This is a genomic window from Bradyrhizobium sp. CCGE-LA001 (genome assembly GCF_000296215.2).
Lineage (GTDB): Bacteria > Pseudomonadota > Alphaproteobacteria > Rhizobiales > Xanthobacteraceae > Bradyrhizobium.
Genome location: NZ_CP013949.1, coordinates 5,914,558 through 6,029,900, shown reverse-complemented (window position 1 = coordinate 6,029,900; position 115,343 = coordinate 5,914,558). Strand labels below are relative to the sequence as shown.

Here is a 115,343-nt window from a genome sequence, read left to right as displayed (position 1 = left end):
TCTGCATCAGGTCCAGCGTGCGGGTTTCTCCGCGATAACCGTTAACCTGGGCCCAGCCGGTGATGCCGGGCTTGACGTGGTGGCGGAAGGCGTAGTTGCCGATGATCTGCTCATATTCGGTGTTGTGGGCGGCCGCGTGCGGGCGCGGGCCGACCAGCGACATGTCGCCCTTGAGCACGTTGAGGAGCTGCGGCAGCTCGTCGATCGAGGTCTTGCGCAGCCATTTGCCGATGGGCGTGACGCGCGGGTCGTTCTTCTGCGCCTGCACGATCGTCGGGCCGTCCTCGAGCACGCGCATGGTGCGGAACTTGAAGATCCGGAACGCGCGCCCGCCGAAGCCGTGGCGGGTCTGGCGGAAGAACACCGGGCCCTTCGAGCTCAACTTGATCAGCACCGCCGTCACCAGCATCACCGGCCCGAACACCAGCAGCGCCAGGCTGGCGCCGGAAAGGTCCAGCGCGCGCTTGAGCGCGCGTTCGCGATAGGAGAGCGGGGCGCGGCGCAGCTCGGCGGTGAAGGTGTTGCCGGTGCCGACCAGCGGATAGCGCAGGAAGCGCGCCGTGTTGGCGTCCGGCACCAGATGCACGGGGATGGGGAGGATCTTCAGCACGTCCAGGATGCTGTCGATCGCGTGCTGCCGGCTCCAGTTGATCAGCAGGAAGACGTGCTCGATCCGGTGCTCGCGCGCGTAATTGATCAGCTCCTCGAAGCGCGGCGCGAGCGAGGACAGCAGCAGCGGCGAGGCCAGATCCTTAGGGGGGATCTCCATCACCCGCATCAGGCGGTAGCCGTGCTGGCCGAGGTCGTCGACCGCGTTGGACGCGCTCGCCAGGCCGAACTCGGCGATCATGATCGCCCGCCCGTTGGCGAAGGCGCCGGTGCGCAAGGCGTGCGCGGTCCAGCGCGCGGCCACGATCTTCCAGCCGAGCAGCACGGCAAGGCCGACCAGATAGAACGAGATCGTGGTGCCGCGGGAGAACTCGTCGCTGACCTTCATCGTGAAGGCGATCGCCAGCAGCGCGCCGAACAGGAAGGTCCACGTCGTCAGCGTCATCCGGAACGTGCGGGGCAGGTCGGTGACCGTCTTCAGGCGATAGCCCTGCTGCACGATGGTCAGCAGGATGAAATTGACCGCCACCAGCACGCTCGCCGCCGCGTAGACATCCGCCTTGCCGAGCGTGCCCGCGGTGGCGAGGTGATAGCCGACCGCGCAGCCGATCCCGCTGACCAGAATCAGTCCCGCATCGACCACGGCCATCAGCCGCTCCACAACCACAGGGCGTAACCAGCTTCGCGCAAACCCTGTAGCTGCCGCCGAGGATTGCTCGACCACGCGAATTTCCGTCGCAGAATCAAGGACGGGCACCGGTCGAGTGGAAAGAATTGTCATCCTGCCAAACCCATAGACGCAAAAATTCATTGACCCGAACAAGCCGTGCTATCGGTCAAAATCGCTGTTAGAACAAGGCGAAGGAAAAATTAACCTTACCCCACAAGCTGTATTGTAGCCCATCTCACCTCGACTGATATGCTAAATTTCACAACCCGTTAGGAAGTCCTCGTTGCCTCGCATCCAGTCCCGGCGGCGGACCCGGCCGAGAGGGAAGCGGTTTCTCGCCATCGGCCTTGCGGGCCTCGCTTTGGTGGGAACCGTGCTGCTCCTCCTTCGTCCCGAGACGGCCTCCATACGAACCCCGACAGCTTCCAAGGCCGCCGCCGCCCAGCTCTTCCTGGACGGGCCATATGGCGCACGGTTCGCCGGCGAAATGTCCGCGTCGAGGCAGGGATATTTCTCCTCCCGCATCGAGTTGGCGGCCCATCCCGAAGACCCCGATTTCGTCCAAACCATCGCACGCCAACATGCCATCGGCGTGACGAGCGGCCAGCGCTTCCTGCTGGCGAGCTGGCGCGGCGTCCCCGTGACCGCCTTCGCGGCGAGCTTTCTCGATACGTCCGTCGCGATTTTCACCCTCGAAAGCTCGGGCCTGCGGCGGCCCGCTGATCTCGTGGGAAAACGGGTCGGATATCGCAGGGCGAGTGAAGGAGACGTCGTATTCGATGCCATGATGGCGCAACTCGGCCTGCCGCGAAGCCAGATCACCAAGGTGCTTGACCGCGACAGCTTCGAGGCTCTGCGGGCCGGGGAGGTGGATGCGATCATCGCCGCCATCGACGAGCAACCGGACCCCGCCAGCTCGACCTTCGTGAAGTTGAATGTCATCAAGCCGCAAGACTACGGTATCCATGTGCCTGGCTTGGTCTACTTCGCGAGCAATGCTCTCGTCCATGAACAGCCATCCATGATTGCCGATGTCCTTCAGGGTCTCATTCGCGGATGGCAATTCACCTACGCGGACTATGCACGGAGCGTGCCCGTTCTCGCCGGCGCCGCTCCGGCCGGGTTGAATGCCGAGCGGCTGAAATTCGAGCTGCAGCAGCAGCGCCCCCTGGTGCTGCCGACGGGCGGCCGCATTGGCGACTACGACGAAAGCCGCTGGCGGACGCTTCGGGACATCCTCCTCTTCGCCAAGCTCGGTGAGGAAGACGTGCCGCTGGCTCAGACCGTCAACTACCAGTTTCTCCGGGATGTGTATCGCCGTTCACCCGATCTCGCCGCCCCGGGCGCCTGGAGCGACGAGAAATAGGACCTGGAAGCCACACCTGCGTGCCATATCGCCCCAAAAGTCCCTTTGCGGCCCCGGCGTCGGTTGCATTTCCGCCGGTGGCTTTGGTAAAGTTCGGTTCACTATTTGGGCTAGTCGCGGAGCGGCTTTTGCGGACCGTGACGTTAGCGGGCTGGGGTCCGACAAGCACGTTGGGATCAATCCGCAGGGGCGAGGAGCTATTTTGGATGTTTAAGACGTTGATGCGAGCTGGCCTTTTGGCGGCAATCGTGACCTTCGGCGCAGCGAGCGGAGCGAGCGCGGCAATGCAGCTTCCTGCACCGGCGGCCCTGCTCACGGGCGAGAGGCAAGTGACGCCTGTGACCTTCTGGGCGCAGCCGTATCCGTATCGCTATGTGCCCCAGCGCCGTTGCCCGTTGGTGCGGGTCGAGACGCCCTATGGCTGGTACATGGACCGAGTCTGCGCGCCTGTCGGTCCTGTTCTGCGCCGTGCCTACTAAGAGCTAACCGAGCGGCGGCTGCCGTATTGTCGACCTTTCAAGGCAGCCGCACAGCTGGCGCGGCTGCCTTGCTCGTTTTTGTTTCATTGTGTGCTGAGCTTTTGTGCGCACAGCGCGGGTTCACCATGAATATCTTCGATAGGCCGGAACTGGCTGCCGCATGGTGAAGATTGTGTTACCAGTTTGGCGGGGCTGCATCGGCAGCGTGATTGCGTAAGGCGACCGGCACAGCCGCATCTCGTGAGGAGGGGCGGCCATCCGGATGCTGTTAGAGGATTTCGATGACAGGGGCTTCAACTTGCGACCTCGGGGGCAAACGCGTCTTTGTCGCGGGTCATCGCGGCATGGTGGGATCAGCCGTCGTCCGCAGGCTTGCGTCAGAGCATTGCACCGTGCTGACGGCCGATCGGCGGGAGCTGGACCTCACAAAGGAAGAGGCCACGCTGAGATGGCTCGAGGACAATCGTCCTGAGGTCGTGGTGCACGCCGCTGCGAAGGTGGGCGGCATTGCAGCGAACAACAATTTCCCGGTCGATTTTCTCTGCGACAACCTCGCAGTGGAGCTGAACGTCATTCGTGCGAGCCACACGATCGGTGTCCGACGTCTGTTGTTCCTCGGCTCGTCCTGCATCTATCCCAAGCACGCCAAGCAGCCGATCGCCGAAAGCGAATTGCTGACCGGGCCGCTCGAGCCGACCAACGAGTGGTACGCAATCGCCAAGATTGCCGGTCTCAAGATGTGCCAGGCCTATCGTCGGCAATATGGCGACGATTTCATCTCGGCAATGCCGACCAATCTCTACGGTCGCGGTGACAATTATCACCCGGACCATAGTCACGTGCCCGCAGCATTGATCCGGCGCTTCCACGAAGCCAAGATCGCCAAAGCGCCGAGCGTCTCCGTATGGGGCACCGGGACGCCGCTCCGCGAATTTCTCAATGTCGAGGATTTTGCGGATGCCTGTGTTTTCCTTCTGAAGAATTATTCCAGCGATCTCCCGATAAACGTCGGCAGCGGCGATGAGGTTTCGATCGCAGATTTCGCAGCTACGGTTGCTGATGTTGTCGGCTACGAAGGCAAGCTGATTTTCGATACGTCCAAGCCGGATGGGACGCCGCGCAAGCTGCTGGATAGTTCACGGCTTCGAGCGCTCGGCTGGCGCGCCACCACTTCGCTTCGTGCGGGACTCGCCTTGGCCTATGACGACTTCCTTCAAGGCCATGGCCGTCATCTGGAGGCTAGTCGGGCGAGCTGAGCAGCCTGCCACTTCGATTGTGCAATTTTCAGATTCTGAATAGCAAGTTGGATTCTATTGATGCGTATTCTGCTGGTCGGCATCAACTATGCGCCGGACCTCATCGGTGTGGCAAAGTACAACACCGAGCTATGTGAAAGCCTCGTCGACGAAGGTCACGACGTGAAGGTGATCACCGCGCCTCCCTATTATCCCGCCTGGAACATCCCGGCAGACTTCCGTGCGTCCTATTTCAGGTCGATGGAGATCAACGGCGTCCGCGTCACGCGCACGCCGATTTACGTCCCTGCGCGACCGTCGGGCGGGAAGCGTTTGGTTCATCATGCATCCTTCGCATTGAGCAGCATGCTGCCTGTTGTGAAGGAGGCGTTCAGCTGGCGTCCCGATATCATGCTCTCGGCGGCGCCGTCGTTGATGTCAGCTGCGTTCGTCGCCTTCATCGCCCGCCGGGTTCGCGCCAAATCTTGGCTTCATGTGCAGGATTTCGAGGTCGATGCAGCCTTCGACCTAGGCTTGCTCCAGAACGAGACGCTGCGAAGGGTGATGCTCAAGACGGAAGCTGCCATTATCCGGTCGTTTGACAAGGTTTCTTCGATCTCTCCGCAGATGGTCGATCGTCTGCGCACCAAGGGGCTGGAGGCCGCGCGCACAATCGAGGTCAGGAATTGGATCGATACGAGCGCGATCTTTCCCGTGTCCAAGCAGACCAGATACCGTCGAGAGCTCGGCATTCCCGACACGGCGATCGTTGGGCTCTATTCAGGCACGATGTCGAACAAGCAGGGTCTTGATCTCGCAATCGACGCGGCTGCTGCTCTGGAAGATAGTCGCCCCGATATTCATTTCATTCTTGCCGGCGAGGGACCTCACAAGGCCAAGCTGATGGAAATGGCGGAGAGCCGCTCCAGAGTTCATTTTCTGGGCTTGCAGCCCAATGAGAGTTTTAATGAGTTGATGGCCACGGCCGACTTTCACCTCATTCCTCAGAAGGCGGAGGCAGCCGATTTGGTTCTCCCTTCAAAGCTTGGAGCAGTTCTGGCATCCGGGCGGCCGGTCATTGCTATGGCGAGCCAAGGGACTGGGCTCGCCGCTGAGGTCGAGGGCGCCGGCTTGGTCGTTCCTCCGGGAGACGCGCGGGCGCTTGCCGCAGCGATTGGGAGACTGAGCGAAGAGCGCACGCTTTGCGAACAGTTGGGCGCTGAGGGGCGAAGGCGTTCCATCGAGCGCTGGGATCGCCGAACGATCGTCCGCCGTTGGGTCGAGAACATGGCGGACATGAAGGCTTCGCTTGCCCTGCCAGAGCCAAAGCCCGCCTTGGCAACGACGGCAGTCTCAATTCCCGTGAAAGACGCCGTTCCCTTGCCTTGACGATATGAAGTCGTCACACCAGATCGAAAATCGAAAAGGGCGGGGGCCATTCAAGCTGCCCGCCCTCCACTTTTTCAAATCTACTACCACTCACTCGTGTCGTGGATAGTATCTGAAGCCGTGCTGCTTGATGAGCTCGTCTCGTTTTGCGGATTCGAGATCTTCCTTCATCATTTCTCGAACCAGGCTTTCGAACGACGTCTTGGGCTCCCAGCCAAGTTTCTGCTTGGCTTTTGATGGATCACCAAGAAGCGTCGCGACCTCGGTAGGGCGGAAATAGCGGGGATCGACAGAGACGATGCATTTACCGGACTTGGCGTCATATCCTTTTTCGTCCACGCCGCTTCCTTCCCAACGAACGGTCATGCCGACTTCACTGGCAGCGACATTGACAAAATCTCGGACAGACTGTTGCACGCCGGTGGCAATCACGAAATCCTCGGGCTTGTCCTGCTGCAGCATCAGCCATTGCATTTCGACATAGTCACGCGCGTGCCCCCAGTCGCGCAGGGCGTCCAGATTGCCGAGATAAAGCCGTTCCTGCAGTCCCAAATGAATGCGCGCGAGAGCGCGCGTGATCTTTCGGGTTACGAAGGTTTCGCCTCGGACCGGAGATTCATGGTTAAAGAGGATGCCGTTGCAGGCATACATATCGTAGGCCTCACGGTAGTTCACCGTGATCCAATAGGCATAGAGTTTGGCGACCGCGTATGGTGAGCGCGGATAGAAGGGCGTGGTTTCCTTTTGGGGAATCTCCTGGACTAAGCCATACAGTTCGGATGTTGACGCCTGATAGAAGCGCGCCTTCTTCTCCAAGCCCGTAATGCGCATAGCTTCGAGAATGCGCAAAGTGCCAAGAGCGTCCGAATTCGCTGTGTATTCGGGTTCTTCGAACGAAACGGCAACGTGGCTCTGAGCCGCGAGATTGTAGATTTCGTCCGGTTGCACCTGGCCGACAATCCGGATGAGGCTCGAGGAATCCGTGAGATCGCCGTAATGAAGCCGGAACGGCGGGTCGGGCTCGTGCGGATCAAGATACAGATGATCGATGCGGTCGGTATTGAAGAGGGAAGTCCGGCGCTTGATGCCGTGGACCTCGTAACCCTTCTGCAGAAGAAGTTCAGCCAAATATGCGCCATCCTGTCCGGTGACGCCGGTAATAAGTGCTCGTTTCTTTGTCATATCGGTCCCAAAAATGGAATTTTGTGCTTACACGAAATTGAGTTGGCTAGGGAGAGTGAAACAGAGCGAAAATCAAGCTTAGATTAACACCATCTGCTCCGCGCCATGACCTTCGGAGTGTCCCTCGTTTCGGGCCACAGGCGAAGCGGTCAAGCCGTCGGGTCGTGTGGAAAAGAGCCGGCTCGGGCCCGATGACGGCTTTCAGATTTTGACACGGTGGTTGACCAGGTGATCGCCTAAAAGGCCGCGACCTGCCGTGTCCACCGCTTTGGATCCATGCCTGATTCCGCACGCACGATACTGAACCGATCCAGTGCATCGACCAGCGGCGTGACCACCGGGCTCAGATTATCGAGCACGAGGACGGCCTTTCCTTCGCGCACAAGCAGAACGAGATGGTGCTCTCCGGTTGCACGAATGACGACCTCTGCGAGGAGGAGTGCCGAACTGGGCCAACCGGATCGCAGCAGGAGATGGCGCTTGGTGACGGCGTAATCGCCGCAGTTCCCTTCGTAAGGAAATATCTGCCACTCGGCGTCTCGCCGACTTGCGGACGGGTCTTTCGGCGCGATGCCGAAGTTCACCGTTGAATTGATCTGCGCGAGCTCTCGCCAACGCTGAATCGAGGATCGGAAATCTCGGATCCTGCGATCGTCGTAATGCTGACAGTCCTCGGGATATTGAATGCAGAAGTGCGAGAATGACAGCGGTGGTGTTGCTGCTTGGAATTCGTAGCTCGAATAGGCTGGCTGGCTACAAACGCAATACATCGTGGCCAACATGCGGGCCGCATGTCTGATTATCAAAAGGTTGCCTGACATTCCTGATTGCTAGACGAAGTATATTGCGACGCAATGGAGACGCTATGACAATTGTGAGGCAATCGATGCACAATCGTGGAGCAGTGCGCGCACTCGATCCTCGCGATTGAAATGCAGGCGCCTCACGAGCCGTCGACGTCGGTTCTACGACAAGTAGCCTATCGGTAGGCGCGATCGGCTCTCGTGATTTCAGCGGACTGCTCATCTGTGTTGAGCTCCCGTTTCGAGCTCTGAGGCGAGCACACGTTCTAGGGGGCCGGCGCCAAGGACCGCGTGTGCTGGGCGCGCGCCGACACTCGCTCGCGACAGGCAGCGGCGATATCCGCACGCCCGTCCACCATGCGCGCCCGTCGCCGTGTCGGTGCAGGGCTTGGTGATGATTCCGGCATAGTGGCGCCTTTGAGCCTTCAGTGTGCCAACGAAAACGGCCGTCACTCGATTGCCTCGAGTGGCGGCCCTTGTAGGTCAATTCTGACTTGGCTCAGCCAGGCGCTGCCCGCGCTTACCAGGCGTACCAATACCCCCACCAGCGTTGAGACACGGGCCGTGCCTGCGCCTTCATCGCTGCGACTTCCTCGACGGGGCGAAGCTGGGGGCCATAGATCGCGGGCGGGTAAACCGGATCCCAGAAGACGTATCCGCCTTGGACGGCGGCCGCACGATGTGCCGGAGCAACGGCGAGCTCAGCGGCCGGGATGACGGACGCCGTCACGGTGAGGCCAAGGGCGGCCAGGGCAATGGATGGAATAAGGGCGCGGAAGGTCATTGGATTGAATCCCTCTGAAATGCGATGCGAAATAATGCGACGGCTGCCTGATGGTTGCAAGGGCATCGGTCGACCGATCCGCCCGAAATCCTCGTTGCAGGTGCGCGCCGGTCTGCCCGACCACCAGGAGGCGTCGGGTCGCAGGGGCAGCTCTCTTATAAGGGTGCCTCTCTTAGAGAGTGTGGTCGCCATATAAAGAGTTCTCGGTGATCGCCGGCGATCCAGGCGGAACGTGGCAGGGATCGGCAGGCCTGGCACGTGCGCGCTGCTAAACACACAAGATCGGACCTTGAACAATTTTTCGGCGCCGAGGAGTCATCGAGAATCATGATGTCGACACACTGCTCGCTCTTGATGAGCACAGGACTATCCAGGGCGACTCCTATGACTTCTGTGTTTGTCTCCGCTTTCATCTTCGGCGCTGGCATCATCCTCGGATACGCGTTGCGCGCTTGGCGTGTTCAACGAAGAGATGCGAACGTGTCCTATGGCGCCTCACGGCAGAGGCCTCATCCCACCTCAACATTTGGCCACGCACGGCGAGCCTTTTAGATATCGTCCAATTCGCTGCCGGCGCCCAGCTTCACACCGCAATGACGGGGCATGACGACATGAATGAGCCCAAGAACGACGCTCCGCGACGTTATATCGTGGATGGCGCCGGACAGCGCGTGCTCGTCGGTCTGACGATCTCGGAAACCATCGAGTTCGAAGCGTTGGACAAGTCGGACACGCGCCCCGGTGCCGACTTGCTTGGCGAGGCGGCGCGCATCCGTCAGGCCAGGCATGGCGAACGTTGGGTGGAACTCTACATCAAGCACGAACGCGCCTGGAGCGACTGGATGGCGCAGACGCGTGCGCGACCGGAAAAGCCGCCTCTGCTGAACTAGCCGCGGGAAAGAACGCGGACGTCCTTCCGTCTCGCGAATCGCCACGTCACACCGCAAGCATGCGGCTTCCCTGGATGCTCATCAGCGTGAGATTGCCGGTTGCATAGGCGCCGGTGTCGATGTTGACGCGGTTCGCCAGGAATTCGGCGCTGCGAACCGGCGTATGACCGTGCACGATATATTTGCCGAACTGCTCCTCGCTCCGCAGAAACTCTTCGCGAATCCAGAGCAGATCGCGCTCCGTCTGCTCGGCCAATGGAATGCCCGGGCGAACGCCGGCGTGGACGAAGAAGAAGTCTCCGCAACTGAAGCTGAGCCGCAGGTTGTCCAGGAATTCCAGGTGTTCGGTCGGCATGGCGCGAATCAAATCGCGCATGATGGAAGCAGGTTCGTCGCGCTTCAGATCCGGCGGGGCGAGCCCGTAGGACATCAAGGTCTGAGCTCCGCCGACGGCGATCCAGTCCTCGAACAGTGAGGGGTCTTCGAACACCCTCACCAGGAATGCCTCGTGGTTGCCCTTGAGGAAGACCGCATTTCCCCGCCTGCTGCGCTCGACCAGGATGTCGAGGGTGGCACGCGTGTCCGGGCCGCGGTCGATGTAATCGCCCATAAAGACTTCGATCGCATAGGGTGGGCGGCTGCGAGCCACGTCGGCGTCGATCACCTGCAACATCGGCTGGAGCAGATGCGCACAGCCATGGATATCCGAGATCGCATAGATGCGGACGCCTTCCGGCAGGTGCGGCTTGTGGATCGGCTGACGTGGGCGGGCGAGAGGTTTCATGGCGCACAATCGATCGGGTCGTCGAAAAAATTCCCCAAGTCGCCGGCACCGGAGGACTCCCCATCTGACGCGAACAACGTGACGTCGGCGGGGTCGCCTCGTTGTTCTCCGGCCCGATCACGCCAAAAGAAGGGCGCGGAAGTTTTTGCCTAGCTCGTTTGCGAGGAGGCGGTCGAATGTCGGTCTGTATGAATTGCATCGCTGAGGCGAAGAGTGCGGCAAAGATGCATGCCTGCCGGAAATCCGGCATACATCCGCAGATAGAATTTCACGGAAGTTCCCGCAAACGACTCGCTCGTGCTCGCGAGAAGGGATGGCGCGCCTCAAAGATGAGCGAAGACGCGCGCATCCGACTGCCGAAGCATCGTGGCGAATGCGGAACTTGATTCAAAATAGGGCAGCGCGTCGCTGATATGTCAGCACTGTGACGAGATTTTCAGCGTATCGATGTCGATGCGCATTTCGACATGGCGCATCATCAATGCATCGCAAAAGTTTTGCGTGCAGCGCCACAATGTCGCTGCGATCAACCAACACTTTTCGCGCGGGGAAATTGACGAGTCTTCAGCATCACGATGAGCGTCAGACACTCTCTCGATAAGGCAGAGGTTCGAATGGCTGTTGCAACTTATGGTTCTGAAAGCGCGCATACATCGGCATCCGTGCGCGGTGGCGCCCTTCAGAGGCCATTTCAGATCGTCGTCATCGCTGCTGACTTTCTGCTGATCCTATTGAGCTACGCGGCCGGGGCCTCGCTGTATGGCGCGGCCGTCGCGTCACCTGCCGACGGCGCATCGGTGGGAGCCGGATTGTTCGTCGGCGTTGTATTCGTCGCGGTCGCTTATTTCCGGGACGTCTATGCCACGCACCGCTTGCTCAATCTCGTCTGGCAGCTTCGAAAGGCGGTCTTCATCTGGCTGACCTCGCTGACGATCCTCGCCGTGGCCGCGTTTCTGCTGAAATCGACGGACAATCTGTCTCGCGGCACGGTCATCGTCTTCGCCGTGATCGGCGGGCTCGGCCTGGTGAGCCTCCGCTTCGTCTGGCAGGCAGTGTTCGGCACCAGCTTTGCGAGAAGCCGCCTGGTCGATCGCAAGGTAATTCTGCTCAGCCTGAAGCCGCTCGATTTCACCTCGAGCCGCTTCAAGGACCTGCGCCGGGCTGGCTTCGACGTCATGCGGCATTTCGTGCTTGGAGCCGATCGGAACGACGGCGATTGGGAGCGGCAGATCCGCGATGTCATCCGTCAGTCGCGCTCGGCCGATGTCGACGAATATCTGCTTGCGATCGACTGGAACGAGCTGCCCATGCTGCGAAAGTTGGGGCCATACTTACGTGCGGTTCCCCAGCCGATACGCATCCTGCCGGACGACCCGATCGCCGACCTGGTGGCTCGCCCCTATCTGCCGGTCAGCGGAACCGTCGCGGTCGAGATACAGCGGCCGCCCCTCACCATTCTGGAACGGTTGCAAAAGCGCTGCCTCGACGTCGGCGTGGCTCTGTTTGCACTGGTGCTGCTGACACCGCTGCTGCTGACCGTCGCCGTGCTGATCAAGCTGGATTCCCCGGGCTCGGTCATCTTCCGGCAGTCGCGCCGGGGCTTCAACGGCAAGCCGTTCGAGATCTGGAAGTTTCGCTCGATGACCGTCAGCGAGAATGGCGAGACGGTCACGCAGGCGACCAAGAAGGATGCCCGGGTCACGAAGATCGGTCGGTTCCTTCGCATGACCAGCATCGATGAGCTGCCGCAGCTCTGGAACGTGCTGCGTGGGGATATGTCATTGGTCGGGCCGCGTCCGCACGCGCTGGCCCACGACAATTACTATGACGAGCTCATCAGCAAATACGTCTATCGCCATCACATGAAGCCCGGCCTGACCGGCTGGGCCCAGGTCAATGGGTTCCGGGGGGAAACGCCGACCATCGATCTGATGGAGAAGCGGGTCGAGTACGATGTCTGGTACGTCAGCAATTGGAGCATCTGGCTCGACCTGAAGATCATGGCGCGTACAGCCTCCGCCGTGATGTTCCAGGAAGCCTATTAGCTGGCTGCGCCAGAGTGCCGACGATCGGCGATCCCCAATCGTCCGGGGCCGCAGCTAGGTTCCGTCTCGTGAGGATCTGCCGAAGAAGCGCACAATAGCGTCGCGCAAGGCAAGCAACGGCGGCACCAGCACGAAGAAGGCCCCCATCGCGACGGAGGCTATGACGTGGCGAACCGAAAACGGTTCGTCCTGCTCGAGTTCTCGTCTGCTCGGGTCGATAGGGGCTGGCGACAACGTCCGCGCCATCGATTGCCGGCGTGGTTTGCGCGGGGGGACCACGATCAACACGAACAGGATGTTGAGCAGGACCCAAATGGTCAAAATCGTCAGGACGATCAGCATCCAAGCCACCGAAAAAGAAACTGCAAATATGCCTCGAGGTTAACCTCTGGGAACCAAGAAGGAAAGATGCCTAAAGATGTGGCATCAAGGATCTGGACTGTTACCTACGATGGCTAGCTTGGTAGCCGGGGCAGTGTCCTAGCCCATCATATGCGCGTCAATCCTTGCTTTTGGGCTAGAGCAATAACTGCAAGTTGTGGATTCCGGACGAATACGGAGGCCGCGCCGGCCCGGGCGCCATGCCCAGATGACCGGCTGCCGAGGGGCTCCAGCCCGTCGCTTTGCGCCAAAGCGTCCTCGACGGCTGCGATAACAATTCTGCGAGCACGAATAAGGCCCGCTGCCAGAGGCAGCGGGCCTGAGGTCGTTGCAGTTCGGCTGGGCTTGGCGCCCGGCGTGGTCTTACGCGTGCTCGTGCTCGACGTAGTAGCTGTTGTGGTGCTTGCCCTTGTAGGCCTCGATGCGCTTGAGCATCTTCGGGTTCGCGCGATTGAGCACCGCGCCGATCAGCTTCTTCTGGAGGACTTCCGATCCTGAGACCGACTCCTGGAGAGCGGTTCGCGTGGTCTGGCCCCATTCGATCACGTAGACCATGGCGTCGATCAGGAAGCTGACGGCCTTCGAGTCCGCCACCGGCATCACGGGGGCAAGATCGATGACGATGTACTCGTAGTGCTCCCTCAGCACCTTGAGCAGTTCGGCCATTGCCTTGGATCCGATGACGTCGGCCGAATTGACCATGCGCGAGGCCACGACGGAGGGCAGGAAATCCAGTCCCGTCTCCTTGCTTCGCTGCACGTGGTAGCCGAGGCTCGCCGGGTCGTTGAGAGCCTCCACGAGACCGGTCTTGGCGTTGGGTGCGAGCTCCCGCGTCAGCGAGCGGGTGTGCAGATCGCCGTCGATCAGAACCGTGCGATGCCCTGTGAGGGCGATCAGCTGGGCGAAGTTGGCGGCCACCGTCGTCTTGCCTTCCTTCGGAAGCGAGGAGACGATGCCAATCACCTTGATCTCGCGGGTCAGGCGCGCGACGTCGATCGATACCTTGATGTTGCGCAGGGTCTCGGCAAAGCGCGAGAACGGATGATCGACGACGTAGCGGGAGAGATCGGGCGGGCCGGTCTTCGCGGACGTCGCGAGCAAGCCGCCGGCCTTCGTCGGCGGCCGGATGTCCGGCAGCACGCCGAGGCACTTCACGCCGAGCTCGTCCTCGACCTCGCCCGGCGTCCGCAGCACGTCGCTCAGCAGTTCACGCGCAAATGCCGCGCCGAAGCCGAGGCAGAGGCCGCCCACCAGGCCGCCTACGAGGGCGAGGACCGTCTTCGGCGAGCTCTTGCGGTCCGGCTTGGTGGCGGTGCTGATGAGGCGCGCTTCGCTGAGCGGGAAGCTCTGGTTCTGCGTCGCACTCTGCAGCTTCTCGAGGAAATTGTTGTAGAGATTGCGATAGGTGTCGGCCGCGCTTTCGAGATCGCGCAGCTTGACCTCGGCCTGGCCCTTGTTGCCGGCCTGGGCGACGAGCTCCTTGACGTTCTTCTCGAGCGAGGCCTCCCGGCTCTTTGCGATCTCGTAGTCGCTGCGATAGGCGTCTGCGATCCGACGCAGCTCGTCGGCGATGTTCTTGCGCAGCTCTTCCATCTTGTTGGCCAGGTTGACCGCCGCAAGGTGGGTCTTGCCGTAGCGCCTGGACCAGTCGGAATATTGGGCCTGAAGGTCGAGATATTGGGCGCGCAGGCGGGTGATCACCGAGTTGTTGAGGGCGTCCGTCACGGTTGATTGCGCAACATCCTGATCGGAGATCGTGTCGATCCGATCAAGCCGGGCCTTGGCTTCGGCGGTCGCAGCCCGCGCCTGAACTAGCTGCGTGTTCAGGTCCGACAATTGCTGCTCGGACATCAGGCCGCGGCTGGTCCCGACGATATTGTTCTCGGCCTTGAAGGTCTGGACGGCGCGGTCGCTGGCCGATGCCTGCTCGCTCAGCTCGAGGCTGCGCTGCTGCAGCCATTCGGTGGCCCGCTTGGTGGACTGATATTTGGCCTCCAGGGCGCCGACGAGATAGGCATTGGCGATGGCGTTGGCGATCTTGGCGGCCTTGTCGGGGGTCCGTGCACGATAGTTGAGCGACAGAACATATGTCGTCAGGACGCGCTCCGTTCGCAGGTTCTTCTGAACCTGTGCGACCACCGCATGTTCGATTCGCTCCTGGCTCGCCGGCTCGCCGGAGCCGAATAGCGACGTCACCTTGCCGATGATGATGGAGAGAAGGCCGGGATTGGAGCCATTGAACTCCGGGTCTTCCGTCAGCTTCAGGCGGCGGACGACTGACAGAATCAGGTCGTCCGAGTTGATGATTTCGACCTGGCTGTCGACGTAGCCCGTGTCGATCAGGGCGCTGCTGGCGTTGCTGTCCTTGTCGAGAACCTGCGTCTGCCGCGTATCCATCATGATGCGGGCATTTGCCGTATACATGGGCTGCGCCATGGCCAGATAGACCATCACCAGCGCCAGCGACGCGCCGGTGCAGACCGCGACGATCGGCCATTGGCGGCGGAGGACGTCGGTCACGCGCTCGAAGCTGAGGACCGCCCCGCCGAATTCGATGCCGAATCGGTGCCCCGACTGGAAATGTTCCCTAGGCTGGTACATGTGCTAATTCGCTGCCTTTGACGATCATGGATCAATTCGGAAGGGGGACGGGCTTGAATGGATTGGCCAGCTTGGTCTTCCACTCGCCCTCGAGCAGGGCGCCACTTCGGGCCGGCTGTGCTGGCCCCTTGCTTTGCGATTGGACCTGGACGCTGGAGCTGTCGTCTCCTGCGCCGGAATAACCGGCCTGCACGTTGAGATCACCGATCCGCTGCACGAAATCCCTGATCTTGCGCGAGGCGTCCGGCTTGGTTGACGTGCAACGTGCTTCGGCAATGCGCAGCGCAGCGCCGATGGACGAGCGGTCGGTTGAGGCCGCGGCCGAGATGAGCGTCTGCACGGAAGGCAGCACCGACGGATTCGTGGCGACATAGCGCGCGAGCCAATACCGCAACTTCTCCTTGTCATTGCGCAAACGCTCCAGGAGCGAGGAGGGCGACTTCACGAAGGTGTCGAGCTCGAGTTGCGAGGCTCGGTCCGAGAATTCGACGCACTGCGCACGGCAAGCACCGGCGCTCGAAACGATCAGCGCAGAACCGATCGAGACAATCGCTAGCCATCGCGGCTGCGCATGACGACGTGTTAGTCCGCGGCCCATCCGTGTTCCTTGCTTCTGTTGCAATAGGAGAACACACGAAACTTGGCAGGTAACTGTGTCATCTTTTTGTGCGACGCAAAAGCTGATGCAGAGACGTCGACAAAACGAATGGCGGTGCCCCCTTCGTTCGTCTTCGGTTGCAGAAGTACGATTTACAATGCCTGCGAGAGCGGCATTTCGCGCTCATGAATGTTGCAACCTGAAGACATATCGGGCAATCGCGCGTCCTCTCGTCGCAAAACCGACACAAGTGGTGAGGCGCGCTCATTGTTCCCTTCGTGAGAGAGGATTTTTTGTGCGACATCTGCACGCACATAGATCAATGTGCTGCGAAGGGCATTGATCGCAACAGCGCCGAATTTCGCGCATACTTTGCGCGCAAATACTCGCAATCATCACATCCGGATCAGCTTGCCCGGCGAAGCAGGCGCGCGTCGGATGAAAAGTGGCATGAACTTGGCGCTGGCATGTCCGAATGATCTGCGAGCTTTGAAATTATCGTCGGGCGTCATGCATCGAATGCCAGTCCGCGATTGCAGAGATTGAACACGCGCGAGACCTGATACACACTGCTGCGATGCAACAGCCACGGAATGTTGATGTGACGGAGTTGGTTCATCGTGAGAAGGCGCATGTCCAGCCGCTTGACAGTATCCGGGGGATCGCCGCGACTTCGGTGGTGATCCACCATCTGCTGCTGATGCCGACATTTCTGGCGGCATTCCCGCACAACGCCTGGATCGACTGCTCCTTCTTCAGGAGTGCATGGTTGTTGGTCGATCTGTTCTTTGTTCTCAGCGGAATGGTCATGGCATTGAGCTACATCGAGAACGATTTTACGCGCTTCTCGCTGCGCGAATTCATGATACGGCGCCTGGCGCGAGTCTACCCGCTGCATATCGTCATGCTGCTCGCAAACCTCCTCTTTCGCCTGCTGCGCATCGGTCTGGTCATGGCGGGCGTCGTGGTCGCCGCCCCGACGGCTTTCGAGGTGAACAACGCCTATTCGTTCGGCCTCAATGTTCTGCTGCTGCATTCTATGGGCTTCATCGACTATCTCAGCTGGAACGCGCCGAGTTGGAGCATCAGTGTCGAGTTCTACACCTATCTGGCGTTTGGACTGATCGTTCTGCTTGCTCTGCGCATGCGCTCGCTGTCGTGGTTTTATGTCCTCTCCGGGTTGCTCGCGGTCGGAAGTCTGGTCTTCATCATCTTCGTGCTCGAAAAGAAGAGCCTCGAGCTTCAGACGGACTTCGGTCTTCTGCGCTGCTTCGTCGGATTTTTCTTAGGCGTGTTGATGGTGAGGATCGTCGATCGTCTCCCGGCCAAACCGGCCCCAGCCGTACAGGGCGCGTTGCAATTCGTCGTCATGATCGCAAGCGTCGCTCTGGTGTCCCTGGCGGAGACCAATCCTGCGGCGACGTTCCTTGCACCAGTCATGTTCGCGATCTTCCTGGGCAGCCTGCTGGCCTTTCCGGACGCGCTGCTGGTGCCCCGGATGCTGGTGGCCCAGCCGCTGGTCTGGCTCGGCCGCCGGTCCTACTCCATCTATATGGTGCACGCGCTCGTGGTGCTAATGGCCGAATATTTCGTGCGGGCCGTGGGGGCGGGCCGAATCGCCGCCCTGGATTCGAGCTGGGCAGGCCTGCCGGCTACGCTGAATCTCGTCGTCTCACTGGCCGCTGTGCTGGCGGTTTCGCACTTCACCTATCTCTATGTCGAGATTCCCGGCGGCAAGCTTCTGCGAAATGTACTTGGAAGCTCCCCGGATTTCGCGCCATCCACCGCCCGGTCGGCGCGGCTGAGCAATTGAGCCGGGCATGAGCACCTTCGCGCTGCAAACCCGACGGATCACGCTGATCAGCCTCAACATCGAGGCGATCGCGCTCGCAGCCTATCTGGTGCGGGACGCCTTCGGTGGTTTGATGCGGTACTACACCAGCATCATGCATCTGGACGCGCTTTGGTTCGTGCCAGATGGCATTGCGCTTCTGTGCCTCGCCCAGTTCATCGTGCATTGTATCTTGCGCAATCGCAGTGTCCTGGCCGCAGTTGTCCTTGTGCAGATCACGCTGTCGCTGGTGCTCGGCTACTTCATGCTGGGAACGGTCAACGCGGCGATGTCGTCGTTTAAGATGATGCTCCCGGTGTTCGTCGGATTTTGTTTCTGCGACACCAGTCTAGGCTCCTACAAGAAGTTGCTGTCGATCATCGCCGCGACGTTCTACCTCTCGCTGATCGGCGTGCTGCTGACGAAATTCTATCTCATGCCCTGGGTCGGCTACAAATATGAGTCCTTCGGCGCCGTTCGTGAGGCGGGCCGCCTATGGTGGGCCTATGGGGGTGACGATCAGCGTCTCACCGGCTTTGCTGCCGAAAGTACTATGGCGGCCTTCTTCATACTCGTGTCCTTCGCAATTACGTCGATCCGCAAGAGCACGACGTGGTGCCTTCTGTACGGCTCTCTCGCGGTCTACATTATCCGTCTGACGACCAGCAAGACGACCATGATCGTCCTCGTGATCTACTTGATTCTGCTGGTGTTCGTGCGGATGTTGCCGGAGAAGTCGCGCTTTCCCGCGATTCGGACCCTTGCGCTGTGGTCGTTTTCCGCCATCCTCGTGCCGTTCTTCATGATCGTATTTGCCTCCGGTACCGCCGCGGTGCCGCACACGACTCTGTTCAGCATCGTCGATCGCATCAACAACAGCTGGCAGCTGCCGTTCGTCTACATGAACCAACTCATGCCCATTGGTCTGATCACCGGCTGCGGGGCGGGCTGCTTCAACTATCCGCAGAAGCTGTTCTCGCCGCTTGCGCATTTCTGGGTTCCTGTCGACAATTTCTACATCGGCACGTACCTGATGTTCGGTCTCCCGTTCGTCGCATTCATGGTGATGGTGTTCCGGGCGACGTTCGCAGCGACCGACGTCTACAAGCTGACGCTGATCTTCGTCGTCAACTTGTTCACGATCACAGTCCTGAACTACGGTCCGGCGTCCGGCCTGCTCATCATCGCGTTGAGCTTCAGCGACGTGTTCTCGCGGCGTGCGACCTTCGCGCGGGCAGGTGACGCCGTGCCAATCATTATGCGGCCACCGATGCCGCCATTGGAAGGCTTCCGCCCGGACGCACCGGCGGCGAGCGGAAGCAGGTGAGAACGGACGATGCATAAACGGCTCGCATTCATCGATACGCTGCGCGGCATTGCCGTACTGGCCGTCCTGGTCCAGCACGTCTTCGAGGTCATTCTGGAAAAGCATCCGACTGGTGTCTTTTACGGACCCCTCCATGACATATTCGGCTACTACATGAACTTTGGCCGGTTCGGCGTCGTGTTGTTCTTCTTCGTGAGCGGCTTCGTCATTCCGTTCAGCTTCCCGGACAGCGCCACGCCGGTGCGCGATTTTACGATCAGCCGCTTCTTCCGGCTCTATCCGGCTTATTGGACCTCGATGGTGGTCGGGCTCGTGTTGATGCAGCTGCTGGATTCGAAGAGTTATCCGCTGGGGCAGATCGCCGCGAACGTGACGATGTTGCAAACGTTCGTGAACGTTCCGAACCTCTGGGTGTTCTACTGGACCCTGGCGATCGAGCTCTTGTTCTATGTCGGATGCACCATTCTCTTTGCGATGGGACTCTTGAACCAGCGCTTCACGGCGGTGACCATCGTCGTTGCCGCCGCGCTGGTCGGAACCACAGCTGCACTCTTCGTTGAGAGCAGGGCAGTCTCCTCGGTGATGGAGGTGGGGTTGAACCTGTCGGCGATGTTCCTGGGCAAGATCATCCGCGACACCGTCATTGGTGGCAAGCTGCGATGGACCCATGTGGCCGTCTGCACGGTTCTGTATGCTATCTTCGCCGCCACCCTGTCCGACCGCCGGTTCGGCGGCGAGTATCACGAGAATTTCTTCTACAGCTATTCGATCGGATCGGCCTATATCTGCGCGGCGCTGGTCTTCATCGGCTTTGCCGTGTTCGGCGAGCGAATGGCCTGGCGCCCGATGGCGTTCGTCGGCGTGATCAGCTACTCGGTCTACCTGATGTCGCCGTTTGCGATCGTCGTCATCCATCGCCTCTTTTGGTTCGGCGACGGGCCGCTGGGATGGTCGATCTTCCTGGCCGTGATCCTGGCGTTGTCGATCCTCGTCAGCTGGATGACATTCGCCTTCATCGAGAAGCCCAGCATTTCCTTCGGGCAGAGGTTCCGCTCTGCGCGAAGAAGGCCGGTCGTGCTCGAACCGGCCCTCAGCACCCAGGGTGCCGCAGAGTGATCAAGGCACCGCACCAGCCCGGCGTCGCCTATGATGGATCGTTCGTTCCTTCGGTCCAGGGTCTTCGCGCCATCGCGGCGCTGAGCGTGCTGATGGATCATTTCTACGACATGCCGAAGGCAGGCATGTACGACATCCCCAATCCTGGCTTCCTGCCGCCGCTCTGGCTTTGGCTGCAATCGGTGATCAATGTCGGCGGTCACGGCGTCGAACTGTTCTTCATGATCAGCGGCTTCCTGATACCTGCAAGCCTCGTGCGGCACGGCTCGCTGTCGCGGTTCTTCTACGACCGCGTCCTGCGCATCATGCCGGTGTTCGTCGTCCTGCATCTTGCGCTGTTCGCGATCGGGCCGATCGTGGCCTACAAGTTCTTTCGCGGGATCGATCTGACGAGCTATCTCGGGATCTTCGCGGCCAACCTGTTCTTCGTGCAGGACGCGCTCGGCCTGCCCATCGCCCAGCAGAATGCCTGGACGTTGACCTATGAGTGGGCGTTCTACATCTGGTTTGCGCTGACATTCTCGATGTGGCGCCTCGGGGGCCGGCTGCTGGCGGCGCCCTTGATCCTGCTGGGTGTGGCTTGCCTGATGCGCTGGCCGATCACCGCATTCTTCTGCATCGGCATGCTGTTCAGCGCGACCGGGTTTCGCATCTCCATTCCCGGACGCCTCGGGCTGCTCGCGGGCCTCGCCTGCGGCGTCGCCCTGTATGCGAGCCTCATGCTGTTTCACCCATTCGTCGGGCTCATTCCCGGATTTTTGCTGTTCGGCATGGTGCTGGCCCCGGAATCAGGCCTCGGCAGGGCGCTGAGCACGCCGGCGCTCCAATATATCGGCAAGATCAGCTACAGCCTCTATCTCGTGCATCCCTTCGTGCTCTTCCCCCTGCAGGTGATCGGCCTGAAGCTGGTCGCCGCCGGCGTTGACCGCTGGCTGCTATGGGCTGCCTTCATCGCGCTCGGGCTGGTGATGTCACTCGTTGCGAGTGCGATCACTTATGAACTGATCGAGGTGAGGCTGAGGCGCCTGTTGGACGGCGCGATCCGCGGCATGTTCTTTCGGCCGCAGATCGAGCAATCGGTTTGAGGGACCGCCGCTGGCGCTCAGCTCACAATGCGTGCGGCGAGCTTGTAATAAGAGCCGAGGAGCTGTTCGGCGATACGATCCCAGTTCAATAGGCCAGCCGCAGTCTGCCGCGCGCCCTCGGTCAATGTCGCGACAAGAGGCTTCGAGGTCAGCACGCGTTCGAGTGCATCGGCGAGTGCGTTGGCGTCGCCCGGAGGTACCAATAGGCCGTTGACGCCGTCCGTCACGACATCAGGGATGCCGCCGGTGGCGCTGGCAACGACGGGCCGGGAATTGCCATAGGCGGATGCAAGCACGCCGCTCTGCGTTGCATCCTTATAGGGCAGGGCAACCACGGTTGCGGATTGAAACAACCGTCCAGTCTCCGCAGGCGAAATATAGGCGTTGATCGTCTTGATGGTCGGCATCGCCTCCATCCGCGCGCCGAGCCGCGTCATCTCGGGGCCGCGGCCGGCGACGATCGCCTCATGCGCAACGCCGCGCCGGACCAATATGTCGATCGCATCGATGAACACGTCGAGGCCCTTGTAGGCCCACATCCGCCCAAAAAACAGGATCCGAGCTGCTTCCGGCGCGGTGGGCGCGGCCTTGGCTGGCGGAACCATGAGCACGCCGTGCATGCTGGAAACCGTGTCGCCCTTGAAGCCGGGAGAAGCGCGCCGAAAATCGGCAATACAACTCTCACCATGCGTCGTGACGACAGAAGCGGCCGCGCGCATGCGCTCGCGCCAGGCATCCTCACGGGCCGAGGTGCCGGAGCCGCCCTCCGAATGTGGAATCGCATCGTGAACCGTCAGGACCAGGGGAATGCCGAGCGGGCGGAGCAGCTGGATCAGCCTGGACGTGTAGATCTCCGGAACTTCGTGACAATGAATCACGTCCGGACGAAACGATATGATGTCGAGGAAGGACGCGGGGATGCCGATCGCGCCGCCACGGCGAAGGCTGAGGTCGCGGATCCGCGTCTCGAAGGGCGCAGTCACGGCGATATCTGCAAGTTCCCATTGCTGGTTGGCGTCCTTGCGGTTGAGCACCAGGCGGACGTCGCAATGGTGCGCCAATCCCGCTGCGAGCCGGTAGGAATATTCTGCAAAATGCGGCGCGTAGATGGCCACGCGGAGGCGCTTGGCCATGTCAGCTCTTTCCGCTCCAGAGGTCGATCGGGAATGCATTCATCAAGGCACGATGGTCGAAGTTGAGGCGCGCAGCTCCACCCATCTCGCGACCTTCGTCAATGCTTGTGGCAAACTCGACGTCGAACCGGCCAGTGCCCTCGTAATAGTCACGATACTTGAACTCGGACTCCGCGCTGCTCAGTCGCACGTAGCGAGCCGGTATGCCGAATGCTTCGGCGACGATGAGGCCGTGGAGCGAGCTGGCCAGAACCAGTTCAGCTTCGAGAATGGCTTCAATCCGCCGGTTCCAGGATCCCAGCGGTGAGACCACTGTATCGGCGGTACGGTCGATGAGATTCAAATCGTGCAAATTCGGAACAAATACCCACGGCTTCTTGGCGGTCGGTTGAAAGCGATTCGGAAACAGCTGAGGAAGCAGCAGCGCCGGGTCTCCGAACACTTCGGGGACTGCGATGCCCCGGCGCTGCAGAACCTCCCGTGTACGAGGGCCCCGCACCGCACGCACGTCCAGGTTCTGCACGCGATAGTTGAGGCCGTCCTGGCCGGGGCGCCCGTTTACGCCGCTTCCCCAGACCACATCGCCGTTTCGCGCGTAATGGAGCACGGAGCCGATCGCGAACAAGCGCGCTTGCCGCGGCACCTCGTCGGCGAGCGTATAGCCGAAATGCCGCAAGAGATGGTCGACGACGACGATCGAAAGATGGTCGCCGAAATTGATCGTTCCGTCGTCGGGACGCCAGAAGAACAAGTCTACGTGCGGATAGGGAAGTGGATGAATAAAGTCGCAACCGACCTCGTTGATCAGCCGTCGTAAATTGCCTCGAAAATTCATGCTGCCTCGGATTGTAGCTGCTTTCTTGCCGTAGTGTCCTCGTAAACAAGGCGACTATTGGACCATTCAGCCAATGGTTCCCCGACGAATGTCGGCCTAACTCGAAATCGTGACAGGCTTTCAATTGCGCCACGAGATTATCAAGCCGCGCTCGATCGTTTCGGGCGTCATCTGGTCCACACTCGATTCCGCGGTCGGGCAGGCTCTTACGCTCGCAATCTACATGATCATGGCGCGGCTGCTGTCGCCGCAGATTCTCGGCATCGTGGCAACGGGGGCGCTGGCGCTCGAATTCTGCCGGGCAGTCCTGATCGAGAGCATCGCGATCGCCGTCCAGGCGCGCCCCGAGCCGAAGGACGAGGATTACACTGCCTCGTTTTGGCTCATTGCGGGCCTCTCCTTGTTTGCAGCGCTCGCACTGTTCGCCTCGAGCGGCGCTGTCGAACGATTCTCCGGTCTTTCGGACCTTGCCATCGTTCTCAAGGGATTTTGCATCGTGGTGGCCGTGCAAGGCCTCTCACGGACGCACGAGGCCTGGCTGACGCGCAATCAACTCTTTCGATCCCTCGCCATCCGCTCGATTTCTTCAATCACGGTAGGCGGGGCCGTAGGGATCGCGCTGGCGATACAGGGGTACGGCGTCGTTGCGCTGGTCGGACAGCTCGTCACGACTTCGTTGATCTCGCTGGTCAGCCTTTGGATCCTGACGCCTTGGCGCCCTCGGCTCCGGGTCAGCCGGCGGGCTGTTATCGAGCTCCTGAGCTATGCGCGCTACGTGGCGCTGACCGGAATCACGAACTTCGCCAATGCCAATTCCGATCTGATTTTCGTCACTTGGTATACCGGCGCCGCCGGCGCGGGCTTCTATAGCCTCGCCAAGCGCCTGGTCAACGCCGTGAGTACCGTGATCGGAAATGCGTTGAACCGCGTGTTCTTTTCGACCATCGCCGGCCTCCAGCATGACCGCGAAGCGTCGCGTTCGACGCTGGTCGACTTCGTCATGTACACGTCGCTGCTGACGGCGCCGCTTTTCGCCGGCATAGCGGCTCTGGCGCCGGATCTCATCGCTGGTTTCTTCGGATCCAAGTGGGGCGAGGCCGCCCCTCTGCTCGCGATCATGTCGATCACCGGATTCCTGACCACGATCGGCCTCTACAATCACTCCGTGATCTTGGCATTCGGCAAACCGCACTGGCAGACCTGGCTGACGCTGATCTACGCGGTTTCGAACATAGCGATCTTCATCGTCGCCGCGCCGTTCGGCCTTATCGCGATTGCTGTCGGCTACGTCGTTCGCGCCTTGTTGCTGTATCCACTGTCCGCCGGAGCCTCGATGCGGATCCTGTCGCTCGGAATCAAGCCCTATGCCGCCGCGCTGATGCCCGCACTTGCCGGCTCCGCGGTGATGGCATGCGCCGTGGTTGGTGCCTCCGTTACCATGCCCGCCACGTCGCCATGGCTGCGTCTCGCCGCGCTCGTGCTGCTTGGTTGTTCGGTTTATCTCGTCGTCGTTGTGGCAGTCGCCCGACCGGCCGTGATGCGGATATGCCAGGAAGTCTTGAATCGTGTGCGGCGATCACCGAGGACCTAGCTGCAAGATCCGGCCTTTGCACTCCACCTAGCCTGCCTTGGCCGCCTGTCTGGCCTCGGAAAGATCGAGCGGTTCAGCCTTCGGGATGCGGGCTGATCTTGCATCGCCGGGTGCCAGCCGATTGATCAATTTTCGAGCGGGATTTTCGACATAGCGATATGTCACGTCGGCAACGACCGTCAGAACGATGCAGCAGACCAACGCAAACACTGGAAACATGCTTGGTTGAAGTCCGAAAAAGTGCCAGGCCGGCTTGAAAAGCAGGATCAGCAGCACTTCGTGCACCATGTAAATCGCATATGATGTGTTGCCGAGGCGGCCAAGCCAGTCAGAGCCGGGAAACCGGGCGAAGGCGCTTTCTCCGGTGGCTGTGACCAGGATCGCGAGAGAGAACAGGATGATTGCAAGATCGGGCTTGGCAAAGAAGTTGAGGACCAGGATCGAGACGACAAACAGCGCTATTCCGGCGAATGCGACCGGTTTCTTGCGATAGTCGCTCGAGAGCCTGAACAGAACGGTCAGGAGAATTCCGTTCAGGAAGCTCGGAAGGGCCCGCAGGATCCCGAAGTCGAAGGTTGCCCCGTACATCTGCGAGCGTTCCTGCCAGATCGGCAGGTGCGCATGGGCGAGGATTCCATAAGACAGCGCCACGACGATCGCGAGCATCAGCGGCGAGATCCGGCCCGCCAGCAGCATAAACAATGGGAATAGAAGGTAACAGAACAGCTCGGCGCTAATGGACCAGGCCGGCGAGTTGAAGCTGAGATGATCTGTGATCCCCCACGCCTGCACGAGGAAGAGGTTGTGAACGAAATCCGTCCAGCTCGCGTGCGAGGTCGGGCCGGATATGCCCATGAGAGCAAGGACCGCGAATATCAACAACGTGAGCAGATGCAGGGGGTAGATTCGCGCGATCCGCCTCACCAGGAAGCGCGCATAGGAGCGCAGGCCTGTCGAGTTTGAAGGGTAGGAATAGGAGATCACGAAGCCGGACAGGATGAAGAACATGTCCACGAACAGGCCGTAGGACCCGTTCCAGGCCGGCGAGATACCCTTGTCGATCAGCTTCAGGTGGAAGATGAAGACCCCGAGCGCGGCGACGAAGCGGTAGAAGTCGAGAACGACGAAACGTCTAGCTTCACTGGCTTCCATCGGGTCTCGGTATCCTTGCGCGGTTCGTCGCCCTTCTAGGGGCGAATTGTGACGCAAGTTCGCAACGCGCTGGCTGATGCAGGCGCAATCGCGGCGACCCGCTCGAATTCATAGGACCCATCCAATTGTGGATGGCAGTCAGTCTTCTGCTCATCGATGAGGCAGGCGCCCGACAAACGAACAGGGCCGGGACCTTGCAGGGTCCCGGCCCCCTTAGCGCTGTTGGCGCCCGTTTGGGCAGATTCGCCGTGCTCAGACGAACAGGAAGTCGTGGCTCGTCAGGCTGGAGGCATAGACGTTCTTCAGCAGGATCGTGTCGTTGGCCGAGAACGTGATGAGCGCGTTCATGCCGGACTGCGTGATCTGCAGGTGGCTGTAGTCCGCGGCCAGCAATTTTGAGATCGCGATCGTGTCGTGCGTCGTGCCACTGCCGGCCTGGAAGTTGAGGATCTGGTCCTGGCCATGATCGTAGGCGATGGTGGTCGAGTTCGGCGCCGCCGAGAATATGTCGTTGCCGGCCCCGCCCTCGATCGTCACTCCGCTTGCGACGGCCGTGACATTGTGAGTCCCGTCGGTCTTGGTCTGATCGATGAACTGGAGCGCGTTGGCGGGGTTGTAGTTCTCGTGCTGCGTCGTGCCGGCCTGTCCGTTGAAGTTGAATAGGAAGACGTCCTTCGAGCCGTCGGCGTTGTTGGCGATTTCCTGGGTCTTGACGCCGGCGCTGTTGTAGATGTCGGTCAGCTTGCTGCCGTCGTTGTGGACGACCTGGGTATAGTCCAGCGTGCCGTCGGCGTGAGTCCGGGTGAGCTCGACCAGCTTGCCCGAGGCATCGAGATGCTGATGCTGGGTGGTGTAGGACTGCCCGGTGACGTTGTAGTTCCAATTGTCCGACGTACCATCGGCGTTCTTGATGTAAGCCGCGGACTTCACGCCGGCGGTATAAACGGTCGTGGAGCTGTAACCATCGCTCTTGGTCGTCACCTCGCTGGTGATGACCCCCTTGGCGTCGTACCAGTCCGAGGTCTTGGTACCATCGGCCGTCTGCGTCAGCGTGAAAGCCAGGCTGTTGTCGGCGTGGGTGCGCACGATGTGAGTGAGGAAGCCGGTGGAATCGTAAGTGTCGTGCTCCGTCGTGTAGTTCTGACCGACGACGTTGAACAGATGGACATCCCTCGAGCCGTCGGCGTGGTAGTCGGTCTCCATCTTCTTGACGCCTGCCGCATCGTAGGTCGCAACAACGCTGCTGCCGTCGTCGTTGACGACCTGGGTATAGTCGAGCGAGCCGTCGGCATGCCAGCGGGTCACCTCGGTCGTCTTGCCGGCCGGATCGAGGTGCTGGTACTGCGTGGTATAGCTCTGACCGGTGATGTTGTAGCTGTAATTGTCCCGGCTCATGTCAGCGTTGGTGATGTAGACCGCGGTCTTCACGCCATTGGTGTACACCGTGGTCGAGTTGTACCCGCTTGGCTTCTGAAGCACCTCGCTGGTGAGAACGCCGTTGGCGTCGTACCAGTCCGTCGTCTTGGTCCCATCCTTGCTCTGCAGCAGCTTGAACGCCATGCTGCCGTCCGCGTGCTTCCGGATCAGCGTCGTGAGGAAGCCGGCTGCATCGTAGACGTCGTGTTCGGTCGTGTAGTTCTGGCCCTTGATGTTGAAGAGGAAGACGTCCTTGCTGCCATCAGCGTGATGCTCGGACTGTTTCGTCTTTACTCCCTTCAAATCATAGGTGGTGACGACGCTGCTTCCGTCGTTGTTGACGACCTGGGTATAGTCGAGCGTGCCATCCGCGTGCTTCCGGGTCACGGCCGTCACCTTGCCGGACGGATCGATATGCTGGATCAGCGTGGTGTAGCTCTGACCGGTGATGCCGTAGGCATAGTTGTCCAGGCTGCCGTCGGCGTTCTTGATATAGGCTTTGGTCTTGACGCCGTTGCTGTAGAGCGTTGTCGAGGTGAAGCCGTCGGCCTTTTGGACCACTTCGCTGGTGAGGCTGCCGGCGGCATTGTACCAGTTGGTCGTCTTGGTGCCGTCGGCCGTCTGCTTCAGCTCGAAAGCCATGCTGCCGTCCGCATGCAGGCGCGTCAGGGTCGTGAGGAATCCGGTCGAATCGTAGACATCGTGCTCGGTCGTATAGTTCTGACCCTTGATGTTGTAGGTCCAGACATCCTTGCTGCGATCGGCATGGTAGGCGGTCTCGACCAGTTTCACTCCCGTGGCGCTGTACAACGTGATTACGCTGCTGCCGTCGCCCTTATAGACCTGTGTCGAATCCAGCGAGCCGTCGGCATGGCTGCGGATCACCGAAGTGACCTTCCCCGTGGCGTCGAGATGCTGCACCTGGCTGGTGAAGCTCTTGCCCTGGACGTTGTAGGTGTAGTTGTCCTGCGAGCCGTCCGCGTTCTTGACATAAGCGGCGGTCTTCACCCCGTTCGTATAAAGCGTGGTGGAGTAATAGCCGTCCGTCTTCTGCACGATCTGGCTCAGCAGAGTTCCGGCCGTATTGTAGGTGTCTGTGGTCCGGACCGCGTCGGTGCCGACGTGAACGAATTTCGTCTTCACGCCGCCGGTGTAGCTGATCAGGTCCTGGGAGCCGTCGCTGTAGACGACAGTGGTCGAGGTCGGCTGGCCGCTTGAATTGAGGCCGGTGTCGGACCTCGAAAGCAGCTTTCCGCTCGAATCGTAGGTCTTCGTGTTGGTCCAGGTCGCGGCCGAGTTCGTCACCGAGAACGAATATCCGCCCTGGATCTTGGACAGCGCGCTGCCGTAATGGGCGATCATGTAGTCCATGGTCGCCTTCGAGGCGACCTGCAGGACGTGGGAGTCGGTCAGCGTGATGGTCTGGAGTGCCGTCGAGTCGCTCAGGTCGGACAGTTGCGGCACGATCTCTGCAGCCGTCCCGGTGACGCTGGTCCTTGTGTCTGACGCGGGCGGCGTGGTCGGAGGCGCGTCGATCTCGATGATCACGGGGTGATCGCTGACCGGAATGGTGATGGTGCTGACGTCGGTGTAGCTGGCGATCGCCGTGGTTCCCGTCAGCGTGTCGTACACCTTCACCGTATGATGTACGCCGCCGAGGTTCACCGTGACGGTCTTGGTCGGATTGGAAATCTCGGTATCGTTGGCGTCCTTCCAGAGCTTTGGCTCCGCCCATACGACGAGCTCGTAGGCGCCGTTGCTCTTGCCGAGCACCATGCTGTTGCCCGAGTCCGGCATGTTGCTCAGGGTGTAGTTCAGCGGATCAGTCGGCTGCTGGCCGCCCTTGCCGTCATCGGCCAGAATGGTCGTCAAATTGTGGATCGCCGTCGCGGCGAGCTTGGGCGTTCCGTCGGAGTTGAACAGGCCGAAATTGGCTTCGGGATTGGTATTGGCCGCGGACGAGTCGCGGTCGAACAGCTCGTAGAGGTAAGTCGAGCTCACGCCGGCCTTGTAGGCATCAACCAGCGTGTTCAGGATCGACTTGGCCTGCACCGTCTCGTTGACGCCGAGATATTGGGTGTTGGCCTGCGTGGTGTAGCCGGTCTCCGTGATGACGACGGGCTTTCCCGGCGCCGCGTGCATGACGGCGCTTAGCGTCGCCGCAATGGAGCTGCTCGGTGTCAGGCTGGTGCTGACATAGGCGTGGGCGTTGGCATAATCGACCGAGCCCGACATGTTGCCGAGCTGGCTGTAGCCCTGGGGATCGTTGTAGGCCAGTGACAGATTGAAGACGGGAATGTTGGCGAGCGTGGCGTTGGCATTGACGGCCTGGTAGAGCGCGCTCTGGAATTGGGCCGCGGCGCTGAGGCTCGAGCTGCCATTATAGCTGAAGGGCTGGTGATTGGCCTCGTTGAGCCCTTCGATGGCGATGATGCTGCCCGAATAGCTGGTCGCGAACTTCTGGAGCGAGGCGATGTAGTTCTGCAGCCCGGCCGCGCCGGATTGGGGCAGCGCGGACGACACCAGGAAATCGAACTTGTAGCCGGCGGCCGCCAGGCCCTCGACGACCGGTTGCGCAGCGGGGCTGGTTCCCATTGCGTCGCGGAGATGGGTGACACCGAGATATTCGAGGCTGTCGGCCATCAGCGCGAGATTGTTGTAGCCGGTCCATCCGAAACCGGCATGCGTGTTGACGCCGATGGAATTGGTGAAGCCGCTGGCGGAGAGGATGGTTTGATCAGGCATTGCACACTCGAGTTCTTCAGCGCGAGCAAAATTGCTCGCAGGATTTGCGTTCAAGCTTCACTGTCGAGTGTGAATTTCAGATAAAAATAGAAGCTACAAATCGTGAGTGAAACGCTGTTCCTTGTGATGGAACAGCTCGACTCGTGTTGCAGCAGAATGTTGATGCGATGCCGGTGCAGGATGGCGCGAGAAAGGCGCTTTTAAGATTTCCACGGTTTGCACTGCTGAATATGTGCGCATGCCGCACGCATTCGATCGAAGCTTCGGCTTGAGAGTGTGTCAGGCGGACGCGGCGCTGGGAGTCGCGACCAAGTGAAGCGTCTCGTTGCCGAGTCCGGTGCCGACTCTTTCGTCTGCATCATCGGATTGCACAGGGAGTCGGCAGATGCCATTTTCATGGGCGAGCAATCCGATGGAATTGACCGCACTGGTTGTGCCGTATTTTCCCGGATGTGGCCCTTCGGTTGGATCGGAAAGGCGTAATGGTTCCGTCCAGGAAACTGAATCGGCGCCGTCGCCCACGGCTCAGTTGCTGGCCTGCTGTTCGTGCCGAGTGCTGCGAATTAGCCGCGGCGGGCCAGCATCAGGAAATCTCCACGCCATCCGACGAGGGCCGTCGCGATTGCGGCAATCACGATCTTGCCGGCAAGCCATGCCGGAGGCTCGGTCGGCATCGTGCCGAGTGATCCGATCAGGACGGCGGCCACGAGCGCCTGCGCGACCAGTGACCAGCGCGGGAATGCCTCGAACCGCAGGGTCGGACCGAGCGCGACCAAAATCGTTGCCAGCGTGGCGAGCGAAGCGCAGCCGACCGCTTGTCGCGGCGACAGGCCGGCCCAAACCGCGGCCAGCGCGATGGCCGCGACGATCGCGAGCTGGCCGGCTGCAACGACCACGAGCCTGGTTGCGAGCTTCTCCAGATGCGGAACGACCGCGACGGTCGCCTGCAGATGCGTGTGCAGGAAATAGAAGGCGGCCACCATGGGCGCGGTCGTCAGGAAGCCGTCCAGGCTCTCCCGCGGCACCAGGATGCGCGCGGCGTCCGGAATGAAGCCGACCAGTCCGCCGAGCAGCACGAGGGTGGTGCAGATCATGAACTCGAACATGCGCCGCGCCGACTGGACGGACTTCGTGACGGTCCCGCGCTCGAAGTCCTTGACCACTTCGGGGTAGCTCACAGTGTGGATCGCTGCATTGAGGACCCAGAACGGACGTTGCAGAAGGTCGAGCGCGATCGAAAATCCGGCACCTGCTCCGGTCGCGCCCAGCCGGCCAATGACGATGAAACGGAGCAGCACCGGCACCGACAGATGGATGACGGATGCGCCCGCCGCGAGCATGCCGTAGCGGGCGAAGGTCTTCCAGTCGGCGAGCATCGCCTGCCAGGAGGCGCGCTCCAGCGGCGTGCGGTATGCGATGAGGCCGGCGACGAGCCCCAGCGTGTGTCCCAACGCGATCCCGAGCAGCGCGGCCTCAGCCGTTCCTGAAATCCTTCCTCCCACCGCGGCTCCGGCCAGAAGCGCGGTGGCGCGCAGTGCGAGAAGAGAGGAGGCGACCCCCAGCCGGTCGGACAGACGTACCGTCAGGAAATACAGATCCGTCACTCCCTGGAGCACGGATATGCCGAGGCCGAGCGCGATGATCCCTGCCGGCAGCGTGCTGGCCAGGAATGCGCAGCTTCCGACCGCCAGCAGCGCGCCCGCACTCGACACGCCGGCTGCAAAAAGCGACCACCTCAGCCGCGCGGCCTCGTCCTCCCCGGCTGCTGCCAGAAAACGCAACCCGGCGAGTTGCAGCCACTCGAACATCAGGACGCAGAGCAATTGGCTCGAGGCCAACGCGAGGGAAAAGCTGGTGTAGTCGGCAGCGGGCAGGAGATGGCTCACCGCGAAGATCAGGATGATCGCCGCGGCGCTTTGATAGACGTAGCCTGCCATCGCGAACAGGCGTGTCATCGCGGAAAGAGGCGCTCCTTGCCGACGATGGCCGGTGCTTTCGATGCTTCAGTCGTTGCCGCGCGCAAGTGCGACATCCGCTGCTCTCGCAATTGTTCATACAGGTTCTTGTATGCAGACAGCACGTCGGAAAATATCCACTTGTTGGTATCCGCAATGAGACGCCGGCTGATCTCGTCGATCTTGTGGGGGTCCGCCGCGACGTCCAGCATGCTCTTGGCAAGAGATTTCGGATCGGGTTCGGTCAGCCAGCCGGTTACGCCGTGCTCGATCACCTCGGGCATGCCGCCAAAGCGCGTTCCGAGCAGCGGCCTGCCGGCCGCCTTGGCGTCGGCGACGACGAGCGGACCAGGGTCGTGCCAGATCGACGGGGCAATCACCACGTCGACCTGCTTGTAGAAGTCGTCCGGCACCACGAATCCCATGAACTCGATACGCGCATCCGGCGCCAGCGCCTTGAGGCGCCGTTGTTCCTCGTCGCTGACGCGACCGGCGATCATCATCCGGATGCGATCACGGGGCAGCATGGCAAGCGCCCGCATCAGATTGTCGATGCCCTTTTCCTCCGTGAGGCGACCGATGAATCCGAACGTCACCTCGGTGGTGCAGACCGGACGTGGATAGGGTTCACGCGGCGGCTCGGTCGAGGCGTTGCGGATCACGGTACGGATCGGCGTCTCTGCGAACATGCCCATGTCGGTGTGGATCGACAGCACGCGCTCGCTCACGCCGACCACGGCGCTGAGCCAATGCGTGGCCCGCTTGCGATGAAAGGTCAGGATTCCGCAGCTCGTGCAGGTGTGCTCGCAAGACCTTCCCTTGTCGAAGCGCGAGCAGCGCGGGCAGGTCAGATAATAGTCGTGCAGCGTATGAAGCACGGGAACGCCGAGCTGGGCGGCGACGCGCCAGATCGCGGTGGTGAGGCCCGACAAATTGTTGGAGTGCAAGACGTCCGGCTTGAAAGCCCGGATGCGCTCGGCGATCAAGGGAGCCTGCATCTGCCAGTCGTCGACGGCGTGCCAGATGCTGCGCAAGGCGACGTTCTTCTGCTCGGTGAAGGGCGCGTAGACGTTCTGCACCGGCGCGGAATAGACGTTGATGCCGTTGCAGGTTTCGCGCGCCTGATCGGGCGTGGATGCGGTCCGGATCACCTCCACCTCGTCGCCGCGCTGCGCCAGGCCTTCGGCGAAACGTCGCGCGAAGATCTCTGCGCCGCCGACGATCTTTGGGGCTTGAGGCGTCGGATAAAGCGTGGACGTCAAAAGAACTTTCATCGCGTCAACCTCATCTTTAGTAAAAAAAATCGCGTTTACCGCGCCGGCCTTATCTCCAGGGCGGGAACGGCACTGTCATTGGCTGCAATCAGGACCGGTGTGCTCGAGACGGGGATCCAGACCCCGGACGCAGGCTTTGCCGTCTGGTCGCACGGCATGGCAAAGCTCGCGCCTTGCTGATCGCCCTTGAGCCGGATCTCGTAGCGGCGGTCCGGAGTCTCGGACCAGACCGCTATTCTGCCGCCGGACGCCGTCGATGCATTGATCGACACGACGCCGCTGGCGAGTTCGCGTCGCTCGGCACTCAGGCTGGAGCGAATGAAGGCCCAGGCGCCCTGAGCCGCGCAGGCGACCGGCTTTGGTGAGTTGTCGAAATGATAGAGTCCGAAATTGTGCTCCAGGTCCGCTGGGTCCTTTCCACTGTCCTTGAGCTCGTAGAACCACATTCCTTTGAGCCAGCGCGCCGCGGTCGATGTCCACAGAATGAGTTGCGCCGTATTGTCGGCCTGGGCCTGTTCGCTGACGCCGCATTTATTGGAAGCGGCCGTGGTCCAGCCGGTCTCGGTGACATAGATCGGGAAGTCGGGGTTTCCGCTCGCCTGGCCGACCAGGCGGTGAAACGCCGTCAGCCTCTCGATGATTTCCGCCGACGTGCGTTTGCTCGGGCCCATGCAGAAATTGTAGAGATGGATCGATGCTCCGTCCGCATATTGAAGAATGCCGGTCCGCAGCATCTTCTCGGTCCACGTCCAGCCCAGATCGTCGCCGAGCGCCCCGACAAGGAAAGGCGCATGCGGTGCAACGCGCTTGACCGCCGGGCGAGCGACTTGCGCGAGCGCCAGATAGTTTTCCGGCGAGAACGCAGGATCTTTCTTTGCCGCCAGGTTCCATTCGTTCCAGAGCTCGAAGAGCGGATGCTGCGCCACGACCGATTGCGCCGCCGCCGCCGCATAATCGGCGAACCGCTGCCGCGCCTCGTCGGTCGTCGGTGGCGAGGAATTCGGAACGAGATGATGGCCGAAGGCGAGGATCAGGAGAGGACGGGCGACGCCGGACTTCACCTGCGCTTCGAGCCTGCCGAGGCGGGGCGTGAAACCCATCCGGCGTCCCCCAATCTCGAAATCGGACCAGGGAAAATCATCGCGAAAGGCGTTGAGGCCGAGTTGCTTGATCTGCGCGATGTTCTCAGATGGCACGTATCCGCGCGCGCTCACCGGGCCGCCCAGCCCCTGATGCGTGCCGACCCCGAGCAGGAATCGGGCATCGAGCGGTTGCGCCTGCTGTGCGCAGACGGAGACCGGCAGGAGAACGGATGCGATGAGGCTTGCGAGGCGGAGACTGTCGCGAACCAAGGTGCGTGGGAGCCGTGGAGCCATCAGAAATTCTTGGAGAGATCCGATTGCAGTCCCGCCTTGGCCTCGACCGGCGTCCGCTCGCCCTGGAGGAGGTCGGCATAGACCTGCTGCAATTGTCCATGCGTCTTCTGAACGTCATAATACTGCTTGAACCGGTCGTAGCCGCGCTGTCCGAGTACCTTGAGATCGAGATCGAGTGCGCGCCGGAAACCATCCACGAGCGGCTGGACCGCGACGGGCTCGCAAAGCACGCCGGTCACGCCATCGACGACGATCTCGGGCAATGCGCCGCTGCGGAACGCCAGGATGGGCTTGGCCGCGCGCATCGCTTCCAGCGCGACGAGGCCGAAGGCTTCCCATCGTGACGGAATCACGACGAGGTCGGCGGCCTCGAGCTGGGTCTCGATGGTCGGGCGATCGAGCCAGCCCAGCAGGGACACGTTGGACGGGACCTCCGGGCCTTCGTATTTGTTGACGACGGAGGCGCCGATCATGCGGATGTCCAGCACATCCTCGAGCGAGCGCGCTGCTTCGATCAGCAGATCGAAGCCCTTCTGACGGTCCAAGCGTCCGATGAAAAGGACCTTGACCTTCTTGGAGGTCCAGTCAGCCGCGACGGGCTGCGGCGTGCGGCTCTTCGAGATGCCGTTGTGGACGAGGGTGAGGCGCTCGGCAGGAATGCCGGCGCGCACCGCTTCGTTGAACTCGTCGCCGGAGATGCAGATGATTCGGTCCGACGTTCGTGCAAGGAGATTTTCCGCCGCCTTGGTCAGGAGATGACTGAAGCGACCGGTCTCGCGCGAAAACGCCCAGCCATGCGGACAATAGACGACGCGCGGTCCGTCCGAGCGGGCCGCCAGCGCGGGGCGGAGCACGAGTCCGGCAAACGAGGAATGCAGATGCACCACGTCGGGCCGAAAGGCGTCCAGCGCCTGCATGCTCGCGCGCAACATCTGGAAGAGCCCGGAGACACCGCGGCCCGATCGCTCGAACATCGTGATCTGGCTGTCATCGATCGCGCCGAGGTCGCTACGATGGTCCGAAGGCACGACATAGTGCACGTTCTCGGCGCCGAAGCTCGCTTGTTGCTCGGGGTGCAACTCGTTCAGGTAGCTCGCAATCCCGCCACGGATCGTCTCGGCGATGTGCAGCACTTTCATCGTTTGCCTTCCATAAGGCCGCGTGGGAGAGCCGGACATCTGTATCCCTGTTCTGTGTTCGCTAGTGCGAAACACAGTTCCTCGAATACGTAGCGATAATGGGGCAGCGATGTGGTGATGTTGCGCCAAGCTCTCGCGCGCGTGGCGCTTGGAAAAAAAGTTTCATGGAACCGCGCGGAAGGCAGCGAGTTGCAAAACGTTTGAGCAACACCAATGCGCGCGAGAGGCGAGCTGTGTCGAATTTCAAGCAGCGCTGGCGACGTTCGCCGGCCCCGCGAGATGATCGAGCAAGGCCTTTCCCGATTTTTTCCACGAGTAGAATGCAACGCGATCCTGTTGCTTCATGCGTTCCTGATCGGAAATGGCTCCGGCTGCCAATCTTTCGAGCATGAGTTGCTTCAAAGCTTCGGCATCGCTGGCGCGAAAATACGCAGCCGCATCACCACACGTCTCCACGACGGCATCGGCCGTCGAGGCGATGACCGGGCAACCGAACAGCATGGCTTCGAGCGGCGGCACACCGAACCCTTCATAGAGCGAGGGAAACACGAATGCCGATGCCTGCGCATAGAGCGCTGCGATCTCGCTGTCCGTCAGACGCCCGGCCAGCAGCAGGCCGGCGGCGCCTTCCGCCGAATTATCCTGAAATACCTTGCTGTTGTCGCCGCCGACGATGACCAGGGGAACGTCAGGGCGATCCAGCAGCTGGATGGCGCGGATCGCAACGGCAAGATTCTTGTTCTTGGTCCTCGATCCCACGTAGAGAAAGAACCTCTGCGGCTGAAGTCCAAGTCTGGCGATGATGCCGGGATCCGGCTTGGTCGTGGCGAAATGTTCTGCACTGTTCGGGAAGATCGGGATCCCCGAGGCCGGCAGATGCAGCACTTCCGCAAGCTCCTTGCGCGAAAAAGCCGATACGGTTGCGATGCTTGCGTGCCGGGCCAGCAGCCGGCCCATGGTGCGGTGAACTGCCAGATAGCGCCAGCTGAAGAAGTCCGGCCTGCGAAAGACCTGTGCGTCGTGGATCACGACAATGTGGTCGCGATGGAACACCGGGCCTGCATTGGCAAGACTGATCAAGCGGCCGCCCGCAGCGGCGCGCGCCAGCTCGACTTGATCCCAGGCATGTCCGCGCAAGCGGCCGACGGTGCGAATCTTGATTCGCTCGAGCTGGAGCTCCTCGCTCGCGTCCACCGGCGTCAGCAACTGCCAATCTGCATTCCGCAGCGAGGCGGGCGTTTGCTCCGACGCCAGCTGCGCGTCGATCGCCTTGACGATTTCGGCGGCATAGCGCTGAACTCCGGTGAGCTTTTGCGACAGAAAGCGGCCGTTGATGAAGAATTTCAATTGGCTACCACGATGGTTGATCGGAGTCCGCGCCGGACACGCTGGTGGCGGGCGGGGTGGACGAGGTGCACAGGAGCAACCGTTAGGTACAGAAATATGACGCAGCTCCGCAGGTGCCGAGGCCACGCCTGCATGGCTGGCGCCGCCTTGCTGCATATGAGGTCGCCGTGTAGATGTCGCGTGCATGAACGATGATACCTATACGCTTCGAAGCGGCCGGCTCGCCGCGACGGTCAAGGCGCACGGCGCCGAGCTGTGCTCGCTGACGGGCGGAGCCGGTTTCGAGTTCGTCTGGCAGGCCGGTCCGGAATGGCCGCGCCACGCACCGCTGCTGTTTCCGATCGTCGGACGTCTCGCCAATGACGAATTGCGGCACCGGGGCAAGTCCTATCGGATGACCCAGCACGGCTTTGCGCGGGACAGCCGCTTTGCGTGGGCGGAGCGCGGTGAGAGCCGTTGCACGCTCGTGCTTGAAGACAGCGCGGCGACTCGCGCGCTCTATCCGTTCGCGTTCCGCCTGTCGGCCGCCTATGCCATCGACGAGTCCGGCCTCGACCTCACGCTCACCATCGCCAACACCGGCGAGGAGACATTGCCGGCTTCGATCGGCGGCCATCCCGCCTTCAACTGGCCGCTCCGAGCCGAAGGCGTGAAAGAGGACTACGCGCTGACCTTTGCGCAAGCGGAATCGTCTCCCGTCCGCCGTCTCGATGGCGGATTGCTGCGGCCCGCAGCGGAGCCGAGCCCGATCAAAGGGGCCGTGCTTCCCTTGTCCGAGTCCCTGTTCGCGGACGACGCCATCATCTTCGAGCGCATCGACAGCAATTCGGTTCGCTATGCCGCGGGCCAGGGCGCATCGACCGGGACATGGCTGACGATGTCATGGCGCGGCTTTCGCGAGCTCGGCGTCTGGTCGAAGCCGGCGGGCGCGCCGTTCCTCTGCATCGAACCCTGGCGCGGCTATGCTAGCCCAGCCGGCTTTGCCGGCGAGTTCAGCGACAAGCCCGGACTGATGCACATCGCGCCGGGCGCGGAGGAGTCCCTGTCGTTCCGCATCGAGGTCGGATCGTCGTGAGGCCGGGTGACGCGCCAAGGTCTTCGTCCTCCCAAAGCGCTACCGATAACACGAAATCGGTCATTCCGAAGTAGCGGGTGGTCCTGCGCGATGGTGCGCGGGATGAGAATTGTGGGGCAATTCATACTTAATGTGACAAGACCATGAGCAATATTGTTTGGGCATCACAACACGCCTAGTATCGCGGCAGGCAATTTCGGGGGCTCGAACAGGTCGTGAATGGTCGTTCACATGGCGGCGCATTGCGCGACGACCTGAATCTTCAGGCGGGGCCGCGAGCACACAGGGCATCCAACATCGTGGCTGATTCCGCACGTCAGGAATTGCGTCCTAGCGGCCGCGAGCGGCTGATCGTCGTCGAAGACGATCCGGTGACACGGACGATGCTGGTCGGCTATTTCAACGACAACAATTTCGACGTGGTCGGCGCCGGCTCCTGCGCGGAGTGCCGCCAGGCCCTGCGCGCGCGCACCGATCTCGTCTTCCTCGACGTGCAGCTGCCCGACGGCGACGGCTTCGAGCTCGCCAAGGAGATCCAGGCCACCAGCAACGCCGGCATCATCTTCGTGACGCGCCGCGACACCGACGTCGATCGCATCCTCGGCCTCGAGATCGCTGGCGACCACTACGTCACCAAGCCGATCAATCTGCGCGACCTGCTCGCGCGCGCGCGCAGCGTGCTGCGGCGGCGCTCGATCGACCGCAAGGCGGCACGCAACCACAATTCGATCGCCTTCGGCGACTGGATCATCGATCTGACCCGGCGCGAGCTGCTCGGCGGCGACGGCAAGCCGGTGGCATTGACCCGCGCCGAATTCGATCTGCTCGCCGCGCTGGTCGGCGCCGACGGCCGGCCGCTCAGCCGCGATTATCTGATCGAGGTGGTCAGCAATCGTCAGGCCGAGGTCGACATCCGCACGGTCGATGCGCTGGTGGCGCGGCTGCGTCGCAAGCTCGTCGGCAGCGGCACGCCCGTGATCGCGACCGTCACCGGCGTCGGCTACAAGCTCGCGCTCAGCGAACGACTTTAACGATAGATCGCGATCAGCGCGATGCGACCCGCTTCCACTTTGCTTCGATGCGGGCCTTGATCCGGCTGACGCGGGCCTCGTGTGCGGCCCAATAGGCGCGGCTGGCGGCGGCCGTGCCCTGACGATAGCGGGCATAGACGGCCTTGGGCGGCGCCGACATCTTCGGGGAGCTCGCCTGTTTGGCCGTAGCTGGCGCAGGCGCTGCGGGAGCTGGCCGCGGCGCCGGATCCGGAACGGCCGCGGCTTCGGCATCCAGCGCCTTCGAATTCATCGCGAGAAGACGGTTGCGGGCCCGGTTGCAATAGACTTGCGACCGCGGCGTCATCGCTTCCTCGCCGTGACCGGCCCGATATTTCATGAGCGCGCGGCAGAGGTCCCCGCCGGCAAGACGCCAGGCGCGGCTGAGATAAAGAACGCCGTATTGGATGTTGATGTCAGGCTCCGCCAGCTCCGCATGGCTTCCGCGGAATCCCAGCATCGCCGCGGTCTCGGGCCGCACCTGCATCAGCCCGATCTCGCCGACGCTGCCGATCACGGCGGGGTTGTAGCCGCTTTCGACGAAGACGACCGCTTCGGCGATATCGGCAGGCAAGTTTGTCTGCGCGGTCTCCCGCTCGATGATCTTTCGGATCGCGGCGCGGGAGGCCGGCGTTTCGCCGGCGCCAAGCTCGGTCCCGCCGTCGGGGAGCGCCGCCGTCGTGCGCGGCTCGTCCGGGCCGCCGTCCTCGGCATGCGCACAGATCGGGGCCCACAGGAGCACGGCGAGCGCCAATCGTCTCCACGTCGCATTCAGATTGAAGACTGTCCGATCCCCCGGCATGGGCCTCTGATAGAGCTTTGGAGTTAACAAACCGGCCTTGCAGCAAAGCTATCGCGCGCGGGCGCTTTGGTCCGTCGCAGGTCCCAGCGCGGGGTCGGCCAAGCGGTCGCCGACTGCATAAATCGTGCAGGTGGGCGACCATTTCATGCAGGCCGCGAGCGAGTCGCGCCGGGCCTCTTCGGCCGTCGTGCGTCCCGCACGCCAGCCGTAGCCGCCGCTCGGTGACACCGCAAAGGCCTTGTGCGGCAGCATGCTGGCGAGATAGCGCGCGAACTCGGCACGCGCGGCCTCGCTGAGCTGGCGCGGCGGCGGCAGGGGATCGGGTGGTCCAAGAATGTCGCGGCCGACGAGGCCGCGCTCGCGCAGGAATGTGTCGACATAGGGCGTCCATTGCGGGCGGCCGGCGACCGAATAGAGGTAATGGCCGTCCTCGCCGTAAGCCGGTGCTGCGATGAATGTCGCGTTACCGCCGCTGGCGCGAAACCCGTCATGAAGACGGCGCGCGAGATCGGGGCCGAAAAAGGAATCGTTGCTCGCATAGACCCACAGCATCGGCACGCGCGAGGTCCTGCCGAAGCTGGCGAAGGCCTGCACCAGTCCCTCCGGATTGCAGATGTCGTCATCGTCGCGCGAGCCGCGGCCGCCGGCAAAGCTGATCGCGGCGGCGAGGCCGGGTGGCGCCTGCGCGGTGAGCGCGACGGTGGCGAGCCCGCCGGCGGAATGGCCGGCCGCGATCATGCCCGTCGTCGTGACGTCGGCCCGGCGCGCCATCGCATCGATCGCCGCGCGCAGATCGGCGACCGCGACCGCGCTCGCCGGCAGATAGGCAGCCTTCGTGCATCCGCCCAGACTATCGACGCGCCCGCCGGGCGAGGTGCCGTAGCCGCGCCGCATCACCACCAGCGCGGCGAAGCCACGCCGGGCATATTCGAGCGCGACGCCGTAATATTTGTGCGCCGACATGGCCGCGCGGTCGTCGAATTTGCGCGGCGAGCCGTGGCTGAGCAGCGCGAGCGGATAGCGCTTCGTCCCGGCCGGCCGCACCAGGAATGCCTCCAGCCCCTGCGGCCCCGCCTCCGCCATGGGGATGCGCAAATCCTCGGTGTAGAATTCTGCGGCACGTGCAGGCGCGCCGGCCATGAGGAGGCTTGCGATCAGCAGAAGCAGCTTGCGCGAAAGAGCCATGGCACCATTCGAAGGCCTCGATGGCGAACCATAGCATGATCCCGTTAATAGGGAGGAAGCACAGCTGGCCCAAGGAACGCCTGCTCCCTCGCGCGTGTTGTGCTCTTGGCGGGGTCTGGGCCGATGCTATGGTATCCCCCGCGATCTCTTGCGACAGGACGAGGTACTTCAGTGGCTGATGTTCATCCCGCGGCGGGCAAGCAGGCCTCGCCGGACGCGCTCACCAACATTCCGCGGCTGGTGACAGCCTATTTCGCCGGCAAGCCCGATGTGGCCGATCCCGGCCAGCGGGTGGCGTTCGGCACCTCGGGCCATCGCGGCACCTCGTTCAAGAACACCTTCAACGAGGGCCACATCCTGGCGACCACGCAGGCTATCTGTGATTACAGACAGGAGAAGGGGCTGACCGGCCCGCTCTTCATCGGCATCGACACCCATGCGCTGGCCGAGCCCGCGCTGGTCAGCGCCGTCGAAGTGTTCGCGGCCAACGGCATCGAGGTCATGATCGACAAGGATGGCGGCTACACGCCGACGCCGGTGATCTCGCATGCGATCCTGACCTACAACAAGGGGCGGACCAGCGGCCTCGCCGACGGCGTCGTGATCACGCCCTCGCACAATCCGCCCGAGGACGGCGGCTACAAATACAATCCGCCGCATGGCGGTCCGGCCGACACCGACGCGACGTCCGTGATCGAGAAGCGCGCCAATGCCTATCTCGCCGACGCGCTCAAGGGCGTGAAGCGCATCGACTACGCCAAGGCGAAGAAGGCCGCGAACGTCCACGCCTACGATTTCGTGACGCCCTATGTCGCCGATCTCGGCAATGTCGTCGACCTCGACCTCGTCAAATCCGCCGGCGTCAACATCGGCATCGATCCGCTCGGCGGCGCCGCCGTGCATTATTGGCATCCGATCATCGAGCGTTACGGCCTGAAGGCCACGGTGGTGAACGAGGCGATCGACCCGACCTTCCGCTTCATGACGGTCGACTGGGACGGCAAGATCCGCATGGACTGCTCTTCGCCATACGCGATGGCGAGCCTGATCGCGATGCGCGACCGCTTCGACGTCGCGTTTGCCAACGATACCGATGCCGACCGCCACGGCATCGTGACGCGCACCGGCGGCCTGATGAATCCGAACCACTATCTGGCGACCGCGATCTCCTATCTGTTCGCGCACCGCCCGAATTGGGGCAGGGACGCCGCGATCGGCAAGACCGTGGTGTCGAGCTCCATCATTGACCGTGTCGCGAAAAAGCTCGGCCGCAAGCTGGTCGAGACGCCGGTCGGCTTCAAATGGTTCGTCGACGGTCTCCTCAGCGGCTCCTTCGGCTTCGGCGGCGAGGAGAGCGCCGGCGCCTCGTTCCTCCGCCGCGACGGCACGGTGTGGACCACCGACAAGGACGGACTCATCCTCGGCCTGCTCGCCGCCGAGATCACGGCGAAGACCGGCCGCGATCCCAGCCAGATCTTCAATGATCTCACCGCCGAGTTCGGCATGCCGCATTACGCGCGCATCGATGTCGCCGCCACCGGGCCGCAGAAGAACATCCTGAAATCCGTCACGCCGGAGCAGCTCGGCCTGAAGGATCTCGCTGGCGATCCCGTCCGCGCGACGCTGAGCAAGGCGCCCGGCAACGGCCAGTCCTTCGGCGGCATCAAGGTCGAGACCGATTTCGGCTGGTTCGCCGCGCGGCCCTCAGGCACGGAGGACGTCTACAAGATCTACGCGGAAAGCTTCCGCAGCACGGATCACCTGAAGCGGATTCAGGAAGAGGCGCAGGCCGGGCTGGCGAAGGTGTTTGCGGCGTAGCGCCTGCGCGCCGGAAATTTCATCCGAGCATTGACGCAAGGTCGTCATGCCCGGGCTTGTCCCGGGCATCCACGTCCTTGATGCCGGCGGCAGCACGTGGATGTCGGGACAGGCCCGACCATGACGCTCATCGGCCGGTCGAGCTGACTATGTATACACGACACGCAGTTAAGGTATTATAATACAAAAAATTTGAGATTGAACTCTTCTTGCGTCGCGTTACTGTATACATAACGTATCCATAAGCCGTGGGAGTGAGACTGATGACAAAACCCTTCCCCATGAATGCCTGGTACGCCGCTGCCTGGGACGCCGAGGTGAAGCCGGCGCTGCTGCCGCGGACGATCTGCGGCAAGCACATCGTGATGTACCGGAAGGCGGACGGCTCGGTTGCCGCGCTCGAAGATGCCTGCTGGCATCGCCTGGTGCCGTTGTCCAAGGGCCGGCTCGAGGGCGACACCGTGGTCTGTGGCTATCACGGCTTGAAATACAATGCGCAGGGCCGCTGCACCTTCATGCCCTCGCAGGAGACCATCAATCCGTCCGCCTGCGTGCGCGCCTATCCCGTGGTCGAGCGACACCGCTACATCTGGCTCTGGATGGGCGATCCCGCCTTGGCTGATCCGGCGCTCGTTCCGGACATGCACTGGAATCACGACCCGGCCTGGGCCGGCGACGGCAAGACCATTCACGTCAAATGCGACTATCGCCTCGTGCTCGACAATCTCATGGATCTCACGCACGAGACCTTCGTGCACGGCTCCTCGATCGGCAACGAGGCGGTAGCCGAAGCCCCGTTCGACGTCACCCATGGTGAGAAGACGGTGACGGTGACGCGCTGGATGCGCGACATCGAGCCGCCGCCGTTCTGGGCCAAGCAGCTCGGCAAGCCCGGTCTCGTCGATCGCTGGCAGATCATCCGCTTCGAAGCCCCGTGCACGATCGCCATCGACGTCGGCGTGGCGCCGACCGGCACCGGCGCGCCGGAAGGCGACCGCTCGCAGGGCGTCAACGGCTTCGTGCTCAACACCATCACGCCGGAGACCGAGAAGACCTGTCATTATTTCTGGGCCTTCGTGCGCAACTATCAGCTCGGCGAGCAGCGCATCACCACTGAAATCCGCGAGGGCGTCTCCGGCATCTTCCACGAGGACGAGCTGATCCTGGAAGCGCAGCAGCGCGCGATGGACGAGAACCCGGATCGCATCTTTTACAACCTCAACATCGACGCCGGCGCGATGTGGACGCGCAGGCTGATCGACAAGATGGTAGCGAAGGAAAATCCGCCGCAGCACCTTCAGGCCGCGGAGTAGCGCATGGCCGAACGTGAGGTCGACCGCTCCGTCTCGCAGACCGTGAAGGCGCAGCTGGCGCTGCGCGACCAGATCCTGTCGGGCGCCCTGCGCCCTGGCGAGCGCATCTCCGAACTCCAGGCAGTGGAGACCACCGGCGCCTCGCGCACCCCAGTGCGCATGGCTCTGGTGCGGCTGGAGGAGGAGGGCCTCCTGGAAGCGATCCCCTCCGGCGGCTTCATGGTGAAAGCGTTCTCGGAGCGCGACATCTCCGATTCCATCGAGCTGCGCGGCACGCTGGAAGGTCTCGCCGCGCGCTTCGCCGCCGAGCGCGGCGTCTCCGCGCGCGATCTCGAGCCGCTGAAGGAATGCTTGGCCGCCATCGACGAATTGCTGCGGCAGGTGCCGATCTCGGTCGACGCCTTCTCGTCCTATGTCACGCTGAACGCGCGCTTCCATGCGCTGCTCACCGAATTGTCGCGCAGCCCACCGCTGATCCGCCAGATCGACCGCGCCTCGGCGCTGCCGTTCGCGTCCCCAAGCGGCTTCGTGATGGCGCAATCGGCATTGCCCGAGGCGCAGCAGATCCTGGTCATCGGCCAGGAGCACCATCGCGTCGTGATCGACGCCATCGAGAACCGCGAGGGCGCCCGCGCCGAAGCCATCATGCGCGAGCATGCGCGGCTCGCCGTGCGAAACCTGCGCCTTGCGCTGCGCAACCGGACCCATCTGGACCTCTTGCCGGCGCTTGCGCTGATCAAGACCACAACCGATTGAGGCAGTCTCATGCGCTTCATCGAAACCTGGATCCCGGCAACGCTGGTCTCGACCCGCGACCTCGCCCCCGGCATCCGCGAATTCCTGATCAAGCCGGATCATTTCGATGGCGCCGCCTATCCGGTCGGCAGCCATATCAATATCAGCGTCACCATCGACGGCCTGCCGGAGACGCGATCCTATTCGCTGGTCGGCGAAGCCTCGTCCGCCGGCTTCAAGATTGCGGTGCGTCGCACTGATGATTCCCGCGGCGGCTCGCGTTACATGTGGTCATTGCAGCCGGGCGCGCGGCTCGACATCACCCAGCCGGCCTCGCTGCTCGCGGTGGACTGGGCGCGCGACAATTATTGCCTGATCGCCGGCGGCATCGGCATCACGCCAATCTTCGGCGCCGCGCACGCGCTGGCCCGCCGGGGCGCCAACGTCACACTGCACTATGCCGTGCGCTCGCGCGGCGAGGCCGCCTATCTCGACGATCTGGCCGCGATGCTCGGGGACCGCCTCGTCGTCCACGCGAGCGATGAAGGCAGGCGCCTCGATCTCGACGCGCTGTTCGCATCAGTGCCTAAAGGCGCCCTCGCGCTGTTCTGCGGCCCGATGCGCATGCTCGATGCCGCGCGCCACGCCTGGATCGGCGCCGGCCATCCGCTGCCCGATCTCCGCTACGAGACCTTCGGCTCCAGCGGCACGCTGCCGACCGAGACGTTCCGGGTGCGCCTGAGGGATTCGAATGTCGAGCTCGAAATCCCGCGCGAGCGCTCGATGCTGGATGTGCTCAACGCCAGTGGCCACGACGTGATGTACGATTGCAAGCGCGGCGAATGTGGCCTCTGCGCCATCGACGTCGTTGCCATCGACGGCGAGATTGACCATCGCGACGTCTTCTTCAGCGACCACCAGAAGAGAAGCAATCAGAAGATCTGCGCCTGCGTCTCCCGCGCCCGCGGCACCATCACGGTGGATACGCTGCTAAGGGCGGATGCGGTTTGAGGTCGGTTGTCGGCCTTCATGGTTCGAGACGCGCCGCACGGCGGCGCTCCTCACCATGAGGGTCTGAAAGTCTCGCTGCGGATGAGGACCTCATCCTGAGGAGCCCGCCAAAGGCGGGCGTCTCGAAGGATGGCCGCACAAAAATCTACGCCGCGTAAATCGCCCGATATGTCTTCGTCTCCAGCAGCGCCATCACCCCATCCGCCGCCACCGGCCGGCTGATCAGATAGCCCTGCACCTCGTCGCAAGCAATCTGACGGAGATATTCGAGCTGGTCGGCGGTCTCGACGCCCTCGGCGACGACGCCGATGTTGAGGTCGCGCGCGAGCGAGATCACCGACTTCACGATAGCGGCGCAGTCCGGCTGCACCAGCATGTCGCCGATGAAGGACTGGTCGATCTTGATGCGGCTGAACGGCAGCTTGCGCAGGTAAGTGAGCGAGGAGAAGCCGGTGCCGAAATCGTCGAGCGCCACGGTGACGCCGAGTTGCAGAAGCGCGTTCAGGACCGATGCGGCCGAGCCGTATTTCGACAGCAGCATCGATTCCGTGATCTCGATCTCGAGCCGGCTGGGCGAGACCTTGGCGTCGGCAAGCGCTTGCACGATGGTCTGCAGGATCGCCGTGTTGTGAAATTGCGCCGCGGAGAAGTTCACGGCGACCCTGATCTCATCAGGCCATTGCGCCACGGTCGCGCAGGCGCGGCGGATGACCCATTCGCCGATCTCGTTGATCAGCCCTGTCTCCTCCGCGATCGGGATGAATTCGCTCGGGGGCACCAATCCGCGCGCGGGATGCTGCCAGCGCAGCAGCGCCTCGAAGCCGGTGATCCGGTCGTCGTCGAGGTCGAGGAATGGCTGGAACACGAGAAACAGCTCGTCTCGTGCAATCGCGCCCGCGAGGTCCGATTGCAGCGCCTTGCGGTCGCGCGACATCCTGTCGTCGGCTTCCTCGAAGAAGCGGACGCTGCCGGCTCCGGCCTTCTTGGCGCGATAAAGCGCAGCGTCGGCATTCTTCATGATGGCGGGCGGCGTGGTGCCGTCGCGTGGTGCCAGCACGATGCCGACGCTGGTGGCGCCGACGATCTGGCGGCCTTCGATCCGGAACGGCTCGGCAAAGGCCGCGACGAAGCGCTCGGCGATCTCGAGCGCATCTTCCGGCCGCGCCAGATTGTTCATGACCAGTGCGAACTCGTCGCCGCCGATGCGCGCGACATGCTCGGCCGCGCGCGTGCAGCGTTGCAGGCGGCTTGCGACCTGGACCAGGAATTCGTCGCCGGCGAGATGGCCGAACTGGTCGTTGACCTCCTTGAAGCGATCGAGATCGAGCAGCAGCACCGCGAATTCCTCGCCTGACAACGTCAAGCGCTTGAGCGCTGCATCGAGTGTCTCGTTGAAGGCGACGCGGTTGGGTAGCTGGGTGAGGGGATCCTGTCGCACCGTGCGTTCCGCCTCGATCTGGCGCATCACGCGCCGCGCGAACGCGAACGAGTTCACGAACACGCCGCGGATCAGCACGCTGCCGTAGACCACGACGAGGAAGGCGATCAGCAGGAAAGCGAGATCGCCGTTCCGGCCGAGGCAGATGGCGATGCCGAGGAAGATCGGCGCCGTGAAGGCGATGGCCGCGATCGGGATCGTGGCGAACGCGAGCGCGCCGCCGGCCAGCATGCCCGAACAGAGGCAAGTAATGACGAGCTGGCCGCCGGTCGAGGCATGGGCGAAGAAGGCGACCGGGACGATGCCCCAGGCCGCGCCGAGGACGAAGGCGTTGCGCACCAAGCGGTGCATGGCGCGGCGCGAGACGAATTGCGGCTTGGTGATGCGGCGCGCCGCGCGAGATTGCAGGCCGAACACGATCGCGCCGCTGGCGACCGCGGCCGCCCAGATCAGCGCGGGCATCCTGTCCGGTGATTGCCACAGCGCGATCGCCAGCACGATGGCGTTACAGGCATTGGCGAGCATGATTCCGACGGAATAGCCGAGCACCAGCGACATCTGCTCGGCGCGGATATGGCCGGCCACGGCTTCGTCGGTTGCAGGACCGCCAAAGGCCGACAAATCGCCGGCGAACAGCCGTGCGAAATAGCTGGTCGTTCGAGTCCGCATTGAGAGCCTAGCAGCGAGGGCCGTGTGTTCCGGCGCGGAACCGAGACTTGCTGCAAACCTTTGACGAACTATGAATTATCCACCCTGGTGAAGATCCCTGTGATCACTTCTAGGTGGCAAAGCCCGCGTATCGATAACAAATCGATACAAATGCAGTGGTCGTCTTTGCGGTTGCGACGGCGGAGCTCTATGCCGCTCACTCCACTGTCATGCCCCGGCTCGACCGGGGCATCCAGTACCCGGCGGCCTCTCGGCTTAATCACCGCCGACTCTGGAATACTGGATCGTCCGGTCAAGCCGGACGATGACACCGGCCCCCAGGAGTGGAGTCACCGCCCCAACTGCTTCGGATCGTAATAGAACCGCTCCTCGATCAACTGATCGCCCCGCCAGGTCTGCCACGCGATCTCGTCGAGCGTCCGCGTCACCCCTTCAGCATTCGTAAAACTGAATTTCCAGCGGGTGGCGACATGGTCGCCCTCGATCAGGCTCGGCCCGATCCGCTCGGCCTTGACCGCCTTGGAGGCCGCCAGCACGCCGCGCTCCTTGGCGATGAGCTTATCGCGGCCGACCGTCGGTGCGGCGTTGTTCTCGTAGGTCATGGCATCAGCAGTGCAGAACTGCTCGATCGCGCCGACGAAATCGCCGTCTTCCAGGCGCCTGGCAAAGGCTTCGACGATCTCGCGACTCGGCATGGCGTACCCTCGCAGCTAAAACAGACTGACAGTCGGTAAATACCGACCGGTGGTCGAAAAGTCAACTGGCTGCCGATGGCCGAATGGATTAGACGAGACGGATGGCAAAACAGGCGGAACGGCGTGCAGCGACGACCGAAGCGATCCTGACGGCGGCACGCCGCCTGTTCGGGAGCCGGGGGTTCGCCGCCACCACCATGGACGCGATCGCGGAAGGCGCCTCCGTCGCCAAGGGCGCGGTGTATCATCACTTCAAGACCAAGGAAGAGGTGTTCGAGGCCGTGTTCGACCTGGTCTCGCACGACCTCGTGGTCGAGATCGACAGCACAGCGCGCGCCGAGAAGGACGTGCTCGCCGCGATGGTTGCCGGCACCCAGCATTACTTTGCCGCGACCGCGAAGGGGTCGACCGGCCAGATCATCCTGCGTGACGGCCCGGCGGTGCTCGGCTGGGAGCGCTGGCGCGAGATCGACGCCAAACACTTCGGCGGCAAGCTACCTCGCGCGCTATTCGCGGCGATGGAGGCCGGCCTGATCGCGCGCCAGCCGGTCGAGCCGCTGGCGCGGCTGCTGCTCGGCGCGGTAACGGAGGCCGCGGTCGCCTGCGCCGGGCGCACCGATATCGCAAGGGCGGGTGCGGAATATGCCCGTGCGTTCAAGTCGCTGGTCGAGGCGCTGCGCGTGCGGGATTGATTGTGCTAAGTGACGCCCACGGAAACGCCAACAAAAAGAACAGTAGCGCATGAACGCAACTTCCTCTCTCGCACCCACCGATCCCGAATTCGACTACATCATCGTCGGCGCCGGCTCGGCCGGCTGCGTGCTTGCCAACCGGCTTTCGGCGAATGGCAAGCACAGCGTGCTGCTGCTCGAGGCCGGCCCCAAGGATTCCAACATCTGGATCCACGTCCCGCTCGGCTACGGAAAACTGTTCAAGGAGAAGAGCGTCAACTGGATGTACCAGACCGAGCCGGAGCCCGAGTTGAAGGGACGGCAAGTGTTTCAGCCGCGTGGCAAGACACTGGGCGGCTCGAGCTCGATCAACGGCCTCCTCTATGTTCGCGGCCAGCACGAGGACTATGACCGCTGGCGCCAGCTCGGCAACACCGGATGGGGCTATGACGACGTATTGCCCTATTTCAAGAAAGCCGAGAATCAGTCGCGCGGCGCCGATCAGTATCACGGCACGGGCGGGCCACTGCCGGTGTCCAACATGATCGTGACCGATCCGCTGTCGAAGGCCTTCATCGACGCCGCAGTCGAGACCGGGCTGCCCTACAATCCCGACTTCAACGGCGCGACGCAGGAGGGCGTCGGGCTGTTTCAGACCACGACGCGCAACGGCCGCCGCGCCTCGACCTCGGTGGCCTATCTCGGCCCCGCCAAGACCCGGGGCAATCTCAAGATCGAGACCTCCGCGCACGCGCAGCGCGTGCTGTTCGAGGGCCGCCGCGCCGTCGGCGTCGAATACCGGCAAGGCGCGGCCTTGCGCCGCGCGCGTGCGCGGAAGGAAGTCGTGCTGTCGAGCGGCGCCTACAACTCGCCGCAGCTGCTTCAGCTCTCAGGTGTCGGCCCCGGCGATCTCCTGCGCAGCCATGGCATCGAGGTGTTGCTCGATGCTGCTGGCGTGGGCCATGATCTGCAGGACCACATGCAGGTCCGCATCGTGATGCGCTGCTCCCAAAGGATCACGCTGAACGACACCGTCAACCATCCGCTCCGCCGCACCATGGCCGGCGCGCGTTATGCGTTGTTCCGCAAGGGCTGGCTGACGATTGCGGCCGGCACGGCGGGCGCGTTCTTCAAGACCAGTCCGCGGCTGGCGTCGCCCGACATTCAGGTGCACTTCCTGCCGTTCTCGACCGACAAGATGGGCGAGAAGCTGCATGATTTCTCCGGTTTCACGGCGTCGGTGTGCCAGCTCCGGCCCGAGAGCCGCGGCACCTTGCGCATCAAAAGCGCCGACCCGAGCGTGCCGCCGGAGATCCGCATCAACTACATGTCGACCGAGACCGACCGCACCACCAACGTCGAGGGTATCAAGATCCTGCGCAAGATTTTGAACGCGCCGGCGCTGAAGCCGTTCGTGGTGAGCGAGTACGATCCCGGGACAAAGGTATCCACGGATGCCGAGATACTGGATTACTGCCGTGAGCGCGGCAGCACCATCTACCATCCGACCTCGACCTGTCGTATGGGCAACGACGCGCTCGCGGTGGTCGACCAGCGGCTGAAGGTGAGGGGGCTCGACGGTCTTCGCGTCGTCGACGGCTCGATCATGCCGGACCTCGTGTCAGGAAATACCAACGCGCCGATCATCATGATCGCCGAGAAGGCCTCCGACATGATATTGGAGGATGCGCGATAAATTCGCCTTGAAAGGACGTTCGACTTGGCTACTCGATTTCGGATCGGCACCCGCAAGAGCGTGATGGCGCTGGCACAGACGGAGGAGATCGCCCGCCGCCTGACCGCCGCGGTGCCCGGTCTCGACGTCGAAATCGTCAAGTTCGATACCACGGGCGATCTCGACCAGACCAGCAAGCTGCTGCCGCACGGCGGCAAGGGCGGCGCCTTCGTGGCGCAGATCCGCGCCGCCGTGCTGTCGGGCGAGCTTCATGCGGCCATGCACTCGCTCAAGGACATGCCGGGCAATGAGGACACGCCCGGCCTCGTCATCGGCGCCACCCTGTCGCGCGATCCGCCCGGCGACGCGCTGGTGCTCCGGAATGGCGTGACGCTGGAAGCGTTGCGCCAGTCGCGCGGCAAGGGTTTCAAGATCGGCACCAACGCCGTCCGTCGCGCCGCCTATGCGCGGCGCCTGTTTCCGGACGTGGAGGTGATCCACTTCCGCGGCGCAGCCGACACGCGCGTGCGAAAACTCGACAATGGCGAGAAGCAGCGCCTCCCCGATGGCGGCGCGGTGGGACCGGCTGATGCACTGATCATGGCGCGTTCGGGCCTCGACCGCGTCGGCTTGTCCAGCCGCATCGGCTATGAATTCACGGCCGCCGAGATGCTGCCCGCGGCAGGGCAGGGCATCGTCGCCGTCGAATCCGCCGCGCAGGACTGGCAGACGCGACAAATCCTGTCATCGATCGACGATCCCGCCGCGCATGCCTGCGCCGATGCCGAGCGCGAGGTGCTGTGGGTTCTCAACGGCCACTGCAATTCGCCGGTGGCGGGGTTTTCGACCATCACGGGCGATCAGATGGCGCTGACCGCGTCCGTGCTCGACCTCTCCGGCAACACCATCATTGAAGCCTCGCGTACGGGCCCCGCCAATCGTCCGCGCGAGCTCGGCCGTGCGGTGGGTCTGGATCTGCTGGGGAAAGGTGCCGCCGAGATCATCGAGCGCAGCCGGCCGCGGTAGACGCGAGATTTCGACCGGCGATGGTAGGATTCTGCGCCTGTTTTGCACGACGTGTCAAAGGCGCGCGGCGCGTGACGTCAGGTCAACGATTTCAAAGACTTGTCTACTGTGCATGGGGTTGTTTTCGCGGTTTGTTTTGCAGGGATGAAATAAATCAACCCCGCACGCGCCTCAGCATCTGCTCGACATGAGCGATCGGCGTCTCCGGCTGGATGCCGTGGCCGAGATTGAAGATGAACCGTCCTTGCGCAAAGTTCGCCAGCACATCGTCGATCGCGCGGTCGAGCGCGGCACCGCCGGTGATCAGCACCAGCGGATCGAGATTGCCCTGCACGGCGACCTTGCTCTGCACGCGCTCGCGGATGAAGCCGGGCTCCGCGGTCCAGTCGATGCTGACGGCGTTGACGCCGGTGGCTTCGACATAGGCAGGCAGCTGCGCGCCGGCGCCGCGCGGAAAGCCGATGATCTTCGCATCCGGCACCTTTGCGCGCACGCCCTCGACGATGCGCCGCGTCGGCGCGACCGACCAGCGCGCGAATTCGGCCGGCGGCAGCACGCCCGCCCAGGTGTCGAAGATCTGCAGCGCGTCGGCCCCGGCGGCGAGCTGTGCCAAGAGATATTCGATCGAGCTCTCGACCAGCACGTCGATGATCTTCGCAAACGCCTCCGGATGCCGGTAGGCCATCATGCGCGCTGGCGCCTGGTCGGGCGTGCCCTGGCCGGCGACCATGTAGGTCGCCACCGTCCATGGCGCGCCGCAGAAGCCGATCAGCGCGATTTCGGGCGCAAGCTGAGCCCGCACGATCCTAAGCGCCTCGAACACCGGCGCGAGCTTGCCGAGATCGGCACGCGTTGCCAGCGTTCCGACCTTGGCGGGATCATCCAGCGGCTCGAGCCGCGGACCCTCGCCGACCTCGAAGCGCACGGCGCGGCCGAGCGCATAGGGGATCACCAGGATGTCCGAGAAGATGATCGCCGCATTGAAACCGAACCGGCGGATCGGCTGCAGCGTCACCTCGGCGGCAAGCTCCGGGTTGAAGCAGAGATCGAGGAAGCCGCCCGCCTTGGCACGCACCTCGCGATATTCCGGCAGATAGCGGCCGGCCTGCCGCATCATCCACATGGGCGGGATGGCCTGGCGCTGGCCGGAGAGCACGTCGATGAAGGGCTTTATCGCAGACTGGGGCACGAATGGTCCTGAAGCGGGTTATCGCCCCTGATACACCGCCGCGGCCCGCAGCGGAACAGGGGAACCAGGCCATTCGGGCCGCGTTGACCAGCCAATGGAGGAGATTCATGGCTGAGACATTCAATCCTGCGCCGCACGACAAGCATGCCGACGATTTGCGCGAGGCGGTCGCCGCCGATCGGCAGTCCAAGCTCGACGCCGGGCTGCAAGATACCTTCCCGGCCTCCGATCCCGTCAGCGCCGCCCAGCCGACGCCCTCGAAGGCGGATGCCGAGGCCGACAGTCCCTCGCTCTGGGACAAGGTGAAGGCCATCTTCAGCTAGCGGACGTATCGCCGGATTCCGATAGGGACAATAATGTCTTGTTAGCGATGCAGCGATTCCGGGCGTCCGTAGGACTACTGGAAAGCGGCAGATCGCCACGTATTCCGGTAGTGGCTTCAGAGTTCACTAACAGAAGCGGCAGAGTTTCCGAGGATCGGAGAATTCTGCCGCATGAGTGCTACTAACCAAAGAGCCGGATGGAGCCGTCTGCCGCTGCGCGCGGCGGCGTTCGTCGTGCTCACCTGCGCGACCATCCTCGGCGTCAGCGGCTGGCGCGAATGGGCCGCGCGCGATGCGGTGCTGCGAGGTGCCGAGGCGGAGATGGCGAACGTCGCGCGTTCGTTGACGCAGCATGCAGAGGACAGCCTCGACCTCCTGGATTCCGGCGTCGTCGGCATTGTCACCCGGCTGGAGATGGACGGCGCCGGGCCCGCCACGATCGGGAAGCTGCGCACGCTGCTGGATGCGCGCAAGAAGGCGATCGAGCGCATCCACAGCCTTGCCATTATCGACGATCAGGGCAACTGGCTGACTGCGCCCGGCACGATCGGCTCGACCTTCAGCGATGACGGTTTCTTCCGTCATCACCAGCTCTCGCCGAAACGAGAGCCCCATGTCGGTCGTCCCGTGAAAAGCCTCCTCGATGGCGAATGGCTGATCACCCTGACGCGCCGCTTCAACAAGCCGGACGGCAGCTTCGGCGGCGTCGCGCTTGCGACCATCAGCGCCAACTATCTCTCGCACTTCTACGAGCAGTTCGAGATCGGCCGCAACAGTTCGGTAGCGCTGACCCATGGCGACGGACTGATCGTGGCGCGCAGCCCGAACAACGAGAAGTTCGTCGGGCACAGCGTTGCCGACAAGCCGCTGTTCCGCGACGCCAGCCTGCAGCGGCCCGGCGGCGCCTATCATTTCAAATCGCCGCTGGACGGCGCCGAGCGCGTCAGCTTCTTCAAGCGCAGCAGCCGTTATCCGCTGGTCCTGCTTGCCACCGTCGACAAGAACGAACTGCTGGCGCCCTGGCGCGCTGCCGCAACCTCCCGCATGCTCTACGTCGCCGCGCTCGTGGTGCTGATCGCGATCATCGGTGCCCTGCTGGTGCGGCAACTGCAACGGGGTCAGTGCATGGCCGCAGCCCTGACCGAGAAGGAGGCCCACTTCCGCCTGCTCGCGGAAGGCTCCAGCGACATGGTGACCCGCATCGGGCTCGACGAGCGGATACGCTATGTCTCGCCTTCGTCGGTGCGCGTCGTCGGCTGGCGCGCCAATCAATTGATGGGCACGCCTGCGCTCGCCGGCATCAATCCGGAGGACCTGACGCAGGTCCAGGCGATCGTCGATGCCATGAAGCGTGGCGAGAAGGAGGAGGCGCGGCTCGTCTATCGCAACTCGCACCGCGAGAACGGCGAAGTCTGGCTGGAATCGACCATGCGCGTGACGCGCAAGGACAACGGCCGCGTCGACGGCGTGGTGGCGATCTCGCGCGACATCACCGAACACAAGAAGCTGGAGACCAGGCTCGAGGCGCTCGCGATCGAGGACAGCCTCACCGGCCTTGCCAACCGCCGCCGCTTCGACGAGCGGCTGAAGGAGGAGTGGGCGCGCGCCTATCGCGACCGCTCCAGCCTCGCCTTGCTGATGATCGACGTCGACCATTTCAAAGCCTACAACGACGAATACGGCCATCCCGCCGGCGACGCCTGCCTTCGCGTCGTGGCGCAGATCATCGCGGCCGAGACGCAGCGCCCCGGCGATCTGGCGGCGCGCTATGGCGGCGAGGAGTTCGCCATGCTGCTGCCGAGCACCGATGCCGCGGGCTGCGCCCGGATCGGCGACCGGATCCGGCGGGCGATTGGCGAGGCGGGCCTCGTCCACACCACCAACCATGCGACCGGTTTCGTCACCGCCTCGCTCGGAGGCGCGGCCTGCCGGCCGGTGCTGGAGCGCACGGCGGGCGTGGTCTCGCTCGTCGAGGCGGCCGACCAGGCGCTCTATGCGGCCAAGGAGGCCGGGCGCAACCGGCTGATGATGTCCGGCGAGGTCGCCGGCCTGATGCCCAAGGCGTCGGGTCTGTAGCTCACCGTTTCAATAATGCGGTGGCGGTTCATTGGAGGGCCCCGGCGCACTCGCCTCGGCCTCCTGGAGCCGTTCGTTCAGCTGTGCGACCTGCCGTGTCAGCGCGTCGATCTGCTTCCACTGCGCCGTGATGGTCTGGTTCAGCGTCTCGATGGTGTCGTCCTGGTAAGTCAGGCGCGTCTCCAGCATGTCAATGCGCTCGCTCAGACTCTTGATCTCATTCGTCACGGCCGTGCTCCTTGTCTCCTCCGCGCAGGCCCTGTTCACGCAATCCATGGCCGAGCGCGACGCGCTCGTCGAACACGAAGCACTCACCGCGCCAGCGGCTCTGTGTCTCCGGCACCTCTTGCAGATATCTCAGGATGCCGCCCTTGAGGTGATAGACCTCGGAAAAGCCGCGTGCGAGCAAATGCGCGCTCGCCTTCTCGCAGCGGATACCGCCGGTGCAGAACATCGCGATCCTGCGGTGCTTGGCCGGATCGAGCTGCTCTGCCGCAAAATCCTTGAATTGGCCAAAGCTCTGGAGACCGGGATCGACCGCGCCATCGAACGTGCCCATCGCCACCTCGAAGGCGTTGCGGGTGTCGAGCAGCAGCGTGTTGGGGGCCGCGATCAGCGCATTCCATTCCGACGCGTCGACATAGGTGCCGACTTGCCTCGTCGGATCGGCGGCGGCATCGCCGAGCGTGACGATCTCCTTCTTCAGCCGCACCTTGAGCCGTCCAAACGGCATCGCCGCGGCCGTGGAGAATTTCAGCTCGAGATTGTCCAGCCTGCCGCCAAAGATGTCGCCGTGCGCGAGCTCATGCGCGAACGCGTCGATCGCCTCGGGGGCGCCCGCGACGGTGCCATTGATGCCCTCCTGGGCCAGCAGCACGCTGCCCTTTAGCGCGAGGCCGGCGCAGAACGCGCGTAGCGGCTCGCGCAACTCGCGGTAATCCGGGAGGGCGGCAAACTGGTAGAAGGCGGCGACCTTGGTGATTGAATTGGCGTCGGGCATGGCGGCTCGTTTAGCAGGCGGCTGCCGCCCGGAAAACCCGCATTGGCTGAAAGCCCGAGCGGACCATACGCCCAGCGGATGGCAGCCATTTCACTGGTATGCCAGCATTGCTCCGGGAGGCCGGAATGTGTCATGTAAGCCCGGTTTTCCGACATGGTGCGCCACCCCGGCCACGGCCAAGCGGGCCTCAAGAGAGCCTAACGAGAGCAAGAATTCGCATGAGAAACTTCCATTTCCCCGGCAGGTCCACGGTTCACGCCACCAACGCGATGGTGGCGACCTCGCATCCGCAGGCTTCGCTCGCCGCGATCGAGGTGCTGCGCGAGGGCGGCACGGCGGTGGACGCGGCGGTCGCAGGCTCGGCCGTGCTCGGCGTGATCGAACCGCAATCGACCGGCATCGGCGGCGACTGCTTCGCGCTGATCCAGCCGCGGGGCGAAGGCAAGATCCTCGCCTATAACGGCTCCGGCCGCGCGCCGAAGGCGGCGAACGCCGACTGGTATCTCGAGCGCAAGATCAACTCCGTGCCACTGACCTCGGCGCATGCGGTCTCGATCCCCGGCGTCGTCGATGCCTTCGCCACCGTCCTGCGCGATCACGGCAAGTTCGGCTTCGACCGCCTGCTCCAGCCCGCGATCAAGGCGGCCGAGGAAGGCTATGTCGTCGCGCCCCGCATCGCCTTCGACTGGAAGAACCAGTTCGAGAAGCTCAAGGCCGGCACCAACGCCGTGCGCTACCTGCTGCCGGGCGGCAAGCCGCCGGTCGCCGGCGACGTCATTCGCCAGGTCGAGCTCGGCAAGACTCTGCGTGCCATCGCCAAGGGCGGCCGCGATGCCTTCTACAAGGGCGAGATCGCGGAAGACATGGTCGAGACCCTCAGGGGAATCGGCGGCCTGCACACGCTCGACGATTTCGCCGCGCATACCACGGAAGTGACTTCGCCGATCGGCACCATGTACAAGGGTTACGACGTCTGGCAGTGCCCGCCGAACGGACCGGGCCTGACCATGCTGCTGATGCTGAACATCCTGTCGCGGTTCGATCTGACGAAATACGCGCCGCTCAGCGTCGAGCGCTTCCATCTCGAGGCGGAAGCCGCGCGCATCGCCTACATGCATCGCGAACTGCACGTCGCCGATCCCGAGCACATGCAGATCGAGGTCGCCAAGATCCTCGCCAAGGAGTTCTGCGACGAGCACATCAGCAAGATCCGCATGGACGGCATGCTCGACCTTCCGAACGTCGCGCCGCCCATGAATCCCTCGACCATCTACATCACGGTCGTGGACAAGGACCGCAACGTCTGCTCGTTCATCAATTCGATCGCGCATTCCTTCGGCTCGGCCATCGTCTCCATCAAGACCGGCGTCTTGTTCCAGAACCGCGCCGGCGGCTTCCGCATCCAGCCCGGTCATCCGAACAGCATCGCCGGCGGCAAGCGGCCGCTGCACACGATCATGCCGAGCCTCGTCACCCAGGGCGGCCGTTCCGTGATGCCGTTCGCGGTGATGGGCGGGCAGTATCAGCCGGTCGGCCAGACCCACGTGCTGACCAACATCCTCGACTATGGCTGCGACGTGCAGGAGGCGATCGACATGCCGCGCGGCCTGCATTACGAGGGCCAGTACCAGCTCGAGGACAGCGTTCCGGCCGCGATCGTCGAGGGCCTGAAGAAGCTAGGCCACAAGACCACCAGCGTGGTCAGCCCGCTCGGCGGCGCCCAGGCGATCTGGATCGACTGGGACAAGGGCACGCTCACCGGCGGTTCCGATCCGCGCAAGGATGGCTGCGCGCTGGGTTATTGATCCTCAGCGCGAGTTCCTCGCGCAGATCAGGAAAAGTTGACGAAGGGCGATGCGGCATTTGCTGCATCGCCCTTTTCACGTTCGGAACGGAGCTCATTGCTTCAGGTTAAGGGGCGATGGGCGGTGCAGGCGTGCGCTGCTTTGTAGATCAGCGGCGGAGGCGTCGATGTCCGACAAACCAGGTTCCAAACAATCAGCATTCGATCGGCGCGCCTTCATGGCCGCTGCGGCTGGCAGTGCGCTGGTCCCGATGACCGCGCGTGCGGCTGCAGAGAACGTCAGGGCTCCGGCGCCACAGGATCCGTCGCTTCCCGTCGACGTCACGCTGCAGGTCAACGGCAAGGACAAGCGCCTCAGCATCGATGCCCGCACCACGCTGCTGGACGCACTGCGTGAACATCTCAAGCTCACTGGCAGCAAGAAGGGCTGCGACCACGGCCAGTGCGGCGCCTGCACGGTGCTAATCGACGACCGGCGCGTGGTGTCGTGCCTGACCCTTGCGCTCGCCGCCGAGGGGCAGGAGATCACGACCATTGAGGGGCTGGCTACCGATGACCATCTGCATCCGATGCAGCAGGCCTTCATCGACAACGACGCGTTCCAGTGCGGCTATTGCACGCCCGGCCAGATCATGTCGGCCGTCGCCTGCGTCAAGGAAGGCCATGCCAGCAACGAGGCCGACATCCGCGAATATATGAGCGGCAATATCTGCCGCTGTGCCGCCTATCCCAACATCGTCGCCGCGGTGAAGCAGGCCGCGCCCGAAATCCTGAAAGGCTAGGCGCATGCGACCGTTTTCGTATCAGAGGGCAACAGACCCTGACATGGCCGTGCAGGCGCTCGGCGCTGCCGCGGCCGCGAACAATCCGCTGACCCAGGCCCCTGCGCAGCCGCTCGCAGGCGGCACCACGCTGATCGACCTGATGAAGCTTGACGTGATGCGGCCTGCCGCCATCGTCGACATCAATCCGCTCGCGCGCAGTTGGTCGGCAATCGAGCCTAGGGAAGACGGATTGCGCCTCGGCGCGCTCGCGAAGATGTCGGACGTTGCCGCGCATGGAGAGATCCAACGCCACTATCCGGTGATCGCAAATTCCCTGAAGCTTGCGGCCAGCGCCCAGCTGCGCAACATGGCGACGCTCGGCGGCAACGTGATGCAGCGGACGCGTTGCAGCTATTTCCGCGACGTCTCCTATGAGAATTGCAACAAGCGCAATCCCGGTGCGGGCTGCGCCGCGATGGACGGCGTCAACCGCATGCATGCGGTGCTCGGCGTCTCCGACCAATGCATCGCGACCTATCCCGGCGATTTCGCGCAGGCGCTGATCGCGCTGGATGCTCTGGTCGAGATTACGGGCAAGGGTGGCACGCGCAGCATGCCGTTCTCCCAGCTTCACAAGGCGCCGGGCACGACCCCCGACATCGAGACCTCGCTTCAGCCTGGCGAGCTGATCTCGGCTTTCTCGATTCAGGGCCGCTGGCCGCGCTCGGTGTATCTCAAGGCGCGCGACCGCCAATCCTACGAGTTCGCGCTGTCCTCGGCTGCGATTGCGCTCGATGTGCAGGACGGCACGATCCGGGATGCGCGGGTCGCGCTCGGCGGCGTCGCCACTGTGCCCTGGCGGGCGCGCGAGGCGGAGGCGCTTCTCAAGGGACAGAAATTCGACGACGGCTTGGCGCAGCGGGTCGCCGATGCCGCTTTCGCAGAGGCCAGGGGGCGGCGGCACAACAGCTTCAAAATCGCGCTCGGCAAACGCGTGGTGGCGCGTGCGCTCCAGCAGGCCGTAACGATGGAGATCTGATCATGACCGCTGCTGCTCCCGAGCCCAAGACGAACATGGGCAAGCCCGTACCGCGCTATGACGCGGTCGTGAAAGTGACGGGACGCGCGACCTATGCGTCCGACATGCCGCTTGCCGATCCCGCCCATGCGTTCCTCGTCACCAGCGCGATTGCCAAGGGACGAGTCGACAGCTTCGATCTCGGCGAGGCCAAGCGGGTCCGGGGCGTGATCGACATCGTCACCCACGAGAACGCACCGAAGCTGAAGGAGTCGAAGCTCTTCAGCAATGGCGGCTATGCGGGCACGACGATCCAGCCGCTGAAATCGGCCGAGATCGCCCATGACGGCCAGATCATCGCGGTGGTCATCGCCGAAAGCTACGAGGCGGCGCGCGAGGCCGCCAACCGCATCAAGGTCAGCTACACCGCCGCCACGCCAAGCGCGACCTTCGACTCGCCCGGGACGACCACGGCGCCCGCGAAGGGGCAGAATGCCCAGTTCAAGGAGGACCCGAAGGTCGGCAATTTCGCCAAGGCGTTCGAGGAGGCCGAGGTCAAACTGACCGCTTCTTACGAAACACCGACGCAGCATCACAATCCGATGGAGCTGTTCTCGACCAGCTGCGCCTGGATGGGCGACAACCTCGTGATCTACGAGCCGAGTCAGTTCGTGTACGGCCTCAAATACGGTGTCGCCGAGCAGCTCGGGATCGACGCCGATAAGGTCCGCGTGGTCAACCCGTATGTCGGCGGTGGTTTCGGCGCGCGCGGGTCGATGACGCCGCGCACTGCCATCATCGCGGCCATCGCCAGGCGCTTGAACCGGCCGATCAAGTTGGTCCCGACCCGCGACCAGGGCTTCACCATCACCACGCATCGTGCCGAGACCCGCCACGAGATCAAGCTCGGCGCGAGCCGGGACGGCAAGCTGGTCGCGCTCCGGCACGAGGGCGCCGAGGTGTCCTCGCGCCCCGATGCCTATTGCGTCGGCGGCACCAAGACGACGACGCGGCTCTATGCCTGTCCAAATGTCGACAGCCTGGTCTCGATCGTGCGCGCCGACCGCAACACGCCCGGCTTCATGCGCTCGCCACCGGAGGTGCCGTATCTGTTCGCGCTGGAAAGCGCGATGGACGAGCTGGCGGCGAAGCTGAACGTGGATCCGGTCGAGCTTCGTCGCATCAACGACACCACGAACGAGCCGATCAGCGGCAAGCCCTACACCTCGCGCTCGCTGATGGCCTGTTTCGACGAGGCTGCGAAGGCGTTCGGGTGGGCGCAGCGCTCGCCTGAGCCGAAATCGATGTCGGATGGCGATTGGCTGATCGGCTATGGCTGTGCCGCCACCTGCTATCCGACGCAGATGGGGCCGGCAGCGGCCCGCGTCCGGCTGCAACGCGACGGCCGCACCCGCGTCGAGATCGCCGGCCACGAGATCGGCACCGGCGCCTATACCGTCATTGCTCAGGCTGCATCCGAGCGGCTCGGCGTGCCGCTCGAGAAGGTTGCCGTCTTCATCGGCGACAGCGATCTGCCGCCGGCGCCCGTTGCAGGAGGCTCCAACTCCACCGCCAGCACCTGCTCCGCAGTGATGATGGTGTGCGACCAGATCCGGCAGCGCCTGTTCAAGGCGGTGGTGCCGAGCCAGAGCCTGGCGGACAAGGCCAAGGAGACCGTGGGCATCGGCCAGACACCGGCAACGCAGGCGGCGAAGGGCGACCGTCCGCTCGACCTGGAGAAGGCCTTCGACGCGCTCGGGGTCGGCGTCGTCGAGGAATATGGTGAGTGGAAGCCGGAAGGCGCGCCGCTGGATTCCTTCCGCGCCATGCACAACGGGCAGGTGCGGCTCGTGGGCGGTCATTCCATGAAAGACCAGATCGCTTACGCGTTTGGCGCGGAGTTCGTCGAAGTCCGCATCAATCGCTTCACGCATGAGATCCGCTGCCCGCGCCTCGTCGGCGCCTTCGCCGGCGGCCGTATCATGAATCCGCGCACGGCGCGCAGCCAGCTAATGGGCGGGCTGATCTGGGGCATGTCGTCAGCGTTGCTGGAGGCCACCGAGATAGACGAACGCTATGCGCGCTACGTCAACGACAATCTTGCTGATTACCTCGTCCCCGTGAATGCGGACGTATCAGGCGTCGAGGTCATTCTGCTCTCCGAGGAGGATGATCGCATCAATCCTGTCGGGGTGAAGGGCCTCGGCGAGCTCGGCAATGTCGGCACCAATGCGGCGATCTGCAATGCGATCTACCATGCCACGGGGCAGCGCATTCGTAAGCTCCCGGTCCGGCTGGAAAATATCGAGGTGTGAGGGGTGGAAACCTCACCCGCGTTGCGCTAGACACCTTCCGCCTCAAACGGAAGGTGCCTTATGCAGCGTTTTCAGCGCGCGCTTCTCGCCCTGATGTCGGCACTCGCGATCACCGTGATCGCCGGCGTGTCGCATTTCGTTTCCACCACGGCCTCGGCCCAGACCGCAGGAAAGACCATGACAACAGCTTCAGGCTTGCAGATCATCGACAGCGTCGCCGGAACGGGCGCTTCGCCAAAGCCCGGCCAGATCTGCGTGATGCACTACACCGGCTGGCTTTATGAGAACGGCCAGAAGGGCAAGAAATTCGACTCCTCCGTCGACCGCAACGAGCCGTTCGAATTCCCGATCGGCAAGGGCCGCGTCATCGCCGGCTGGGACGAGGGCGTCGCCTCGATGAAGGTCGGCGGCAAGCGCACGCTGATCATCCCGCCGCAGCTCGGCTATGGCGCGCGTGGCGCCGGCGGCGTGATCCCGCCGAACGCGACGCTGATGTTCGACGTGGAATTGCTTGGAGTGAAGTGAGCCCAGGTCTTTCCACATCGTCACGGCCGGGCTTGACCCGGCCATCCACGCCTTGGCAGGAAGAAAGAACGTGGATGCCCGGGACAAGCCCGGGCATGACGGCGAGAGATCAGAACAAAAAAGACCGGCCTTGCGGCCGGTCTTTTCGCGTTCAGTCTCGTGGGTACTATTCCGTTGCGCGCTTTGCCGCAGCGGCGGCGCGATCCATCGCGTCCTTTGCGGCGTCCTTGGCATCGCCCATGGCCTGCTGGCCCTTGCCCTTCACTTCCTGCACCGCGCCTTCGCCCTTCATGCGCTCGGATCCGGTGGCTTCACCGATGCCCTGCTTGGCCTTGCCGATCGCCTCGTTGGCGGTGCCCTTGATCTTGTCGGTCGTGCTGCCCATGAAACTCTCCTTTTGTTTCGCTTGGAATGACAACGCTGGGCGGCTACGGGGGTTCCGATTTTGCTATGGCTAGCGGATGCGGCTTTGGGGTAATTTGCTGCGCACGGAACCAACAGAAAGCAAGTCCCATGACCGGCCATGATCATTCGCATTCCCACCATGACCACGATCATGACGATCGCTGGAAGCATGACGGCGTGCGCGTCATCCCCGGCAACCAGCTCGACACCAACGTGCCATCGACCGCAGGCATGGACCGCGCCGCCGCCATCAACTTCGCACGAGTCGGCGCGCAGAAATTGTGGGCAGGCACGGTCAGCATCAAGCCCGACGCCAAGACCGGCGCCCATCATCACGGCCATCTCGAAAGCGTCATCTACGTGGTGAAGGGCAAGGCGCGGATGCGCTGGGGCGAGAAGCTGCAATTCACCGCCGAGGCCGGCCCCGGCGACTTCATCTTCGTCCCGCCCTACGTGCCGCATCAGGAGATCAACGCCAGCCCGGACGAGGTGCTGGAATGCGTGCTGGTGCGCAGCGACGGCGAGGCGGTGGCGATCAACCTCGACATCGAACCGGTCGAGAAGCCCGAGACGGTGTTGTGGATCGATCCGGTCCACCGCGATCCCAACGAGAAGAAGTAGGCTTTCCGAGGCGGCGCGGGGTTCATGCGACAGGACCCCGCAGGCGCGACCTTAAAAATATTCGGAAGCGATGTCGGGTGGCTGCCTGGCCATCCGTCCTTGGGCAGAACCCGCCAAGGAGCTTCCGATGCCTAAGATGATCTTCGTCAACCTGCCGGTGACCGACCTCAAGCGCGCGACCGCCTTCTATGAGGCGATCGGTGCGGTCAAGAACCCGCAATTCTGCGACGACACGGCGAGCTGCATGGTCTTTTCCGAGACCATCTTCGCCATGCTGCTGACCCACGACAAATTCCGTCAGTTCACGCCGAAGCCGATCGCGGATGCCAAGTCCTCGAACCAGGTGCTGCTCTGCCTGTCCGCGGACAGCCGCAGCGAGGTCGACGATATCGTCGGCAGGGCGGCGGCCGCGGGCGGCGTGGCTGATCCCAGCCCGAAGGACGAATACAGCTTCATGTACGGCCGCAGCTTCGAGGATCCCGACGGCCATATGTGGGGGGTGAACTGGATGGATCTCGCGGCGGCCCCGCTGCAGCCCGCCATGGCGACCGCCTGATCGAAGCCGGGGAATAGGAGCATTCACATGTCCAAGGTCACGCCCTGCCTGTGGTTCAACGGCGATGCCGAAGAGGCCGCCAATTTCTACGTCTCCCTGCTGCCCGATTCCAGGATCGTGCACGTCCAGCGCAACGTCTCCGATGGTCCGTCCGGCAAGGAGGGCTCGGTGCTCGTCGTCGAATTCACCCTCGGCGGGCAGCGCCTGGTCGCGCTGAATGGCGGCATGAAGATGGAGTACACCCACGCGATATCGCTGATGATCGATTGCAACGACCAGGTCCAGGTCGACAGTGTCTGGAACGCGTTCCTCGCCCATGGCGGCAAAGAAGAGCAGTGCGGCTGGCTCAGGGATCGCTGGGGCGTGGCCTGGCAGGTGGTGCCGAAAGCGATGTTCGAATTCCTGTCGAGCCCCGACAAGGCCGCGGCCGCACGCGCCGTGCAGGCCATGATGAAGATGGTCAAGCTCGACGTGGACGTGCTGCGCCAGGCATTCGAGGGCAAGTCGGCGGCGTGAGGCGGCGACGGTGCCGTAGGGTGGGCAAAGGCGCGTAGCGCCGTGCCCACCATTCTTCCACGACCAGGAGAGAAGTGGTGGGCACGCTTCGCCTTTGCCCACCCTAGGAGATAGTCCCGCCCTAATAATTGATCCTGAGTCCCACGCCGCCATGGATGGTGTTGCCGACCGGCTGCGGACCCAGCGTGCCGTTGGCAAAGAGATCCACGATCCAGCCTTTTTGCACGCGGAAGCCGAGGCGGCCGCCATATTCGAACCAGCCCTGGTTGCCCATGGTCGGCACCACCATGCCCTGGCCGGTCACGGTCGCCACGATGCCGCTGTGGGTCGCAAAGGATTGCACCCAGCCGCCGTTGATGTTGGCCTCGATGTTGCTGCCGTAGAGATGCGTCCACTGGCCACCGAGCTTGACCAGGCTGGTGCGGTCGGTGCCGGTCGCAAGGGTGGCGTCGAACGGATTGAAGGCCACTGCGCTGTCGGTGTAGCCCGATACGCGCTGCCAGAGCTGCCAGACCTCGACGGAGGCCGCGACCTCGTCGCGCGGTGACAGCCGGCTGATCCACCCGGCGCGGCCATAGACGGCGTAGTTCGAGGCGTTAGTCGAGCTGGTCACGCTGACCGGGCCGAGGTTGGTGTCGTAGCTGCGTGTGTAGCGCGCCTTCTGCCACGGCGTCAGGATCGTGCCGACGTCGAAGAACGGGCGCGACGAGCCCCAGTCGGTGAAATCGTAGCGCAGCGCAAAGGCGCCGATCGGCGCGCTCGTGATCTCGTAGCCTTTCCCGTCGTAGTGCGTATAGGCGATGCCGGCGAGCAGCGACAGATTGTTGGTCAGCTCCTTGCGGCCGTGGATGCCGGCAGAGAACGAGCCGGCCGAGCCGAAAGCACTGACGCAGTCGCCGCAATTGACCTGCTCGTTGACGCCGAGCAGTACCGTGCCGAGCACGCGGTTCGTAATCATCTGGTTGAAGCGCTGATTGGCGAGGCCGCCGATCGAATTGCTGCTGGAACTCGCGCCGCTCGGCGTCGGGCTCGACGTCGGTGCTGGATTCGGCGAGGGCGAGGGCGAGGGTGACGGTGACGGATAAGGGCTTGGGGAAGGCGAGGGTGACGGCGAATAGGTCGGGGTAGGGCTCGGCCCACATCCGGACTCGCAATTCGTCTGAGCTGTGGCCGGACGCAGATCGAATGCGACAAGAGCGAGCGCAGCCGCAGCGGCCAGCACGCCGTTGAGGATACAGCGCTTCAAGCAGAGCTTTACCATCGTCAGCGCCCGCACAGCATGCCGTCGTCCTGGACGGCAGGCGTGATGGTCGGCGAGGCGCCGGCATATTGGTTGACGGCGCAAAGCCCGGCGCTCGCCGCGCAATTGGCGGCAAAGGTCCAGGGTGGCGTATTGGTCTTGGTGATGCTGACCTTGCCGCCGGTCGACGTGATGATCGCGGTGTCGCCGGGCTGGGTGAGCTGCACGCATTGGGACCTCGTCGCGCAGACGCTGGCCGCGCCGTCCTGAAGCACCACGACGGAGTGGCCGCGCTGCGAGAGGATGTCGAGCGTGGTGCCGCGCACGCCGATGGTCGCGAGCGGTGTCGTGATCTTGTAGGCGCTCTTGTCGGAATTGCCGGTGACGAAGCGGAAAGCGCCTGTTGTCATGCGGATCGCGACGGCGCGATAGCTCTGGTCGTCGTTGAAGACGGTGCGGTCGAGCTTCAATGTCGCGCTGGGGCCCAGCGACAAATTGGTGCTGTCGGCCATGACGAAGCGCGCCGCGCTGTCGGCGCCGGTGCGCACGGTCTCGTCGCGCAACATGCTGTCGCCGACGTTGATCGGCGTGGTGGTCGCGGCGACGCGCACCACTTCGTTCTGGATTACGACGGCTTGGCCGACGCGTGTCTGCGCCTGCGCGCCAGGACCTGCGCACAACGCGGCTGATAACAGCGACGGGAAAAACCAAAAACGCAAATTCATTTCACAACCGATCGATATGTCCCTGATCGTACCGGATCGCGCGCGCTTGCGATGTGGCGGAATTATCACAAGCGGCGCGGGACGTGCGTCATGCTTAGTGACAGTTGCGGCAGAATGCGTTCAATGAAAATCGCGATCTCTTTTTTGTCCCGCGGTGACGCAAATTTGCCACGCAAAACAGCCCCACAGCAGACGCCCGAATTGTCCGCGGTTCCGCAGGTGTCGCGGAGCGCAGTGATCGCTGTCGCGATTTTCCTGCTCGCACATCTCGCACTGCTGATCGGCGTCGTAACGCCGCAGAAATTCGTCTTCGACGAGGTGCATTATGTGCCGGCGGCGCGGCAGATGCTGGCGCCTGCGATGTCGCAGCCGATGCTCAACCCGATGCACCCGCCGCTTGCCAAGGAGCTGATCGCGGCGTCCATCGCAGTCTTCGGCGACAACGCGCTCGGCTGGCGCTATCCGGCGACCTTGTTCGGCGCGCTCGCCATCGTCGCGATCTATCTGTGCGGGCTTGCGCTGTTCTCCGCGCAGGGGCCCGCGATCGCTGCCGCGCTGATCGCCGGCAGCAACCAGATGCTCTACGTGCAGGCGCGCATCGCCATGCTCGATATCTTCGCGCTCGGATTCGGCCTGCTCGCGACCGCCGCTTTCATGCATGGCTTTCGAAGAGAGCGGCCGCATGCGCTGTTCGCGCTCGCAGGCGGCCTGTTCGGCTGTGCTGCGGCGTGCAAATGGAGCGGCTTGTTTCCGCTCGGCGTCTGCATCGTCATCGTCGCGCTGATCGGCCTGATGCAGGGCTGGCGCACCCAGTTTGCCGACGCCAGGCCGAGCGACTGGTATCGGCCCGACCTGTGGACCGGTTTTCGCGTGCAGCACGCCGCGCTCTGCTTCGCCGTCCTGCCGGCATTGACATATCTTGCGGCTTTCGTTCCGCTGTACGGATTGTCGCTGCCAGACCTGATCGAGGCGCAGCGGCGGATCTTCGCCGACAACACCACGACCGCGATCGCCGGCCACACCTATATGAGTTCATGGCCGTCCTGGCCGTTGCTGGCACGTCCGGTCTGGTTCCTGTTCGACAAGACATCGGAAGACCAAATTTCGGCGATCGTCTTCCTCGGCAATCCGCTGGTGGCGTGGCCGGCCCTGCTCGCGCTCGCATTGGTGCTGCGCGACTTCGTCGTCGCGCGGCGTTGGGACGCCTTTCTGATCGCGGCGTTCTATTTCGGCCCCTGGCTCGCCTGGGCGTTGCTGCCGCGCACGCTGGGCTTCATCTACTATTACCTGCCGGCTGCGACCGCCGCGTCCCTTGCGCTGGTCTATGTGCTGCGCCGGGAAGGTTTGCCGCGCTGGCTGCTGTGGGCCTATGTGGGCATTGCTGCGGCCGGCTTTGCGGTCATGTTGCCGATTTCGGCGGCCTTCATCGGCGTCTCCATGCAGACCTTCAACCGATTGATGCTGTTCCAGAGCTGGATATGACAACGCCGCCTGCCGGGGAGGGCAGGCGGCGGGGTTATCGCGATGAACGGCTGGAAGAGTTATTTCGACGCGGTCTTGGTGTCCATGTTCACGACCTGGACGCGGCGGTTCATCGGGTCGGCGCCGTTGGCGGTATCCTTCAGCTTGGTCTCGCCGTAGCCGACAGTGACGAGGTCGGTGCCGTTGAGGCCGTAATTCTGCATCAGGTACTTCTTGATGGTGTCGGCGCGCCGTTCGGAGAGACCTTGATTGTACTCTTCGCCGCCGGTCGCGTCGGTGTGGCCGGCGACCACGAAGGTCGAGCCCTTGAGCGCCGGATCCGACAGGGCCTTACCGAGCGCCTGCACCGAGGCCATCGAGGTCTTGGCGATGTCGGCCGAGTTGTAGTCGAACTGGATCTCCAGATCGATCTTCGGCTTGGTCGCCGCGAGCTCGGCGATCTGCTCGCGCTCGCCCGTCGACAGCGACCGGGTCGACCGGTTGCGCACGGTGTTCAGGAAGGTTGCTTCCTTGGCCTGCGCGGTCGTGTCGGTCTGCGGGCCCACGGACAGGCCGCGGGTTGCCGGCTTGGGCTTCAAAGCATCCAGGATCTTGTCGGTGGAAACGTTGTTGTCGCCGGCCAGGGCCAGGCCCGCCGTCATCGACAGCGCGGCGGCAAGAGTCATCGCCTTCAGTCCAAAGAACTTATCAAAACGGGTCATCGTCATATCCTCGCTGTTACGCCTGATGGCGATTTGATGCTGCGAGCCTAGGGCAGGTTCAAAGGCCTTGATGTGATCTTGGTCACATTCAAGTTCGCCGGCAGGAAGTCACTCTGCTTCTGCCGAGATCCTTTGCTCGAACCGGCTCCCTGGGTTCCCGGAAACCCGCGTGCTCTGATCGTCGCAAAGGCGTCGCCTCGCGGCCCGCGCGCGAACAAGAATTCGTCCAGATGCCCGCCTAGCAGGCTTCAATCATTCGACAATTCGTCCGCGAGAGGAGCTGAGTTCCACCCAGTGCCGAGGCCGAGCGACTACCAACGTGACAACCAATTTTATCGCAGCGGTCCGCCGGATCGGACAGTGTCCCTGAGCTCGATGCCCATCTATATCGGCGCCGCGATGATCGCGGTTGCGATCCTGCTGTCGACGTTGATCACCGGGCTGACCTCCCGCTATGTCGGCCTGGAAGGGCCGACCGAGGAGAACATGTGGCTGGTCGATCGCCTCACCGGAAGCGTCTATCGCTGCCAGTCGGACGGGCGTGGCAAGGCGTCGTGTGAACCCGATATGGCGACAGGCAGCGTCGGGGAGCGCCCAAAAGCCGCACGCTGAGCGCAACGAAAATATCTTCTCTGCGAGCCGTTGTCCCGGAAAGATAGATGCTGCGTTGGCCGGCATGTAGCCGGCTTCGTTTCCGGGAAGGAGAAATTGATGAAGACCCTGTTGCTCGCGGCAACGTTCGTTGCACTTGCTCTGTCTCCAGCATCCGCCGCCAAGATGGCATGCACCAGCGCGAACATGGCAAAGCTCGTTGCCGGACTGGGCGGCGAAGACACGCCGGGCAAGATGGCAGCGAGGAAGTCGATGGCCTCGGCCAATTCCGACATGAGCAAAGGCAACATGCGCGGCGCCTGCAAGCACTACATGAACGCCGAGAAGTCGATGGCGATGAAGTAAGGCCTCGCGCCAATCTTGCGTGATCGGCCGCGCTGGCAGCAGATGGCAGCGCGGCTTTTTCGTGACGCCGCTGCTTTGCCGTCTCCCTTTTTCCCGGCGCGAATCCCGCTACATTGCCTCCCGCAATGTCCCGCGCCCCGAAACCTCTCCCCCTCTCGACGACACAGGCCCGGCAGATCTGGCTGCATGCCCAGCGGCTGGATCAGCGCGCCCCGTTCGGCGAAGGCGCACAGGCGGTGGCGGATGCGGTCGCCCATCTCGGCTATGTGCAGATCGACACCATCAATGTGATCGAGCGCTGCCACCACCACATCCTGTTCAGCCGTGTTCCGTCCTACCGCCGCGCCGACCTGCGCCAGGCCCAGAGCGTCGACAAGAGCGTGTTCGAATACTGGACGCATGCGCTCTCGTACGTGCCGGCGACCGACTTCCGCTTCTTCCTGCCGGCGATGCGCGAGCACCGGCGCGAGGGGCACAAATGGTTCGCCTCGGTGAAGCCGGCCGACACGCGCAAGGTCATGCGGCTGCTGCGCGCCGGTCCCCTGACGATCCGCGACATCGACGATGATGAGCTGGTTGAGAAGGAGCATCTGTGGCAGAGCCGAAAGCCCTCGAAGCGGGCCTTGCAGCTCGCTTTCTATACCGGTGCCGTGACCATCAGCGCCCGTCAGGGCATGCTCAAGACCTATGAGCTGATGACGCGGCATTTCGGCTGGGACAAGCTGCCGAAGCCGGCGTCCGCGAAGGAGATCGCGGCCTATCTGCTCGACCGCGCGCTGCGCTCGCAGGGTGTGGTCAGCCTGGATTCGATCTGCCATCTCGATGCTCCCCGCAAGAAGGCGGTCGGAAGCCTGATCGCCTCGCGCGTCCGCCGCGGTGAGCTCGTCCCGGTCGCGCTCGAGGGCGCCGGCAAGCAGGAGCATTGGGCCTCGCCCGCAGCGCTGGAGCCACACGAGGTGTCGGCCGATCTCGTTCACATCCTTTCGCCGTTTGATCCCCTGATCATCCAGCGCAAGCGCACCAATCTCATCTTCGGCTACAATCATCTGTTCGAAGCCTATGTGCCGAAGGCCAAGCGCAAGCTCGGCTATTTCGCCTTGCCGGTCCTGGTCGGCGACGAGATCGTCGCCGCGCTTGATCTGAAGACCGATCGGCAGGCCAAAACGCTGTTGATGCAGAAATGGACCTGGGTCGGGCAGGGCAAGAAGACGGCGGGACGCAAGGAGCTGAAGCGCATGATCGAGGACGAGCTCGATCGCTTCGAGCGGTTTCAACTGGCGGAGTAACTCTTCGTGAGGTGGGTTGCGACGAGCCGATCGATCCCGATGCCGAGCACAATTCCGACCGCATAGGCCACCAAATTCCACAGCGAAAAGATAAGCCCCAAGAGCAACGCGCCGGCCATCGTCAGCCGGAATGCATCGAGCCACGGCGTGTGCACCAGCCGCGAGAACTCCACGACGACCGCGATCACAACCGCAATTGCCGCGATCTGCGTCCGCGCCAGCCGCGGCAGCATAACCCCGACCAGCAGAAACACCATCGTCGCCCACAATAGCGAGCCGCCGTACTTCACCACGAAAGCGGGCAGGCCGAGTGGAAAGCCAAACCAGCGCAAGGACAGCCCGCAGACGATGACCGCGAGCGCGAGGGCGGCGCGGACCAGCGATGTCCACTGCGGCGCCACAGGGTGATGCGGCTGCGCTCCGTGCATTGCTCGCTCCATTGACTCTTCGCCTGCGTTGCTCAAAACCGCCACCCAGCCCTAAAAAAGCAACAACCCGGGGGACGCCATGAGCCAGACCACCACTTACGCCGGTTCCGCCGGCGGTGCCAACAACGTCAGCAAAAGCGAAATCGAGACCTCGACCATCCGCGCCATCTCCTGGCGCCTGATTCCCTTCCTGGTGCTGGCTTACTTCTTCTCGTATCTAGATCGCGTCAATCTCGGCTTCGCCGCGCTGACCATGAACGCCGAGCTGAAATTCACGCCGCTGATCTTCTCCTGGGGCGCCGGCATCTTCTTCATCGGCTATTTCATCTTCGAGGTGCCGAGCAATCTCGCGCTGGAGAAATTCGGCGCGAGCCGGTGGATCGCCCGCATCATGGTGACCTGGGGCATCATCTCGGCGCTGATGGCAATGGTGAGCGGTGTCACCAGCTTCTACATCCTGCGCTTCCTGCTCGGCGTCGCCGAAGCCGGCTTCTTCCCCGGCATCATCCTCTATCTCACCTACTGGTATCCGGCGGAATATCGCGCCCGTTTCCTCGCAGCCTTCGCAGTCGCGGTGCCGATCTCAACCGTGATCGGTGCTCCGATCTCGGGCCTGCTGCTCGGGCTCGACGGCCTGATGGGCCTGCAGGGCTGGCAGTGGCTGTTCATTCTCGAGGGCATCCCCTCGGTGCTGCTCGGCATCGTCACCTGGTTTTACCTGACCGACAGGCCGGAGAAGGCGGACTGGCTCTCGGCCGAGCAGAAAGCCTGGCTCAAGACGAAGCTTGATGCTGAGACCGCCGCCAAGCAGGCCGCGAAGCATCTGACGCTGGGTGAGGCGCTGTCCTCGCCCAAGGTGATCATGCTTAGCCTGATCTATTTCGGTTTCGTCGGCGCGCTCTATGGCATGCAGTTCTGGCTGCCTCAGATCGTCAAGGCGTTCGGGCTCACCAACGCGCAGACCGGCTTCGTCACCGCGATTCCGTATCTGTTCGGCACGATCGCGATGATCCTGTGGGCACGGCACTCGGATGCCACCCGTGAGCGCGTGATGCATGTCGGTGCGCCCATGATCCTGATCGCGATCGCGCTCGCCATTTCCAGCTATCTCACCGACCCCACCATGACGATGGTGGCGCTGACCTTCGCCGCCATCGGCGTGTTCTGCGTCTTCGGCGTATTCTGGACGTTGCCGACGGCATGGCTCTCGGGTACTGCGGCGGCCGGCGGCATCGCGCTGATCAACTCGATCGGCAATCTCGCCGGCTTCGGTGGCCCCTATTTGATCGGCTGGGTCAAGGAAGCGACCGGCCAGACCTCACACGGCTTGCTGGTGCTCGCCGTGCTGCCCCTGATCGCCGGCATCCTCGTCTTCGTCGGCGGCCACGACAGCAAGCACGAGTTCGCCGGAGAGGGGCGGTAATCGACGTCGTCCTGGCGAAAGCCAGCACTGGGGTGGGCCAGACGCACTCTTCGCGCCATGCCCGCCCCATTCCCCGGCAGACGGGGCGCGCTGCCCGTGCCGCCCCACAATCGCACTCCTGCCAACCCTCCATGAATCCTTGCCGCCCTTAACGATCACGCATTCCTGATGACTGACGATTATTGACTTTTATCAGTGATTAGTCGACATTCCTCTCATTGCAGCGGCAGGAGTGTCCTTCGATGTTCGTTCGGTCGGTTTTGTCGAGCTATTCCAAGCTTTTGGCGGGGGTGTCGCTTGCGCTAATGGCGGTCTCGCTGGCCGGGTGCAATGACACCGTCGCCGAAAAGGCCGAGCCGCCGCGGCCGGTTCTGGTCGCGACCGCCCACTATGATGCCGAGACTCCGGAGCGCAGCTTCGTGGGCACCATCAGGCCCCGGATCGAAAGCGATCTCGGCTTCCGCGTTGCCGGCAAGGTCGCAAAGCGCCTGGTCGAGGTCGGCCAGACCGTCGAGATCGGCCAGCCGCTCGCGACGCTCGACGAGGTCGACCTCAAGCTTCAGGCCGAGCAGGCGTTGGCCGAGCAGACCGCTGCGACCGGCGTGCTGGCCCAGGCTGCCGCCGCCGAGCAGCGTGCCAAGGATTTGAAGGCCAAGGGCTGGACCACGGACGCCCAGATGGATTCGAGCCGCGCAGCTGCAGACGAAGCCCGCGCGCGCCTGAACCGCGCCGAGCGTGCGCTCGAGCTCAGCAAGAATTCCCTTTCCTACGCGACGCTCAACGCCGACGCCCGTGGCGTCGTCACCGCAACGCTGATCGAGCCCGGCCAGGTGGTTGCCGCGGGCCAGGCTTCGATCCGCGTCGCCCGCTTTGCCGAGAAGGAAGCGGTCGTCGCGATCCCTGAGACGCTGGTTGGACGCGCCAAGTCGGGCGTCGCCAGCGTCACTCTTTGGTCCGAGCCGGGCAAGAAGTACACGGCCAAGCTGCGCGAGATCGCGCCTGCCGCCGATCCGGCCACGCGCACTTATCTCGCAAAGTTCTCGCTGCCCGAGGCGGACGACAAGGTCTCGCTCGGCATGACCGCGACGCTGACGCTATCGGATGCCGCCAGCGAGCGCGTCGCCCGGCTGCCGCTGTCGGCGCTGTTCAACGAAGGCGGCAAGCCGTCGTTCTATGTCGTCGACGACAACGGTGGCGTCACGCTCAAGCCCGTCACGGTGAAGTCCTATGAGAGCAACGACGTCGTCATCACCGGCGGTGTGGAAGAGGGCGCCAAGATCGTCGCTCTCGGCGTGCAGAAGCTCGATCCGGGCCAGAGGGTGCGGATCGTGTCGTCACTGTCTTTCTAGTCTGCAAGAACATCGAGTTTACGTCGTGTGAGGTGAGTTTTGCCCGAGCGCAAATGCAAAGGCTGAAGCGGCGAAGCGATCCAGAACCTTGCCCAGCCCCCTGGATTGCTTCGCTGCCTCGCGACGACGCCTTGTACAGAGCGGCTGTCGTTTTGGCAATTGGATCGTCTTTCGGAGAGTGCGATGAAGCGCTTCAACCTTTCAGCCTGGGCCGTCAGCCATCCGACGCTGGTTCTCTTCCTGATGATCATACTCGGCGTCGCCGGCTACTTCTCCTATGAGAAGCTCGGTCGCGCCGAGGATCCGTTCTTCACGGTGAAGGTGGTCAACGTCTCCGTGATGTGGCCGGGCGCGACCGCGCAGGAGATGCAGACCCAGGTCGCCGATCCCATCGAGAAGAAGATCCAGGAGCTGCCCTATTTCGAGAAGGTGCAGACCTATTCCAAGCCGGGCTTCACCGCGCTGCAGGTGACCTTCCGCGACAACACCCCGCCGAAGGACGTGCCCTATCTCTTCTATCTCCTGCGCAAGAAGCTGGTCGACGTGCAGGGCCAGTTGCCCTCAGGCATTCTCGGGCCGGTCGTCAACGACGAGTTCTCCGACGTCGATTCCATCCTCTACATGATGACCGGCGACGGCGCCGACTATGCCCAGCTCAAGAAGGTCTCCGAAGGCTTCCGCCAGCGCCTGCTGAAGGTGCCCGGCGTGACCAAAGTCGACGTCTACGGCAACCAGGATGAGCGCATCTTCGTCGAGTTCAGCCACGCCAAGCTCGCTACCCTCGGCATCACGCCGCAGGCGCTGTTCGATTCGCTGGCCAAGCAGAACAACGTGACGCCGGCCGGCACGGTCGAGACTTCGTCGCAGCGCGTGCCGCTGCGCGTCACCGGCGCGCTCGATGGCGCTAAGGCGGTCGCCGAGACTCCGGTCGAGAGCAATGGCCGCGTGTTCCGCCTCGGCGACATCGCCACCGTCACCCATGGCTATGTTGATCCGCCGAGCTTCGTCGTGCGGCAGGAAGGCAAGCCCGCGATCGGCATCGGCGTCGTCACGGCCAAGGGTGCCAACATCCTCGATCTCGGCAAGGAGGTCGAGAAGGCCACCGCCGACTTCATGAAGGCGGTGCCGCAGGGCATCGACGTCAAGCTGATCGCCGACCAGCCCAAGGTGGTCGAGCACGCCGTCGGCGAGTTCGTGCATTCCTTCATGGAAGCGCTCGTCATCGTGCTGTTCGTCTCGTTCCTGGCGCTCGGCTGGCGCACCGGCATCGTGGTCGCGCTGTCGGTGCCGCTGGTGCTCGGCATCGTCTTCATCGTCATGAACACGATGTCGCTCGACCTGCACCGCATCACGTTAGGTGCGCTGATCATCGCACTCGGCCTGCTCGTCGACGACGCCATCATCGCAGTCGAGATGATGGTGGTAAAGATGGAGCAGGGCTGGGACCGCATGCGCGCGGCGTCCTTTGCCTGGGAATCAACTGCGTTTCCGATGCTCACGGGAACGCTGGTCACGGCCGCTGGCTTCCTCCCCATCGGCTTTGCCAATTCGGCGGTCGGCGAATATGCCGGCAGCATCTTCTGGATCGTGGCGATCGCGCTGGTCGCCTCCTGGTTCGTGGCGGTGATCTTCACGCCCTATATCGGCGTCAAGCTGCTGCCGGAGATGAAGGCGCACCACAACCACGATCCGCACGCGGTCTACGAGACCCGCATGTACCGGGGCCTGCGCGCCATCGTGCAATGGTGCGTCAATCACCGCATCACCGTGGTGGTCGCGACCGTCGGCGTCTTCGCCGCCTCCATCGTCGGCTTCGGCCAGGTCCAGCAGCAGTTCTTCCCGCTGTCAGAGCGGCCCGAGCTGTTCCTCCAGCTGCGCCTGCCGGAAGGCACCGCCTTCAACGTCACCGAGAAGGCCGCGAAGAGGGCCGAGACGCTGCTCAAGGACGACAAGGATATCGAGACCTATACCGCCTATGTCGGCCAGGGTTCGCCGCGGTTCTGGCTCGGCCTCAACCCGCAGCTGCCGAACGAGGCCTTCGCCGAGATCGTCATCGTCGCCAAGGGTGTCGAGGCGCGCGAGCGCATCAAGGCCAAGATCGAGAACGCGGCTGCCGAGGGCTTCCTGTCCGAAGCACGCGTGCGCGTCGACCGCTTCAATTTCGGCCCGCCGGTCGGTTTCCCCGTCCAGTTCCGCGTGATCGGGCCCGACGCCAACAAGGTGCGCGAGATCGCCTACCAGGTCCGCGACGTCATGCGCCAAAACAAGAGCGTCAAGGACGTCCAGCTCGACTGGAACGAGCAGTCGCCTTACCTCAAGCTCGTCGTCGACCAGGATCGTGCCCGCGCCATGGGCCTGACCCCGCAGGACGTCTCGCAGGCGCTGGCGATGCTGATCTCGGGTTCGCAGGTCACGACCGTGCGCGACGGCATCGAGAAGGTCGGCGTGGTTGCCCGTGCGATCCCGTCCGAACGCCTCGACCTCGGCGGCGTCGGCGACCTCACCATCACTTCGCGCAACGGCGTGGCGGTGCCGCTGCAGCAGATCGCCAAGATCGAATATGCGCACGAGGAGCCGATCATGTGGCGGCGCAACCGCGACATGGCGATCACCGTGCGCTCCGACGTCGTCGACGGCGTTCAGGCGCCTGACGTCACGGGCCAGATCACGCCGAAGCTGAAGCCGATCATTGATCATCTCGAGCCGGCCTACCGGATCGAGCCGGGTGGCGCCTTCGAGGAATCGGCCAAGGGCAACGCCTCGATCTTCATCCTCTTCCCGGTGATGGTCATGGTGATGCTGACGCTGCTGATGATCCAGCTGCAGAGCTTCTCGCGCCTGATCCTGGTGTTCCTGACTGCGCCGCTCGGCATCGTCGGTGCCTCGCTCGGCCTCAACGTCGCCAACGCCCCGTTCGGCTTCGTGGCGCTGCTCGGCCTGATCGCGCTCGCCGGCATGATCATGCGCAACACCGTCATCCTGGTCGACCAGATCGAGACTGACGTCTCCCATGGCATGACCCGGCGCGAGGCGATCGTGGAGGCGACCGTCCGTCGCGCCCGGCCGGTGGTGCTGACGGCCTTGGCCGCGATCCTTGCCATGATCCCGTTGTCGCGCTCGGCCTTCTGGGGCCCGATGGCGATCACCATCATGGGCGGCCTGTTCGTGGCGACCTTCCTGACGCTGCTGTACCTGCCGGGCCTTTATGCCCTGTGGTTCAGGAAGAGCCTGGACGAAGCGGGCACCCCCGAGCAGCCTGCCGCGCCGCAGCATGGCAGCGATGAGCATCCGGCAATTCCGCTTGCTGAAGCGGCTGAATAAGTGAGATGAAGTGCTGACCAACGAGTCCTGACTGATGGCCCTTATTTCGGAACATATCGAAGTCGACACCCGGGATCGCATCCTCGAGGTGGCCGAGCGGCTGTTCCGCCAGATCGGCTACCAGAAGACCACGGTCGGCGACATTGCCAAGGAGCTCAGGATGAGCCCCGCCAACGTGTATCGCTTCTTCGAATCGAAGAAGGCGATCCATCAGGCGGTGGCGCGCTCGCTGATGGGCGAGGTCGAGCTGGAGGCGCAACGGATCGTGGCAAGGCCCGGTCCGGTGCCGGAGCGCTTCCGCGAGCTGCTCACCACCATCAATCGCATGAACACCGAGCGCTACGTCGGCGACAACAAGCTGCATGAGATGGTCGCCATCGCGATGGAGGAGGACTGGGACGTCTGCGTCGCCCATATGGAGTGCATTGCCGGGGTGATCGGCCAGATGATCGCGCAAGGCGTTGCCTCCGGCGAGTTCGAGGCGCCCGACCTGCAGCTGGCTTCGCTCTGCGCCTGCACCGCGATGATACGCTTCTTCCACCCCCAGATGATCGCCCAGTGCGCCACCAAGCCGGGCCCGAACATCGACCAGATGATCGATTTCGTCATCGCGGGTCTGTCGCCGCGGCACTGACGGAGCGGCGGGTTTCCTTTTATAAGCAGGCCGCCCCCCGCGCTGACCGGCCGGCGGCGGACCAGGACGGAGCAACACACTCCGTCATTGCGAGCGCAGCGAAGCAATCCAGACCGTTTCCGCGGAGGGATTCTGGATTGCTTGGCTGCGCTCGCAATGACGATCAGGGAAAAGCCAGCGTGACCGACAAAGACCTCTATTTCTACGAACCCTCCAAGGGCCACGGCCTCAAGCACGATCCCTTCAACGCCATCATCGCGCCGCGGCCGATCGGCTGGATCTCCTCGCGCGACGCCAATGGCCACGTCAATCTCGCGCCCTACAGCTTCTTCAACGCGTTCTGCTACGTGCCGCCGATCATCGGATTTTCGTCCACCAACTGGAAGGACACGGTCTCGAACATGGAGCAGACGCGGGAGTTCGTGTGGAATCTCACCACCATGGATCTCGCCAAGCACATGAACGCGACCGCCGCCCATGTCGCGCCCGAGGTCGACGAATTTGAGGTCGCGGGTCTCACTGCGGTGGCCGGCAGGCTGGTCAACGTGCCGCGCGTGGCCGAGAGCCCGGTGGCCTTCGAATGCAAGGTGTCCGACATCGTCCGCCTCAAGGGCGCCGACGGCAGGGAGGCCGACGCCTGGCTGACGCTGGGCGAGGTCGTCGCCGTCCACATCAACCAGGCCCTGATCAAGGACGGCGTCTACCAGACCGCAGCCGCCCGTCCCATCGTCCGCGCCGGCCGCCGCGGCGACTATTTCGAGATCAAGCCGGAAAACATGTTCGAGATGGTGCGGCCGGATTAGGTCGGCTTCTTTCCGTCATTCCGGGGCGACGCGTAAGCGTCGAGCCCGGAATCCATAACCACGATCGGGAGTATGGATTCCGGGTTCGCACCAAGAGGCTCGCCCCGGAATGACATGGGGAGACATCCATCCCCTTCCCCCGTCCCGGAACTGCCCGCACGCCCCGGCCGTTATGGTCCCCGGGGCGGTCGCCCGGCCGCGTCAATTGGCTGCATTCTGCAGGCGAAGTGTTCACTTCCCCCGGCCACTTTCCGCTAAAATGCCAGATATCCGCGCCGATGCATGAGGTCCGCCATGAGCTTCCGCCGCGACAAAATCACAAAGCCGATCTTCTCCTGGGCGCGCGGCGTGCTGCCGGCGATGTCCGACACCGAGCGCGAGGCGCTGGAGGCCGGGGACGTCTGGTGGGACGCCGATCTCTTCACCGGCAATCCCGACTGGTCGAAGCTGCTGAAGGTGCCGCAGGCCAGGCTGACCGAGGAGGAGCAGGCCTTCCTCAATGGCCCCGTCGACGAGCTCTGCGCCATGCTCGACGAGTGGAAGATCTTCTGGGAGTGGCGCGACCTGCCGCCGGATGTCTGGCACTTCGTCAAGCGCGAGAAATTCTTCGGCATGATCATTCCGAAGGAGTTCGGCGGCCTCGGCTTCTCGCCCTATGCGCATTCGGAAGTCGTACGCAAGATTTCGACCCGCTCGATCGCGGCGGCGGTAACGGTAATGGTGCCGAACTCGCTCGGCCCGGGCGAGCTCCTGATGCGCTTCGGCACAAAGGAGCAGCAGGCGCGCTGGCTGCCGCGCCTCGCCGATGGCCGCGACATTCCGTGCTTCGGCCTCACCAGCCCCGAGGCCGGCTCCGATGCCGCCTCGATGGTCGACACCGGGATCATCTGCAAGGGCGAGTTCGAGGGCCGCGAGGTCGTCGGCCTCCGGCTCAACTGGCACAAGCGCTACATCACGCTCGGCCCCGTCGCGACGCTGCTGGGTCTCGCCTTCAAGGCCTATGATCCCGACCACCTCGTGGGAAGCCAGGAAGAGCTCGGCATTACCGTCGCGCTGATCCCGACCAATCTGCCCGGCGTCGAGATCGGCCAGCGCCATCTGCCGTCGATGCAGGTGTTCCAGAACGGCCCAAACTGGGGCCGCGACGTCTTCATCCCGCTCGACTATGTCATTGGCGGCAAGGAACGGCTGGGGCAAGGCTGGAAGATGCTGATGACCGCGCTCGCCGCCGGCCGCGGCATCTCGCTGCCGTCGCTTTCCGCTGCCGGTGCCGCCTATGCGGCGCGCACGACCGGCGCCTATGCCCGCGTTCGCGAGCAGTTCGGCATCTCCATCTCCAAGTTCGAGGGCGTCGAGGAGCCGCTCGCGCGCATCGTCGCCACCGCCTACCAGCTCGATGCGGCACGGCGGCTCACCTGCGCCGCGCTGAATGCCGGCATTCATCCTGCCGTCATCTCCGGCATCATGAAGCTGCACGCGACCGAGCGGATGCGCACCGCGATCGACGACGCCATGGACATCCACGGCGGCAAGGCCGTGATCGACGGCCCGCAGAACTATCTCGGCAATCTCCATCGCGCCGTGCCGGTCGGCATCACCGTGGAAGGCGCCAACATCCTGACCCGCAATCTCATCGTGTTCGGGCAGGGCGCCATCCGCGCCCACCCCTATCTGCTCGACGAGATGAATGCGCTCGCGGATGCCGATCGCGAGCGCGGGCTCACCGCGTTCGACAAGGCATTCTGGAAACACGTCGGCCACAGCTTCCGGACCTTGTTCCGCGCCTTCGGCCGCAGCTGGACCTTCGGCGCCTTCGCGTTGGCGCCCGACGCCGGCGACGCGACGCCATTCTATCGGCAGCTGTCGCGTTATTCCGCCGCCTTCGCGCTCTGCGCCGACATGGCGCTGCTGACCCTCGGCGGTGCACTCAAGCGCAAGGAGATGCTGTCGGCGCGGTTTGGCGACATCCTGTCGGAGCTTTATCTGCTCTCGGCGGCGCTGAAGCGCTGGCAGGACGAGGGACGGCAGAAGGAGGATTTCGCTGCGCTGGAATGGTGCATGGCGACGGGTTTCAAGACCATCGAAAACCGGGTGGCCGAAATCCTCGCCAATCTGCCGAACCGCTTCGTTGCCGGCTTCCTCAAGCTGGTGGTCCAGCCGTTCGGCGCGCGCGTGCTCGGCCCGTCCGACCGCGTCGTGCACCAATGCGCCGGCATCGTGCTGGAGCCCTCCGCAGCGCGTGAACGCCTCACGCCGGACCTCGCTTATCTCGACGACGACGGCGGCTTTGCCCGGCTGGAGCGCGCGTTCAAGCTGGTCGCGGCCACCGACGCCATCGCCAAGCGCATGCGCGCTGCGCAGTTGCGCGACTGGAAGGAGGCGGTGACCAAGGGCGTGATCACGCAGGCCGAGGGCGAGCAGCTCGCCGCCGCCCGCGCAGCCGTCACTGAAGTCATCGAAGTCGATGATTTTGCGCCGGAGGCGCTGTCGCCGATTTACAAGAAATCCGGCGACGTGCATCAGTTCTTCCAGGAACTCGGTGAACAGAGGGCGGCGAGCTGATGGCACGACCGGTATTCATCGTCGACGGCAGCAGGACGCCGTTCCTGAAGGCGCGCTCGGGCCCCGGGCCGTTCACGCCGGTCGATCTCGCCGTGCAATGCGGCCGGCCGCTGCTGGCGCGGCAGCCGTTCTCGCCCGATAGCTTCGACCAGGTCATCCTCGGCTGCGTCAACGTGATCGCCGACGAGATGAACCCGGCGCGTGTCGCTGCGCTCCGACTCGGCATGGGCGAGGACATGGTTGCCTTCACGGTGCAGATCAATTGCGGCTCCGGCATGCAGTCGATCGACACCGCCTATCGCTACATCCGCGAGGGCCATGCGGACATGATCCTTGCCGGCGGCACCGAGGCGCTCAGCCACGCACCGCTGGTCTGGCCGAATTCCGGCGTGCGCTGGTTCGCCGGGCTTGCCACCGCCAAAGGCGTGGCGGCCAAGCTTGCTGCAGCTTTCAAGCTGCGTCCACGCGATCTGAAGCCGATCATCGGGCTCGAGCGCGGGCTGACCGACCCCGTCACCGAGCTGAACATGGGCCAGACCGCCGAGGTCGTCGGCCATCTCTTCGGCATCACGCGCGCTCAATCCGATGCCTACGCGGCCGAGAGCCATCGCCGGCTCGCGCATGCGCAAAGCGCGGGCTTTCTCAAGGGCGAGCTGGAGACCGCGTTCTCTCGCGACGGCAAGTACTTCGACCATGATGACGGCGTGCGCCCGGACTCGACGGCGGAGACGCTGGCGAAACTGCGGCCGGTGTTCGAGCGGCCCTGGGGCCAGGTCACCGCAGGCAATTCCTCGCAGATCACCGACGGCGCCTCCTGGGTGATCCTGGCATCTGACGCAGCGGTAGCAAAACACAAGCTCTCGCCGAAGGCTGCGATCGTCGATAGCAACTGGGCGGCGCTTGATCCGAGCATCATGGGCCTTGGCCCGGTGATGTCGGCGACGCCGCTGCTGACGCGCAACGGCCTCGCCATCAAGGACGTCGAGACCTGGGAGCTGAACGAAGCGTTTGCGACGCAAGTGCTGGGCTGTCTCGCCGCCTGGAACGACGACAAGTTCTGCCGCGAGATTCTCGGCCTCGACGGCGCGGCCGGCGAGATCGAGCGCGAGAGGCTGAACGTCGACGGAGGCGCCATCTCGCTCGGCCATCCCGTCGGCACTTCCGGCAACCGCATCGTGCTGCATCTCGTCAACGCGATGAAGCGGCTTGGCACGCGGCGCGGCGTCGCCACCGAATGCATAGGTGGCGGGCTCGGCGGGGCCATGCTGATCGAGGCGGTGTGACCATGGATTCCAAGATCATGACCGCGCTTGGCGATCGCGTCCTGGAGCTCGGGCCGACGCCTTCGACGGACAGCCCGTACAAGCATTTCAAGCTGACCCGCGATACCGACGGCGTCGCCTGGCTGCTGTTCGACCGCGCCGACACCAGTGCCAACACGTTGTCCGCAGACGTGATGGAGGAGTTCGATGCCGTGCTCGCGGCGATCGAGACCGAGCGCCCGGCCGGCCTCGTGATCCGTTCGGCAAAGCCGTCCGGCTTCATCGCGGGCGCTGATGTCAACGAATTCGGTGGCGCGTCCGATCCTGACATGGTGGAGACGCGGATCCGTGCCGCGCACGCGGTAGTCGATCATCTCGAAGCCTTGAAGCTGCCGACCGTCGCTGTGATCCACGGCTTCTGCCTCGGCGGCGGGCTCGAGGTCGCGCTCGCCTGCCAGTCGCGCATCGCCATCGAGGGCGCGCGCTTCGGCTTCCCGGAGGTGATGCTCGGTCTGCATCCCGGCCTCGGCGGCACCGCGCGTTTCACCGCGCTGGTCAATCCGGTCCAGTCGATGGCGCTGATGCTGACCGGCCGCACCGTCGATGCACGCCGCGCCAAATCGCTCGGCCTCGTCGACACCGTGACGCAGGAGCGCCACGTCCAGGGCGCGGTGAAGGATGCGCTGTTCGGACGCCTGAAGCGGGCCAAGCCTGGGCTGATGACGCACGCTGCCAATCTGGGACTGGTGCGTGGATTGCTCGCCAAGCGCATGCGCTCGGAGGCGGCGAAGACAGCGTCCCGCGAGCACTATCCGGCGCCCTACGCGCTGATCGATCTCTGGGAGACCCATGGCGGCAGCAAGGCCGCGATGCTGAGGGCCGAGCAGGCCTCGTTCGCCAAGCTGATGGTGACGCCGACCGCGCAGAACCTGATCCGGGTCTTCTTCCTGCGCGAGCAGATGAAGAAGGCGGCCGGCAGCGGCAACACCGTCAAGCATGTCCACGTCATCGGCGCCGGCGCCATGGGCGGCGACATCGCGGCTTGGGTAGCCGGGCAGGGGCTGCGCGTCTCGCTCGCCGATATGAAGGCCGAGCCGATCGCGGGCGCGGTGAAGCGTGCCGCCGGGCTCTACGGCAAGATCATCCGAAAGCGGACCGAGGTGCGCGACGCGCTCGATCGCCTCATCCCCGATATGGACGGAGAGGGCGTGCGCAATGCCGATCTCATCATCGAGGCGGTGCCGGAGAAGCTGGAGCTGAAGCAGAAGGTCTATGCAGGGATCGAGCCGCGGATGAAGCCGGGCGCGATCCTTGCCACCAACACGTCGAGCATTCCGCTCCAGGATCTGCGCACGACGCTCGCGCGCCCGGAGCGGCTGGTCGGCCTGCACTTCTTCAATCCGGTGTCGCGGCTGCAACTGGTCGAGGTCGTCAGCCATGACGGCAATGACCCTGAGGTGCTGAAGGACGCGCTCGCCTTTGTCGGCGCGATCGACCGCCTGCCGTTGCCTGTGAAGAGCTCGCCCGGCTTCCTCGTCAACCGCGCGCTGACGCCGTACATGCTGGAAGCGATGGTGATGCTGGACGAGAAGATCGACCAGCGCCTGATCGATGCCGCGGCCGAGCAGTTCGGCATGCCGATGGGGCCGATCGAGCTGGCCGACCAGGTCGGGCTCGACATCTGTCTCGACGTCGGCGACATGCTGCGCACCAAGTTCGGGGATCTTTTGCCGCCGACGCCGGCCTGGCTGCGCGAGAAGGTCGCCAAGGGCGAGCTCGGCCGCAAGACCGGCAAGGGCTTTTACACCTGGAAGGACGGCAAGGCGGAGAAGGCGCCGCTCGCGGAAACCGGTCCGCGCGTCACCGACCAGATGATCGATCGCCTTGTGCTTCCGATGTCCAACGTCTGCGTCGCGGCGCTTCGCGAGGGCATCGTCGACGATGCCGACGCGGTCGACGGCGCCATGATCTTTGGTACCGGTTATGCACCGTTCCGCGGCGGCCCGCTGAACTATGCGCGTACGCGCGGCGTGGAAAATGTCGTGTCCACGCTCCGCGCTCTGGCCGAGCGATTCGGCGATCGCTTCGCGCCTGATTCAGGCTGGGACAATTTCAAGTGAGAGAGACATGAGCGAACAGCCCAAGAGCGCGCCGAACGGGGATCTCTGCATCCGCACGCTGGCGATGCCTGCCGACACCAACGCCAACGGCGACATCTTTGGCGGCTGGCTGCTCAGTCAGATGGACGTCGGTGGCGGCGTGTTCGCTTCGAAGGTCGCGAAGTCGCGTACCGTGACCGTCGCGATCGAGGCGATGAACTTTCGCAAGGCGGTCTATGTCGGCGATCTCGTCTCTGTTTACGCCAATCTCGTGCGCGTCGGCCGCACCTCGCTCACCGTGCATCTGGAAGCCTGGGCGCTTCGCCGCGGCGAGGAGCATCCGTTCCTCGTCACCGACGGCAACTTCACCTACGTCTCGATAGACGAGCATGGCCGCCCGCAGGCGGTCCGCGCGGCCGCTACGACGATCGCGACGTAATCGCGCGCGACGCTCAGCCTCATCTCACAACGACGTGGCAAGCGACGCCAAACGCGGCGCGCGTGAGTCAACGCGTCGCGGCTTTGCCAAGAACGGGTCATAAAACGGATGAGGTCCCGGCGTACTCAATTGCGTGTCGATTCGGGGTGGAAACGGCCTCAAATGCCTGGGGAACCTTTGGGCATGAGCACCGTTATTTGCCCGCACTGAGGAATCCACGGACCATGCCGGACAGCTACATCATCGAAGTCAATTCGCAGACCGCAGGTATCGTCGTTCGTTCTCAGGGAGGCTACTGCTTCTTCGCCTCATCCCACCGCTTCAACCGCCTCGAAGGTCAGCTCTTCCGCAACGCCCGCGAAGCCGAGCGCGCTGCGCGCAAGCTGATCAACGGCGATGTGAAAGAGGCGGCGTAAGCGCCGCATCCGTCGTTCCGGGACGCGCGGAGCGCGAGGTCGGAATTTTTTGCCGAGCAGACTATGGCGAGCCACCCTCTCCCACAACAAGGGGAGAGGGTAAGAACGCCATCACAATTTCGTTGCGGCACGCGAGAGCAGCTTCCACTCGTCGCCCTGCTTTTGCCAGTTCATCAGGATGTGAAGGTTGGTGGATACTTTTTTCCCATCGGCCGCCATTTCCTGTTCGCCGAGCCAGTGGAAGCGAACGATCGCAGCGGGACCGACGACCTTGATGGTCGGATCCTTGTATTCGATCGAGAGGAATTTCGACTTGCCGTCGGTGGCGCTGGCGATGAAGGCCGCCTTGTCCTCGACCTTGCCGCTGGAATGGCTGTAGCTCAGGTCGTCCCAGCACAGCGCGCCGAGCGCCTTCGGGTCGGCCGCGATCTGGGCGAGACGGAAGGCCTCGACCTTCTTCGCTACCGCCTCTTCGTCTGCCGAGGCGGCGAGGGCCGGTGCTGTGAGAGCGAGCGCGGAGACGGCAAGAGTCGAGAGAGCCAGGTCGCGTCGGTTGATCATCGTTTCCTCCTTTTTGATCTTGCGACGAGTGTTGCAGCCGCGCGCGACTTTGTCGAGTGTCGCATTGTGGTCATGTGCATGCGCCATTGCGTGTCAGAAGCCGTATTGATACGCCTTCCGCATTGATGCGCCGCGGATTTGGGAAAGTAGGGAAATGATCGAAGCAATCGGCCGGGCATTGTTGTTCGACATCGACGGCACGCTCGCCAACACCGACCCGCTGCACCTCAAGGCCTTCAACCAGGTGCTGGGGCCGCGCGGCCATGTGTTCGATCACGCGCGCTTCTCCAGGGAGCTGCAAGGCTTCGCCAATGCGTCGATCGGCGAGCGCTTTCTGCCGGGCGAAACGGTCGAGCGGCGCGCCGCGATCCTCAGCGAGAAGGAAGAGATCTTCCGCACGCTCGTCACCGGCCAGATCGAGCCGCTGCCGGGGCTGATGTCTGTGCTTGACCGCGCGGATGCGGCCGGCGTTCCCATGGTCGCCGTCACCAACGCGCCGCGCCTCAATGCCGAGCTGCTGCTGTCGGGCCTTGGCATCAGCGAGCGGTTCAAGGCCATCGTGATCGGCGACGAGCTGGCTCACGGCAAGCCGCATCCGCTGCCTTATCAGGAAGGGCTGCGCTTTGTCGGCGCCAGCGCTGCGGCCTCGGTTGCGTTCGAGGATTCACGCTCGGGCGTCCAGTCGGCTGTCGCAGCCGGCATTCCGACGATCGGTATCCGGACGAGCCTCAGCCATGCCGATCTCGTCGGCGCCGGCGCAGTTGCCTCGGCCAGCGCCTTTGACGATCCCGACCTGCTCGCGCGCCTTGCCGACGCCATGGCATGGTGAGCGGTCGCATCCGTCAACCGTTATCGTCTCCCGCATTGACCGATCGCGCGAACCGCCGCACCATGCATCGTCCTGATTTGAGGTTTCGCCGTGACCGGACTGACCCATCGCCAAGCCGAAATCCTCAACATCGCGCGTGCCTCCGGCCGCGTCATGGTGGAGGAGCTCGCGCGCCGCTTCGAGGTCTCGGCGCAGACAATCCGGAAAGATCTCAACGATCTCTGCGAGCGGAGATCGCTGACCCGCATTCATGGCGGCGCCATCATCGCCTCGGGCGTCGAGAACCTCGCCTATGAGGCGCGCCGCTTCGTCGCCGCCGACGAGAAGAAGGCCATTGGCGCTGCGGCAGCCTCGCTGATCCCGAACGGCTGCTCGCTGTTCATCAACATCGGCACGACGACCGAGGAAGTGGCGAGCGCGCTGACCTCGCACGAGGATCTGCTCGTCATCACCAACAATCTCAACGTCGCCATGCTGCTCTATCGCCATCCCCGCATCGAGGTGGTGGTCGCCGGCGGCACGGTGCGGCGCGCAGACGGCGCGGTGGTCGGCTCGACCGCGACGCAGCTGATCGGCCAGTTCAAGGTCGACTATGCCATCATCGGCGCGTCCGCGATCGACGAGGAGGGCGCCTTGCTCGACTTCGACTATCGCGAGGTGCAGGTGGCGCAGGCCATCATCGCCAATGCCCGCAGCGTCATGCTGGTTGCCGATTCCACCAAGCTTCGCCGCAGCGCGCCGGTGCGCATCGCCCACATCACCCAGATCCAGACCTTCGTCACCGACCAGGAACTGCCCGAGCGCCTCGCCACCATCTGCCACAGCAAGGGCATCGAAGTGGTGGAAGCGCTGCCGAAGGGGGCCGACATCGACGATGCGCCGACAGATAGTCAGGATGCGGCACCGGAAGCTTCACCGGTGGTGCGGCTGAGATAAGGTCTTAACATCGTCCCACGGATTGAGCAGCGCAACGCCGAACTCAGCAAAATCCTTCACATTGCGCGTGACCAGTGTGAGGCTGTTCGTGAGCGCGGTCGCCGCAAAGAAGCCGTCCATGACAGATAAGGCGATGCCGCTTCTGCGGCTCTGCGCCATCAGGTCGCCCCAGCACGCGGCCACCGCGTGATCGATCGGCAGAACGCGATCCGCAAACCGCGCCGGTAGATCATGGGCAAGCCAGTGCGCCAGTGCCGTCCGTCGGTGACCATCTTCCAGCAGTGCGATCCCGCGGCGAAGCTCGGCGATCGAGGCAACGCTTATGAACGCGCGATCCTCGTCAATCGTGTCGAGCCACGCCAGAACGTTCGGCGAGGGTGAGGGCCGCCGAACTTCCGACAGCACGTTGGTGTCGAGCAGCAGGTTCACGGCATCTCATCGCGTGCCGTGTCTTGCACGCGTTCAAGCTCGAGGTCGGCGCCGCGCAGCGGCGAGGCCAGCAGGAATTCGGCCAACGAGCCCATGCGAGCGGTCTTGCGCGTCCATTCTTCGGCCGAGACGACAACCGCATTGGGTTTGCCGTGTCGCGTGATGACCTGCGGACCGGCTTGAGCGCGATCGATCAGCTCGGACAGCCGCGCCTTGGCGTTGGCCAGAGTCCAAGTGTCCTCAGACGGAAGCGGGGCGGGTTCATTATTGCGTGCCATGTTCAGGGACCAATATGACCATAATGACTATATTTCCGCTGGGTCGGCCTTTCAAGGGGAGGCCTTTGGCCTCGATTGCTGGTCAAGCCCGCTCATTCTGGCTTCAAATCGCCGACAAAATTAATCTCCTTTCGCTTCCCTTCGCTTCTCTTTCGTCTTGCTTTCGTTTTTCGGTGTGATCTAATCAAAAGCGAAAGTAGCCGCCCGAGGGAACGGGCGGCCGTCGGGGGATGCGTCTGTTGGAGCGTATTTACGACCTCGCCATCATCGGAGGCGGTGTTAACGGCTGCGGCATCGCGCGCGACGCGGTGGGCCGCGGCAACACGGTTTTCCTGTGCGAAATGAACGATCTGGCGAGCGGGACGTCGTCCTGGTCGACCAAGCTGGTGCATGGCGGCCTGCGCTATCTCGAATATTATGAGTTCCGCCTGGTTCGCGAGGCGCTGATCGAGCGCGAGATCCTTTGGGGCATCGCCCCCCACATCATCCGTCCCCTGCGTTTCGTCTTGCCGCATCACGCCGGCCTGCGCCCCGCCTGGCTGCTGCGCCTCGGCCTCTTCCTCTATGACCACATCGGCGGCCGCCATCTGCTGCCCGCCACGCGCTCGGTCGATCTCAAGCGCGATGAGGTCGGCAAGCCGCTGATTCCGAATCGCTACAGCCGCGCGTTCGAATATTCCGACTGTTTCGTCGACGACGCCCGCCTCGTCGTGCTCAACGCCCGCGATGCCGCCGACAAGGGCGCCGAGATCCGCACCCGCACCCGCGCCACCGAGATCCGCCAGTCCAACGGCGTCTGGACCGTCGGCATGGTCAACACGCTGACCGGCGAGCGCTCGCAGATCCAGGCGCGCGCGCTCATCAACGCCGGCGGCCCCTGGGTCGAGGACGTGCTCGGCCGCGGTGCCGGCGTCAACGCCAAAGCCAAGGTTCGCCTGGTCCAGGGCTCGCACATCGTGGTCAGGAAGCTCTACGACCACGACCGCGCCTATATGTTCCAGAACGCCGACGGCCGCATCATCTTCGTCATCCCGTACCAGGACGACTTCACCCTGATCGGCACCACCGACCGCGACTATGACGGCGACCCCGCCAAGGTGAAGGCGACACCCGAGGAGATCCAATATCTCTGCACCGCGGCGAGCGAGTATCTGGCCAAGCCCGTGACGCCGGACGACGTGGTCTGGACCTATTCCGGCGTGCGTCCGCTCTATGATGACGGCGCCAGCGAAGCCAAAGCTGCGACCCGCGACTATGTGTTCGAGCTCGACACGCCCGGCGGCGCGCCGCTGCTGTCAATCTATGGCGGCAAGATCACCACCTATCGCCGCCTTGCCGAAGAGGCGCTGGAGCGGCTCGCGCCGTATCTGCGCAGCGCAAAGGCGCGCGAGGGCTGGACCGGCAAATGGCCGCTGCCCGGTGGTGACATGAACGTCTCCGACATCGACGGGCTGATCGCCGAGTTCCAGCGCGGCTATCCCTTCCTCAGCCACGAGCATGCGCGACGCCTCGCCCGTGCCTATGGGACACGGGCGATCAAGCTGCTGGGCGATGCCAAATCGGCGGCCGATCTCGGCCAGTCGTTTGGGGCGACGCTGACCGAGCGCGAGGTTCGCTACCTCATGGCCAACGAATGGGCCGTCACCGCCGAGGACGTGGTCTGGCGCCGGTCCAAGCTCGGCCTGCGACTATCTGCCGACGAGATCGCAGCGCTTGACGACTGGATCAGGACCCATGCCGTGCAGCAAACTCCCCTGCTGGAAGCAGGAGGACGCTCATGACCGTGACGCTCGATCACGTGACCCGGACTGTCGAGGGCGTCCCGCACATCCGCGACGTCTCGCTGACGCTGGAGAGCGGAACCCTCAACGTGCTGCTCGGCCCGACGCTGTCGGGCAAGACCTCGATCATGCGGCTGCTGGCCGGCCTCGACAAGCCGACCACCGGCAAAGTGGTGGTCAACGGCAAGGACGTTACCGGCGCCGACGTGCGCCAGCGTTCGGTTGCCATGGTCTATCAGCAGTTCATCAACTATCCCTCGCTCACGGTCTACGAGAACATCGCTTCGCCCCTGCGCGTTCAGGGCAAGCCGCGCGATGAGATCGAAGCGCGCGTCGCCGAGGCCGCAAAGCTGCTGCGGCTCGAGCCGTTCCTGAAGCGCACGCCGCTGCAGCTTTCCGGCGGCCAGCAGCAGCGTACCGCGATCGCGCGCGCCCTGGTCAAGGGCGCCGACCTCGTGCTGCTCGACGAGCCGCTTGCGAATCTCGACTACAAGCTGCGCGAGGAGCTGCGTGCCGAGCTGCCGCGCATCTTCGAGGCCTCGGGCGCGATCTTCGTCTATGCCACCACCGAGCCGACCGAGGCGCTTCTGCTCGGCGGCAACACGGTCTGCATGTGGGAGGGGCAGGCGCTGCAGATGGGCGAGACCGCCAAGGTCTACCGCCGGCCGCAGACCCTGCGCGTCGCCCAGGTGTTCTCCGATCCGCCGCTCAATCTCGTCGGTATCGAGAAGAAGAACGGGCAGGTCGTCTATGCCGGTGGCACCGCGTCACCGTCCTCCGGTCTTTATGCAGGCCTCTCTGATGGGATCTATCGCGTCGGTTTCCGTGCGCATCAGCTCGCCCTCGCCAATGGCGAGGCCGATCGTCACGCCTTCCACGCCACTGTGACGGTGACCGAGATCACCGGTTCCGAGAGTTTCGTGCATCTGACCCGCGACGGATCGAACTGGGTGGCGGTGCTGCACGGCGTGCACGAGTTCGAACCCGGGCAGACGCTCGACGCCGTGCTCGATCCGAATGATGTTTTCGTCTTCGATGCGGCCGACCGCCTGGTCGCCGCTCCAGGTTCGTAAGGGGAGATGCGCCATGGCCCGCATTGACCTCGTCGATCTCGCTCATTCCTACGGCGGCAACGATGCGCCGCAGGAAAGCTTCGCGCTCAAGCCCGTCACCATGACCTGGCGCCAGGGCGGCGCCTATGCGCTGCTCGGCCCAAGCGGTTGCGGCAAGACCACGCTCTTGAACGTGATCTCCGGCATCATCACCCCGTCACGCGGGAAAATCCTGTTCGACGGCAAGGACATCACACCGCTGTCAACCCAGAAGCGCAACATCGCCCAGGTGTTCCAGTTTCCGGTGATCTATGACACCATGACGGTGGGGGAGAACCTGGCGTTTCCGCTGAAGAACCGCGGCGTGCCGAAGGCCGAGATCGACAAGCGCGTGGCCGAGATCGGCCGGCTGCTCGATCTCGAACCTTATTTGAACCGCAAGGCGACACGGCTCACGGCGGACGCCAAGCAGAAGATTTCGCTCGGCCGCGGCCTCGTCCGCTCCGACGTCGCCGCCGTGTTGTTCGACGAGCCGCTGACGGTGATCGATCCCGAGCTCAAATGGCAGCTCCGCTCCAAGCTGAAGGCGCTGCATCGCGAGCTCGACCTCACGATGATCTACGTCACCCACGACCAGACCGAGGCGCTGACGTTTGCCGACACGGTGGTGGTGATGCATGACGGTCGGGTGGTGCAGAGCGGCACGCCGGCCGAGCTGTTCGACAAGCCGGCGCACACCTTCGTCGGCTATTTCATCGGTTCGCCGGGCATGAACATCCTGCCGGCGGAGGTGAGGGGACGCGAGGCCAGGATCGACGGTCACGTCATCGCGCTCAACCGCGCCTACGACAATCTGCCTGCGGGCGCGAAGATCGAGATCGGCGTGCGTCCCGAATTCGTCGAGGCCGTCGCGCCTGCGCCGGGTCTGCTCACGGCGAAAATCGAGCGCATCGACGATCTCGGCCGCATCCGTTTCGCGCGGACGCGCCTGGGCGACGCCAAGCTCGCGGCGCGGGCTCCCGGCGGCTTCACCAGCGCGGACGGCACGGCCGGGCTGAAATTCGATCCGTCGCACGTCCACGTCTATGCCGACAGCCTTCTGGTGGAGGGAGCTGCCTGATGGACAAGACCGTCAACCAAAAAGCCTGGTTCCTGGTGCTGCCGGTGTTCCTGGTCGTCGCCTTCTCGGCGGTGCTGCCGCTGATGACGGTGGTGAACTATTCGATGCAGGACACCTTCGGCAACAACCAGTTCTTCTGGAACGGCGTCGGCTGGTTCAAGGAGTTGCTGGATCCCTCGACCGACCTCGGCAGCCGCTTCCTTGCTTCGCTCGGGCGCAACCTGTTCTTCTCGCTGGTGATCCTCGCCATCGAGGTGCCGCTCGGCATCGTGGTCGCATTGTCGATGCCGCGCCAGGGCTGGACGGTGGCGGCCTGCCTCGTGATCCTCGCGCTGCCGCTGCTGATTCCGTGGAACGTGGTCGGCACGATCTGGCAGATCTTCGGCCGGCCCGACATCGGCCTGCTCGGCTATGCCCTCAACGCCATGGGTTTCGATTACAATTACGTCTCCAACGACGTCGACGCCTGGGTCACCGTCATCGTGATGGATGTCTGGCACTGGACCAGCCTCGTCGCTCTCTTGTGCTATGCCGGCCTGAAGTCGATCCCCGAAGCATACTATCAGGCCGCCCAGATCGACGGCGCCTCGCGCTGGGCCGTGTTCAAGGCGATCCAGCTGCCGAAGATGAACCGCGTGCTCCTGATCGCGGTGCTGCTGCGCTTCATGGACAGCTTCATGATCTACACCGAGCCGTTCGTCGTCACCGGCGGTGGGCCGGGCAATTCCACGACCTTCGTGTCGATCGAGCTGGTCAAGATCGCGCTCGGGCAGTTCGACCTCGGCAAGGCCGCGGCGCTGTCGCTGGTCTACAATCTGATCATCCTGATCGTCTGCTGGATCTTCTACACCGTCATGACCAATGCCGGCGTCGAACGGAAAGCTCAGACGGACAGCGAGCCGGCGGTGGAGCCCAAGCCTGCGGTCGCGCTCAAGCCCGTGCCCGCGCTCAAGCCAAAGGAAGGAGTGGCCTGATGCATTCGATTCCCGGCCGCCGCCTCATCATGGGGCTGTTCCTCGTCTTCCTGCTGCTGCCGATCTACTGGCTCGTCAACATGAGCTTCAAGACCAACGCCGAGATCGTCTCGACGATGACGCTGTGGCCGCACACGCCGACGCTGCAGCACTACAAACGCATCTTCACCGACGAGAGCTGGTATTCCGGCTACATCAACTCGCTGGAATACGTCGTCCTCAACACCATCATCTCGATCTCGGTGGCGCTGCCGGCTGCCTATGCCTTCTCGCGCTACCGCTTCCTCGGCGACAAGCATCTGTTCTTCTGGCTGCTGTCGAACCGCATGGCGCCGGCCGCGGTCTATGCGCTGCCGTTCTTCAACCTCTATTCGGCGATCGGCCTGTTCGATACGCCCTGGGCGGTCGCGCTGGCGCACTGCATCTTTCAACGTGCCGCTCGCGGTGTGGATCCTCGAAGCTTCGTCTCGGGCGTGCCGCGCGAGAATCGACGAGACCGCCTTCCTCGACGGCTATTCCTTCCCTCGCTTCTTCATCAAGATCCTGGTGCCGCTGATCGCGAGCGGCATCGGCGTTGCCGCCTTCTTCTGCTTTCATGTTCTCCTGGGTCGAGCTCCTGCTCGCGCGCACGCTGACCTCGGTCTCGGCCAAGCCCATCGCGGCGATCATGACACGCACGGTGTCGGCCGCCGGCATGGATTGGGGCCTCTTGGCAGCCGCTGGCGTGCTCACCATCATTCCGGGCGCGCTCGTGATCTGGTTCGTCCGCAATTACATCGCGAGCGGCTTTGCGCTCGGCCGGGTCTAGGAGGTTTTCATGGAATCCATCGCATGGATGGCCTGGACGCTGCCGACGGCGATCTTCTTCGCCGCGATCGCCGGCACGCTCGCCGTGATGACGTGGCTTGCGGCGGTCTATCCGGAGGCCGAGCGCGTCGGTGTGCTTCGCATTCCGACCACGCGCGGCGATCGCTGTTCATCTCGCTGATCACGGCGGCGGTGATCCACCTGCTGTGGATCGGCCTGTTCGGCACCGATGCGATCGCAACGCTGCCGATCGGCGAGGAGGGGCTCGAGATCTCGCGCCTGTGGCTCGCAAGTGGAATTTCGCTGGTGGCGGCCGTGCTCATTTTCCGCACGGTCTGAAGCTCGCGAAGGGACGGCCAGATCCGGAAGCAATCCGGGTCTGTATAAAAGTTTGTCGCTGCAACGGAGGAAACCATGCGACAGTTTAGGAGAAGGAAAGGTCCATTGACCAAGAATAGTTTTCTGACCATGTCCAGCGCCGCTGCGATCGTTGCAGTGTCGCTCGCTCTCTCGGCGCCGGTTCGCGCGCGGACGAAGCGTGATCCAGAAGTGGATCGCGGAATTCACCCCCTCGACGCTGTCGAAGGACGACCAGAAGAAGGAGCTGGAGTGGTTCGCCAAGGCCGCCGAACCCTTCAAGGGCATGGAGATCAACGTCGTCTCCGAGACGATCACGACTCACGAATACGAGGCGCAGACGCTCGCCAAGGCATTCTCCGAGCTCACGGGCATCAAGCTCAAGCACGACCTCATCCAGGAAGGTGACGTCGTCGAGAAGCTGCAGACCCAGATGCAGTCGGGCAAGAACGTCTACGACGGCTGGATCAACGATTCCGACCTGATCGGCACGCATTTCCGCTACGGCCAGACCATCGCGCTGTCGGACTTCATGACCGGTGAGGGCAAGGACGTCACCAACCCCATGCTCGACGTCAACGACTTCATCGGCAAGTCGTTCGGCACCGGGCCGGATGGCAAGCTCTATCAGCTGCCCGACCAGCAGTTCGCGAACCTCTATTGGTTCCGCTACGACTGGTTCACCAATGCCGACTACAAGGCCAAGTTCAAGGCCAAGTACGGCTACGAGCTCGGCGTGCCCCGTGAACTGGTCCGCCTATGAGGACATCGCCGAGTTCTTCACCAACGACATCAAGGAGATCAACGGCGTCAAGGTCTACGGCCATATGGACTATGGCAAGAAGGACCCGTCGCTCGGATGGCGTTTCACCGACGCCTGGCTGTCGATGGCCGGCAACGGTGACAAGGGCATTCCGAACGGTCTGCCGGTCGACGAATGGGGCATCCGCATGGAAGGCTGCCGCCCGGTCGGCTCTTCGGTGGAGCGTGGTGGCGACACCAACGGTCCGGCCGCAGTCTACTCGATCACGAAATATCTCGAGTGGATGAAGAAGTATGCGCCGCCGCAGGCGCAGGGCATGACGTTCTCCGAGTCCGGCCCCGTGCCGGCGCAGGGCAACATCGCCCAGCAGATGTTCTGGTACACCGCCTTCACCGCCGACATGGTGAAGCCGGGCATCGCCGTGATGAACGCCGACGGCACGCCGAAATGGCGCATGGCTCCGTCGCCGCACGGCTCGTACTGGAAGGAAGGCATGAAGCTCGGCTATCAGGACGCGGGCTCGCTCACGCTCCTGAAGTCCACTCCGCCGGATCGTCGCAAGGCTGCCTGGCTCTATCTTCAGTTCATCGTCTCAAAGTCGGTGTCGCTGAAGAAGAGCCACGTCGGTCTTACCTTCGTGCGTGAATCCGACATCTGGGACAAGTCGTTCACGGAACGTGCGCCGAAGCTCGGCGGTCTCGTCGAGTTCTACCGCTCGCCCGCCCGCGTGCAGTGGACCCCGACCGGCAACAACGTGCCCGACTATCCGAAGCTCGCCCAGCTCTGGTGGCAGAACATCGGCGATGCGTCGTCCGGTGCGAAGACGCCGCAGCAGGCGATGGACGCGCTGGCCGCCGCTCAGGACTCCGTCATGGAGCGCCTGGAGAAGTCCGGCGTGCAGGGCGCCTGCGGCCCCAAGCTGCACAAGAAGGAATCGGCCGAATACTGGTTCGCCAAGGCCCAGAAGGACGGCACGATTGCTCCGCAGCGCAAGCTCGCCAACGAGAAGCCGAAGGGCGAGACCGTCGACTACGACACCCTGATCAAGTCGTGGCCGGCCACGCCGCCCAAGCGCGCGGAAGCGAAGTGACGTCGTGAGACGTCATGGCCGGGCTCGACCCGGCCATCCATCAAGATGCGAAAGGCCGGGAGCGATCCCGGCCTTTTTTCTCCTGGTGAGTTGAGGCGCGCTGCCTCCGCGCCGTCATTGCGAGCCAACGGGTCCGTGCGAAGCGCGGCCCGATGACAGGCTCAGCCAAGCAATCCAGAGTCTCTCCGCGGAAGTAGGCTGGATTGCTTCGTCGCAAGAGCTCCTCGCAATGACGGAGGATAAAGCGACGGCGTCGCTTACTCCGCCGGCTCAGCCGCGAGCGTTGGATAGTCGGTATACCCCTTCGCGCTGCCGCCGTAGAACGTGGTCTTGTCCCAATCGTTCAGCGGTGCGCCCTGCTTCAGCCGCTCGACGAGGTCGGGGTTAGAGATGAAGGGCTTGCCGAAGGCGATGAGATCGGCCGCGTTGGCGTCCAGCACCTTGCTGGCGAGATCGAAATCGTAGCCGTTGTTGGCGACGTAGGCGCCGCCGAAGCGCTTGCGCAGGGACGCATAGTCGAACGGGGCGATGTCGCGCGGGCCACCGGTGGCGCCTTCGACGACGTGGAGATAGGCGAGCTTGAGCGCGCTAAGGCCGTCGACGATGTGATCGTACAGCGCCTGCGGGTTGGAATCCGAGATGTCGTTGGCTGGCGTCACGGGCGAGATGCGGATGCCGGTGCGGTCGGCGCCGGCCTCGGCGACGACGGTCTTGGAGACCTCGAGCATCAGCCGTGCGCGGTTTTCGATCGAGCCGCCATAGGCGTCCGTGCGCTTGTTGGCGCCGTCCTTGGCGAACTGCTCGAGCAGATAGCCGTTGGCACCATGAATCTCGACACCGTCGAAGCCGGCTTCGAGCGCATTCTTCGTCGCACGCTTGAAGTCGTCGATGATATCAGGGATTTCGGAGAGCTCGAGCGCGCGCGGCTCGGAGACGTCGGCGAAGCCGCCGTTCACGAAGGTCTTGCCCTTGGCGCGGATCGCGCTCGGCGCCACGGGGGCTGCGCCATTGGCCTGGAGGTCGACATGGGAGATGCGGCCGACATGCCAGAGCTGGATGAAGATCTTGCCACCGCGCTCATGGACGCGATCGGTGACCTTGCGCCAGCCTGCGACCTGGTCCTTTGAATAGATGCCGGGCGTGTCCTGATAGCCCTGGCCCTGCTGCGAGACCTGGCTCGCTTCGGTGATCAGAAGTCCTGCGGAAGCGCGCTGGCCGTAATAGTCCGCCGCGAGCGCACCGGGCACGAACGTGCCGGGCACGGCGCGGTTGCGCGTCAGCGGCGCCATGACGAGGCGATTGGCCAGCGTGATCGGGCCGAGCTTGTAGGTCTCAAACAGTTTGGTCGGACGGCTCATGGGGGATGCTTCCAGGCAATGAGAGGTCACGAACACTTGTGCATCGTGACATCAGGTGCAAGGGCAGAGCCATACTCAAAGCGCAGGCGAGCTACGCGGCGAGGCCGCGCAGCATGATTCATGTGTAATTCCGGCCACGGCAGCAGAATTCCACTGCGCGGCCGTACGATTCGAGATGTCAATTCGCGCCCATGAAGTCCCGCTTGCCGATCTCGACGCCGTTGTGGCGTAAAATGCCGTGGGCGGTGGCGGCGTGGAAATAGAAGTTCGGCAGCGAGAACGCGCTCAGGAATTGCTGGCCCTTCAGGGTGATGGATTTGTCGGGGCCGGCCGGGAAGGTGACGTCCTTGCTCTCGGCGCCTTCGAACTGCTCGGGCTTGAACGACTTCACGTAGTCGATGGTCTTCGCCAGCCGCAGCTTCAATTCGGCGAAGCTGGTCTCGGTGTCGGGGGTGGAGGGCACCTCGCTGTGCGTCAGACGGGCACAGCCTTTGGCGGCGAAATCGCTGACGAGCTGGACCTGCCTCGACAGCGGCAGCATGTCCGGGAAGAGGCGGGAGCCGAGCAGGACGCTCGGGTCGATCTTCCTGGCCGCGCAATGCGCCTCGGCTTTGGTGAGCAGGCCGGTGAGGCTGTTCAGCATTTGCAGATAGGCGGGGACGACCGCGTCGTAGAAGGACATGTGATGCTCGCTTGTGAATGGGAAATCTCAGGAGAAAACCTGAGCCACTCACATGGGAGGCTCATGGAAAAATACAATCGCGGAAAGCAACTTGTGCGATGCGAAAATTCTACCGGACCGTGGCCGCCGGCTGCACCTGGGCCGTGCTGCCCCGCATGCGCGCGAGCAGCTCCGCGGTCGGCCAGGAATCCGCCGGCAGGCCGTACTTGATCTGCATCGCCTTCACTGCCGTGCGGCTCAATTGTCCCATCACGCCATCGACCTTGCCGACATTGAAGCCGGCGCGGACGAGATGCTGCTGCAACTCCTTCAGTTCGTTGAGCGGCAGTTGCACAACCGGCACGGCGGGCTGCCGCATCGGCGCGGCGCCGGCGATGCGGCTGGCGAGATAGGCTGCGGTGGTCGAATAGATCAGCGAGTTGTTCCACTCGGTGTACGCCGCGAAATTGGCATAGGCGAGAAATGCTGGCCCGGTGCGACCCATCGGCAACAACAGAGAGGCGGGCAGTTCGTCATTCGGCAGCGGCCGGCCATCGGGATAGATGACGCCGAGTTGCGCGAATTTCGCGCGCGGCAGCTTGATCGTCAGGTCGGCCTGGTCCCACGGAAAGTTCGTGGGCGCGCGCACTTCCTGCAGCCATGGCTCGCCACGCCGCCACTTCAGTCCGGTAGCGATGTAGTTCGCGGTCGAGCCGATCACGTCGGGCGCGCTGCGCAACAGGTCGCGATGGCCGTCGCCATCATAGTCCACCGCATAGTTGAAGTAATGCGTGGGCAAAAACTGCGTCTGCCCGAGCTCGCCCGCCCAGGAGCCGATCATCTCGGATGGTGAGAGATCGCCGCGGTCGATGATCTTGAGCGCCGCGATGGTTTCCTTCTGAAACATCTCGGAGCGGCGGCAGTCATAGGCCAACGACACCAACGACGGCAGCGTATGCAGCTTGCCGAGCTCGGCGCCAAAGCTGCTCTCCAGTCCCCAGAACGCGGCGATGACCGCCGGCGGCACGCCATATTCCTTCTCGGCGCGGGCGAACGCCGCCGCATGCATCTTGATGCGTGCCTGAGCGTTCCTGGCCGCTCCCTCCGACGCCCGGTTGCGCGAGAATTCGGTGAACACTTGGCCGAACACGCGCTGGCCACGGTCGCGGTTGACGATGCTCTGGTCGTAGGTGAGGTATGGCGCAGCTTCGGCGAGCGCACGCTGCGACACACCCTCGGCGACGGCCTGCTGCTTCACGTCGGCCAGGAAACGCTCGAAGCTCGCGCCGTTGTGGCACGAAGCGGCCCGCGACGAGGGGGGTGTCGCTTTGGTCGCTGCGGGCCTTGCGGGGGGCGGAAGCATCTGGGCGGTGGCGGTGGCAGAGCACGCGAGAAGCGCGGCGGCAGCGATCAGAAATCGGTTCTGGACCATGGGGTTCCGGCAAGGAGGCAGGCGGTGGATTCGCCCGAAGTTTAGGTGAAGTGACCGCCTCAGGCCACCCCACCCTGCGGTTACCGATGATCTGGTCTGGTGGACGATAGGTCGCCCGCCTTGGCGCGTAGGGCATGTATTCAAGAATCAAGTTCTTGGCTCGGCTGGATCAAACCCGCCGAATTTGGGTTGACCTGTCGAAACCGCCACTGAAAGGCTCGTCCCTATGGCCGAGTTGGCCCCGGCGTCGCCGCAACGAACACCGGCCGTGCGAGCTGCGTCCTCGCCCATGCTCACGGCCGGCGGCATCGTCCTGGCCATCGGAGCCCTCTATCTCGGCCGGGAAATCTTCGTTCCTTTTGCTCTTGCGATCCTGCTGAGCTTCATTCTCACGCCCTTGGTCAATTGGCTAAGGCGATCGAAGGTGCCCCGCATTGCAGCGGTACTGATCGCCGTTTCCATTGCTTTTGTCGTCGTCGCCGGGATCGCCTTGGTCGTTGGGCGCCAACTGGTCCAGCTCGCCAGCAACCTTCCCAATTATCAGACCACCATCACGGAGAAGATCCGCTCCTTGCAGAGCTCTGCGCCTGGCGGCGGGGTCGTCGACGCCGTCACCACGACGATGCAGGATCTCGGCAGAGAGATCTCGGGAGACGAGAAAAAGCCGGGGAGCACGCCGTCCCGGCTTGGCGCCGGCGGTGAGAGTCGGGAGCCCGTTACCGTACGGATGGAGCCACCACAGCCGAGACCGCTGGAGCTCATTCGCTCTGTCATAGGGCCTTTGCTGGCGCCGCTGGCGACCTCCGGGCTGGTTGTCATCTTCGTGATCTTCGTGCTGCTCGAGCGCGAGGACCTGCGCGATCGATTCATTAAATTGGCAGGAGCCGGCGACCTCCAGAAGAGCACTCAGGCCATCAACGATGCTGCGTCCCGGGTCAGTCGCTATCTGCTGATGCAGCTCGTTGTCAATTTGACTTACGGCGTGCCGATCGGTGTTGCACTCTATTTTGTTGGCGTCCCCAACGCGATTCTTTGGGGCCTGCTCGCAGCGGTACTCCGGTTCATTCCCTATCTCGGTCCTTTTATCGCGGCGATATTTCCTGCTGCCCTGGCCATCGCCGTCGATCCGGGCTGGACGATGCTGTTCTGGGTCGTCGGTCTGTTCCTCACCGCTGAACTCGTCAGTAACAATGTCATCGAGCCTTGGCTCTACGGGTCCAGCACCGGGCTGTCATCTCTTGCGATCATCATCGCCGCGATCTTCTGGACGATGCTGTGGGGGCCCGTCGGGCTGTTTCTGGCGACACCTTTGACCGTCTGCCTCGTCGTCATTGGGCGCTACGTCCCGCAGTTGGAGTTCTTGGGCATACTTCTCGGCAGCGACCCTGTGCTTGCGCCGGAGGAGCAACTCTACCAGCGCCTATTGGCCGGCAATCTGGAGGAGGCGGTTGAGTTCGCCGAGAACTATGTCGACGAGTGTTCCTCGCGTGAGCTGTACGATAACGTCGGAATTCCGGCGCTGCGCTTGGCGGAGAACGATCGTCAGCGCAGCAGCATCGATACCAACTACCGTCGTCTGGTCGCGGATACCGCTATCTCGGTTGTGCGGGAGGTTGACGACCATATCCGCGAGAAAGCGTCTGCAGTGTCAGAGGACAGTCACTCGGCGCAGCGACCATGCGTCCTCTGTCTCGCAGGACGCACGGAGCTCGATCATGCGGCGGCGGAGATGCTCGCGCAGGTGCTCGAGGAGCACAGCATCGGTGCCAAGGTCCTGCCGCCGATCGTGGTCAGTCGGGGAGCATTGGAGCAGCTCGATCTCCAGGGGGTCGACGTGGTGTGCCTGTCCTACTTTCACCCGCAGCCGCAGGTCTATGCCCGCTATGTCTTTCGTCGCCTGCGCCGTCGGGCCCCCCAGGTGAAGCTGGCTGCCTGTTGCTGGAATTTGATCGCCGGAACGGAACAGACGGGAGAGCTCAAGACTCAGATGGCCGCCGACGCGGCTTTCGCCTCTCTCCAGGCTTGTGTCGAGCAGGTCGAAGCATGGGTCGGTCGCGCGGCAGCTCTGGGCGAGACGCCCCAGCTCACGGCCGACGCCGAACGTGCGCAGCTCGCAGCGTTGCGCGGCCTGGGCTTGGACGCCTCGAAACGCCAGGACCTTGAGGAGGCGTCCAGAAAGGTCGCGCAGGCGTTCAACGTTCCGATCGCGCTGGTGACATTGGTCGACAATATCCAGCCAACCGCCGCCGCTGACAGCCGCGCCCAAGACGTTCAAGCAGGTCTGCAGGGCAATCACGAGGGCTCCCTCGACGCGCATGTGATCGCTGCAGACGATATGCTGGTCTCGGAGGATATCAACGAGGACCCGCGCTTCGCCGATGATCCGCATGTCTTGGAGAGGGGCATTCGCTTCTATGCGGGAGTCCCGCTACGGACTTCATCCGGTCATGTCGTAGGCTGCCTTTGTGTCATCGACACTCAGCCGCGGGAGTTCACCGACCGAGATCGTGACCGCCTGCAGGAGATGGCGAACCAATTGATGGTCGATATCCAGAGCGATCGAGCGACCCCAGGCGGCGAGCAGGATCGCTCGAGAGAGGTGCATCCCGCCCCCTAGCGGAGAGCAAGCCGACCTTGCCGCCAAGCGTGCGTGGCGCTAGCCGAACAGCCGCATCAGCAGCGCCTTGCCGACCGGGAGCGCCCTGACACCGCGATAGGCGCGGACATACTCGCCGGCATAGAACGCCCGGATCGCATGGACGCGCGTGTCCATGCCCTCCTCGAAGCGCACGGCGAATCCATCCGCGGTCCGCCGCACCACGATGGCCGCGATCGAGCGGCCGTAGATCTGGCACGCGATGATGCTCCCAAGTGCCGGCGGATCAGGGTCGATCAGCCGCGCACCGGTGATGGAGATGTCGGCGAGCCGCGCGAGATGCGACCGGCCGTCCTGGCGCAGCAGCACAGGCTCGTTGCGATTGAAGCGCTCCGCCTTGCGCTTGCGCGGTTGCTCGATGCAGACGAAGCAAACCACGGTGAGGATGAACGCGTTGTAGAAGCTCCAGGCCAGCGCCAGTCCGCCATAGGCGATGTTCTCGCCGCGCTGGTGCAGGATGAAGGCGTAGGCGATGGATGCGAGCGTGATGAAAAGTGCACAGCCATAGATCCGCAGCAGCGGCCATTCGACAAATCGCCGGTCGCGATCGCCGCCTTTGGCCGTGACCTTGAACTTGTGCCCTTTCGGCCGCAACAGGCCGGCTGCCACCGCCTTGAGCACGGCGGGCGCGGCGATGAGTTGCGAAACATCCGTCATCATGGCGAGCGAGCGGCCGTGCGACAGCCAGGCCATGCTGAGGCTGTGCCAGACGTAGAACGGCAGGAAGAAGCGCAATAGTTCGGTGAGGTCCGCCTGCACCGCCTTGATGCCGAACAGCAGGAACAGCCAAGGCACCACAAGGCCCGCCACCTTCGAGGTGTAGACCGCCGACCAACTCATGAACGCGTCGACCAGCGAGAGCCGGTCGATAAAGGACAGCTTCGAGTCCCGCGAGAACGGTCCGCTGCGCCCGCGTACGATTTGCATGAAGCCGAGGCACCAGCGGGCGCGCTGGGTGATGTATTCTTTCAGCCCCTCGGGCGCGAGGCCGATCGTCAATCGCTCGTTGAGATAGATGGTGGTGAGGCCGTATTCCTTGAGGCGCAGCGTGACGAGATAGTCCTCCGTCACCGAATCGGTTGGAAAGCCGCCGATCTGCACCAGCCCGGAATAACGGATGAGGGAGGAGGTGCCGCAGCAGAACGCGACACCCCAGGCGTCCTTGGCCGGCAGCAGGACGTCGAAGAAGAAGCGCTGCTCGTCGGGCCAGACGTCGGTCGCGGCGAGGTTGGTCTGGATCGGGTCGGGATTGATGAAGTGCTGCGGCGTCTGGACCACGCCGACCGACGCATCGTCCATGAGCGAGACGGTGCGCGCAAGGAAATCGGGCCGTGGCACGAAGTCCGCATCGAGGATGGCGACGAATTGCGGCCGCTCCGGCAGCGTCCCGACGTGCTTGAGTGCGTGATTGATGTTGCCGGCCTTGGCGTGCTGGTTGTCGGGCCGCGTCAGATAGTTGCAGCCGAGTTCGCCTGACAGCCGCCGCAGCCAGGGCCGCCGTCCGTCGTCGAGCACCCAGACGCGGTAATGGCCGTAGTCCATGCCGGTGGCGCCGATGATCGTGCGCTCGAGGATCCCTCGTTCCTCGTTGTAGGTGCAGATGAAGACGTCGATCAGGGGTGCGCGTGGATCGGCGGCGCGGCGGTCGACCCTCGCGGCGCCGGTTCGGTCACGCGTCCGGCTCAGGAACAGCAGCGACAACGCAACCGCGACGAGCGAGGCCGCTTCCAGCAGCATGAAGGGATAGCCGATCGCTGCATCGATGGTCAGGCGCGGTGGCGGCAGCGTGGAGGTGACCCGCCAATGGAGATAACGCAGCAGCAAAGCCACCGACACGATGGCCAGGAACGAGCGTGCCATCGTGCTGTCGCGCCTCAGCAGCGGCACGATCGCCATGAAGGCGCCAAGCGCGATCAGGCCGGGCGCCAGCGCCGCCGTCACGGTGCGGTCTCGTGCCGCGCAAACACGACGCGGCCGGTGCGTCCGACTGTGCAGGCGCGGGCCGCGGCGTCACGCGAGGCCACGGTCACGCGATAGGGCTCCTTGCTCAGCGCGTCCGGGTTGATGGCGAGATTGGCCGGCGCGCCTGCAGCGCCAGTCAGATTGACCACGGTACCGGAGATCGGTTCGCCGCCGTCGTTCGGCTCGAAAGTCGCGCGGTCGCCGAGCTGCAGGCGATTGTAGACGCTCTCGGTGACATTGGCGGTGATGACGGCGCCGCTGCAATCGAGCACCTTGAGCAGGGGTTGGCCGGCCTGCACGTCCTCGCCGGGCGAGGTCATCATCTCCCAGACGCGGCCTGCGACGGGTGTCGTAATGTTGGCTTCGGTGAGATCCGCGAAGCGGACCTCCTCGACGATGATCTCGTTGGCGAGCCAGGCAATCTCCGTGTCGGTGCGCGCGAGATCGGCCTCGAGGTCGCCGGCGCGCTGGCGCATCTCTTCCTCGCGCTGCACGGAGCTTGGCCGGTCGTTGTAGCTGTCGCCGAGGAAGGATCCGTTCCGGGCCGCGGCGAGCTCGACCTTGGCCGCGTCCAGCCGCTTGCGCGCACCGAGCTCGGTCTGTTGCGACACCGAGAGTTCGCGCGTCAGCCGCGCCAGTTCGACGGTCGAGACGTTGCCGGATTTCGCCAGCGAGGACGCGCGTTCGACGGCGGCACTGGCCTCGTCCCGTCGCGCCGCCGCCGCCTCGATCGAGGTCTGGATCTCGGCGATGCGGGCCTCGAGCTGCAGCACGCGTCCGTCGCGGAATTGCGCGGCCTGCCGCGCCAGGTCCTTTTGCGCGGCCTGGGCCGAAGCGAGCTTCGCCGCAAGGCTCGGCCGCTCGTTCTCCAGGCGCGATTTCTGCCGCCGGAGATCGTCGAGCCGGGTGCGATCGCCGCGGGAGTTGAAGACGCGCAGAACGACGGTCCCGGCCTGGAGCCTGGCTTGGTCGGTGACGCGCTGCGCGGCCGCGACGCGGCCACCGATCGGCGTGCGCAAGGTGACGAGGCGGGAATTCAGCACGGCCTCAACGCTCGAATTTTCCCAGATCGCGCGCAGCGGCAGCCAGCCGAACACGGCGACGATGGCGAGCCCGATCGCGACCTTGGCGCCGCGCCGCAGATGCGGCCAGCGGCGCTCCGGTTCTTGCCCGCTCTGCGTCTTGGCAGCATGGCCGGACTCGTCATTGGCGAAGAGGTGCTCGTGCAGGGAGTCCTGCAAACCCTTCGCATCAGTTTTGGCGTCGTGAGGGGAGGGCGCAGACGAGGGGTCGACGGAAGCGGCGCTCGAGCGGTCTACCATGGCGGTCACCTTGCTGACAGGAGGCCAACGGAACCGGTCAATGCACAAGTCCAATGCAGCGTGCCCGGTTACCGCGAGTTATGCGGAGATTGCGCTTTCCAGGTTGCTAAGCCTCCGCGTGTGTTTTTGTGTAAATCTCGGTCAAGCTTTAGTGGCGGCGGAAAGGCTGGCTGCGCCGCTGGCCTCTGCGGCTCCACGACGCACGAACCTTGCAGCCGGCGGCCGCATTCATACTTCGAATGTGCCGGCCAGAGGTTCGCCCCCGGCCGCCCCAGGAGACGGCCATGAACTATTTTCGTACCGCAATGCTGCTCGCAGGCCTCACCGCCCTGTTCATGGGCGTGGGCTATCTGATCGGCGGTGCCTCGGGCGCCATGATCGCGCTCGTCATTGCCGCCGCGACCAACCTCTTCACCTACTGGAACTCCGACCGCATGGTGCTGTCGATGTACGGCGCCCATCAGGTCGACCGTGCCAGCGCGCCCGAGCTGGTCGGCCTCGTCGCCGAGCTTGCCGGCCGCGCAGGCCTGCCGATGCCGCGCGTGTTCGTGATGGACGAGATCCAGCCCAACGCGTTCGCGACCGGCCGCAACCCGCAGAACGCCGCGGTTGCCGTCACCACCGGGTTGATGAACCAGCTCAGCCGCGAGGAGCTTGCCGGCGTGATCGCGCACGAGCTCGCGCACATCAAGAATCACGACACGCTGCTGATGACGATCACCGCGACCATCGCCGGCGCCATCTCGATGCTGGCCCAGTTCGGCATGTTCTTCGGCGGCAATCGCGAGAACAACAATGGTCTCGGCATCGTCGGCTCGATCCTGATGATGATCCTCGCCCCGCTCGGCGCCATGCTGGTGCAGATGGCGATCAGCCGCACCCGCGAATATGCCGCCGACAATCTCGGCGCGCGCATCGCGGGACAGCCGATGTGGCTGGCTTCCGCGCTGGTGAAGATCGAGGGTGCCGCGCATCAGGTGCCGAACTACGAGGCCGAGCGGAATCCCGCGACCGCGCACATGTTCATCATCAATCCCCTGTCGGGCCACGGCGTGGACAATCTGTTCGCGACCCATCCCTCGACCCAGAACCGCATCGCCGCGCTCCAGCAGCTCGCGGCCGAGCTCGGCGCGCAAGCCGCGCCGTCGGTCGGCGCCAATGAGAACTATCCGCCGCGCAGCCCGTGGGGACGCTCCTCACGCGGCCCTTCGCGTGGTCCTTGGGGCTGATGCGGAACCGGCGGGAATAAGCGCCCCGGCTTTGTGACTTGGCGCACATTGGATCGCCGGAGGCGGTGTTAACACCTCGGCGAGACCATTTCTTCGAAAGGGGATGGGTGGCCGGCCCGGCGCCGGCCGCCGTCGAAGATGACCAGAGCCGTCGTGTCATTGCTGATCGTCCTGTGCGTCCTCATCGGGCTGTCCACGCACATGGTCGTCAATTGCGGCGACGAGGACGATCCCGACATCTGCTCGGCCGTGATCGGCTTCTCGCCGCTGCGCGGTTCGCTGATCGCCTTCGCCTATGAGGGGCGCGCGCGGATCGCCCTGCGCCGCGGTGACTTCAAACGTGCGATCGCCGATTTGGACGAGGCCATCCATCTCAATCCGAACCGCGGCACGCTCTATCGCGACCGGGCGCTGGCGCGCCGGCAGAACGGCGATCTGGAGCTTGCGGTTGCGGATTACGACGAGGCGATCGCGCATGATCCCAAGCGCGCCACGTCCTATCACCAGCGCGGGCTCGCGCTCGCCGCCATGGGCGATCTCGATCGCGCCATCCTGAGCTACAACACGGCGATCCGCCTCGATCCTTCGGATGCACAGGCCCGCCTCGACCGCGGCCTTGCATTCCTCGCCCGCGGCCAGACCGACGACGCCCGCGCCGATTTCGAGGCCGCGCTGACGCTGCCCCTGGCGAAGGACAGCCGCGCGCATGAGACCGCCCGCGCAAAACTCGCCGAGCTCACCAGCGGCGAGCCGACCCGGCTCGCCGCGCCGAGAAGGTGAGAGGGCTGTCTCCGCGAGTCCAGAATCGTAGGGTGGGCAAAGGCGCGTTTGCGCCGTGCCCACCATCCATCCAAACACTGCAACAGGAGTGGTGGGCACGCTGCGCTTTGCCCACTACGAAAGCTACTTCTTGGCTTTCGCCTTCTTCGCCTTGGCGGGCTTCTTCGCCGGCTTCTCGTCCTTTGCCTTTTTCTCCGGCTTGGTCGCGACCGGCGTGCTGGCGGCAAGGCGCATGGCGCGGGCGTAGCTGTCGGCGACGTTGTCGGCGGACATCTGCAGACGCTTGGCGGCCGCGGTGGCCTGCTCCAGCGTGGCCTTGGCCATCATCTTGAAGCGGTCGCTGGCTTCCTTGCCCTTGGCCTTGGCCGCAAGGCCATTGAAGCGATCCCGCCGCTCCTTCGCGCGGGTCATCAGGCCCGTATGCAGCTGTCTGGCCAGTTGCCGGATCACGACATCCAGGTCGGCGTCCGCCATGTTGTTCTATCCCCTTCGAAAACGGTATCGATGCGGGCGGGACTATGCAGATCGGGCCCCACCTTGGCAATTGCCGGCTGGGCGTCATCCGCAGCTTCCGGCCCGGCAAACAAAAAAGCCGCGCATGTTGCGCGGCTTTCTTTTGGTCTGGCGCAGCGGATGCGGCGCCTGCCTCACTTCAGCGAGGCGACGGGCCCGCTTGCCGGCGCCGGGTCGGGGTCGAAGCCGAACACGCCGACCAAATATTTGTAATAGTCCGGCATCTTCTCCTTCAGCGCCTCGCGCGACTTCGGATCGTGGAATTCGCTTTTCCCAGCCAGGAAGATGCTCGCGGTCACGGCAAAGAACTCCATGGGATTCTTCATCGCATAGGATTCCTTGGGCAGCAGCTCCTTGGATTTGGCTAGGGCAAAATAGCCGATCACGCCCTTGTTGGCGTACCCGTCCGGCAACAGCCGCGCGTGATAGGCGTGCAGGAGCTCGTGCAGCAGCACCGCCTCCTTCTCGTAGCGCATCATGTCCGGCCGCAGCATGATCACGCCGAGGCCCGAATCGACCGCGAGGTCGATGGCATTGGGATTGGTCCAGCGCTGCTTGTTCGGGTCCCAGACCGTCAGCGTCCGCGGTGCGCTGCGCTGGATGTCGGGCGTGACGCGGCCGTAGCACGCGGTCGCGGCGCCTTCGTCCAGGCAGGCGAGCTCGCTCGCGACGATCGGAACGGTGCGGAAGAAGCGCAGCACGCGCGGCGACAGGCCTGCGCTTTCGACGACGTCGATCTGGGCCTTCAGATTGTTGGTGAGCTTGTCGACATCCTTGCGCTCGGAATTCTCCGACAGGTCGAACATGTAGCCGCGATAGCTCTGGAAGCCCGCCGGCAGCGGCTGCGCGGCCTCCGTGGACGCATCGAGCGAGCCGGCAATGGATGGATTGGCGAAGAGCGCGCCGACGACGGTCGCTGTGAGCAGCAACGCAATGCGCATGATGAACCCCCTGATCTCACCTCGCCCGGCAGGATAGGCCACCGTCGTTTGCGAAACGTGAGTAGGGCAAGACTAAGGCACCGATATTGAGGCGTGCTTAATCCTCGCTTGCAGTCCGCAGCGGCGGATTAGTGCGGGGTTAACCAAGCGTGGATCGGCGGCGTACTTCGGCGTAACATTCGCCCCGGGCACCAGGCCCGAAAGTCCAGATAGCCGGAAGGGAGGATGCCATGTATGCCGCCATCCGTCAGGCCAAGGCGAAAAGCGGGAGCGCGGAAGAGCTGGCGCGCCGCATCAAGGACGGCGCCGTTCCGATCATCAGCGATGTCGACGGTTTCCGCGCCTACTACGTCGTCTATGCCGGCGATGACACCGTGACTGCGATCTCGATCTTCGACAAGTTCGAGCAGGCGGAGGAGGCGAACCGGCGCGCGATCGCCTGGATCGAGAAGGAGCTCGCGCCGCTGCTCGCCGGGCATGCGAGTGCGGCGGCCGGGCCGGTGATCGTGCATACGCTGGCGTAGGCGTTGGACGGGCCGCTCAAGCCGCACTCTCAACTGTCATCGCCCGCGAAGGCGGGCGATCCAGTACTCCGCGGCGGTTGTGATAGAGCCGAGACGCCGCGGCGTACTGGATGCCCCGCTTTCGCAGGACATGACAGCAGAGTGCGTGGCGGGCACCTTCGCTAAACGGCGGAGCAGGCGCCCCACAACTCCGCCTCACAACTCCCGCGCATTCGAGAATGCGAAGCTCGACACCCGCCGTGTCGTCTCGTCCAGGATCAGCGTGCGCGTGATCGGCGGCTCGGCGCGCTGGGCGCAGTTTTCGCGCTCGCAGAGCCGGCAGTTGACGCCGATCGGCGTGCCCTCGGTCTTCTCGAGGTCGATGCCTGCGGCGTAGGTCAGGCGCGCGGCATGACGGATCTCGCAGCCGAGACCGATGGCAAAGCGCGGCTGCGGCAGCGGATGCGGCGCGATGGGACGGCGCACCATCTGTGCGATCGAGAAATAGCGCGTGCCGTCCGGCAATTCGATCACCTGCTTGAGCAGGCGGTCCGGCGTGTCGAAGGTCGAATGCACGTTCCACAAGGGGCAGGTGCCGCCGAATTTCGAGAACGGGAAGGTGCCGGAGGAGAAACGCTTGGAGACGTTGCCGGCATTGTCGACGCGCAGGAGGAAGAACGGGATGCCGCGTGCGTTCGGCCTTTGCAGGGTGGTGAGGCGATGGCAGACCTGCTCGAAGCCCGAATTGAAGCGCTGCGCCAGCACGTGGATATCGTAGTTCAGCGCTTCGGCTGCGGCGAGGAAGGCCGGATAAGGCATCATCACGGCGGCCGCAAAGTAATTCCCGAGCGTGATGCGGAACAGCCGGCGCGGCGCATCGTCCAGCGGTCCGGCGCGCCCGATAATGGTCTCCAGGGCTTGCGCGCATTCGCCGAGGCCGAGCTGGAAGGCGAGCTGGAACGCGCGGCCGGGCGGGTCGACCAGCTCCGAGATCAGGAGCTGGCGGCGGTGGCGGTCGAAGCGGCGGAGCGTCTCGCGCATCACGTCGACGGGCATGATGCGGGTCTGGATCGAATGCTTTTCGCGCAAGCGTGCGGCAAGCGCTGCATAGAGCCCCTCGGCGGGCACGTTCAGCTCGTCGCGCAGATTTTCCGCGGCCTGCTCCAGCTCCGGGAAATAGTTGCGGTTGGCCTCGATCAGCTCGCGCACGCGCTCGACCGGATTGGCCTCATAACGCGTGCCGACGTCGCGGTCGGCCATCTGCGCCGCTGCCAGCGTCTCGCCCTGCCGCGCCTCGGTATAGGCGGCATAGAGCCGTTGCAGCGCATGGGTGACGCCGGGGCAGAGCTCGGCGAGATCGCGCAGTTCCTGTTTGGGAACGTCGATCTGGCGGAACAGGGGATCGGAGAAGATCTCGTTCAGCTCGGCGAAGAAGCGGTCTTCGTCGGCGGTGGCGAGGTCGCGCAGGTCGAGGTCGTAGGTCTCGGCTAGCCGCAGCAGGATCTGCGCCGTCACCGGGCGCTGGTTGCGCTCGATCAGGTTGACGTAACTGGGCGAGATCGACAGCCCCTCCGCGATCTGGGTCTGCGAGAGCCCCAATTGCTGCCGGATCCTCCGGAAGCGCGGGCCGACGAAGAGTTTCTTCCCGGACTCGGCGGCCATGACTCACATCTCCATCAAGGACAGTCTTGCTGACCTATACTTTACAAGATTCACAAAATAACATCTATTACATGTTCTGATGTTACATGACATCACCAATAAATAACAAGGCGTCTGTACGAGCTTTCCGTTTTCGCGTTTAGCTCCTGACACGCATTTCGCAATGCATTGTCAAGAATGTCGATGGCTGATCGCCGTCGTCAGCGAAGGATCAGGCTCATGAACTACCAGCCCCGCGGCATCAGCACCCTCCAGGGTCCGTCCTCGTATCAGGACGAGATCAAGGCGGCCCAGGCGCTCCTCGAGACCCAGCCGACCTGGAACGGCGTGTCGGCCGAAGCCGTCGCGCGCATGCGCCTGCAGAACCGCTTCAAGACCGGCCTCGACGTCGCCCGCTACACCGCGGCGCTGATGCGCGCCGACATGGCGGCCTATGACAACGACCCGACCAAGTACACCCAGTCGCTGGGCTGCTGGCACGGCTTCATCGCCCAGCAGAAGCTGATCTCGGTCAAGAAGCACTTCGGCAAGACCGATCGCACCTACCTCTATCTCTCCGGCTGGATGATCGCGGCGTTGCGCTCCGAATTCGGCCCGCTGCCCGACCAGTCGATGCACGAGAAGACCTCGGTGCCGGCGCTGATCGAGGAGCTCTACACCTTCCTGCGTCAGGCGGACTCGCGCGAGCTCAACGACATTTTCCGTCTCCTCGACAAGGCGCGCAAGGAAGGCGACAAGACCCGCGAGAAGGAGCTGATCGAGAAGATCGACAACTTCCAGACCCATGTCGTGCCCGTCATCGCAGACATCGATGCCGGCTTCGGCAACGCCGAGGCGACCTATCTGCTCGCCAAGAAGATGATCGAGGCGGGCGCCTGCGCGCTCCAGATCGAGAACCAGGTCTCGGACGAGAAGCAGTGCGGCCACCAGGACGGCAAGGTCACCGTGCCGCATGACGTCTTCCTCGCGAAGATTCGCGCCTGCCGCCACGCCTTCCTCGAGCTCGGCGTCGAAGACGGCATCGTCGTGACCCGCACCGACTCGCTCGGCGCCGGCCTGACGCAGCAGATCGCCGTCAGCCACAAGCCCGGCGACATCGGCGACCAGTACAACAGCTTCCTCGACTGCGAGGAAATCACCGCGGAGAACGCTCGCAACGGCGACGTCATCATCAACCGCAACGGCAAGATGATGCGCCCGAAGCGGCTGCCCTCCAACCTCTACCAGTTCCGCCCCGGCACCGGTGCAGACCGCTGCGTGCTCGATTGCATCACCTCGCTCCAGAACGGCGCCGACCTGCTCTGGATCGAGACCGAGAAGCCGCATATCGAGCAGATCGCCAGCATGGTGGATCGCATCCGCAAGGTGGTTCCGAACGCCAAGCTCGCCTACAACAACTCGCCGTCGTTCAACTGGACCCTCAACTTCCGTTGGCAGGTCTACGACGCGATGAAGGAAGCGGGCCAGGACGTCAGCAAGTACAACCGTGCCGAGCTGATGAAGGCGGAGTACGACGAGACGCCGCTGGCGCAGGAAGCCGACGAGCGCATCCGCACCTTCCAGGCGGATTCAGCCAAGCGCGCCGGCATCTTCCACCATCTGATCACGTTGCCGACCTATCACACGGCAGCACTCTCCACCGACAATCTCGCCCGCGAGTATTTCGGCGAGCAGGGCATGTTGGGCTACGTCAAGAACGTCCAGCGGGCCGAGATCCGTCAGGGCATCGCCTGCGTGAAGCACCAGAACATGGCCGGCTCCGATATTGGTGACGACCACAAGGAATACTTCGCCGGCGAAGCTGCCCTGAAGGCGGGCGGCGCCCACAACACGATGAACCAGTTCGGCTAACGGCGGATCGGACCGGTCTGGACGCCAAGTCGGAGTCCAGGCCGGCCACGCACCTCAAACAGGAGACTGACAATGACCAAAGGCAGCAATTTCTGGGTGATCGGCGGCGAGTTCGGTTCGATGAACTTCCACAAGCTCGTGGAAGGCTCGGCCCAGGTCAAAGGTCCGTTCAAAACCCGCAAGGAAGCCGAGGACTGCTGGCGCGAGGTCTCGGAAGAGAGCCGCCACAAGGCTGGCGTCCGCTTCTCCATCGTGGAAGAGCCTTCGCGCGTCTCGGCCTAAGGGCCTCGCTGCCGACCAACTAAGAAGACGTCCAAGGACGGATGGTCCCATCCAGGCCTTGCCTGGGTGGGATCGTCTGTTTTTGGCACAGGTGAAACGTCTGTGGGCGCCGTAAGTATCTGGAATTGTGGACCCTTTGCTGGCGCTGTGGTTGCTGATAGGTTAACCGCGGTGTTTGAGCACGAGGCCGACAATGTCAGAGCCGGAAACCAGCGGGATCCATCCAAGCCAGCCGCGCCCGGTGCGGCTGCGCGATGCGTTGTTGCGCGCCCGGATCGAGGCCGCGGACCGGACCGGTGTGGTCGTGGATTTGCGCGATGCCGAGGTGGCGCGGCTGGAGATACTCAACGACGCGCTCGATCCCCTGTTCGCGCAGGTGCCTGATACGATCGACCTGTTCGACCGCGGCATCAGTCAGGGCGATACGCCGCGACTCTGGATCGACGTCGTCGCACATATCATGATGGGACGGGACAAGCGGATGTACCGCTTCGTCCAGGACACCCGCTTCGGCCGCATCGTGCTCGCAGAATCGCACGACACCGCCGCTATCGTTGAAGCCGTCACCGACTATGTCGCCCGCCGCATGATCGAGCGCGAGCACGCGATGGTGGTCCCGCCCGAACCGCAAGCCCCGGCCGCTCCACCGCCGCGCCGCTCGCGCGTCTGGCCGTT

General features: G+C 63.6%; 97 protein-coding genes and 3 pseudogenes (2 of these 100 only partly in view). 60 read left to right on the top strand and 40 right to left on the bottom strand.

Annotated elements, in window-relative coordinates; all coding sequences use genetic code 11:
- On the bottom strand, positions 1-1,258 hold the 5' portion of the coding sequence (locus BCCGELA001_RS28180; protein ID WP_060737885.1) for an undecaprenyl-phosphate glucose phosphotransferase. 110 nt of this gene lie to the left of the window's left edge; only the first 1,258 of its 1,368 coding nucleotides appear in the window; the start codon lies at positions 1,256-1,258; its stop codon lies beyond the left edge, outside the window.
- A 304-nt stretch (positions 1,259-1,562) separates the two neighbouring features.
- Between BCCGELA001_RS28180 and BCCGELA001_RS28175 the strand changes: the two genes are divergently transcribed.
- The 4 genes from BCCGELA001_RS28175 to BCCGELA001_RS28160 all read left to right on the top strand — a co-directional run bounded on the left by BCCGELA001_RS28175 (position 1,563) and on the right by BCCGELA001_RS28160 (position 5,748).
- A complete protein-coding gene (locus tag BCCGELA001_RS28175; protein ID WP_193409742.1) occupies positions 1,563-2,645 on the top strand; it encodes an ABC transporter substrate-binding protein in 1,083 nt (360 codons plus the stop codon).
- A gap of 206 nt (positions 2,646-2,851) precedes the next feature.
- A complete protein-coding gene (locus BCCGELA001_RS28170; RefSeq protein WP_236840761.1) occupies positions 2,852-3,124 on the top strand; it encodes a hypothetical protein in 273 nt (90 codons plus the stop codon).
- Positions 3,125-3,405: 281 nt separating this feature from the next.
- A complete protein-coding gene (locus BCCGELA001_RS28165; protein WP_060736813.1) occupies positions 3,406-4,380 on the top strand; it encodes a GDP-L-fucose synthase family protein in 975 nt (324 codons plus the stop codon).
- Positions 4,381-4,440: 60 nt separating this feature from the next.
- Positions 4,441-5,748, top strand: a complete 1,308-nt coding sequence (locus BCCGELA001_RS28160; protein ID WP_008561312.1) for a WcaI family glycosyltransferase — start codon at positions 4,441-4,443, stop codon at positions 5,746-5,748.
- A 90-nt stretch (positions 5,749-5,838) separates the two neighbouring features.
- Here BCCGELA001_RS28160 and gmd read toward each other — a convergent pair whose 3' ends face one another.
- The 3 genes from gmd to BCCGELA001_RS28145 form a co-directional block, all read right to left on the bottom strand.
- Entirely contained in the window at positions 5,839-6,930 is a 1,092-nt protein-coding gene (gene gmd / locus BCCGELA001_RS28155; RefSeq protein ID WP_060736812.1) for a GDP-mannose 4,6-dehydratase, read from the bottom strand.
- A 236-nt stretch (positions 6,931-7,166) separates the two neighbouring features.
- On the bottom strand, positions 7,167-7,751 hold the full coding sequence (locus tag BCCGELA001_RS28150) for a transglutaminase-like cysteine peptidase (protein ID WP_236840760.1): 585 nt from the start codon (positions 7,749-7,751) through the stop codon (positions 7,167-7,169).
- A 502-nt stretch (positions 7,752-8,253) separates the two neighbouring features.
- Positions 8,254-8,517, bottom strand: coding sequence for a hypothetical protein (locus BCCGELA001_RS28145; protein WP_008561307.1), 264 nt, complete (start codon positions 8,515-8,517; stop codon positions 8,254-8,256).
- A gap of 611 nt (positions 8,518-9,128) precedes the next feature.
- Here BCCGELA001_RS28145 and BCCGELA001_RS28140 point away from each other — a divergent pair.
- A complete protein-coding gene (locus tag BCCGELA001_RS28140) occupies positions 9,129-9,407 on the top strand; it encodes a hypothetical protein (protein WP_008561304.1) in 279 nt (92 codons plus the stop codon).
- A 46-nt stretch (positions 9,408-9,453) separates the two neighbouring features.
- On the opposite strand, the gene BCCGELA001_RS28135 is transcribed toward BCCGELA001_RS28140, so the two are convergent.
- Complete coding sequence (locus tag BCCGELA001_RS28135; protein WP_008561302.1) at positions 9,454-10,191, bottom strand: metallophosphoesterase family protein; 738 nt, start codon at positions 10,189-10,191, stop codon at positions 9,454-9,456.
- Between the two features lie 614 nt (positions 10,192-10,805).
- On the opposite strand from BCCGELA001_RS28135, the gene BCCGELA001_RS28130 reads away from it, so the two are divergent.
- A complete protein-coding gene (locus BCCGELA001_RS28130) occupies positions 10,806-12,236 on the top strand; it encodes an undecaprenyl-phosphate glucose phosphotransferase (protein WP_060736811.1) in 1,431 nt (476 codons plus the stop codon).
- Positions 12,237-12,290: 54 nt separating this feature from the next.
- Here the strand turns inward: BCCGELA001_RS28130 and BCCGELA001_RS28125 are convergent, their stop codons facing one another.
- From BCCGELA001_RS28125 to BCCGELA001_RS28115, 3 genes are all read right to left on the bottom strand, one after another.
- Entirely contained in the window at positions 12,291-12,578 is a 288-nt protein-coding gene (locus tag BCCGELA001_RS28125) for a hypothetical protein (RefSeq protein WP_008561297.1), read from the bottom strand.
- Between the two features lie 402 nt (positions 12,579-12,980).
- Complete coding sequence (locus BCCGELA001_RS28120; protein WP_008561296.1) at positions 12,981-15,218, bottom strand: Wzz/FepE/Etk N-terminal domain-containing protein; 2,238 nt, start codon at positions 15,216-15,218, stop codon at positions 12,981-12,983.
- 31 nt (positions 15,219-15,249) lie between these two features.
- Entirely contained in the window at positions 15,250-15,663 is a 414-nt protein-coding gene (locus tag BCCGELA001_RS28115) for a hypothetical protein (RefSeq protein ID WP_236840759.1), read from the bottom strand.
- A 754-nt stretch (positions 15,664-16,417) separates the two neighbouring features.
- Between BCCGELA001_RS28115 and BCCGELA001_RS28110 the strand changes: the two genes are divergently transcribed.
- From BCCGELA001_RS28110 to BCCGELA001_RS28095, 4 genes are read left to right on the top strand one after another with little or no spacing between them, the layout of a single operon-like run.
- Positions 16,418-17,629, top strand: coding sequence for an acyltransferase family protein (locus tag BCCGELA001_RS28110; RefSeq protein ID WP_236840758.1), 1,212 nt, complete (start codon positions 16,418-16,420; stop codon positions 17,627-17,629).
- Positions 17,630-17,636: 7 nt separating this feature from the next.
- On the top strand, positions 17,637-18,974 hold the full coding sequence (locus tag BCCGELA001_RS28105; protein ID WP_008561290.1) for a hypothetical protein: 1,338 nt from the start codon (positions 17,637-17,639) through the stop codon (positions 18,972-18,974).
- A gap of 9 nt (positions 18,975-18,983) precedes the next feature.
- Positions 18,984-20,090: an acyltransferase family protein gene (locus BCCGELA001_RS28100; RefSeq protein WP_008561288.1), complete on the top strand. Its 1,107-nt coding sequence runs from the start codon at positions 18,984-18,986 to the stop codon at positions 20,088-20,090.
- The gene (locus BCCGELA001_RS28095) at positions 20,087-21,175 is read left to right on the top strand and encodes an acyltransferase family protein (protein WP_008561287.1); all 1,089 of its coding nucleotides are present in this window, start codon (positions 20,087-20,089) and stop codon (positions 21,173-21,175) included. Before BCCGELA001_RS28100 ends, BCCGELA001_RS28095 begins: the two co-directional genes overlap by 4 nt.
- A gap of 17 nt (positions 21,176-21,192) precedes the next feature.
- Here the strand turns inward: BCCGELA001_RS28095 and BCCGELA001_RS28090 are convergent, their stop codons facing one another.
- Both BCCGELA001_RS28090 and BCCGELA001_RS28085 read right to left on the bottom strand, forming a co-directional pair.
- On the bottom strand, positions 21,193-22,308 hold the full coding sequence (locus tag BCCGELA001_RS28090; protein ID WP_236840757.1) for a glycosyltransferase family 4 protein: 1,116 nt from the start codon (positions 22,306-22,308) through the stop codon (positions 21,193-21,195).
- A 1-nt stretch (position 22,309) separates the two neighbouring features.
- Positions 22,310-23,143 carry a polysaccharide pyruvyl transferase family protein gene (locus tag BCCGELA001_RS28085; RefSeq protein ID WP_083543404.1) on the bottom strand — a complete coding sequence of 278 codons (834 nt, stop codon included), beginning with the start codon at positions 23,141-23,143 and terminating at the stop codon, positions 22,310-22,312.
- A gap of 109 nt (positions 23,144-23,252) precedes the next feature.
- On the opposite strand from BCCGELA001_RS28085, the gene BCCGELA001_RS28080 reads away from it, so the two are divergent.
- Positions 23,253-24,734, top strand: a complete 1,482-nt coding sequence (locus BCCGELA001_RS28080; RefSeq protein WP_236840756.1) for a lipopolysaccharide biosynthesis protein — start codon at positions 23,253-23,255, stop codon at positions 24,732-24,734.
- Between the two features lie 27 nt (positions 24,735-24,761).
- Here BCCGELA001_RS28080 and BCCGELA001_RS28075 read toward each other — a convergent pair whose 3' ends face one another.
- The 7 genes from BCCGELA001_RS28075 to BCCGELA001_RS28045 all read right to left on the bottom strand — a co-directional run bounded on the left by BCCGELA001_RS28075 (position 24,762) and on the right by BCCGELA001_RS28045 (position 37,138).
- Positions 24,762-25,886 carry an acyltransferase family protein gene (locus BCCGELA001_RS28075; RefSeq protein WP_008561270.1) on the bottom strand — a complete coding sequence of 375 codons (1,125 nt, stop codon included), beginning with the start codon at positions 25,884-25,886 and terminating at the stop codon, positions 24,762-24,764.
- 252 nt (positions 25,887-26,138) lie between these two features.
- Positions 26,139-30,047 carry a hypothetical protein gene (locus BCCGELA001_RS28070; RefSeq protein ID WP_008561267.1) on the bottom strand — a complete coding sequence of 1,303 codons (3,909 nt, stop codon included), beginning with the start codon at positions 30,045-30,047 and terminating at the stop codon, positions 26,139-26,141.
- A 563-nt stretch (positions 30,048-30,610) separates the two neighbouring features.
- Positions 30,611-32,002, bottom strand: coding sequence for a hypothetical protein (locus BCCGELA001_RS28065; RefSeq protein ID WP_008561263.1), 1,392 nt, complete (start codon positions 32,000-32,002; stop codon positions 30,611-30,613).
- The gene (locus tag BCCGELA001_RS28060) at positions 31,999-33,276 is read right to left on the bottom strand and encodes a glycosyltransferase family 4 protein (RefSeq protein ID WP_060736808.1); all 1,278 of its coding nucleotides are present in this window, start codon (positions 33,274-33,276) and stop codon (positions 31,999-32,001) included. Before BCCGELA001_RS28060 ends, BCCGELA001_RS28065 begins: the two co-directional genes overlap by 4 nt.
- Positions 33,277-33,311: 35 nt before the next feature.
- Positions 33,312-34,652, bottom strand: coding sequence for a hypothetical protein (locus BCCGELA001_RS28055; RefSeq protein ID WP_008561248.1), 1,341 nt, complete (start codon positions 34,650-34,652; stop codon positions 33,312-33,314).
- On the bottom strand, positions 34,652-35,791 hold the full coding sequence (locus tag BCCGELA001_RS28050; protein ID WP_060736807.1) for a glycosyltransferase: 1,140 nt from the start codon (positions 35,789-35,791) through the stop codon (positions 34,652-34,654). Before BCCGELA001_RS28050 ends, BCCGELA001_RS28055 begins: the two co-directional genes overlap by 1 nt.
- Positions 35,792-36,034: 243 nt before the next feature.
- Positions 36,035-37,138 carry a glycosyltransferase family 4 protein gene (locus tag BCCGELA001_RS28045; RefSeq protein ID WP_008561233.1) on the bottom strand — a complete coding sequence of 368 codons (1,104 nt, stop codon included), beginning with the start codon at positions 37,136-37,138 and terminating at the stop codon, positions 36,035-36,037.
- Positions 37,139-37,322: 184 nt separating this feature from the next.
- On the opposite strand from BCCGELA001_RS28045, the gene BCCGELA001_RS28040 reads away from it, so the two are divergent.
- Together BCCGELA001_RS28040 and BCCGELA001_RS28035 are read left to right on the top strand one after the other, a co-directional pair.
- Positions 37,323-38,213: an aldose 1-epimerase family protein gene (locus tag BCCGELA001_RS28040; protein WP_060736806.1), complete on the top strand. Its 891-nt coding sequence runs from the start codon at positions 37,323-37,325 to the stop codon at positions 38,211-38,213.
- A 215-nt stretch (positions 38,214-38,428) separates the two neighbouring features.
- A complete protein-coding gene (locus BCCGELA001_RS28035; protein WP_060736805.1) occupies positions 38,429-39,244 on the top strand; it encodes a response regulator transcription factor in 816 nt (271 codons plus the stop codon).
- A 13-nt stretch (positions 39,245-39,257) separates the two neighbouring features.
- On the opposite strand, the gene BCCGELA001_RS28030 is transcribed toward BCCGELA001_RS28035, so the two are convergent.
- Both BCCGELA001_RS28030 and BCCGELA001_RS28025 read right to left on the bottom strand, forming a co-directional pair.
- The gene (locus BCCGELA001_RS28030) at positions 39,258-40,064 is read right to left on the bottom strand and encodes a transglycosylase SLT domain-containing protein (protein ID WP_060736804.1); all 807 of its coding nucleotides are present in this window, start codon (positions 40,062-40,064) and stop codon (positions 39,258-39,260) included.
- A gap of 48 nt (positions 40,065-40,112) precedes the next feature.
- Positions 40,113-41,249 carry an alpha/beta hydrolase family protein gene (locus BCCGELA001_RS28025; protein ID WP_060736803.1) on the bottom strand — a complete coding sequence of 379 codons (1,137 nt, stop codon included), beginning with the start codon at positions 41,247-41,249 and terminating at the stop codon, positions 40,113-40,115.
- 171 nt (positions 41,250-41,420) lie between these two features.
- Between BCCGELA001_RS28025 and pgm the strand changes: the two genes are divergently transcribed.
- The 4 genes from pgm to BCCGELA001_RS28005 all read left to right on the top strand — a co-directional run bounded on the left by pgm (position 41,421) and on the right by BCCGELA001_RS28005 (position 46,126).
- Positions 41,421-43,067 carry a phosphoglucomutase (alpha-D-glucose-1,6-bisphosphate-dependent) gene (gene pgm / locus BCCGELA001_RS28020; protein WP_060736802.1) on the top strand — a complete coding sequence of 549 codons (1,647 nt, stop codon included), beginning with the start codon at positions 41,421-41,423 and terminating at the stop codon, positions 43,065-43,067.
- Positions 43,068-43,330: 263 nt separating this feature from the next.
- On the top strand, positions 43,331-44,380 hold the full coding sequence (locus BCCGELA001_RS28015) for an aromatic ring-hydroxylating dioxygenase subunit alpha (protein ID WP_060736801.1): 1,050 nt from the start codon (positions 43,331-43,333) through the stop codon (positions 44,378-44,380).
- Positions 44,381-44,383: 3 nt separating this feature from the next.
- Positions 44,384-45,136 carry a GntR family transcriptional regulator gene (locus BCCGELA001_RS28010; RefSeq protein WP_060736800.1) on the top strand — a complete coding sequence of 251 codons (753 nt, stop codon included), beginning with the start codon at positions 44,384-44,386 and terminating at the stop codon, positions 45,134-45,136.
- 9 nt (positions 45,137-45,145) lie between these two features.
- Complete coding sequence (locus BCCGELA001_RS28005) at positions 45,146-46,126, top strand: PDR/VanB family oxidoreductase (RefSeq protein ID WP_008561198.1); 981 nt, start codon at positions 45,146-45,148, stop codon at positions 46,124-46,126.
- Between the two features lie 145 nt (positions 46,127-46,271).
- Here BCCGELA001_RS28005 and BCCGELA001_RS28000 read toward each other — a convergent pair whose 3' ends face one another.
- Complete coding sequence (locus BCCGELA001_RS28000; RefSeq protein WP_008561197.1) at positions 46,272-48,233, bottom strand: putative bifunctional diguanylate cyclase/phosphodiesterase; 1,962 nt, start codon at positions 48,231-48,233, stop codon at positions 46,272-46,274.
- A gap of 329 nt (positions 48,234-48,562) precedes the next feature.
- Entirely contained in the window at positions 48,563-48,928 is a 366-nt protein-coding gene (locus BCCGELA001_RS27995; protein ID WP_060736799.1) for a nuclear transport factor 2 family protein, read from the bottom strand.
- 101 nt (positions 48,929-49,029) lie between these two features.
- Between BCCGELA001_RS27995 and BCCGELA001_RS27990 the strand changes: the two genes are divergently transcribed.
- The 3 genes from BCCGELA001_RS27990 to hemC are packed head-to-tail and all read left to right on the top strand — an operon-like array spanning position 49,030 to position 52,300.
- Positions 49,030-49,620: a TetR/AcrR family transcriptional regulator gene (locus BCCGELA001_RS27990; RefSeq protein WP_008561182.1), complete on the top strand. Its 591-nt coding sequence runs from the start codon at positions 49,030-49,032 to the stop codon at positions 49,618-49,620.
- A 49-nt stretch (positions 49,621-49,669) separates the two neighbouring features.
- Entirely contained in the window at positions 49,670-51,295 is a 1,626-nt protein-coding gene (locus BCCGELA001_RS27985; RefSeq protein WP_008561180.1) for a GMC family oxidoreductase, read from the top strand.
- 24 nt (positions 51,296-51,319) lie between these two features.
- The gene (gene hemC / locus BCCGELA001_RS27980; protein ID WP_008561178.1) at positions 51,320-52,300 is read left to right on the top strand and encodes a hydroxymethylbilane synthase; all 981 of its coding nucleotides are present in this window, start codon (positions 51,320-51,322) and stop codon (positions 52,298-52,300) included.
- Between the two features lie 154 nt (positions 52,301-52,454).
- On the opposite strand, the gene hemE is transcribed toward hemC, so the two are convergent.
- Positions 52,455-53,489, bottom strand: a complete 1,035-nt coding sequence (gene hemE, locus BCCGELA001_RS27975; RefSeq protein ID WP_008561176.1) for a uroporphyrinogen decarboxylase — start codon at positions 53,487-53,489, stop codon at positions 52,455-52,457.
- Between the two features lie 107 nt (positions 53,490-53,596).
- On the opposite strand from hemE, the gene BCCGELA001_RS27970 reads away from it, so the two are divergent.
- Both BCCGELA001_RS27970 and BCCGELA001_RS27965 read left to right on the top strand, forming a co-directional pair.
- A complete protein-coding gene (locus tag BCCGELA001_RS27970) occupies positions 53,597-53,812 on the top strand; it encodes a hypothetical protein (protein WP_060736797.1) in 216 nt (71 codons plus the stop codon).
- A 171-nt stretch (positions 53,813-53,983) separates the two neighbouring features.
- A complete protein-coding gene (locus BCCGELA001_RS27965; protein WP_060736796.1) occupies positions 53,984-55,888 on the top strand; it encodes a diguanylate cyclase domain-containing protein in 1,905 nt (634 codons plus the stop codon).
- A 9-nt stretch (positions 55,889-55,897) separates the two neighbouring features.
- Here BCCGELA001_RS27965 and BCCGELA001_RS27960 read toward each other — a convergent pair whose 3' ends face one another.
- Positions 55,898-56,116: a SlyX family protein gene (locus BCCGELA001_RS27960; RefSeq protein WP_060736795.1), complete on the bottom strand. Its 219-nt coding sequence runs from the start codon at positions 56,114-56,116 to the stop codon at positions 55,898-55,900.
- Entirely contained in the window at positions 56,106-56,888 is a 783-nt protein-coding gene (gene trhO, locus BCCGELA001_RS27955) for an oxygen-dependent tRNA uridine(34) hydroxylase TrhO (RefSeq protein ID WP_008561150.1), read from the bottom strand. The genes BCCGELA001_RS27960 and trhO overlap by 11 nt, the downstream gene beginning before the upstream one ends.
- A gap of 218 nt (positions 56,889-57,106) precedes the next feature.
- Between trhO and ggt the strand changes: the two genes are divergently transcribed.
- The 5 genes from ggt (at position 57,107) to BCCGELA001_RS27930 (ending at position 63,314) form a co-directional block, all read left to right on the top strand.
- On the top strand, positions 57,107-58,693 hold the full coding sequence (gene ggt / locus BCCGELA001_RS27950; protein WP_008561148.1) for a gamma-glutamyltransferase: 1,587 nt from the start codon (positions 57,107-57,109) through the stop codon (positions 58,691-58,693).
- 166 nt (positions 58,694-58,859) lie between these two features.
- Complete coding sequence (locus BCCGELA001_RS27945; protein ID WP_060736794.1) at positions 58,860-59,474, top strand: (2Fe-2S)-binding protein; 615 nt, start codon at positions 58,860-58,862, stop codon at positions 59,472-59,474.
- Positions 59,475-59,478: 4 nt separating this feature from the next.
- Positions 59,479-60,495 (top strand): FAD binding domain-containing protein, encoded by a 1,017-nt coding sequence (locus BCCGELA001_RS27940; RefSeq protein WP_060736793.1) that lies wholly within the window; start codon positions 59,479-59,481, stop codon positions 60,493-60,495.
- Positions 60,496-60,497: 2 nt separating this feature from the next.
- Positions 60,498-62,789, top strand: coding sequence for a xanthine dehydrogenase family protein molybdopterin-binding subunit (locus BCCGELA001_RS27935; protein ID WP_060736792.1), 2,292 nt, complete (start codon positions 60,498-60,500; stop codon positions 62,787-62,789).
- A gap of 60 nt (positions 62,790-62,849) precedes the next feature.
- Complete coding sequence (locus tag BCCGELA001_RS27930) at positions 62,850-63,314, top strand: FKBP-type peptidyl-prolyl cis-trans isomerase (protein ID WP_008561130.1); 465 nt, start codon at positions 62,850-62,852, stop codon at positions 63,312-63,314.
- A gap of 166 nt (positions 63,315-63,480) precedes the next feature.
- Here BCCGELA001_RS27930 and BCCGELA001_RS27925 read toward each other — a convergent pair whose 3' ends face one another.
- Positions 63,481-63,699, bottom strand: coding sequence for a CsbD family protein (locus BCCGELA001_RS27925; protein WP_060736791.1), 219 nt, complete (start codon positions 63,697-63,699; stop codon positions 63,481-63,483).
- A gap of 128 nt (positions 63,700-63,827) precedes the next feature.
- Here BCCGELA001_RS27925 and BCCGELA001_RS27920 point away from each other — a divergent pair, with 128 nt between their 5' ends.
- From BCCGELA001_RS27920 to BCCGELA001_RS27910, 3 genes are all read left to right on the top strand, one after another.
- The gene (locus BCCGELA001_RS27920; protein WP_008568982.1) at positions 63,828-64,340 is read left to right on the top strand and encodes a cupin domain-containing protein; all 513 of its coding nucleotides are present in this window, start codon (positions 63,828-63,830) and stop codon (positions 64,338-64,340) included.
- A gap of 127 nt (positions 64,341-64,467) precedes the next feature.
- On the top strand, positions 64,468-64,896 hold the full coding sequence (locus BCCGELA001_RS27915) for a VOC family protein (RefSeq protein WP_060736790.1): 429 nt from the start codon (positions 64,468-64,470) through the stop codon (positions 64,894-64,896).
- Positions 64,897-64,923: 27 nt separating this feature from the next.
- A complete protein-coding gene (locus BCCGELA001_RS27910) occupies positions 64,924-65,412 on the top strand; it encodes a VOC family protein (RefSeq protein ID WP_060736789.1) in 489 nt (162 codons plus the stop codon).
- Between the two features lie 121 nt (positions 65,413-65,533).
- Here BCCGELA001_RS27910 and BCCGELA001_RS27905 read toward each other — a convergent pair whose 3' ends face one another.
- The gene (locus BCCGELA001_RS27905) at positions 65,534-66,688 is read right to left on the bottom strand and encodes a hypothetical protein (protein WP_144441505.1); all 1,155 of its coding nucleotides are present in this window, start codon (positions 66,686-66,688) and stop codon (positions 65,534-65,536) included.
- The gene (locus tag BCCGELA001_RS27900) at positions 66,676-67,377 is read right to left on the bottom strand and encodes a FecR family protein (protein WP_060736788.1); all 702 of its coding nucleotides are present in this window, start codon (positions 67,375-67,377) and stop codon (positions 66,676-66,678) included. Before BCCGELA001_RS27900 ends, BCCGELA001_RS27905 begins: the two co-directional genes overlap by 13 nt.
- A 51-nt stretch (positions 67,378-67,428) precedes the next feature.
- Between BCCGELA001_RS27900 and BCCGELA001_RS27895 the strand changes: the two genes are divergently transcribed.
- Positions 67,429-68,859 carry a phospholipid carrier-dependent glycosyltransferase gene (locus BCCGELA001_RS27895; RefSeq protein WP_060736787.1) on the top strand — a complete coding sequence of 477 codons (1,431 nt, stop codon included), beginning with the start codon at positions 67,429-67,431 and terminating at the stop codon, positions 68,857-68,859.
- 59 nt (positions 68,860-68,918) lie between these two features.
- Here the strand turns inward: BCCGELA001_RS27895 and BCCGELA001_RS27890 are convergent, their stop codons facing one another.
- Entirely contained in the window at positions 68,919-69,560 is a 642-nt protein-coding gene (locus BCCGELA001_RS27890; protein WP_060737880.1) for an OmpA family protein, read from the bottom strand.
- 375 nt (positions 69,561-69,935) lie between these two features.
- Here BCCGELA001_RS27890 and BCCGELA001_RS27885 point away from each other — a divergent pair, with 375 nt between their 5' ends.
- The 3 genes from BCCGELA001_RS27885 to BCCGELA001_RS27875 all read left to right on the top strand — a co-directional run bounded on the left by BCCGELA001_RS27885 (position 69,936) and on the right by BCCGELA001_RS27875 (position 71,803).
- Positions 69,936-70,172, top strand: a complete 237-nt coding sequence (locus tag BCCGELA001_RS27885) for a hypothetical protein (RefSeq protein ID WP_008561097.1) — start codon at positions 69,936-69,938, stop codon at positions 70,170-70,172.
- Between the two features lie 99 nt (positions 70,173-70,271).
- The gene (locus BCCGELA001_RS27880) at positions 70,272-70,517 is read left to right on the top strand and encodes a hypothetical protein (protein WP_060736786.1); all 246 of its coding nucleotides are present in this window, start codon (positions 70,272-70,274) and stop codon (positions 70,515-70,517) included.
- Positions 70,518-70,642: 125 nt separating this feature from the next.
- Positions 70,643-71,803, top strand: a complete 1,161-nt coding sequence (locus BCCGELA001_RS27875; protein WP_008561085.1) for a winged helix-turn-helix domain-containing protein — start codon at positions 70,643-70,645, stop codon at positions 71,801-71,803.
- Here the strand turns inward: BCCGELA001_RS27875 and BCCGELA001_RS27870 are convergent.
- Positions 71,788-72,231, bottom strand: coding sequence for a ribosomal maturation YjgA family protein (locus BCCGELA001_RS27870; RefSeq protein ID WP_060736785.1), 444 nt, complete (start codon positions 72,229-72,231; stop codon positions 71,788-71,790). The two genes, BCCGELA001_RS27875 and BCCGELA001_RS27870, sit on opposite strands and share 16 nt — an antisense overlap.
- A 79-nt stretch (positions 72,232-72,310) precedes the next feature.
- Here BCCGELA001_RS27870 and BCCGELA001_RS27865 point away from each other — a divergent pair, with 79 nt between their 5' ends.
- The 10 genes from BCCGELA001_RS27865 (at position 72,311) to BCCGELA001_RS27820 (ending at position 86,539) form a co-directional block, all read left to right on the top strand.
- A complete protein-coding gene (locus BCCGELA001_RS27865; RefSeq protein ID WP_008561081.1) occupies positions 72,311-73,654 on the top strand; it encodes an MFS transporter in 1,344 nt (447 codons plus the stop codon).
- Between the two features lie 242 nt (positions 73,655-73,896).
- Positions 73,897-75,003 (top strand): efflux RND transporter periplasmic adaptor subunit, encoded by a 1,107-nt coding sequence (locus tag BCCGELA001_RS27860; protein ID WP_008561078.1) that lies wholly within the window; start codon positions 73,897-73,899, stop codon positions 75,001-75,003.
- A 183-nt stretch (positions 75,004-75,186) separates the two neighbouring features.
- Entirely contained in the window at positions 75,187-78,324 is a 3,138-nt protein-coding gene (locus tag BCCGELA001_RS27855; RefSeq protein ID WP_060736784.1) for an efflux RND transporter permease subunit, read from the top strand.
- A gap of 34 nt (positions 78,325-78,358) precedes the next feature.
- Positions 78,359-78,958 (top strand): TetR/AcrR family transcriptional regulator, encoded by a 600-nt coding sequence (locus tag BCCGELA001_RS27850; protein WP_008561065.1) that lies wholly within the window; start codon positions 78,359-78,361, stop codon positions 78,956-78,958.
- A gap of 179 nt (positions 78,959-79,137) precedes the next feature.
- Positions 79,138-79,761, top strand: a complete 624-nt coding sequence (locus BCCGELA001_RS27845; protein WP_060737879.1) for a flavin reductase family protein — start codon at positions 79,138-79,140, stop codon at positions 79,759-79,761.
- 294 nt (positions 79,762-80,055) lie between these two features.
- Positions 80,056-82,323 (top strand): acyl-CoA dehydrogenase, encoded by a 2,268-nt coding sequence (locus BCCGELA001_RS27840; RefSeq protein WP_060736783.1) that lies wholly within the window; start codon positions 80,056-80,058, stop codon positions 82,321-82,323.
- Positions 82,323-83,606, top strand: a complete 1,284-nt coding sequence (locus tag BCCGELA001_RS27835) for an acetyl-CoA C-acetyltransferase (protein WP_008561057.1) — start codon at positions 82,323-82,325, stop codon at positions 83,604-83,606. Before BCCGELA001_RS27840 ends, BCCGELA001_RS27835 begins: the two co-directional genes overlap by 1 nt.
- Positions 83,607-83,608: 2 nt before the next feature.
- On the top strand, positions 83,609-85,705 hold the full coding sequence (locus tag BCCGELA001_RS27830; protein ID WP_060736782.1) for a 3-hydroxyacyl-CoA dehydrogenase NAD-binding domain-containing protein: 2,097 nt from the start codon (positions 83,609-83,611) through the stop codon (positions 85,703-85,705).
- A gap of 7 nt (positions 85,706-85,712) precedes the next feature.
- Positions 85,713-86,123: an acyl-CoA thioesterase gene (locus BCCGELA001_RS27825; protein ID WP_060736781.1), complete on the top strand. Its 411-nt coding sequence runs from the start codon at positions 85,713-85,715 to the stop codon at positions 86,121-86,123.
- Between the two features lie 224 nt (positions 86,124-86,347).
- Positions 86,348-86,539, top strand: a complete 192-nt coding sequence (locus BCCGELA001_RS27820) for a hypothetical protein (RefSeq protein ID WP_008568616.1) — start codon at positions 86,348-86,350, stop codon at positions 86,537-86,539.
- A gap of 111 nt (positions 86,540-86,650) precedes the next feature.
- Here the strand turns inward: BCCGELA001_RS27820 and BCCGELA001_RS27815 are convergent, their stop codons facing one another.
- The gene (locus BCCGELA001_RS27815; RefSeq protein WP_060737878.1) at positions 86,651-87,100 is read right to left on the bottom strand and encodes a nuclear transport factor 2 family protein; all 450 of its coding nucleotides are present in this window, start codon (positions 87,098-87,100) and stop codon (positions 86,651-86,653) included.
- Between the two features lie 154 nt (positions 87,101-87,254).
- Between BCCGELA001_RS27815 and BCCGELA001_RS27810 the strand changes: the two genes are divergently transcribed.
- Both BCCGELA001_RS27810 and BCCGELA001_RS27805 read left to right on the top strand, forming a co-directional pair.
- Positions 87,255-87,929, top strand: coding sequence for an HAD family hydrolase (locus BCCGELA001_RS27810; protein WP_008561054.1), 675 nt, complete (start codon positions 87,255-87,257; stop codon positions 87,927-87,929).
- A 90-nt stretch (positions 87,930-88,019) separates the two neighbouring features.
- Positions 88,020-88,865 carry a DeoR/GlpR family DNA-binding transcription regulator gene (locus BCCGELA001_RS27805; RefSeq protein ID WP_060736780.1) on the top strand — a complete coding sequence of 282 codons (846 nt, stop codon included), beginning with the start codon at positions 88,020-88,022 and terminating at the stop codon, positions 88,863-88,865.
- Here the strand turns inward: BCCGELA001_RS27805 and BCCGELA001_RS27800 are convergent.
- Positions 88,842-89,294 (bottom strand): type II toxin-antitoxin system VapC family toxin, encoded by a 453-nt coding sequence (locus BCCGELA001_RS27800; RefSeq protein WP_060736779.1) that lies wholly within the window; start codon positions 89,292-89,294, stop codon positions 88,842-88,844. The genes BCCGELA001_RS27805 and BCCGELA001_RS27800 overlap by 24 nt on opposite strands.
- A complete protein-coding gene (locus BCCGELA001_RS27795) occupies positions 89,291-89,572 on the bottom strand; it encodes a type II toxin-antitoxin system Phd/YefM family antitoxin (RefSeq protein WP_008561047.1) in 282 nt (93 codons plus the stop codon). Before BCCGELA001_RS27795 ends, BCCGELA001_RS27800 begins: the two co-directional genes overlap by 4 nt.
- A gap of 230 nt (positions 89,573-89,802) precedes the next feature.
- Here BCCGELA001_RS27795 and glpD point away from each other — a divergent pair, with 230 nt between their 5' ends.
- From glpD to BCCGELA001_RS27760, 7 genes and pseudogenes are all read left to right on the top strand, one after another.
- The gene (gene glpD, locus BCCGELA001_RS27790) at positions 89,803-91,353 is read left to right on the top strand and encodes a glycerol-3-phosphate dehydrogenase (protein ID WP_060736778.1); all 1,551 of its coding nucleotides are present in this window, start codon (positions 89,803-89,805) and stop codon (positions 91,351-91,353) included.
- Positions 91,350-92,426 carry an ABC transporter ATP-binding protein gene (locus tag BCCGELA001_RS27785; protein ID WP_008561030.1) on the top strand — a complete coding sequence of 359 codons (1,077 nt, stop codon included), beginning with the start codon at positions 91,350-91,352 and terminating at the stop codon, positions 92,424-92,426. Before glpD ends, BCCGELA001_RS27785 begins: the two co-directional genes overlap by 4 nt.
- A 13-nt stretch (positions 92,427-92,439) precedes the next feature.
- A complete protein-coding gene (locus BCCGELA001_RS27780) occupies positions 92,440-93,525 on the top strand; it encodes an ABC transporter ATP-binding protein (protein WP_060736777.1) in 1,086 nt (361 codons plus the stop codon).
- Positions 93,525-94,499: a carbohydrate ABC transporter permease gene (locus BCCGELA001_RS27775; protein ID WP_060736776.1), complete on the top strand. Its 975-nt coding sequence runs from the start codon at positions 93,525-93,527 to the stop codon at positions 94,497-94,499. Before BCCGELA001_RS27780 ends, BCCGELA001_RS27775 begins: the two co-directional genes overlap by 1 nt.
- A pseudogene (locus BCCGELA001_RS27770) lies at positions 94,499-95,307 on the top strand (carbohydrate ABC transporter permease). Before BCCGELA001_RS27775 ends, BCCGELA001_RS27770 begins: the two are co-directional and overlap by 1 nt.
- Before the next feature lie 9 nt (positions 95,308-95,316).
- Positions 95,317-95,645 (top strand): annotated as a pseudogene (locus BCCGELA001_RS27765) (DUF2160 domain-containing protein).
- Between the two features lie 129 nt (positions 95,646-95,774).
- A pseudogene (locus BCCGELA001_RS27760) lies at positions 95,775-97,516 on the top strand (ABC transporter substrate-binding protein).
- Between the two features lie 257 nt (positions 97,517-97,773).
- On the opposite strand, the gene BCCGELA001_RS27755 reads toward BCCGELA001_RS27760, so the two are convergent.
- From BCCGELA001_RS27755 to BCCGELA001_RS27745, 3 genes are all read right to left on the bottom strand, one after another.
- Complete coding sequence (locus BCCGELA001_RS27755; RefSeq protein WP_060736775.1) at positions 97,774-98,874, bottom strand: alkene reductase; 1,101 nt, start codon at positions 98,872-98,874, stop codon at positions 97,774-97,776.
- 178 nt (positions 98,875-99,052) lie between these two features.
- Entirely contained in the window at positions 99,053-99,556 is a 504-nt protein-coding gene (locus tag BCCGELA001_RS27750; RefSeq protein WP_008561000.1) for a DUF1993 domain-containing protein, read from the bottom strand.
- Between the two features lie 109 nt (positions 99,557-99,665).
- A complete protein-coding gene (locus tag BCCGELA001_RS27745; RefSeq protein ID WP_008560998.1) occupies positions 99,666-100,967 on the bottom strand; it encodes a lytic murein transglycosylase in 1,302 nt (433 codons plus the stop codon).
- Positions 100,968-101,193: 226 nt separating this feature from the next.
- Between BCCGELA001_RS27745 and BCCGELA001_RS27740 the strand changes: the two genes are divergently transcribed.
- Positions 101,194-103,584: an AI-2E family transporter gene (locus tag BCCGELA001_RS27740; protein WP_083543402.1), complete on the top strand. Its 2,391-nt coding sequence runs from the start codon at positions 101,194-101,196 to the stop codon at positions 103,582-103,584.
- Between the two features lie 39 nt (positions 103,585-103,623).
- Here the strand turns inward: BCCGELA001_RS27740 and BCCGELA001_RS27735 are convergent, their stop codons facing one another.
- A complete protein-coding gene (locus BCCGELA001_RS27735) occupies positions 103,624-105,564 on the bottom strand; it encodes a glycosyltransferase (RefSeq protein WP_060736774.1) in 1,941 nt (646 codons plus the stop codon).
- Positions 105,561-106,907, bottom strand: coding sequence for an HlyD family secretion protein (locus BCCGELA001_RS27730; protein ID WP_060737877.1), 1,347 nt, complete (start codon positions 106,905-106,907; stop codon positions 105,561-105,563). The genes BCCGELA001_RS27735 and BCCGELA001_RS27730 overlap by 4 nt, the downstream gene beginning before the upstream one ends.
- A gap of 284 nt (positions 106,908-107,191) precedes the next feature.
- On the opposite strand from BCCGELA001_RS27730, the gene htpX reads away from it, so the two are divergent.
- Both htpX and BCCGELA001_RS27720 read left to right on the top strand, forming a co-directional pair.
- On the top strand, positions 107,192-108,136 hold the full coding sequence (gene htpX / locus BCCGELA001_RS27725; RefSeq protein ID WP_060736773.1) for a zinc metalloprotease HtpX: 945 nt from the start codon (positions 107,192-107,194) through the stop codon (positions 108,134-108,136).
- A gap of 138 nt (positions 108,137-108,274) precedes the next feature.
- A complete protein-coding gene (locus BCCGELA001_RS27720) occupies positions 108,275-108,916 on the top strand; it encodes a tetratricopeptide repeat protein (RefSeq protein WP_144441500.1) in 642 nt (213 codons plus the stop codon).
- 123 nt (positions 108,917-109,039) lie between these two features.
- Here BCCGELA001_RS27720 and BCCGELA001_RS27715 read toward each other — a convergent pair whose 3' ends face one another.
- Together BCCGELA001_RS27715 and BCCGELA001_RS27710 are read right to left on the bottom strand one after the other, a co-directional pair.
- Complete coding sequence (locus BCCGELA001_RS27715) at positions 109,040-109,390, bottom strand: hypothetical protein (protein ID WP_008560975.1); 351 nt, start codon at positions 109,388-109,390, stop codon at positions 109,040-109,042.
- A gap of 173 nt (positions 109,391-109,563) precedes the next feature.
- Complete coding sequence (locus BCCGELA001_RS27710; protein WP_060736772.1) at positions 109,564-110,370, bottom strand: hypothetical protein; 807 nt, start codon at positions 110,368-110,370, stop codon at positions 109,564-109,566.
- 230 nt (positions 110,371-110,600) lie between these two features.
- Here BCCGELA001_RS27710 and BCCGELA001_RS27705 point away from each other — a divergent pair, with 230 nt between their 5' ends.
- The gene (locus BCCGELA001_RS27705) at positions 110,601-110,894 is read left to right on the top strand and encodes an antibiotic biosynthesis monooxygenase (protein ID WP_008560970.1); all 294 of its coding nucleotides are present in this window, start codon (positions 110,601-110,603) and stop codon (positions 110,892-110,894) included.
- Positions 110,895-111,089: 195 nt separating this feature from the next.
- Here the strand turns inward: BCCGELA001_RS27705 and BCCGELA001_RS27700 are convergent, their stop codons facing one another.
- Positions 111,090-112,535, bottom strand: a complete 1,446-nt coding sequence (locus BCCGELA001_RS27700) for a helix-turn-helix domain-containing protein (protein ID WP_008560968.1) — start codon at positions 112,533-112,535, stop codon at positions 111,090-111,092.
- Positions 112,536-112,754: 219 nt separating this feature from the next.
- Here BCCGELA001_RS27700 and BCCGELA001_RS27695 point away from each other — a divergent pair, with 219 nt between their 5' ends.
- The 3 genes from BCCGELA001_RS27695 to BCCGELA001_RS27685 form a co-directional block, all read left to right on the top strand.
- Positions 112,755-114,386 carry an isocitrate lyase gene (locus tag BCCGELA001_RS27695; protein WP_008560966.1) on the top strand — a complete coding sequence of 544 codons (1,632 nt, stop codon included), beginning with the start codon at positions 112,755-112,757 and terminating at the stop codon, positions 114,384-114,386.
- Between the two features lie 72 nt (positions 114,387-114,458).
- Positions 114,459-114,668, top strand: a complete 210-nt coding sequence (locus tag BCCGELA001_RS27690) for a DUF4170 domain-containing protein (protein WP_008560963.1) — start codon at positions 114,459-114,461, stop codon at positions 114,666-114,668.
- A 193-nt stretch (positions 114,669-114,861) separates the two neighbouring features.
- Positions 114,862-115,343, top strand: partial view of a hypothetical protein gene (locus BCCGELA001_RS27685; RefSeq protein WP_060736771.1) — the 5' portion only. The gene runs 73 nt beyond the window's last position; the window shows 482 of its 555 coding nt (coding positions 1-482); its start codon is at positions 114,862-114,864; its stop codon lies beyond the right edge, outside the window.

Coding starts and splice junctions, on each gene's coding strand:
- BCCGELA001_RS27815 (WP_060737878.1), bottom strand. CDS start 87,100: ATGATCAACCGACGCGACCTGGCTCTCTCGACTCTTGCCGTCTCCGCG.
- BCCGELA001_RS27880 (WP_060736786.1), top strand. CDS start 70,272: ATGAAGACCCTGTTGCTCGCGGCAACGTTCGTTGCACTTGCTCTGTCT.
- BCCGELA001_RS28065 (WP_008561263.1), bottom strand. CDS start 32,002: ATGACACGCCTGTTCGCGATGGCAGGCTACGTCTATCAAAGCGCCGCG.
- BCCGELA001_RS28125 (WP_008561297.1), bottom strand. CDS start 12,578: ATGCTGATCGTCCTGACGATTTTGACCATTTGGGTCCTGCTCAACATC.
- BCCGELA001_RS28105 (WP_008561290.1), top strand. CDS start 17,637: ATGAGCACCTTCGCGCTGCAAACCCGACGGATCACGCTGATCAGCCTC.
- BCCGELA001_RS28040 (WP_060736806.1), top strand. CDS start 37,323: ATGAACGATGATACCTATACGCTTCGAAGCGGCCGGCTCGCCGCGACG.
- BCCGELA001_RS27910 (WP_060736789.1), top strand. CDS start 64,924: ATGTCCAAGGTCACGCCCTGCCTGTGGTTCAACGGCGATGCCGAAGAG.
- BCCGELA001_RS27830 (WP_060736782.1), top strand. CDS start 83,609: ATGGATTCCAAGATCATGACCGCGCTTGGCGATCGCGTCCTGGAGCTC.
- BCCGELA001_RS27920 (WP_008568982.1), top strand. CDS start 63,828: ATGACCGGCCATGATCATTCGCATTCCCACCATGACCACGATCATGAC.
- BCCGELA001_RS28030 (WP_060736804.1), bottom strand. CDS start 40,064: ATGCCGGGGGATCGGACAGTCTTCAATCTGAATGCGACGTGGAGACGA.
- BCCGELA001_RS27965 (WP_060736796.1), top strand. CDS start 53,984: ATGAGTGCTACTAACCAAAGAGCCGGATGGAGCCGTCTGCCGCTGCGC.
- BCCGELA001_RS28135 (WP_008561302.1), bottom strand. CDS start 10,191: ATGAAACCTCTCGCCCGCCCACGTCAGCCGATCCACAAGCCGCACCTG.
- BCCGELA001_RS27970 (WP_060736797.1), top strand. CDS start 53,597: ATGGCTGAGACATTCAATCCTGCGCCGCACGACAAGCATGCCGACGAT.
- BCCGELA001_RS27715 (WP_008560975.1), bottom strand. CDS start 109,390: ATGGCGGACGCCGACCTGGATGTCGTGATCCGGCAACTGGCCAGACAG.
- BCCGELA001_RS28145 (WP_008561307.1), bottom strand. CDS start 8,517: ATGACCTTCCGCGCCCTTATTCCATCCATTGCCCTGGCCGCCCTTGGC.
- BCCGELA001_RS27935 (WP_060736792.1), top strand. CDS start 60,498: ATGACCGCTGCTGCTCCCGAGCCCAAGACGAACATGGGCAAGCCCGTA.
- BCCGELA001_RS28010 (WP_060736800.1), top strand. CDS start 44,384: ATGGCCGAACGTGAGGTCGACCGCTCCGTCTCGCAGACCGTGAAGGCG.
- BCCGELA001_RS27795 (WP_008561047.1), bottom strand. CDS start 89,572: ATGGCACGCAATAATGAACCCGCCCCGCTTCCGTCTGAGGACACTTGG.
- BCCGELA001_RS27840 (WP_060736783.1), top strand. CDS start 80,056: ATGAGCTTCCGCCGCGACAAAATCACAAAGCCGATCTTCTCCTGGGCG.
- BCCGELA001_RS27850 (WP_008561065.1), top strand. CDS start 78,359: ATGGCCCTTATTTCGGAACATATCGAAGTCGACACCCGGGATCGCATC.
- BCCGELA001_RS28005 (WP_008561198.1), top strand. CDS start 45,146: ATGCGCTTCATCGAAACCTGGATCCCGGCAACGCTGGTCTCGACCCGC.
- BCCGELA001_RS27775 (WP_060736776.1), top strand. CDS start 93,525: ATGGACAAGACCGTCAACCAAAAAGCCTGGTTCCTGGTGCTGCCGGTG.
- gmd (WP_060736812.1), bottom strand. CDS start 6,930: ATGACAAAGAAACGAGCACTTATTACCGGCGTCACCGGACAGGATGGC.
- BCCGELA001_RS27855 (WP_060736784.1), top strand. CDS start 75,187: ATGAAGCGCTTCAACCTTTCAGCCTGGGCCGTCAGCCATCCGACGCTG.
- BCCGELA001_RS27755 (WP_060736775.1), bottom strand. CDS start 98,874: ATGAGCCGTCCGACCAAACTGTTTGAGACCTACAAGCTCGGCCCGATC.
- BCCGELA001_RS27700 (WP_008560968.1), bottom strand. CDS start 112,535: ATGGCCGCCGAGTCCGGGAAGAAACTCTTCGTCGGCCCGCGCTTCCGG.
- BCCGELA001_RS27925 (WP_060736791.1), bottom strand. CDS start 63,699: ATGGGCAGCACGACCGACAAGATCAAGGGCACCGCCAACGAGGCGATC.
- BCCGELA001_RS28060 (WP_060736808.1), bottom strand. CDS start 33,276: ATGAAAGTTCTTTTGACGTCCACGCTTTATCCGACGCCTCAAGCCCCA.
- BCCGELA001_RS27995 (WP_060736799.1), bottom strand. CDS start 48,928: ATGCCGAGTCGCGAGATCGTCGAAGCCTTTGCCAGGCGCCTGGAAGAC.
- BCCGELA001_RS27740 (WP_083543402.1), top strand. CDS start 101,194: ATGGCCGAGTTGGCCCCGGCGTCGCCGCAACGAACACCGGCCGTGCGA.
- BCCGELA001_RS27885 (WP_008561097.1), top strand. CDS start 69,936: ATGCCCATCTATATCGGCGCCGCGATGATCGCGGTTGCGATCCTGCTG.
- BCCGELA001_RS28140 (WP_008561304.1), top strand. CDS start 9,129: ATGAATGAGCCCAAGAACGACGCTCCGCGACGTTATATCGTGGATGGC.
- BCCGELA001_RS27985 (WP_008561180.1), top strand. CDS start 49,670: ATGAACGCAACTTCCTCTCTCGCACCCACCGATCCCGAATTCGACTAC.
- BCCGELA001_RS28055 (WP_008561248.1), bottom strand. CDS start 34,652: ATGGCTCCACGGCTCCCACGCACCTTGGTTCGCGACAGTCTCCGCCTC.
- BCCGELA001_RS27895 (WP_060736787.1), top strand. CDS start 67,429: ATGTGGCGGAATTATCACAAGCGGCGCGGGACGTGCGTCATGCTTAGT.
- BCCGELA001_RS27695 (WP_008560966.1), top strand. CDS start 112,755: ATGAACTACCAGCCCCGCGGCATCAGCACCCTCCAGGGTCCGTCCTCG.
- BCCGELA001_RS27915 (WP_060736790.1), top strand. CDS start 64,468: ATGCCTAAGATGATCTTCGTCAACCTGCCGGTGACCGACCTCAAGCGC.
- BCCGELA001_RS27825 (WP_060736781.1), top strand. CDS start 85,713: ATGAGCGAACAGCCCAAGAGCGCGCCGAACGGGGATCTCTGCATCCGC.
- BCCGELA001_RS27875 (WP_008561085.1), top strand. CDS start 70,643: ATGTCCCGCGCCCCGAAACCTCTCCCCCTCTCGACGACACAGGCCCGG.
- BCCGELA001_RS27750 (WP_008561000.1), bottom strand. CDS start 99,556: ATGTCCTTCTACGACGCGGTCGTCCCCGCCTATCTGCAAATGCTGAAC.
- BCCGELA001_RS28130 (WP_060736811.1), top strand. CDS start 10,806: ATGGCTGTTGCAACTTATGGTTCTGAAAGCGCGCATACATCGGCATCC.
- BCCGELA001_RS28100 (WP_008561288.1), top strand. CDS start 18,984: ATGCATAAACGGCTCGCATTCATCGATACGCTGCGCGGCATTGCCGTA.
- BCCGELA001_RS27745 (WP_008560998.1), bottom strand. CDS start 100,967: ATGGTCCAGAACCGATTTCTGATCGCTGCCGCCGCGCTTCTCGCGTGC.
- BCCGELA001_RS28165 (WP_060736813.1), top strand. CDS start 3,406: ATGACAGGGGCTTCAACTTGCGACCTCGGGGGCAAACGCGTCTTTGTC.
- BCCGELA001_RS28085 (WP_083543404.1), bottom strand. CDS start 23,143: ATGAATTTTCGAGGCAATTTACGACGGCTGATCAACGAGGTCGGTTGC.
- BCCGELA001_RS27990 (WP_008561182.1), top strand. CDS start 49,030: ATGGCAAAACAGGCGGAACGGCGTGCAGCGACGACCGAAGCGATCCTG.
- BCCGELA001_RS27820 (WP_008568616.1), top strand. CDS start 86,348: ATGCCGGACAGCTACATCATCGAAGTCAATTCGCAGACCGCAGGTATC.
- BCCGELA001_RS27720 (WP_144441500.1), top strand. CDS start 108,275: ATGACCAGAGCCGTCGTGTCATTGCTGATCGTCCTGTGCGTCCTCATC.
- BCCGELA001_RS28090 (WP_236840757.1), bottom strand. CDS start 22,308: ATGGCCAAGCGCCTCCGCGTGGCCATCTACGCGCCGCATTTTGCAGAA.
- BCCGELA001_RS27835 (WP_008561057.1), top strand. CDS start 82,323: ATGGCACGACCGGTATTCATCGTCGACGGCAGCAGGACGCCGTTCCTG.
- htpX (WP_060736773.1), top strand. CDS start 107,192: ATGAACTATTTTCGTACCGCAATGCTGCTCGCAGGCCTCACCGCCCTG.
- BCCGELA001_RS27930 (WP_008561130.1), top strand. CDS start 62,850: ATGCAGCGTTTTCAGCGCGCGCTTCTCGCCCTGATGTCGGCACTCGCG.
- BCCGELA001_RS27705 (WP_008560970.1), top strand. CDS start 110,601: ATGTATGCCGCCATCCGTCAGGCCAAGGCGAAAAGCGGGAGCGCGGAA.
- ggt (WP_008561148.1), top strand. CDS start 57,107: ATGAGAAACTTCCATTTCCCCGGCAGGTCCACGGTTCACGCCACCAAC.
- BCCGELA001_RS28075 (WP_008561270.1), bottom strand. CDS start 25,886: ATGGAAGCCAGTGAAGCTAGACGTTTCGTCGTTCTCGACTTCTACCGC.
- BCCGELA001_RS28050 (WP_060736807.1), bottom strand. CDS start 35,791: ATGAAAGTGCTGCACATCGCCGAGACGATCCGTGGCGGGATTGCGAGC.
- BCCGELA001_RS27890 (WP_060737880.1), bottom strand. CDS start 69,560: ATGACCCGTTTTGATAAGTTCTTTGGACTGAAGGCGATGACTCTTGCC.
- BCCGELA001_RS27730 (WP_060737877.1), bottom strand. CDS start 106,907: ATGGTAGACCGCTCGAGCGCCGCTTCCGTCGACCCCTCGTCTGCGCCC.
- BCCGELA001_RS27900 (WP_060736788.1), bottom strand. CDS start 67,377: ATGAATTTGCGTTTTTGGTTTTTCCCGTCGCTGTTATCAGCCGCGTTG.
- BCCGELA001_RS28000 (WP_008561197.1), bottom strand. CDS start 48,233: ATGCGGACTCGAACGACCAGCTATTTCGCACGGCTGTTCGCCGGCGAT.
- BCCGELA001_RS27940 (WP_060736793.1), top strand. CDS start 59,479: ATGCGACCGTTTTCGTATCAGAGGGCAACAGACCCTGACATGGCCGTG.
- BCCGELA001_RS27945 (WP_060736794.1), top strand. CDS start 58,860: ATGTCCGACAAACCAGGTTCCAAACAATCAGCATTCGATCGGCGCGCC.
- BCCGELA001_RS27780 (WP_060736777.1), top strand. CDS start 92,440: ATGGCCCGCATTGACCTCGTCGATCTCGCTCATTCCTACGGCGGCAAC.
- BCCGELA001_RS27785 (WP_008561030.1), top strand. CDS start 91,350: ATGACCGTGACGCTCGATCACGTGACCCGGACTGTCGAGGGCGTCCCG.
- BCCGELA001_RS27710 (WP_060736772.1), bottom strand. CDS start 110,370: ATGCGCATTGCGTTGCTGCTCACAGCGACCGTCGTCGGCGCGCTCTTC.
- BCCGELA001_RS27870 (WP_060736785.1), bottom strand. CDS start 72,231: ATGCACGGAGCGCAGCCGCATCACCCTGTGGCGCCGCAGTGGACATCG.
- BCCGELA001_RS28160 (WP_008561312.1), top strand. CDS start 4,441: ATGCGTATTCTGCTGGTCGGCATCAACTATGCGCCGGACCTCATCGGT.
- BCCGELA001_RS27690 (WP_008560963.1), top strand. CDS start 114,459: ATGACCAAAGGCAGCAATTTCTGGGTGATCGGCGGCGAGTTCGGTTCG.
- BCCGELA001_RS27865 (WP_008561081.1), top strand. CDS start 72,311: ATGAGCCAGACCACCACTTACGCCGGTTCCGCCGGCGGTGCCAACAAC.
- BCCGELA001_RS27810 (WP_008561054.1), top strand. CDS start 87,255: ATGATCGAAGCAATCGGCCGGGCATTGTTGTTCGACATCGACGGCACG.
- trhO (WP_008561150.1), bottom strand. CDS start 56,888: ATGCCCGACGCCAATTCAATCACCAAGGTCGCCGCCTTCTACCAGTTT.
- BCCGELA001_RS28150 (WP_236840760.1), bottom strand. CDS start 7,751: ATGTCAGGCAACCTTTTGATAATCAGACATGCGGCCCGCATGTTGGCC.
- BCCGELA001_RS28070 (WP_008561267.1), bottom strand. CDS start 30,047: ATGCCTGATCAAACCATCCTCTCCGCCAGCGGCTTCACCAATTCCATC.
- glpD (WP_060736778.1), top strand. CDS start 89,803: ATGCGTCTGTTGGAGCGTATTTACGACCTCGCCATCATCGGAGGCGGT.
- BCCGELA001_RS28170 (WP_236840761.1), top strand. CDS start 2,852: ATGTTTAAGACGTTGATGCGAGCTGGCCTTTTGGCGGCAATCGTGACC.
- BCCGELA001_RS27860 (WP_008561078.1), top strand. CDS start 73,897: ATGTTCGTTCGGTCGGTTTTGTCGAGCTATTCCAAGCTTTTGGCGGGG.
- BCCGELA001_RS28015 (WP_060736801.1), top strand. CDS start 43,331: ATGACAAAACCCTTCCCCATGAATGCCTGGTACGCCGCTGCCTGGGAC.
- BCCGELA001_RS28120 (WP_008561296.1), bottom strand. CDS start 15,218: ATGTACCAGCCTAGGGAACATTTCCAGTCGGGGCACCGATTCGGCATC.
- BCCGELA001_RS28025 (WP_060736803.1), bottom strand. CDS start 41,249: ATGGCTCTTTCGCGCAAGCTGCTTCTGCTGATCGCAAGCCTCCTCATG.